Source organism: Massilia sp. 01N410, from assembly GCF_056399665.1.
In genome coordinates this window covers 1-110,387 of sequence record NZ_JBFTRV010000019.1, presented here as the reverse complement: position 1 = coordinate 110,387, position 110,387 = coordinate 1, and the positions used below count along the sequence as shown (strand labels likewise).

Below are 110,387 nucleotides of genomic sequence, written 5' to 3'. Positions count from 1 at the left end.
CGAGCACCTCGAAGGTGGCGCTGACGACACTGCCCGCCCCGCTCGAGCCGGCCGTGCCGGCGTTCGCAAGGCTGATCGCGATCTGGCCGTTGCCGGCCCCCAGGTTCTTGGAAAACTGGGACGGCGCTCCCGCCTGGGTCACGAAATTGCCTTCGCTGACGTCCACCGGACGCAACACCGCCGGATCGTATTCGAGTACCAGCGCCAGCGATTTCACGGCCTGCGCGCTCTGGGCATTGAGCGTGACGCTGACCTTTTCGCCCACCTTGGCCTGGCTCGGACCCTGCCATGTCAGCACCACCGGTTGTCCCGATGGCACGGCCGGCGGCGGCGGCGCCGAGGGCTGGCCCGGAACCAGCGCCGTGTGCGGCCCCGGGCGGCTGCCCGTTGCCGACGTGCTGACCTGGCCGAAGGATCGCGCCAGCAGTGTGCCGTTGCGCGGACTCGCTTCGGTGCCGGCCCAGAATTCCGCGCTGCGGGCGTCGACGCTGCGCCTGCCGCCGACGACGTGGGGCGTAATCGACAGCACGATCTCCGTCTTGCGCTTGTCGTTCTTCCGGCTCGAGAACAGCGAGCCGAGCACCGGCAGGCTGCCCAGGCCCGGGATGCGGCTTGCGCTGTCGCGGTCTTCGTCGTTGATCAGGCCGGCGAGAATTTGCGTCTCGCCATCCTTCAGGCGCAGGACGGTGGTCGCATTGCGGGTACCGACCTGGTAGGCCAGCGTGCCCGACACCGTGTTCTGTACTTCCTTCACGATCGAGCTGACCTCGAGGTTGACCTTGATGCTGACGTCGTTATCCAGGTGGATCTCCGGCTCGACCTCGAGCTTCAGCCCCACGTCGAGGTACTGGACGTTCCCGGTCACCACCGGCGTCCCGGTCGATACCGGCGTGATTGCATTGGTGATCACGGGAACCCGGTCGCCGATCATGACCTTCGCCTTTTCGTGGTTGCGCGCACGGATCCTGGGACTGGCCAGCAGGTTCGAATCCCCGTCCTGCCACAACATGTTCAAAGTAAGCGCCGGTACCGGACTGACGATGATGTTGTCGCCATTGATATGCCGGAAGGACTCGACCGGCAGGCCCGCAGCCAGGCCGTTGGCCTGGAGCGAGAAGTTCAGCGACGACGGGTAGTTCACGCCGATCTCCGACAGCTTGGACCGGCCGACCTCGAGCACCTCGACCTCCAGCATCACTTCCGGGTCGGCGATGTCCTGGTCCTCGACCAGCCGGCCGGCCAGCTCGATCACGTCCGGCGTGTCGCGCATGATGATGGAATTGGTCTTCTCGTGGACGAAGATGTCCTTGGTCTTCAGCAGCGTCTTGATCATCGTGACGAGCTGCTTGGCGTCCGCGTTGACCAGATGAAAGCTGCGGATCTTCAGGTCCTGGAACTCCTTGATCTTGGCTGCAGTGTTCTGGTAGACGAGGATGGTGTTATCGCTCAGCAGCTTCTTCTCCAGCTGGGTCTGCAAGAGGATGAGGTCGACGGCATCCGCGACGGCGATGTCCTTGACGAAGATCGAGATCTTGGTATCGGTCTTGACTTCCTTGTCCAGCAGGACGTTGATGCCGCTGGACCTCGCCAGGGCTTCGAAAACCACTTTCAGGGTCGCGTCGCGAAACTGCAGGGTCACGGGGCGGCGGAACTTGGCGTTCAAACCCGTTCCCGACGCCAAGATGTTGGCGCGCTGCTCGTCCAGCTGGCGCTGAAGGGTCCGGGCCCCGGCGTGCCGCTCGTTCTCGAGCAGGATGCGGTGGATATATACCTGGGCCGCGTCGACGTCGTTGTTCTTCAGGGCGGCGGCCGCGGCGTCGAGCCAGGCGGCATGCCGCTGTTCGCGGTCCAGGGCCTCGAGCCCGGCCCGGGCGCCGCCGTCCATGGGAGCGATCCGCAAGATCCGCGCATACAGCTCGCGCGCGAGCTGGTCGCGATGGGCTGCGCGCGCCGCATCCGCTTTTTCGAGCATGCCCGCGACGGTATCGGCCTTCTGGCGCAGCAGATTGGCACGATAGGCGGCGTTGCCCGGCTCCAGCGCGCTCGCCTCCTCGAGCTTGTGCAAGCCTTCTTCCGGCTTGCCTGACCCTATCAGCTGCATGCCCTCGCGCTGGAGGCGCTCGGCGGCGCAGCCACCCAGCAACAAGCCGACAGTGCTGCACAGGACGGTCAGGCGGCGGACATGCGAGGTAATCATGGGGTGGCCTCAAACCGGGTCGGTAATGGGAACGGACTGGCGCAACTGGAGCGGCAGGTAAGTCATGACGAGCCCGCCCGGCAGGATCCGCTCCAGCCGGTAGGTGTTGTCGATCGTCTCCCCTTGCTGGATCAGCAGCAGCTGCTCGCCGCGCATCAGCATCACCACCTGCTGCGCCCCATCCTTGTAGCTGCCCACGTAGACGAAGGGATTGGGCGGCGCCGAGGGGGCCGGCGGCGGCGCCGGCGGCGCAGCGGCGGCTTGCTTCGGGCCGGCTTCGGCGGCGGGCGGGGGAGTCGCGGGAGCCGACCAGTTGGTCGCCGCAAACGGATCGGCGATCTCGGCTTTCATGACGGGTGGCGGGTCGGCGGGTGCCGCAGCCTGCGGTACGGATGGCGGCGGCGCGCCGGGTACGGTCCTTGCCACAGGCGCGGCTCGCGGCGCCGCCCGCGCGGTCCGCCGGACCGGCTCGGATACCGTCTCGGGACTCCAGCAGGCCGCCAGCAGCGCGGCGAGCACGAGATTCAAGCCGGCGCGGCGATGCTTGTGCAGAGTGGCGATCACGGCGCCGGCCTCATGAAATAGGCAAGCCTGACGGTCGCATCGAGGGCCGGATCGCTGAGCTTCGCGCGGCGGAACTGCACATCGAGCAGGGCCACGGCCCGCTCCCGCGACAATACGGCGGACAGGAAGCGCCGCACCTGCGGATAGCTTCCATGCAAGGGCAGCGTCACCTCATAGCGCACGATCTGTCCGCGCGCCTCCCTGGCGACCGAATACGCACCGTCATTCAGGGACAAACCGTATTCGCCCGCATAGCCCACCAGGCGGTCGAGCCGGTCCGGGAACTGGCGCTCGTCGGCGAGCGCGCTGCGCAGCCGCTCGATGCCGTCCGCAGGCACGGGATCGACGATCGCCGGCCGCTGGGGACGGGGTACGCTCAGGCGCTGCCGGGTGGCCGCGATCGCGTCCAGCGAAGGCGCGATCGACAAGGGATACAGCGACGCCGCGGCGAACGCCAGCAGGATCGCTGCCATTCCCTGGGGGCCGAGCCGGCTCCGCAACAGGAGCAGATGCTGCCGCAGCGCGGCCAGCCGGGCGGCCAGGACCTCGTGCCGGGATCGCACTGGCCGCGGCCCCGTACGAGCCTGGGCAATGAAGGCGGAAATGCTCATATGCTTCTCTCCCATCTCAATTCCATCGAAAACCTGACCGCTTGCCGGGGATCGGCCGGATCGACATGGTGTTCGCGCAGGTACACGCCCGGATAGGCGCCGCTCTCCTGCAGTCGTTTCAGGAAGGCCAGGAGCGCCGCCATGCTGCGCGCCTCCCCGCCGAGCTGCAGCTGCGGCCGTCCCGGCGTCGGGGTCAGCGACAGCAGGCTGACGTCTGGTCCGGTGTTGTCCTCGATCGCCGAAAACAGGCGCTCCCAGGGCTTCGCGAGTTCCGCACGCAGCTGCGCGGCCAGCGTCTCGTCGGAAGGCGCCAGGCGTTTGCGCGCTCGCTCCTGGCCCTGCTTCGGCGCGCCGTGTCCGGCCACCTGCAGGCGCGCCTCTTCCAGTTGCTGGAGTTGCAGGGCCGACTCCGCCAGCCGGAAGGCATACAATCCCTGCGCCGCGCAAGCCAGCAGCGCCGCGGCGAGGGCCAGCGCGGGCGCCCGCAGCCAGCGCGGTGCGTGATGCCCGTGGTCCAGCCGAAGCAGGCGCATGCGCTTCATGCCGCTCCCTCCACATCGCCGGCACCGCCCAGGAGCAGGATGCGCCAGCCCGGCACCGGCGCCGGCGTCGTCTCCGTAGCGCGGGAGGCGTCGTCGAGATACACCACGGCGGCTTCGCGCTGGCCGTCATGCAGGCACTCTTCGCGGGCCAGCAGGTCCGCCAGCGCCGAATGCCACTGGGGCGTCACGCGCAAGCTGCGGGCGCAGATCCAGGCGCCCTCCTCCCAGCGCGCCATGCCAAGGCTGCCGGCGTCATGCAGCAGAAGCCAGCCCGCCGGCTCCGTCAGCTGCGACAGATGGCGGTTGGCGCTGTCCGCCAGGGCCGGCACCACGGAACGCAGACGGATGCCATGCTCGCGCAGCACTTCCTCCAGCGTCGCGATCAGGTCCGGGTCGACGGCGCTGGCCAGGCGCGGCCGCTCGCCGTGCCGGCGGTCGACCCGGATGTCCCAGGCGGCCGTGCCCGCATCGTAGAGCTGGCTGAACCGGTGGCGTATGTAGACAGCTTCCTCGTCCTCGTTCACCAGCGCCGCGGTCTTCGACAGCACTGCATAACGCACCATGCTGTCGGCCAGGACCACGCGCGCGCGACCGCCCGGCTGGCCCAGTTTGTCCAGCTGCAGTGCCAGCGCTTCGAGCGCTGCCGCCCAGGGCAAGCCGGCGCCGCCGGCTCCGGTGTGCGGGAGCACGCCGCCGGTCTCGCTGCGCCGCCAGCCGCCCGGCGACAGCCTGGAATGACGGCGGCGCACGCCGACCGCGGCGTGGCCAACGCGGATGTCCCAGTCAACGAACGACAAAGGTGACACGATTAATCTCCTGCAACGTGGTCTGGCCCGACAGCGCGATATCGACAGCGATCTCGCGCAACTGGCGTGTACCGTTCCGCTCGGCGGCTTCGCGAATCAGGCGCAGCGGCGCCCGCGCGACGATGAGTTCCCTGATTTCGTCATTCAGCAGCAGCAGTTCGCCGATCGCGCGCCGGCCCCTGAATCCGGTGCCGCGACACTCGCCGCAGCCGCAGCCCGCCATCAGGCGCGCGCCTGCCGCGCGCGACCCGTCGATGCCGGATTCCGCCAGCAGGGCCGGATCGGGGACGACCGGCCGGCTGCAGGCCGGACAATTCACCCGCAGCAGGCGCTGGGCGATCACGCCGTTCAGCGCCGACACGAAGCTGTAGGGATCGACCCCCATGTGCATGAAGCGCCCGATCACGTCGAAGACATTGTTCGCGTGGACAGTCGTGAAGACGAGGTGACCGGTGAGCGCCGACTGCACCGCGATCTGCGCCGTTTCGGCATCGCGGATCTCGCCCACCATGATCTTGTCCGGATCGTGGCGCAGGATCGAGCGCAGGCCGCGCGCGAAGGTGAGTCCCTTCTTCTCGTTGACGGGAATCTGCAGCACGCCTGGCAACTGGTATTCCACCGGGTCCTCGATCGTGATGATCTTGTCCAGCCCATGGTTGATCTCCGCGATCGCGGCATACAGCGTGGTGGTCTTGCCGCTGCCGGTCGGCCCGGTCACCAGCACCATGCCGTAGGGGACACCGGACAGGCGGCGCATCATGGCGACCGCGTCGGCATCGAAGCCCAGGCTGTCGAGCCGCAGGCCGCGCATCTGGTCCGACAGGCTCTGTTTATCCAGGATCCGGAGGACGGCATCCTCGCCGAAGATGCTGGGCATGATGGAGACGCGGAAGTCCACCTGGCGCTGGCGCACCGTGACCTTGAAACGCCCATCCTGCGGCACCCGGCGTTCCGCGATGTCGAGTTCGGCCATCACCTTGACGCGCGAGACGATCTGCTCGGCCTGGTCCGCCCCCGCCAGCGTGGCGGCAAGGGTCAGCACCCCGTCGACCCGGTACTTGATCGACATGCCCGCATGCCCGGTTTCGAGATGGATGTCGCTCGCGCCCAGCCTGACCGCATCGTACAGCGTGGAATCGACCAGTTTGACCACTGGACTGGCATGCTCGCTGATGCGAAGAAAGGTCAGCTCTTCCGCCTCCTGGTCGGCCTGGACGTCGGCGCCGGCCTGCGGGACCATGCTGTCCATGGCACGCAGGGTTTCCTCGTGGCGCCGCAGGAAAGCCTGCAGGTCGAGCCGATGCGCCAGGCGCCAGCCAAAGCCCGCCGGCAGGCGGGTTTCGACCCAGGCCGCCAGCCCCGGCGCCAGGGGATCGGCCGTAACGGCGACCGGCAGACCGTCGGCATCCCGCATCGCCATGCAGCGGCGCTCGCTCGCGTCGCGGAAACCGATGCTGTCGAACAGTGGCGTGAAAGTGGCAAGCGTCGTGGCGTCGACCGGCGCATAGCCCAGCGTCCGCCCGAGCCGCCCGAGGAATCGCTGCGGGTCCAGCCCCGCCGCCTCTTCCAGGATTTCGGTGGCGCGTCCCGGCATGTCTCCCGCCTGCCGCCGCGCCGCGCGCAGTTCTTCGGACGAAAACCGGTCGCGGGCGGCATCGGCGATGACGGCGGCGTTCATTGGATGTTCCCCGCGAGGTCGAAGATCGGAAGGTACATCAGCACCACGATTCCGCCGATCATGGCACCGATGACGATCATCAGAATCGGCTCGAACAGCTTGGTGAACTGCTCGATCCAGCGGGCCAGCTCTTCTTCGTAGAAGCTGGCGATGCGCTCCATCATCTCGCCCATCTGCCCGGTCCGCTCCCCCACCCGCATCATGCGCACCGCCACCGGCGTCGTCAGGCCGAAATGCTCCATGGAGCGCGAGATCGCATGCCCTTCACCGATATGCCGGGCCGCCATTGCCAGCTGGGCCCGCATCTGCATCTGCAGCAGATCGCTGACCATCGGCAGCGCGGTGCCGATCGGCAAACCGCCGCGCAGCAGCATCCCGAGGGTCCTGTACACGCGCGAGAGGTAGAACAGGCGCAGGCGCGCGCCGATGGCCGGCAGCTGCCACGCCCGGCGCTGGCACCAGGCGCGCACCGGCACCAGCCGCGCGGCATACACCGCGCCGCCAAGGCAGGCGGCGCCGGCCGCCAGGATGCCCAGGCGATTTTCGCCAAGGAATTGTCCTGCCGTCATCAACAAGCGGGACGCCCACGGCAGTTCGCCGCCGATGTCGGCATAGACCATGCTGAAGCGGGGAACGACGTACATCATGAGGAAGACCGTCACCAGCACACCGACGACTGCCAGCACCACCGGATAGATGGAGGCCCCGACGAGATGCCGGCGCAGGCGGTCGACCTGGCCCTGGTAGTCGATGTAGCGGCCGAGCGCCTCTTCCAGCGCCCCGGTGCGCTCGCTGGCGCGCAGGGTCGCGATATACAGGGGGGGAAGCGCGGCGCCGCCATGCTCGATGGCATAGGACAGCGGCCTGCCCTCGTACAGCAGGGCCACCATCTGCCGCAGCACGCGCGCGATCTCGGGCCTGCTTTCCTTGTCGGCCAGGGTTTCGAGCGCCTCGACGACCGCCAGTCCCGCCCTGAGCAGGGCCAGCAGCTCCTGGCTGAACAGGGACAGCGGAAAGCGGGGCGGCCGGCGCCGGAACACCCTGCCCCAGGCGGCGGCGCTGCGCAGCGACAGCAGGGCGTGGCCCTGCGCCAGCACCTGACGCGCCGCGTCGTCGCGGTCGATCGCGTCGATGTCGAGCGTCGCGATGTCCACGCCGGCGCGGATGATCCTTGCCTGGAACTTCATGACCGTCCCCCGATGCGGACGGCGCCGGGCTGGAGCGGCGAACTGCACAGTTGACGGTATGGACGGGAATACATGATAGGCCTGCTTTTTGGAACCGGCATGCAGGCACTGTACTAAAACGGGCGCATGCCGCCCCTATGCGGCGCACCCTATTTCCCGCTACGGGGTTTACCTTATTTACCCCGCAGTTCCGCGACCAGCTGGTCGGCGCTCGGAAAGCCCTCCAGCCGCACCCAGGAGCGCCCGCCGGCCGGCCGCACCAGCGTGACGGCGGCATGGTTCATCTTGTCGCCCCGGAACAGATCGAACGCGCGCTGCGCGGCCGCGCTGGCGTCGACGCTGCCGGTGTAGAAGCGCCACTCCGGGCCGGCGCCGAATTTCGCGGCATAGGCGCGCAAGGCCGCGGGCGTGTCGTTCAAGGGATCGAGGGAAATCGACATCATGCGGACATGCTCGCCGCGCCGCAGCCTGGCCGGTACTTCCGAGAGGGTGCGGCTGGCGATCGGGCATACCGTCGAGCAGGTGGTGAACACGAAGTTCAGCAGGACCGGGCCGTCGAAGGCCAGTTCGTCCTCCAGCAGGGTCCGCTTGCCGTCGGCACGGGTCAGCACGATCGGCGCCGGCGCCGGCCGGTACAGGCCCGCACTCCTCGCGAGCGGCGGCAGCGGGACGCCCGCGCCTGCTTTCGACTGGTCGTGCGCCCGGCACGGCGTGCCTGCGGCGCCGAGAACCAGCGCCAGGATGGCCAGCGACCGGCACGGGGCGCGGCCTCGATCGGACTTTGACATGGCGACCTCCAAAGAGACATCAAGCGGCAGGCTCACGGGCCTGCAGCGGCCACGGACGCGCTCACCGGCTCCGTCTCGCCGCTCACATAGACTTCATGCGCGGCCACGCGCATGTCGCGGCCGAGGCTGAGATGCGGATACATCGAGGGCAGCACCGTGACGTTGACGTTGTGCTCGACCAGTTCGACCAGGTACTCGCGGGAAAAGCTGTCGAGCATGTGCATCATGGCTTCGCCGATCATCGACAGGGCGAACAAGGCATCGACCTGCACCGCTTCCTCGCCGTCGGGAATTGCGCGGGCCCGCAGCCAGTCGCGCACGCGCCGAACGCGCCGCTCGTGCGCGGCGCCCGTGTCCCAGCGCGTGACCAGCAAGCTGCGCTCCCAGCCCGGCGGGGCCGCCGGGGCCAGTGAACCGGAAAGGTAGACCGGCACCTCCGGCGCCGGGGACCACCTTGCGAGCTGTCCGCCATCCAGCCAGACCACCGTGGCGATGTCGCCCTGGCGGCCGAGCCGCCGCTCCGGCTGCGCATCGTCCCCCAGCACCTGGTCGGCGAGTTCGATGCGGCCGGACGGCAAGGCCCGCCGCAGGGCCGCCGCGGCCGCCTCCGCCAGCGGGTCGCCGCCGCGATAGACCTGGGTCACGCGGCCAAGGGCCAGGGTGCCGGCCAGGTGGCGCGCCAGCCCCTCCGCCTCGAGGATGATGCCGTCCGAAAAATAGATGGTGTACCGGTTCGGCAACGCAGCGGCCGGCAACAAGGTCTGCGGCAAGATGCAGGGCAGTCTGCGCCGTTCGCTGAACCGGTGCAGCGGGGTCCAGTCCTGGTCGCCCAGTCCGGATACCAGCGCAAACACCGGCTGCGCACGGTAGAAGCGTTCGAGCTGTTCGCCCCAGCCGTCGGGCGGGCCCTCCAGTTGCCAGACATGCGTCACCCAGCGGCGATATGCACGTTGCATACGCATGGCGCCGGCGCTGCGTCTTGCCGGTTCCGAACGCACCGCTGCGTTCTTGTCGCGGATGAAGGCGTCGAAAACCGCGAGCAGCGCGGCCCGCCGCGATGCCGGCACGCCGGGCTGGATCACGGTCGCGAAATGCACATCGCGGTCGTCGACGCCTTCGGGCGGCGGCGCGCCGAGCGTGTGCAGGTAGGCGCTGAGGTCGCGCAGCTCGCCCGCCGACAGCCCATAGCGCGGCATCAGCGCACCCAGGGCCTCTCCACGCATGTCGACACCGCTTCGCAGGGTCCTTGCCAGGCTCGCATCGTCATACGGCGGCCGCTGCGGCTTGCCGAGCTGATGGGCGATTCTCGGGCTGGCGGCGACCGGGGCACGCTCCTGGAACAGGTCGTTCGCCGTGATCGGCCGCACCACGAAGGCGCCCTCCGCGGTGCCGAAGCCGCTCGGCCTGTGGCATTGTGCGCACGCCGCTTCCTGGCCTTGCAGGACGATGCCGTTCGCCCCGACACCCCGGATCGCCGTGCCGTCGCGGGTGACGCCGCTGCGGTAGATGCGCTCGCCGGCCGCCGCCGCCGCGACGGCGGGCGCCTTCACCGGCACCTGGGCACAGGCCGCGGCCGGTCCCAGCAGCCATCCCGCCGACAGCAAGGCGGCGCCTGCGAGGCGCGCGATCAGGATGCCCATGACCGCCTCACTGGACCTTGACGGTGACCGTGGCGGTATTCGACCACTGTCCCTGCGTATTCTTCACCCGGTAGGTGAAGGTTTCGGTGCCGCTGAACCTGAGCGCCGGCGTGTAGGCGATGCTGCCGTCGCTGTTGGCCCTGGCGCTGCCGCCCTTCGCGGGCGCGTTCACGATCGCGAGGGTGGACGGTGCGATCGTGCCGCCATTCGCATTGTCGTTGGCGAGCACGGTGAGCGTCCGCGCCGCATACGGTGCGCTGCGGTAGACCGGCGCCGTGTAGCTGTCCGCCACCGCCAGCGGGGCCTTGGCGGCCGCCTGCACCGTCAGGCTCACCGTCGCCGGCGAGCTGCTGGCCGAGGCGTCGGCGGCGCGGTAGCTGAAACTGTCGGCGCCGCTGTAGCCCGCCGCCGGCGTATAGCGGAAGCTGCCGTCGACGTTCAGCACGAGCGACCCGTGCACCGGTGCCGTCACCGGGAAGGCCCGGATCGCGTCGCCGTCGGGATCGCGGTCGTTGGCCAGCACGCCCGGTGCGGCAATCGAGAGGATCGCGTTGGCGGCGACCGTATAACTGTCGGCGCCCGCCAGCGGGGCGCTGTTCGCTTTCAGCACCGTGACCGAGAAGCCTTGCGTGGCCTGCAATCCGGACGGGTCGGTGACCTGCGCCACGGCGCCCTGCGTGCCCACCTGCTGAAGGGTCGGGACCCAGTTGATGACGCCGGTGGCGGCATCGATGGCCATCCCGGCCGGGGCGGTTTTCAGCGCATAGGCCAGCTTGCCGCCCTCGGGGTCGCTGGCCTGCAGCGCGTAGACGTAAGTCTCCCCCACCATCACCGAGGCCGGCGCCGTCGAGGTGATGACCGGGGCACCGCCGCCGACGCGCGCGGCAAGCAGCTCGCGCGCCGCGGCGACATCGACGACGCCATAGCCGTACTGGTTGTCGGGGCCCGCGTCGCCGAGGTCACGTGCGCTGTCGACCAGCGCGGTTTCGATCGTCGACAGCGGCGCCGCCGGAAACGCCCCCGCCAGCAGGGCCAGGGCGCCGGCCACGTGCGGTGCGGCGAAGGAGCTGCCCGAGACGGTGGCGTACAAAGGCATGCCGCCGAACGACAGGTCGGTGCTGACCACGTTGACGCCCGGCGCGACCAGCTTCGGATACACGCCGCCGTCGCAGGCCGAAGGGCCGCGGCTGCTGTAAGGATCGAGCACCAGCGATGCATCGAGGGAACCGACGGCGATCGCCCCCGGGTTCGATGCCGGGCTGGCGCTGGTCGCCGGATCCGGCCCGCCATTGCCGCCCGCGAATACGATCGAGATGCCTGCCGCCTTCAGCGCCTGGATGTCGCCCGCGAACTCGGTGTTGCAGCTGCCCGGCGCAAGCCCGCTCAGGCCCCAGGAAGCGTTGACCACGTCCGGCGCGTCCAGGGTCGCCACGTTGCCGTCGGGATCCAGGAGCCACTGAAAGGCGAGATGAAACTTGCTCAGGCTTCCCGTCCCGCTGTCGTCGAATACCTTTGCCGCGATCCAGCGCGCACCCGGCGCCATTCCAATGGGCGTGCCGCTGGCGGAGGCGCCCACCATCAGCCCGACGGTCTGGGTGCCATGCCCACTGAAGTCGTAGGGCGTGGCGTGCTGGGCATAGGGATCGTACCAGCTGTTGGTGCCGCCGCGCCAGCTTGCCGCCAGGTCCGGATGGGCGGCATCGACCCCGGTATCCAGGCTGGCGACCACCGCGCCGCCGCCGTTCAGCCCCATTCCCCACAGGGCCGGCGCCGTGACCGCGTCAAGGTTCCAGCTGCCGGACGGCGCCGCCGCGGCCTTCGGCACGCTCGCGAACAGTACCGCGCCGTCATAGCCGATCCGGCCAATCCGCGGGTTGCGGGCAAGCTCTTGCACGGCCCAAACCGGCAGCGTGACCGCCACCGCATTGATGATCCACAGTTGCTGCGGATTCGCGACGCCGAACTGGGCGAGGATCGGCCCCAGCGTGGCGGCCCCGGCCCCGGCCTTGGCCTTGAGCGCCTTCACCACCGCGTTGTCGCGCTTGCGGCGGTCGTTCACCTTGAAGGCGCTCAGGTCGACACGGTCGGGCAGCTGGATGATAACCGGCAGCATGTCCGCCGCCTTGTGTTCCGCCAGCTTCGCGGCCAGTTCGGGCGTCAGCACCCCCGCCCCCACCGGCTGCGCCAGCAGCGCCGCCAGCATGCCACCGCCAAGGGCGGCTCGAATCGCTGTCTTCATCGCTGCCTCCTATTCGACCGTCAGGCGCGCCAGCGGCCGGCCGTCGACCGCGAGCTGCACCGTTTCGCCGGCCCGCACGGCATGTCCGGGATTGACGAACAGGACGAAATAATCCCGGTCCTGGTACAGGACGTGATTGCGCGCGGTCTGGCGCATGGGTCCGATGACGGGCGATTCGGGGATGCCGAGCGCGGCGCCGCGCCGCGGGTCGAGCAGCTGGACCTTCCTCTTCGAGTCCAGCAGCACGGCCGCCTTGGCGGGGTCGGTGACGCGGTAGCGCAGGTCGAGGATGTAGCCGTGGGCCGACAGGTGCAGGCCGTGAACCGCGATACCCAGCGATTCGCCCAGGGCCGGATCGCTGACGGCGGCGGCCGGCACAGCCGGCGGCGGCGTCGAACATCCCGCCAGCGCCGCCGCGCCGGCGGCGCCGGCGAGCCAGCGGCGGAAAAGGTGGCGTTTGATCATGGCAGCCTCCTAGTTGACCTGTACCGTCACGACGGCCCAGCCGGTGCTGTTGGTGCTGCCGGACTCCTTGCCGAGACGGTCCTTGACGCGGTACTCGAAGGTGTCTGACCCCGTGAAGTTCCAGCGCGGGACATAGGTGACGCCGGCCCCGCTGACCGTCACGGTGCCACCTTGCCTGGTCGCGCTGCTGGAGCCGCCGCTGCCTCCGCTGCCCGGCTGCCGCACCCGCGCCACTGCCAGCGGCAACTGGTTGGCCGCGTCCATGGTGGCGCTGTCGGGGTCGGTGTCGTTCGCCGCCGGGGCCAGCGCCACAGGCACATAGGCGCCGCTACCAAAGGTGCGGCAGGTCGAACCGGATGTACCGACGCGGACGATGCAGCGTGGCGCATCGAAGGCATCCGCCGCCGCCACCGGCGCCCGGTTATCGATGACCTTGATCGTCACCAGCGTGTCGGCGCTCTGCCGCGCCGCCGCGCCGCTGCCCGTCTGGGCCCGATAGGTGACGCGCACTTCGTTGGTGGCGGTCGACGAGCTCATTGCAAGGCTGCCGTTCGGATTGACCGTGACGCGGCTCGAGCTGGTGTTGCAGTTGCCGTTGACGACCGTGCATTCCTTGATCTTCACGGCGCTCAGCGCCTGCCCGCCGGAAGCGCTGTCGTTGGCGAGCACGCCCGGGGGCGCGACGGACTGGTTGCCGGCGCTTGCCGCGTGGGCGATCGCCGTGTAGGTATCGGCCACCGCGACCGGCGCGTCACCCGTCCCGGCGGCCGCCACCAGGGTGTAGGCCTGGTCGGCGAACAGGGTCGGCGCCACCTGGTCGGTCGCGCGCAGGGTCAGCGCATAACTGCCGGCCACCGGCGCCGGCCAGCTGACCAAGCCGGTTGCGGGCGCCACGCTCATGCCGGCCGGCGCGCCGCTCAGGCTGTACTGGACGGCATGTCCGGCACTGCCGGTGGCATGCGCGGCATAGGTGTAGGGCTGGCCGACGGTCGCCGTGGTCACCGGCGCCGTATCGAAGACCGGCGGCGCCGCGACCGCGGGCGCCACCGCCAGGCGGAACTGCATGCCGCCGTTCGGGTTGCCGTTGCTGGTATCGTAGAAGCGGCTGTCGAACACGGCGAACCTGAGCGTATCCTGGGTACTGCTGCTCACCGGCTTGAGCAGCACGTCCAGCGTCTTCGCCGGCGGCAGGAAGGCCGTGTATTGCTGGCGCGGATTGCCCAGGAAGGGTACCGGATTGCCGTCTTCCGCCACCACTTGCCAGTACTGGCCATTGATCGTCGGCACGTGCGATTTCAGACCCGCATTGACGAAGCGGATCAGCAGGTTGCTCCCCGCCGGCACCCCCGGCGAACCGGGCGCCAGGGTCGGAATATCGAGCGGATCGAGGCCCTGGCCCGGAAACGGCGTACCGTTGATCAGGAAATACTTCGGCTGGTATTCCAGCGTACTGCCGGGCCCGCCCCTGCCGCCATAAGTGCCGGCCGCGACCGCCGCGTGCATCGCCGGGTCGATCTCGCTGTAGACCAGCGTGACCTGGTTGGCGTAGACGATATTGGTGCCGCCGCTGCTGTAGGCGACCCTGCCGGTGCCGGCATCCTTGGTCATCGCGCCGTACAGGCCCATCTGCACCTGGACCTGCGGATGGGTGCCGCTGCTGTACAGATAGGTGCCGGGGCGGACGCTGGTCCAGGTATAGGTGGCGGTGCCGCCGCCCGGCGCCGCCTCGCGGTCGAAGGAGCGTACACGCGCCGTCGTGTTGCCGGCCGGCCGCGCGCCGGTATAGGTCGCGCCGCCATCGGGTTCGAACCAGACCGGCTGCATGCCCTCCTGCTTGACCTGGCTGGCGATCACCAGCGAGCTGGGTTCGGGCAGCGTATTGGTCAGGTGGACGACCAACCCTTCCCCCGGCGGCACGTTCAGGGCCGGACCGGGTACCGTGACCGGCGCAGTGCAGCCGGTCGGCGCCGCACTGCCCGTGCCGCACAAGGCATAGCCCCACATCGGTACGCCGGCGATCGTCGTGGTACCGGTCTGCAGCCAGTACTCCGCCGCGCTCGCGGAACCCCAACCGCCCAGTCCGGCAAGCGCCAGCAGCACGGCCGCGGTCCGGGCCCGCATCAGTCGATTCTCTTTCATGACCGCCCCCTCACTCAGTGATCGCGACGTCGGGTGCTTCGATGATCAGGAAGGTCTTCATCCCGCCAGGAAACACGTTATTGGTCGTGATTTCTTTTTCATTGTGCGAATGCCAGATGTGGAAATAGCCGCCGTTCTCGCTCAGGCCGGGGTGGCCCTGCGGCAGGACGCCGAACTTGCCCAGGTAGGGACTGCCGCTGTAGTACTCGCCGTAGGCCACGTCCTGCTGGTTCGGCAGGATGACCGGGAAAGCCTTGCCGTGGTCGGCGCACCATTCGTGAGTCGGGCTGTATCCGCTCGCGTCAGGCACGCAGGTATGGGCATTGTCGGTGCCATAGATGTCCCAGCCGATGCCCTTGCCGGTCCACTCGAAGATCAGGTCGGCGGTCTGGCCGGGGATGCTGCGGATCGTGAAGTCCGGCGAGGCCAGGTCCGGGCCGCTGCCGGGCGCGCTTTCCAGCACCCTCGCATCGCGCGCCAGCGGCTGCATGTGGGCGCCGTGATGGTGGAAAGGATGGAGGTCGCGGCCTGCGTTGAGCTCCCGCACCAGGACCTTGTCGCCGGGGTGCATGATCGGCGCGGCGTTGTACGGCTGGTTCGGCAGCCAGGGTACGCCGGCCCCCAAGAGGGTGTCGGGCGCATTGCGGCCGTTGATGAACCACATGGTGGCAAAGAAGCTGGCGGTGTCGACGTTGACCGGCTGGTGGTTGCGCACCTGGCTCGCCACGGTGTCGTGCATGGCCGCATCCATATCCGTCAGCAGCAGCAGGAACTCGCGGTCGAACTCGGTACCCGCCTGGTTGTAGGCTTTGCGCGTGGCCTTCGCCGACGGATCGAAGCCGGCCGGGCGGACGATCAGCGCGCCGAGCAGGCCCATCTCCACTTCCAGCGACGGCTGGGAGCCGCTGTGGTACAGGTAGGTTCCCGGCTGGCCGGCGACGAAGGTATAGCTGACGCTGCCATTGCGCCCCGCTTCCTTGGTCAGGACACCGTCCGCGCAGGCCGGCGCCGGCGCCGCGCAGGCCGCGGTCACGCCGATCTGGCCGGGAAAGACGACCGACACCGGAAGGCCCTCGACCGGGAGCTGGTTGACCAGGTTGACGGTCACCGTGTCGCCCTGCTGGACGATCAGCGTCGGCCCGGGATACTGCATGATCCCGGTGGCGGCGTCGGCATAGCCCCAGGCATAGACGGTGTTGCCGTCGCCGGTCACGAGGCTGGCGTCGGTGGCGACCAGGTTGAAGGTGCGCGGGCTGGCCGGCGTTCCCGCTCCGCTGCCGCTGATGCCGTCGATCTTGGCCTGGGCATTGCCGGCCAGTGCGGCGATGCTGAAGCCGATCGCGGCCGCGCGCCGCGCGATGTTGGCGAAGTTCATGTCGCATCTCCCGTGATCACGATCTCCGTCATCATCCCGCCGTAGTCCTGCTCGTTATTGCTGAGGAAGTTCAGGTTCGTCGTATAGAAGAAATAGGTGCCGGCCGGCACCGATGAAGCGTCGATCATCACCTCGACCGACTCGCCGCCGCCGAGCGTGACCGAGGCCGTGTCGTAGTACAGGTCCTTGCCGGTGGGCCCGCGCAGCTGGCGCGCGCCGGCGCCGACCACCGTCATCGGCAGGCCATGCGCGGTGACCGTGTAGTAGTCGGCCACCCCCAGGTTGGACAGACGTAGCAGCAGACGCGAACCTTCGGTACTGCGGTTCAGCGTCACCAGCGCGGTCGTCTTCTGCGACTGGAAGGTGGTGCCGGCCGTATACGGGTCGACCTGGGTCGGCGGCAGAGGATTGGGATTCACCGTGTCCGGATAGCCGCGGCCATTGATCATCGGGTAGATGGTCTTGATCTGGTTGAAGGGGATTGGCTGGATCCCGAAATCGGCTTCGTGGGTCGCCGTGTCGAATGCCGTCAGCTGCAGGGCGACGGCCTTGGTGTAGCCGGTCGAGCCGTCGCCGTCGTTGTACACGAACTTGTTGTAGGTCTTGCCCTTGTAGGTCTTGCTGGTGCCGTCCTGCTTCGGCTTGACGAACAGCTGGCCCTGCATGCCCATCTCGATGTGCTCGGTCGCCTCGACGTGGCAGTGGTACATATAGGTGCCGGGCTCGTTCAGGTTGTAGAAGTAGGTCACGCTGGCGCCCATGTTGACCGTCAGCGCCCCTTCCGGGACGCCGTCGAAGATCGGCGCCTGGTTGGCGAAACCGTGGAAGTGGACGCTGTGGGTGTCGAACAGGTCCGGGCGTGCCACCATGCCGACATTGCTCAGCGTGAGGTAGAACTTGTCGCCTTCGTTCAGCTCGATCAGCGGGGCCACGAAATTGGCGCGCGCCAGGTTCAGCACCACATCCTTGGCCAGGGTGCCGGTCACCTCGTCGAAGCCGAAGGTATACATCTGGCGCCCGTCCGCCATGGTGACGAAGCCGTCGCCGCCGGTCAGGTGCTTGCACACCGTGTTCGGAGGACGGACTTCGCTGCCGGTCCACCTGGCGTCGCCATTTGTATCGCCAGGGCACTGCACGAATACGCCGGCCCGGGCTGCCCCGGGCAGGGCGGCCAGGGCCGCCAGCAAGGCCGGCCCACCGAGTTTGCTGATGATCTTCACGTTCACGATACGCTCCTTCACATGGGACCAGTTGGCATCAGGGCACGGTGCCGCCGGCGAAGTCGTCGATCCGGGCGTTCCCCGGCTCCGTGATGCCGATCCGTCCGGCGCCGGCAACGAAAGCGGTGGTTCCGGTCGTCGGCAGGGTCGCGCTTCCCAGCAGGGTCGGCACCCCGGCCTGCACCTTCCACACGTTGACGACGCCGGCGCCGGTGCACTGGGCCAGCAGCGTGTCGCCGGCCGCCAGGGTCACGCCGCTGGCGAGCGTCGCGGTGTTGGCGAACGACAGGCCGCCGGTGGTGGTGGTGTCGACAAGGATCGAACCGGCGTTGTAGCGGACCCTTACGTAGCTGGGATACGTACCGAGCACGAAGTTGCCGGATGCCTTCAGTAGCAAGCCGACGCCGTTGAGCGTACCAGCCCCCAGGGTCAGGGCCGCAGCCTGGTTGGCGCCGAACTGCGCACTCCAGAACGCCGTTCCGGGCAGCAGCGCGCTGGCCGCCTGCTGGCTGTTCACCCGGATGGCGGCGGCGCCGAGCAGCACCGCCTGATTCCAGCTGGCGCCAAGGGTATTGGCGTTGGCGCGGTTGAAGTTGTCCAGCAGGGCCACTTGCGGCGCCGCCGCCGGCGGCCCCGAGCTTCCGCCGCCGACCTCGTCGGCCCCGATGTCGATCTTCGATGCGGTCCGGGTTTCGCCGTCGTAGTCGACCGCCGGCACGCCGTTCGACCCGGTACGGCTCAGGCCCTTGTCGATCGCCGGCGAGGATGCCTGCAGGTGGTAGTCCCCGAACAGGCTGCAGTTGGCGGCGCTTTGCGGCGATTTCACCTTGCCGTCGCTGCCCATGCAGTTCCAGAGGGTCAGCGGGCCGTAGCGGATATCGATGTAGTTGCCGCCCTCGTCGCTGGTCGCGGCGGTATCGATCGTCGTCGAGAAGCCCGGAATGAAGGGCGTCGGCTTGCGGTCGCCGTTCGCGTAGTTCGCCACGAACAGCGGATCGACCGCCAGGTTGCCGTTGTTGTCGTAGCCGCCGGTTCCCAGCAGGGCCGACAGGATGCTGTGATCCGGGCTCAGCTTGTCCTTGCCGCTGTCGACGTACTTGGCGCCGAAGCTTCCCTGGTTCGCGCTGCCGATGACGGCAAGGTCGACGTAGACCGGATTCGAGCCCATCGGCGAAGCGGTGTTGCAGCCGCCATTCGCGGCGGCGTCGAACAGTCCGAACTCACCTGCCCCGGTGCCGGTGATGGCCCAGCAACCGGCACGGTTGTGCCAGAGGATGTTGTTGGTCAAAACAGGCTTGGAGAACAGGTACTGGTTGCGCCTGTTGGACGGAATGGCGGCGACCAGGCCGGCGCTGCTGCCTTGCGACACCAGGCCGGCCGGCTGCGGGCTCGACTGCGGGTCGCCAGGATGGGCGAAGGCTTCCTGCGAGGTGGCCGTCGTGTCGTTGAAGGCAATCGTGTTGTTCGAGGCATTCACCTTGAGCGCATCGACGATCGCCACGCCGCCGCCGGCATAGCCGGAGACGTTGTCGACGATGATGTTGTTGACCATCGTGACGCTGTTCCAGCTGTTCTCGTTGTTGGGCGCCCGGCTGACGTCCAGGCCGTTGACTTGCGCCAGCCGTACGCCGCCGCCAGCCCCGGATCCCGCATTGTTACCCTGGATCAGGTTCTGCTGCAGGCTGACCGAACCGGTACCGGCCGACAGGGCGCCGGCATCCACCGGTGGCGCGCCGCCGATGAAGACGCCGCCGCCGGTCGAATTGGCCGACTGGTTGAACACCTGGTTGAAGATAATGCGGTTGTTGGCGATCATCCCGCCGTCGGCCAGGCCCAGCTGCGCCACGCCGCCGCCGTGGCCGAGGCTGAAGTTGCCGCACACATGGTTGTTCACGACCTGGTAATTGCTGGCGCCATTGCCCAGGCTGATGCCGCCGCCGACGCCGGCCTCGGTACCGCCGTTCTGCACCACCCAGTTATGGTGGATGTTCGCATTCGGATCGACCGAATCGGTGTAGCCGCCGTAGGCCGTATTGTTCTGGTCGAGCAGGTCGACGTGGCCGATCCGGATACCGCCCGCGTAGGTGCCGGAATTGCCGACGATGCGGTTGTTCGCGATCTGCACGTTGCGGCCATAGCCGCTGACCAGAATGCCCCCGCCGCCGTCGGCGCCGGTCACGGTCAAGCCGTCGATGCGGGCCGGATTGGTCGCGTTGAAGTGACCGTTGCCGCTTCCGCTCGATGCCGCCTTGCCGACCACCAGGATGCCCGGCGCTTCGTCGGCGCCGAACAGGATCGGTTCGTTTTCGCTGAGGTTACCGCCCAGCGACTGGCCCGGCAGCAGGTCGAAGGTGCGGTTCGGACCGGCGTTCAGGGTGTTGACGCCGGTGTCCGGATCGATGACCGGCGGGCTGGCCGGGGTGGCGTCGATCTTGCGGTCGATCAGCTTGCGCCATTTCTTGAGCGTGTCGTTGGCCAGCTTGGCGGCGTTGATCATGGTCGACATGGCGCCCCAGCCCTGTAGCTGCACCTTCTTGTCGACGATGACCGGCGTATTGTAGATTCCTGGCGGAACGATGATCAGGTCGCCGTCGTTGGTGGTCGGCGCGTCGATGACGGCCTGGATGCTGCCGCCGGCGGGCACGTATTTCGGGGTCGCCCCGCCCACGGTCACGGTCAGGCCGACCGGCGAGACCACGCCGGCGCGGTAGACCAGCAGCTGTCCGGTCACGGCGTTGGCCGGCACCGTCACGACCAGCACGTCGTTGGCCCAGTTGCCCACCACCGGCAGTTCGACGCCGTTGAGGGTGACCTTGTTGCCCGCGTTCGGCGCACCGAAGCCGAAGTCGCGCTTGATGAGACGCGGCGAACCGTCGTTCGGATCATAGTAGGGGTTGAGCACGTCCATGCTGCCGGCCGAGACGATGGTCAGCGTGCGCGTGCCCGTTGCCGGGACCCAGGGTCCGCTGTTGCCGTTACCGGTGACGCTGTAGATCATCGGCACGCCGTCGGCGAATTCGCAGTCGACCGGGTTCTGGGACGGTCCGGCGAAGGCCGCCACCGGCACCACCGGCGTATCCAGGTAGGTCGTCTTGCCCGGCAGGTACTGGAAGGTATAGCAGAACTGGCTGTAGCGGCGGTCGAAGTACGGGTCGATCACCATTTTCGGGCTGCCGTCGGAATTCCTTGCGCCGCTCGGGTCGGGGATCGGTCCCGGGGAGTTCATGCACGAGGTCATCATGCTCGGCGAGACGCCGGATGGGAACGGCGGATTGATCGTGAAGGTCGACGGCACCAGGAAGTTGAAGGAGCCGAATTCGTCCGCGTACACGCGGCCGACCTCCCGGCCGGTCCAGTCGAGCAGTGAGACGGGCAAGTGCGGCGGCGCATGCTTTTCACCGAAGGTCGGCGCATTCACGTCGAACTCGCTGGAGAGGTCGTCGAGGATGAAGCCGACGCCATGGCCGGCGACCGGCGCTTCCGTGTACAGGTAGAAGTTGGGCGCGGGATTGCGGCCCGGCTGCATGTCCACCAGCTTCATGTCGCACTTCTTCCAGGTCTGGCCGGCAGACTTGTACATCGGATTCGACTGCTGCTGGTCCGGGAACAGGGTCAGGTACTGCGGCACCGGCAGGTCGCGCCCGACGCAGGGGAAAGGCTCGGCCTGGGGCGTCGGCGTGATGACGTCGCCGAACACCACGTTCTTGTCGCCGTTACCCTGGTGGAAATATCCCGGGGGCGCGACGGCTTCCACGACATACTTCACGTTCGGCAGGTTGGCCTGGCCCGCCACGCTGCCGAAGGCATAGCCGCCATCGAACACCGCCGGACGGGCCTGGTTCCAGTTCCGCAAGCCGTCATAGCAGTCGAGCGGCTTGCCGGCATCGGGGCCATACGGCACCTTGTACTTGTCGCCCGGGCATTCGGAAGGCAGCGCGTCGTCCCAGCCGTCGGTCTTGCCGAGGCCGACATAGGGCTGACCATTGTTGTCGGGATCGGCGCCCCATTTGACGACGTCGCCGTAGCTGAACTCGTCTGCGCCACCGCTCCTGCTGCGCTTGACGTCTTCCGGGCCTTTGAGCGGCACCGCGGAATTGCAGGACGCCGGGTCACGCCAGCAGAACGGGTAATTGTCGACATCGGGCGGGTCGTACACATAACCCTTGCTGCTGAGAGTGGGATTGGAACCGTCGCTCTCGCTGCAGGTGCCGTTGTTTGCCGCTGCCGGCTTGTCCGGCTTGCCGTCGCCATCGCAATCCAGATACAGGTTGACCTGCACGCGCGGGATGCCCGGCTCCCAGTTTTCCGCGGTCGCATTCTTCGGATCGTCTTCCGCCCGCGTGATGCCATACTGGACGATGCCGGCGATGCCGCCATTTTCCTGACCGGCATAGGCTTTCTTGCCGTATTCAATATGGTTGGTCTGACCCAGGAAAGCCTGCATGCCCTCCAACAGCACGACGCCCTGCTCCACGCGGTAGGGCATGGTCTGGCCTTCGGATTGGCACAGGGTGGGACTACCGGCGGAATTCGCGGTAACGTCTTCCTTGGTGCAGGTGTAGAGCTGCGGCGTGAGGCGGTTGAAGGACGGCGTCGTCCAGCCGTTATGGGCCGGCACCGCGCCGCCGGCGTCGACGACGATCGTCGCGCCGGTCGCCTTGAAGCGGGAATAATCGACCTCGCCGATCATCCAGTTAAAGAACGGGAAGAATTCGTTGAACTTGAACTCGCCCTTCGAGTCGGTCAGGGTCGACTGGTAGATGCTGCCGTCGCGAAAACGGATATTCATCACCTGGTTGGCGATGCCGACTTCGTTCGCGTCCGGGAAACCGTCTTCGTTCGTGTCGTAGAACACCTTGCCTTCGTAGCGCGCAAACCAGTTAAAAACGGGGACGTTGCCCAAGGCCAAGCTCGTGGCGCCCGGAGCGACCGTGACCGGCGCCGTGGCGATGATCAGGTCCAGCGCCTCGTCCCATACCACCAGTTCCCAGGTGCCGGCCGGCACTTTCGGGATCGAGAAGGTGCTGTCGGCATTACAGGGCGTCGCATACAGGGCGCGCCGGGTGCCGGTCGACTCGTTCAGTCCGACCCAGCATCCCGGAAACGGTGCGCCGTCATGGAAGCTGTAGTCCGGCGGCCGCGAATTATGGATGTTGACGATCTTGCCGGTGATGGTGGCATTGCCGTTCAGGACCGGCGTCGTTCCGTTCTTGGCCAGGAAACCCTTGTGCGTGAAACCGGTGAAGACATGATGCCCCGGGGGGCCGAATTCCTGGAAAAACGGCGGTTCGCCATTTCGAACCCAGGCGTCGTCGCCCTTGGTACCTTCGATGGTGGTGGTCTGCTGCCAGTCGGTGCCGGTCGGCGGCACCACCTGCACCGTATATTTTGCGGGGAACAGGTTGCGGATATTCGCCACGCCATCGGGGCCCGACTTGATGATCCCGCTGCCGCGCACCAGCATCACCGGCTTTCCGCCAACATCATAGCAATAGCCTGCCACCGCCGTTTCACCGGCCGCGCAGGCAGTCTTGTAGGTCGTGCCAAGGGGGTTGCCGAAGGCATCCTGCGTGACCTGGCCGCCCGAGGCGCCATAGGTGCCGCCGGCCTCCGTCAGCAGGATGGTGAAGCCGGCAAGTCCCTGTTCCTGCGGCAGGTCGGGGGCGGCATTCAAGGGACTGTTGTCGTTGAAAACGAATACCGAAATCTGCGCCGCGGGCAGCGGATATTTATTCACGTAAACTGTGACGGAGCTGGCGCCGGCGGGAATCGCCGCGCCGCCCATCGCGTATCCGTCATCCGGCAGGATCGAGATGTAGTAGCGCTTGGCCGGATCCAGTTTCGGGAGCGGCATGTACTTGCGGTCCGGGTCGAGGCACGCTACCGAGTCGGTAGCGGTACAGTCATTCCCTGTCAGTGGCGTACCGTCGACGGTTTTTCCTGCCGCAATTACCGGCATGTAACTGGAGTGAAAGCTGAAGGAATAATTGTCGCGCGTCGCGTGTTGCCCGGGCACCGAGTCCTTGCTGACGTCCTGCTCGATGGTCCAGCGATAACTCTTTACCTCGGTAACCGCGCCGCTGGGATCGACTCCCTTGACCGTTACCTGTAAAGGATTCGTTTGCGCCTGTGCAAAATTACACAGGATGGCCAGCAAAAGCGAAAATGCCGTCGACAGCAGGCATTTCGCCCTTCCGGGAACCGCGCCGAAAAACGTAAGCATATCCATGTTCACTCCCCAGGCACCCTTTAGTTTTATGAAAGCCGATTTGGACAAATACGGCGGCATCGGGTAATGGCTGCACGAAACCAGTATGGCGGAAGGAATGAGGCGGCACAGGGAGGCGAAGGTTGCAGTTGAAAGGGAGGTAAACTACGCACGCGGGAGCGTAATACAAGGTAGGCGAAACTACCGTTCCGGAAAATGAAAATGGCCGCAGTGCGGCCATTTTCATCGCTGAAACAAAGTAATCAACAGAGTGCTGCGATATTCCATTCCACGCCGATCCTGGTCCCTTTTCCCGGGCTGCTCGTGATGTCGATTGCGCCGCCCGAATCGTGAACGCGGCGTATCATGCCGACAATGCCTGAGGACAGGCGGCGCTTGGGCATGCGCGACTGCGGGATGCCGGCGCCATCGTCCGCAATCACCAGCGACAAGTGCTGCGTCCCCGCAGAAAATACCACCGTCAAGAGATGCGCATCGGCGTGCTTCAGAACATTATTCACCGCCTCCTGGAGGACGCGAAAGGCGACGATCCGCAGCGCGGACGGCACGTCATTGTCGGATACCGAAATGTCCGCATCGACCTGCAATTGGGGATACGCTTCGCGGGCTTCCCTCAGGATAAAAGAAATACTGGCGATTAGACCCAGGTCGTCGAGCATGGACGGATACAGGTCCATGACCGTTCGATGCAACTCGTCGATAGCCTGGCGCGCGCTCGAACATGCGTGATCGAGGGCCAGGTCGAGCGCGGGAACGAATCCACTAGAACCTGCAGCCGTCGCCTTTGCGCTGCGCAATTCGATTGCGAGCATTGTCAACACCTGTCCCAGTCCATCGTGAAGGTCCGCGGCAATACGCCGCCTTTCAGATTCTTGTATTGTCGAAATACAATCGATCCATTTTCCTCCGTCGTGGTGTCGAATGCCTGGCGGGAATGCCCGCCGTTGATCTCCTTTCGACTTCCTTGACCGGGAAATATGATTCGATCCCTTATGGTTTGCAAGTCCGGTACTTAATAGATCCGCAAAGTTTACCGAGTAATCTCCCATCTCGTTCCCCTAGGCCGACTGCGTTTTTAAGTATTGGTTAACTCATTACTGCGAGCACATGTTACTAAACTCCGCCGACGAAAACGTCGTAAATATGCCTCGACATGGCATTTTTTTTGCTTAACGATAAATTCACAATTAATCGCCGGAACTATTTCCCGTTTTAAAACAGCACCTTTTCAAAAGCGCCAAATGAAAATCCAGCCGGTGGCTGGATTCAGATAGGTGCACAAACAGCTACTCTCGCGCTGACGACCTCAAGGGGAATCGGCCACCGGCACCGGATAGGACCGGGTGTCCACGGCGGTATCGTTGGCGTGCGCAAGGCTGTCAGCCGCCCTCGCCTCCTTGCGCTTGAGCGCATAGCGGTTCAGCCCCGCCATATGCACCCTGCATAAATAATCCTCCCAGTCGATGGCGCGCGGATCGACCGGATACGTCGCCCGATCCTCCTGGCCGAAGCGCGCCGCCAGCGCCATCAGGCCACGGTTGTCGAAGCGGTAGCGCGGCTGGGCATAGAAGGAGAAGGTGAGCGCCAGCAGGCGGGTGGTGCGCAGCTTTTCCATCGCCGGGGTCTCGCCGGGCTGGCCGGCCAGGCGGCGCAGGCCGCTCCAGGCCAGGGCGCCCAGCGCCACGCCGGCCATCGCCAACCGGAAGCGCAGATTGCCGACCACCCGGAAGTCGTGCTTCGGCTCCTTGTGGAACAGCTTGTCGTACTGCCGCCAGTTGCGCCTGGCCTCGTCCTGCAGCAGGCGGATCAGGTCCCCGACCAGGATCGGGTTAGAGGCGCCACTGCAGCACTGGTAGATGCGGTGGCCCACCGGCCCCGCCAGCGCTTCGGCCGCCGCCAGCAGGATGGCGTTCGCCACCAGGTCGGCCGGGATCACGTCGATGATGCCTGCCGGGCGCGCCGGAAAGAAGCTGGTGCGGCCGCGCGCATAGGCCAGGATCACGGCGTCGGCCACCTTCACGCCTTCCAGCCAGCCCGGCGCCGGATCGCGCAGCGTGCTCTCGATGATGGACGGCCGCACGATGGTCAGCGGGCGTCCGCGCATGCCCTGCATGGCCAACTGCTCGCCCATCCACTTGGTGAAGGTATAGGTGTCGTTCCAGCCGTGGCGCTTGGCTTCGCGGATGCCGAGCGCGGTCAATTCCCGGTCCAGCACCTGCGGATCGGCGTGGCGGGCCTTTACCGCCTCGATGCGGCGGCGCAGACGACCGGCCAGGGCCCCGATGTCGTGCTGGCCTTCGCGATCGCGCCCGATGGCGGCACGCCCGGCCGGCGCGGCGGAATCTTCGAGGATGTCGCCGCGGCGGTAGCCGTTCACATAGCAGGTCGAGACCTGCACCAGCGGCGCCCCGGCCGCGCGCGCCAGCGCCGTCAGCTGCCGCAGGCTGAGGGTGTTGATGTCGAGGGCCTCGTCGAGCGGCTCGCGGAAGTTGACGCTGGCGGCCGCGTTGATCACGAGGTCGGTGCGTGCGGCCAGTTCGCGGAAGCGCTCCGCGCCGAGGCCGAAGCAGTCCTGCGTCACCTCGCCCGTCACGCACTCGAGCCGTTCATCGAAGAAGCGCTCCAGCCAGGCGCCGCGCTCGGCCCGCAGGGTATCGAAGATCGAAGAGGTGGCGATCTGGCGCTGGAAGCGTTCGCGCGCATTGCCGGCCTCGCCGCCGCGGATCAGGAGGATCACGCCTTTCACCTCCGGCGCCGATCGGATCAGCTTTTCGAGCACCACCTTGGCCAGGAAACCGGTGGCGCCGGTCAGCAGGATGCGCTTGCCGGACAAGGCGGCCGGCACGCTCAATTCGTTGGTCATGGTTCAGATGATCCGGGTGAGGCGGAACATGGCCGTCATCGCCAGCGCCGGCATGGCGTTGCGGTGGCAGCAGTAGGTCTTCTCGATGCGGCCCTGGAATCGCGACTTGGCGAATTCGAGTCCTTTGAAGTTGTACAGGAAGTCCATGCGCTCGCGGATCAGCGACATGGTGGCGCGCAGCACCCTCGACTCCTGGGCTTCGATCGCGGCATCCACCTGCAGCGGCACCAGGCCCAGGTCCACGTAAGGCACGCCCTCTTCCCGGAACACCGCCAGCGCATGCGCCATCAGCGCGTACCACAGGCCCTGGCGGAAGTTGGCGGACGAGCGCGAGATGTTCGGCACATAGCCGGCCAGGCGGCCGTCCCGGTAGATCGGATCGAAGAAGATGAAGCCGACCGCCTCGCCTTCGGCATCGTAGGCGTAGAAGTAGCGCGTGCCTTCGCGGTAGTCGATGATCATCGGCCGGATCAGGAAGCGGATCTCGTTGTTCTTGCAGCGCCGGGTGCGGATCCAGGCTTCCGAGATACGCTTGACCTCATGGTCGAAGCCGCCCTCGCGGATCTCGATGCCCTGGCTCCTGGCGCCGTTGACCGCGGTGCGGACAATCTGCTTGCGCGCGCCGCGCAGGCTCCAGTCCGCGAGTTCGATCTTCGATTCGCTGCCGAACTGGGTGCCGTAATAGCCGTGGCGTCCGTGCAGGTGGTCGACCACCGCCTTGCTCACCTGGACGAAGACGGCGTGCGGGAAGCGCTCCAGGAAGCGGTCGATCAGCACTGCGCGCTGCTCCGGCGCGCACACCGGATCGGCCAGCGCGAACTGCATGCCCCAGTACTGGGCATAGGCGATGTAGCCGGCGCCCGGCAGCTCGAAGTAGGCCATGTCCGGCTGCATGGTCGAGAAGGACATCGGGTGGCTGCCATATTCCTTCAGCCAGGCCACGCGCCTGGCCAGCTCGGCGTGGGCGTCGGCGTCGGCCGGAGCGAGCGGCCGGGTGAGCGCGAGAGCGGCGTCGCTCATGCGAGGTCCGGCTTCTCGCCCAGCACCGACCAGTAGCAGTCCAGCAGCAGCAGCTTGTAGTGCTTCTGCTCCTGCACCCGCAGGCCGAGCTTCTTCATCCACTCGGGATAGTTGTAGATATTGTGGAAGGCGTTCCCGGCAAACAGCCAGAAGAAGCCGACCGCGCCATACCAGTACAGGGTCTTCACCAGCCGGCTCAGGACGTTCCCGGTCGGGAAGGAGAAGTCGCCCACCACCACCCGCGCGCCCGGCCGGCCGAGGCGGATCAGGTGCTGCAGCACCTTCACCATCATGTCCTCGTGGAAGACGTTGAGGAAGAAGTTGGCCACCACCATGTCGTAGCGCTCGTACTCCTCCACCTGCATGATGTCGCTGTGGACCTGGCGGATCGAGACCTGCACGCCCTCTTTCGCCAGGTTGGCCTGGAACTTCCTCAGCATGGTCTCGGACAGGTCGACCACGGTGACCTCGGCCCCGCGGCCCGCCGCGTAGACCGCATCCCTGCCGTGGCCGACGCCGGCGAACAGCACCCGGTCGCCCGGCTGCAGGCGATCGAGCATCGCCACCTTGCACTTATGGATCGACTTCCCGCTGTAGAAGGCACTCAGCCAGTCGTAGATCGGCCCAACGAGCCTGTATTTGTCGCTCACGCTTGTCTCCTTCTTGTCTTTTGTATAAGCGTAAGCGAAAGCGTCAGCCCTCCACGATTTTGTGCCTGCCTTTAGGAGCCAACTTCCTGGCCTTCCGAGTCAGTGCACGCGGCGCCGGCGGACGGTCGAGGTCCAGTTCTCGAGGTCGACCTCGTCGCGCATGTCGGCGCAGGCGTCCAGCAGCTTCGCGATCTCGCGCTTCGTCAGGCCCGAGTTCAGGGTCAGGCGCACCAGCGCGCGGTTCTTGGGCGTGGCCGGGGCGCAGAACACCGCGCCCTGGATACCGCGGTTTTCCAGCGCCTTGCGCAGCACCAGGGTCTTCGGCTCGGTGCCCACTTCGAGCGCGATGATCTGCTCGCTGCCCTCGTCGACGCAGTAGCCGAGCCGTTCCAGGCCGCTGCGCACTTCCTCGGTGATGCGGCGCAGGCCGGCCCGGCGGACGTCGGCCTGCTCGACGAAATCGATGGCGGCGTCGAACCAGGCCAGCTCGTGGTTCAGCAGGCAGGAGCTGAAGATCGCCGGGCGCGACTCCGACAGGAAGTAGCCCTTGAAGCGGCTCGAACAGGTGATGATGCCGGCGCGGCCGGCGAAGGCCTTGGCCAGCGAGGCGGTACGGAAGTGCACGCGGTCTTCCAGTCCGGCGGCGATCACCAGGCCGGCGCCGCGCGGACCGTGGGTGCCGAGCGAATGCGATTCGTCGACCACCAGCACGCTGCCGGTCTTCTCGGCCAGGGCAAGCACCTCGTGCAGCGGCGCCAGGCTGCCGTCGGTGCTGTACAGGGCGTCGACCACGATCACGCCGGCGCCGTGCTTGTTCAACTGGCGCTGCAAGTGCTCCATATTGTTATGCAGGAAGGGCACGGCCCTGGCCCCGCCCAGCTGGACCCCGTCCCACAGCGAGGCATGCGCCATGATGTCGAGGTAGACCGGCACGCCCGGCTCGGCGATGCTGTGCATCAGCCCGACGTTCGCGGCCCAGCCGGATTGCGCCAGCACCGTCTGCTGGGCGCCCATGAAGTCGGCGAACTTCTCTTCCAGCCGGTGCTGCCGGCTGCCGGCCTGCAGGTAGACGGCCGACATCAGGTTCTGCCCGGCCTTGCCCTGCAGGGCGCGCACCTGGGCCTGGAGCAGCGCCGGTTCGTTCGCCAGGCAGAGGTAATCGTTACCGGCCAACATGACCGCGCCGGGTCCCTGGCGCTTCCACACATGGACGTGCTCGCCGCCCATGAGCTGTTCGATCCGGTTCACGTGGTGTTCGTCCATCCGGCGGGTGACGAAGGCGGGCATGCGCAGGGCTGCGGGGCGGACATGGTTTTGGGCTTTGGTCAGTAGTGTCATTTTTTTATCTCCAGGAAAAATTTCATTGTGTCCATACGCAAAAATTCGGCTCGGCTTCTCGACGCACTCTTGACCGAGATCAATCTGAACTGAGCAGTTTCCTTCAAGCTCAACCAACAATTGCGTGAGATCAATTGTTAAGTGACAAGGATCGAAAACAGACGGTCGACGACCGGGAGTTGCCGAGTGAAGAATCTGCTGTACAGGAGCATCGCGAACATCAGTGCGCCGATCAGGATGCGTTATCGGCTGACCCGCCCCGCCTTGCTGGCGTGGCTGCTGCGCCAGGACCAGCTGCACGAGCATGCCGTGGTGCGGCTGCATTTCCTCGCATGGGTCGGCTGCATCGGCATGCCGGCGTACTACCTCATCTGGACAATGTGGTTCCCACAAAAGTTCGAGAGCCCGGGCCTGCGGATACTCGGTTTTGTTCTATGCCTTCCAGCATTATTGTTCCCGCGCAAAATCAAGCGAAACTGGCTCCGTCCCTATGAGTTCATCAGCGTCACCTATGTGATGCCCTTCTTTTTCAGCTACATGTTCCTGATGAACCACGGCTCGGCAGTGTGGGGCGAATCGCTGCTGCTGGCGCTGATCCTGCTGTTCCAGTTCGATTCCCTGTGGGCGCTGCTGTCCTGCAGCGCCGGCGCGCTGGCCGCCTGCCTGCTGTACGTGGTGCTGGGCGATCCGAACGCGAGCGGCGATTTCCACGCCCTGCCGCTGGTGCTGGAGCAGGCGCCGATCTACGTCTTCACGATCGTGATCGTGGCCCTTACCAAGATCGGGCGCCGGCTGCTGGCGAGCGAGAAGCTGGCCGGCATGGCGCAGGCGCTGGCGATGGTCTCGCACGAACTGCGCACGCCCCTGATCAGCATCTCCGCCAACGTGCGCGGGATCGCCAGGGCGATACCGGGCGCGGAAGAAGGCGTGCCGGAAGCGCTGGAGCGGATCGGCTTCGAGGTGCGCCACATGAACCAGATGATCGACCTGTTCCTGATGTCGGCAGCGGCCATGAACCAGCAACTGGCGCCCAACGAGCGGGTATCGATGGCCGAGCTGGTGAACGGCGTGATCGGCCGCTATCCCTTCGTCAGCGGGGAGCAGCGGCGCCTGGTGAGCGTGGTGGTGCGCAGCGACTTCGCCTTCCGCGGACGCCAGGAACTGGCCTCGGTGGTGCTGCTCAACCTGCTCCGGAATGCCCTGAAGGCCCTGCAGCGCGCCGGCAAGGGGAAAGTGCGGATCATCGTCGACGGCGCCCGCAAGCGCCCGCGCCTGCTGCTGATGGACAGCGGCTGCGGCATCCCGGCGCGCCAGCTGCCCTACATCTTCGAGCGCTTCTATTCCTACCCGGCGAACACCGGCGCCGGCATCGGCCTGGCGCTGTGCAAGGACATCGTGCATGCCTGGCACGGCAAGATCCGCTGCCGCTCGCGCGAGGACCTGTACACGGTGTTCGCGCTGGAGTTCCCGCCGGCGCGGCGCGCCGCCGACGCGTCCACGACGCCGCGTCCTCCCCGTGCAATCAACGACCGAGTCGAACGAGTCAACGAGGCTTAGCATGAACCTGCCGATCTACCAGCATCCCACCATGACCGTCCTCGTGGATGACAGTCCCAGCTTCCTGCACAGCCTGCGCTTCCAGCTCGGCCCGAGCTTCCCCAGCATCGGCTTCAGCGACACCACCGCCGCCACCGCCTGGCTGCGCCAGCACGGCGCCGCGCCCGCCGCCCTGGCCGGACTGCTGTCGCCCAGCGTCGACACCTATACCTTCGCGCCCCAGCCCTACAACATCGCCCTGCACGTCGAGCAGGTATGCGGCATCCGCCGCCACGCCCAGCGCTTCCTGACGCCCTCGGTGCTGGTGGTCGACTACGCGATGCCGGGCATGGACGGGATCCAGTTCTGCGAGGCGGTGCGCGACCTGCCGTGCCGGAAGATCCTGCTGACCGGGGTCGCCGACGAGCGGGTCGCGATCGAAGCCTTCAACCGCGGCCTGATCGACCGCTACGTGCGCAAGAGCGACGCCCACGCCCTCGACCGCCTGGAGGAAGAACTCACCCATCTGCAGGAGGGCTTCTTCCTGGCCCAGTCGGAAGCGCTGCGCATGCTGCTCTCGCTGCACGATTTCAGCTTCGTCAACGATCCCGCCATCTGCGGCCTGGTGCGCGAGCTGGGCGCGCGCCACAAGATCGTCGAGCACTACCTGTTCAAGACCCCTCCCGGCTTCCTGATGTACGACCGCGATGCCCGCGCCTGGCTGCTGGCCGTCGAGACCGAGCAGAGCATGAACGCCCACTTCGAGATCGCCCTCGACGGCGGCGCCCCGGCCTCGTTGCTGGAAGCGCTCGGCCAGCGCCGCGTGGTGCCGAACTTCAGCGACGGCGACGGCATGTATTCGCCGGTACGGCACAAGGAATGGCACCGCTACACTGCGCCGGCCCAGAGCTGCCACGGCCGCGAGCTGTATTACTGGGCCATGTTCCCGCTCGACCCGGAATTCCTGGACGGGCCGGTGGAGTCCTTCTCGAACTTCCTGCGCCGCCATCCCGGCCATGCCTGAGCCGGGGCCGCCGCCCCGCCACACCACCACCAAGGAGAGCATTCGATGCCAACCCTGCCCCGCAAGGCGCCCGCCGCGCTGCTGCCGGCCCTGTTCGCCGCAGCCCTTTTCGCCGCGCCATCCGCCGAGGCCTATCCCGGCGGCGGCGCCGCATTCAACGGCAAGGGCTTCGACAGCTGCGCCGCCCCGTCCACCTCGCAGATGCAGGCCTGGTGGACCAATACGCCGTGGAGCTTCGTCGGCGTCTACATCGGCGGCGCGGTGCGGGCCTGTTCGCAGCCTAACCTCACCGCCACCTGGATGAACACCACCAACAGCCAGGGCTGGCGCCATTCGCTGATCTGGGTCGGCCCGCAGGCGCCCTGCACCACCTTCTCCAGCCGCATCAGCTACGACACCGCCACCGCCTACCAGCAGGGCAAGGACGAAGCCCTGAAGGCCTACAATGCCCTGATCGCCCTCGGCGTGACCAACAATGCGGCCGGCACGCCGGTCGTGTACGACATGGAAGGCTATTCCAACGACGCGTCCTGCAAGGCCGCGGTCAAGCAGTTCCTGCAGGGCTGGGTGGACCAGCTGGCGGTGGCGCCGGCCCAGGCCTCCGGCGTCTATGGCTCGGCCTGCAATACCTGGTTCAGCGACCTCGCCACCATGGCGCGTCCGCCGCAATTCATCTGGGCCGCGAACTGGGACGGCAATCCGTCGACCTCGACCCTGTCCTGCATCGCCGGCAGCTCATGGTCGAACCACCAGCGCCTCAAGCAGTACCAGGGCGACCACAACGAGACCTATGGCGGCGTGACCCTGAACATCGACAGCAACTGCGCCAACGGACCACTGGCCCCGACCGGCGGCCTGAATTCCGCCAGCGTATGCAACTGACCGTCCACTTATCGATGCCATCCGGGAGCGCCACCATGCCAAGCTGCTTTTCACTTCCGCCATCCGCCATCGCGCTGGCAGTTCTCGCCGCGGCGCCTGGCGCCCATGCCGCCCCCGCCGCCGCACGTCTCTGCGCCGCCGCCGACGTCCAGGTCAGCGCCGGCGCGGCCGGCGCCTGGCGCGGCCAGGCAACCCAGGAGATCCGGATCCTGAACACCGGCAGCGAAGCCTGCGCCCTGCCCGGCTTTCCCGGGCTGCAGCTGCAGCCCGCCAGCGAGGCGCCGCAAACGGTCGGTGCCAGCGAGCAGGCGCCGCAGCTGGCCAGCAGCCGCATCGAACTCGCTCCCGGCGAGGAAGCCGTCGTCCTGCTCGGCACGCCGGGCAGCTGCGAAGCCGCCAACAAGCCGGCACGCCGGGTCAGCCGCCGCCTGCAACTGGCCCTGGCCGGCGGCGGGATCAAGGCCCTGGACGGCGTCCACATCGACACCCTGTGCGGCCGCGCCACCGTGATGCGCTTCGATCGCGTCCAGGGCGAAGGCGCGGCGCGGGCGGCGGCGATGAAGGCTGCCGGTGCGCTTAGCCAGCTGACGGGCAGCCTGAGCGCGCCGGACGAGGCCAGCCGCGGCGGCACCCTGCGCTACACCGTGACCTTGAGCAATCCGACCGCGTCCCCGGTCTCGCTGGCGGCCTGCCCGGCCTACACGCAATCGCTGTACGCGGACGGCAAGGCCGTCGACAGCACCCAGCGCCTGGACTGCGGCGCGGCCGGCGGGCAGATTCCGGCGAATGCCAGCGTCAGCTTCGAGATGCAGGTCCAGGTGCCGGCCGCGCTGGCGGCGGGGGATGGCAAGCTGAGCTGGAAGCTGGACGGCGGGCCGGGCGTGGGCAAGATCATCGGTCTGCACTGAGTCCGGCGGGACCCGGCGATCGGCTGGATCCGCCGGATCCGCTATCCAGGCAAGCAGGCAGCCGCCCCGGCTGCCTGCTTGCTGTTTCTTCGTTTGTTTGGCGCACATTGTCGGTTAGTTGCAAATCCCCGAAAAAAAGAGCGGTCAAGCGCTCCCGCGCCCGGCACGGCTGCCCAGCACCAGTGCGATTCCACCCAGGATCGCCAGCGCCGACACGCCCAGCCGCAAGGTGAACGCCTCGCCCAGCAGCAGCGCGCCGCCCGCGGTGGCGATCAGCGGCACCGACAACTGCACCACCGCCGCCCTCAGCGCGCTCAGGCGTCGCAGCGCCGCATACCACACCACATAGCCCAGGCCCGAGGTGATGGCGCCCGAGGCGATCGCCAGCCACACGCCGCGCGCGTCCGCATGCAGGCGCGCGGCGAACAGCAGCGCCAGCAGCAAGCCCAGCGGCACCGCACGCAGAAAGCTGGCGAAAGTTGCGGCCAGCGGATCGGCGGCACCCTTCCCGCGCAGCGAATAGCCGCCCCAGGCCGCGCCCGCGCCCGCCATCAGCAGCGCGCCCAGCGGCGACGGCGCGGCGGCGCCCGGCAGCAGCAGGACCATCAGGCCGGCCATCGCCAGCACCAGGCCCAGCCAGCCGGCCGGCGCGAAGCGCTCGCCCCGCAGCAGGCCCACGCCAAGCATGGTCAGCTGCACCGTCCCGAACAGGATCAGGGCCCCGGTGCCGGCGGCCAGCGACACATAGGCGAAGGAAAACAGCGCAACGTAGGCGAACAGCAGCGCGGCCGAGCGCCAGTCCCCGCCCGCGCCCAGCGGCTGCCGCTTCGCCCGCATCACGCAGGCCAGCACCAGCGCCCCGGCCAGCAACCGCACCGCGCCGAAGCCGGCCGGATCGATGTGGTCCTGCTGCAGGGCGAAGCGGCACAGCAGGGAATTGGCGGCGAAGGCCAGCATCGCCACCGCGGTCAGGCCGGCGGTGGCCAAGCCAAGACCCGCGGCCTCAGGCGCGCGCCGGAACATGCTTAAGCAAGCAACAAATCACAGCAGTCTCCTCATCGATACGCTTGCGTCGCCTGGGTCATGGCGGCATGGGAGGATTCCCTAATTCGCCTCCAGATTGTAAGCTAGGTAAAATTCACGATATGGATCAGGCACGCTCCGCCGCCAGGCCAAAAGCCGGCCCGGGCGAGCGCGTCTTCCGCCCTTCTGCTACCGTATGGGGCTTGCCGGCCCAGCGCCTCCTTCAAAACATTTGACCGCACAAGACATGACCCTCTCGACAGAATCGGATACCGGCCTCCCCCTCGACATGACCATCTTCGGTGGCATGGGCGACCTGGCGATGCGCAAACTGCTGCCGGCCCTGTACATGGCCTACCTCCACGGTAACCTGCCGGCCTCGACCCGCATCATCTCGACCGGCCGCCAGGACTACGACCGCCACGCCTACCTGGCCCACGTGGCAGAGCATTCGCGCTCCTTCATCGCCGAAGCCAATTTCAACGAGAAGACCTGGGACGGCTTCCTGCAACTGCTCGAGTACGTCCGCCTGGACGTCCAGCAGGCCACGGACTTCAGCGCCCTGGCGAGCGCCTCGCGCGCCGGCGCCCAGCGCGTGTTCTACCTGTCGACCGCGCCCTCGCTGTTCACCACCATTTGCGAAAAGCTGGCCGCCGCCGGCCTGGTCGACGCCAACGCCCGCGTCGTGCTGGAAAAGCCGCTCGGCACCGACCTCGCTTCAGCGATCGAGATCAACGAAGCGGTCGGCAAGCACTTCGAGGAATCGCAGATCTACCGCATCGACCACTACCTCGGCAAGGAAACCGTGCAGAACCTGATGGTGCTGCGCTTCGGGAACTCGATCCTGGAACCGCTGTGGCGCGCGCCGAACATCTCGAGCGTGCAGATCACGGTGGCCGAGGAAGTCGGCGTCGGCAGCCGCGCCGGCTTCTACGACGGCGCCGGCGCGATGCGCGACATGGTCCAGAACCACCTGCTGCAACTGCTGTGCATCGTCGCCATGGAGCCGCCGACCTCGCTGAACGCGGACGCCGTGCGCGACGAGAAGCTGAAGGTGCTGCGCTCGCTGCGCCGCTTCAGCCTGGCCGACATCGCGCGCGACACCGTGCGCGGCCAGTACACCCGCGGCGTCAGCGGCAACCAGGAAGTGCCGGGCTACCACGAGGAGAAGAACGTCCCCGCGGACAGCAAGACCGAAACCTTCGTGGCCCTGCGCACCTTCATCGACACCTGGCGCTGGTCCAAGGTGCCGTTCTACCTGCGCACCGGCAAGCGCATGCAGCGCCGCTCCTCGAAGATCGTGGTCGAGTTCACCAACCCGCCGTTCCCGCTGTTCCCGGATGCCCCGGGCGGCGTCGCCAACCGCCTGGTGATCGAGCTGCAGCCCGAGGAAGCGATCAAGCTGCAGCTGATGGCGAAAGAACCCGGCAGCGGCATGCACATGCAGCAGGTGGCGCTGAACCTCGACCTGCAATCGGCCTTCCAGCAGCGCCGCGCCGAAGCCTACGAGCGCCTGCTGATCGACGTCGTGCGCGGCCGCCTGACCCACTTCATGCGCCGCGACGAACTGGAGGCGGCCTGGGCATGGGCCGACCCGATCATCGAAGGCTGGGGCACGCTGGGCGAGAAGCCGCACGCCTATGCGGCCGGGTCCTGGGGTCCGGCGGAATCCTTCGCGCTGCTGGCGCGCGACGGTTACAGCTGGGTCGAGTAAGCCCGGACCAGGAGAGTTTGCTTATGCCGCATGCATAATCGCTTGGACCACTTGCAAGCTCAACTTTGCCGGCCGCTAAGCGCATCTGGCATCTGCCACCGACTTTCCTGGACGACCACCGCAATGAAAAGAGCCACCGCGGCGAACGAGGTCATGTCGACTGAGCCGCGAAAATTTTTCTGACGCGGTTGATGAAAAATGGCTCGTGCAGAGCCATTTTTTTGCTGGGCAAGCAACGCTTGCCGTACATTTAGCAAGCGTTAGTATCGTGCCGCCAGATACTCTTCCTCTCTGTCCAGAAATTGCGGGCCGCAACCATTAGCGGATTCCAGAGGGGATATTTGAATAACAGGGAAGCCCAAGTCGATTCAGTTCAGCTTGTATCCCAATCCGGTGTCCTTATTGAATGCCAAACCGACAGTTTGGCTCGAAGCGGATGTAGTGGCCGAGCGCCGAGGCCGTACTTTAGCGACAAAGATCAAGCGGTGACGTGCATCGTCGCTCGGCAAGGTCTGGGAGTCTGCTCTGGATCGGATGCTGCCGGTCGCGGTAGGCTGCTATCGGGCCAGAACCGGCCTGTCGAATATTCGAACCGAAGGTCCGCTTCAGATTTGTAGCGAACTGTGGGTTTCGTGGACAAACGACAAAAGGCAGCCTTGTGGCCGCCTTTCAGACCTTGAATCTTTCGCAACCAGCGATCAGGTAACGCCGCCGGAGGTGTTGTGTGGTGGCGAACTTAGGCCTGCATTGTGTTCGTCACGACCGAACACATTCAGGGGAAATTCAATACTTTTCAATGGCTTGTAACGCATTACCGCTCTGCGCTTCACACCTGGCATGGTCATTGCATTGATGGAGGCGTGGACCGAACGATTCACAAACCGCCGACAAGGCAAACCTAACCCATATTTAACCTGATGGAGAATTGCAATGACTACCATTACGATCAAAGACCTGGCCGTCGTTGAAGAACTGGACCAGAAAGCAATGGCCGCTGTTGTTGGCGGCAACAAGATAGTGGACAAAGTAGTCGACGTGGCTACGGTTGCATGGGGCCTCATTACTGGCCAGTGCGAAGTTTCCTCCACAGGCAAGTCGATTGTTTGCTATTGATGAATCGGACTGCCAAGCGATGGCCGTCGCGTACAGTGAAGGTCATCGCCTTAGTAACCTGCAACGATGTCGCCATTCGGTCAGATCGAGACCGCGAAACAATCAGACCGCGTTAGCTGGATTATGGGCATCATCGCAGCTGCCACCGCTACCGGGTAAGGACTTTATTGCAGACGTTCGACAAGTCAGCATGACAGTCAGCAAACCGGTTGGAAGCAGACGTAGCAGAAAGTCCACTATCCGGCAGAATCTGCACGCTACGGGGCATTGGCTGCCAGTTACCTTACAACCAGCCAAATCGTAAATCACAGTCGAAAAAGACCGATAGGTCAACCGGGCGGCCTGAGCCGGCGTTATGGCGGAGAGCGATCTGCTCGCACTAGCGGACCAACCGGAGAGATACCCATGAAATCGACACTGAAAATTGCAAGCGTCTTGTTATTTATGGCTTCCAGCGCAGCGTTCGCCTCTGGCCAGACTACTGCCCCGGCAACGACGCCGGTGCCCGCAACTCATTCGACGATGACTGCTCCGCCGGCAACTACGCCCGCCGCTACTGCCGCGGCGCCGATGGCTGAAAGCAAAGCCGACATCAAAGCTGAGAAAAAGCAGATCCGTGCTGATAAGAAGGCTGCGTTAGCGGCTTGCAAATCGATGAAGGGCGCGGAAAAGTCGGCATGTAAAAAAGAAGCCGCGGCAAAGGAGACGGCTGCAATGGCGGAGTTAAAGGCCAGAAAGTAAGTACCCTTGTTTGATGCTGCTTTATTACTTTTATGGAGCATGTGATGAGTAAATCTGCCTTCGCTGTTGCTGGGATTTTATTTTTTGCAAACATGGCATTTGCGCAAACCTCAGCTTCGTCAACAACAAATACGGCAGCGGCACCTAGTGCTGCCAGTTGCGAAGCAAAAGCGGTTAGCAAGAACGGCAAGCCGCTCGCAGGAGCGGCTAAAAACGCCTTTATGAAGAAGTGCGAAGCGTCAGCCGCAAGTGGTGATAAGGCAGTCGCGTGCGCCGCGAAAGCAGTCGACAAGAACGGTAAGCCGCTAGCTGGGGCTTCCAAGTCTTCCTTTATGAAGAAGTGTGAAGCCACCAACTAGCCAACGCAGTCAGGACGGTAATAACCATCCCGGAAATTCTGCTTTTCGGGATGGTTTGATGCACACGTTCGCGCACGAATCGAACATAAATGGCAGACCCGTTAAGACTCTGGCGCCAAGTATTCACTTTTAGTCGAGTACGACAGGTCGCTCTCGGTCGATGGCGGACGGCGGGCCCTCTACACTTTCCGAGCCCATTCAGAGAGCTATCCTACGCATTTAGCAGTTTAAGATCGCCTAACAATCCTCTTCCTGCCCTGATAACAAACTCGGACACGTACGGCTTTGAGGAGGAAATACACCAGGCCGGACGGCCCCAGCATCCGGGCGTTTATGCGTTGGGCACTCAGTGGGACGCCTCGCTCGCAGGCCCTGTTCGGGATCGCTGCCAGCAGGGAGAGGGGCCGCACGATGACAACGAAGATCGTGAATGTCGATCTGCCGCGCGGCCTTGTCTTGCTGCGGATTCGGCGCTATTGCGCTGCCGTGAGCTTGAGTCCGGGCCGCAGTGCCTGAGAAGCTTCCTGTTGGCGTTTGCGCTGGTCAGATACCTGCTCGATTCCCTTCTTGGTTACTTCTTCCAGGAAAGCGATACGAGCCCGGTAGTAATCTGCACGTAACTGCATTTCCATCAAATGTTGCTCGGATTGATACAACTCCATGCGCAGGTCGTTGAGCGCCCGTTTTGCGTGTTTCTCAGGCGTAGGAGCGTTATGAGAAATCAAGTTTGCAAGCCACCGTAGCATAATGAACCCCTCCTGTCGTCAGGTGCTCTGCCGCTGGTATCAAAACGGAAATCACGACACTGTCACACAAGGACACAATCCGATTTCCAGCTAGACACAGTCTATCAAACATCTGTGCAACACCTCTGCACGCTTCGCAATGTGTTGTTAAAAATACACTTGAATTCTGTCCGTCCTCGATTTGTCGTGGGAACCCGGCTTTAAGGAGGGGTGATGCGATTGCTGCGAAACTGCCGCTTTGGGGCCGTAAGCGGTCCATCCAAGCTCAGCGTCGGTCGTCGCTAAAATTTCATTATCTACGTCACGCCTACAGACATATTTCATTTTCTTCGTCACATCGCGTACGTAGGTGTGGCGAAGAACGTGAAAAAACGCTGTGTAATCAATACCCGCTTTTTCACTTACGGTGTCAACCGACATGGAGGGAATAGTGCCGGGGTACTATTCCCGCTTTCATGTCGAACAGCGCCGAAGCCTCCCGCCACAAGACCGCCAACGGCCCGGCGCCGCGCCCCGAGATCCTGCCGGTGCGCGACGTCACCATCGGCGGGAAGAAGGTCTACACCGTGCTCTCGGCCTGAGCGCGATCATTCGTACCGGGGCGGCATCGGGTTCGCCAGGAAGAACTGGACCAGGTCGCCGCTGCCGCTGAAGACCGTCCGTACCGGTTTTCCCTCGATGACCTGCCATTCGGCGGCATAGCTGCCGCCGGCGTCGCCGAACACGGCGCGGAAGCCGCAGTTGCGGTCGTCGTAGCAGAAGCCGCTGAAGTTCGTCCTGGCCGGTCCGAACAGCGGGTCGACCATGTCGCTCACGTCCAGGGCATAGGAACGGCGGCCGGTGGCGACCGTGATCGACGAGACGTAGCGTGTGGCCCGGCCTTTTCCGCCCAGGAGCCGGGCCGATCCGGCGTTACAGACGGACGTACGGCCGCAGGCCGCATCCTCGATGTGAACCCGCGTGCCGTCCACCAGGGTCAGGTCGATCGGGCTTGCCGCCGCGCCGGCGGCAAGCGAAGCGAGGAACAGTGCTGCAATCTTCATGTGGATGAGCCTCCAGGTCGATGGTCGCCATCGACTCTAGCATTCGGCTCACCCACGAAAAGTCACCGAATCCCACACCGGAAGCGGTGCACGACCGGTGCGGCGCGTCATTACCTGACGTTTGCCACGGCCAGCGCCGTCATGTTGACGATACGGCGCACGGTGGCGCTGGGGCTGAGGATGTGCACGGATTTCGCCGCGCCCAGCAGGATCGGTCCCACCGTCACGCCCTTGCCCGACGAGACCTTCAGCACGTTGAACAGGATGTTGGCGGCGTCCAGCGAGGGCGCCACCAGCAGGTTGGCGCTGCCCTCGAAGCTGGCCTGGCCCGGCGGCAGGTAGATGGCGCGGATGTCTTCGTCCAGCGCGGCGTCGCCGTGCACTTCGCCGATCACGTTCAGCTGCGGCGCATCCTTCGCCAGGATCTCGCGCGCCTCGCGCATGCGCTGCGCCGACGGGCGGTTCGAGGAGCCGAAGATCGAATGCGAAAGCAGCGCCACCTTCGGCTCGAGGCCGAACTGCTGCAGCTCGCTCGCCGCCAGGCGCGCGATCTCCGCCAGCTCGCTTGCCGAAGGCTGGTCGTTGACATAGGTGTCGGCGATGAACAGGGTCAGCTTGTCCAGCACCAGCGCATTCATCGCCGCCATCACCGAGGCGCCCGGGGCCAGGCCGATGTCGCGCCGCACGTGCTCCAGGTGGCTGTCGTAGCTGCCCTGCATGCCGCAGATCAGGGCGTCGACTTCGCCGGCGGCCAGCATGGCGGTGCCGCGCGCGGTGGCATCTTCGGCACACTCGACCAGCACGTAGTCGCGGTCGCGCTGCATGCGCAGGCCGGCGGCGCGGATGCCCTCTTCGACCTCGCTGGCGCGGCCGATCAGCACCGGCTTCGCCAGGTTCTCGTCGATCACGGTCTGGGCGGCGCGCAGCACGCGCGGATTGGCGCCGTCCGCATACGCGACCTTGCGCGGATCGGGCCTGCTCAGCGCGCGCGCCTTGGCGAACACCGGCCGCATGAAGAAGCTGGTGTGGTAGATCATCGCGGCCAGCCGCTCGCGGTAGGCGTCCATGTCCTCGATCGGACGGGTGGCCACCCCGGAGCGCTCGGCCGCGGCGGCCACCGCCGGCGCGATCGCCGCGATCAGGCGCGGATCGAAGGGCTTCGGGATGATGTAGTCGGGACCGAAGCGCAAATCCTGGCCGGCATAGGCGGCCGCCACGGCGTCGTTCGGCTCGGCCTCGGCCAGCTCGGCGATGGCGCTCACGCAGGCCAGCTTCATCTCTTCGGTGATGCGGGTCGCGCCGCAGTCGAGGGCGCCGCGGAAGATGTAGGGGAAGCACAGCACGTTGTTGACCTGGTTCGCATAGTCCGAACGGCCGGTGGCGACGATGCAGTCCGGACGCGCGGCCTTCGCCACTTCCGGACGGATCTCCGGCTCCGGATTCGCCAGCGCCAGGATCACGGGGCGGTCGGCCATGGTCTTGACCATCTCGCCGGTCAGCACGCCGGCGGTCGAGCAGCCGAGGAAGACGTCGGCGCCCCTGACGATGTCGGCCAGGGTACGGGCATCGGTATCCTGGGCGTAGCGCGCCTTGTTCGCTTCCATGTGGGAGTCTCGGCCGCGCCAGATCACGCCCTTCGAGTCGGTCACCCAGATATTCTCTCGCTTCACGCCCATGCTCACCATCATGTCGAGGCAGGCAATGGCGGCGGCGCCGGCGCCCGAGGCGGCCAGCTTGACCGTGGCGATGTCCTTGCCGACCACCTTCAGGGCGTTGAGCAGGGCCGCGCTGGAGATGATGGCGGTGCCGTGCTGGTCGTCGTGGAAGACGGGGATGTTCATGCGCTCGCTCAGCTTCTTCTCGATGTAGAAGCACTCCGGCGCCTTGATGTCTTCGAGGTTGATGCCGCCCACGGTCGGCTCCAGCATCGCGATCGCCTCGATCAGCTTGTCCGGATCGTTCTCGGCCAGTTCGAGGTCGAACACGTCGACACCGGCGAATTTCTTGAAGAGGCAGCCCTTCCCTTCCATCACCGGCTTGGAGGCCAGCGGGCCGATATTGCCCAGGCCGAGGACGGCGGTGCCGTTCGAGATCACGGCGACCAGGTTGCCGCGCGAGGTGTACTCGGCGGCCATGGCCGGGTCGGCGGCGATCTCCTCGCAGGCATAGGCCACGCCCGGCGAATAGGCCAGCGACAGGTCGCGCTGGTTCGACAGGGGCTTGGTGGCCACGACCTCGATCTTGCCGCGTACCGGCGAGCGGTGGTAATCGAGGGCGTCGGCGCGCAGTTGCGCGTCCTTGCCGGGTTCCTGGAGTCCGCTGTCGAGGCTGCTTTCGGTGCTCATGGTGTCATCCTTGTATAGTCGATCAATGTATGGTGGCAGAAATGCGGTTCACGCTGCGCACGGCGCAGGCCGCCGCTCAGAACGCCTCGAGGACGCCGCTCAGGTGCGTCACGTTCGGCGCGCCGTCGAAGCAGTCGCCGACCAGGCGGCGCCATTCCTTGAAGTCTTCGCTGCCGCGGAAATGCACGGTATGGTCTTCCAGCGTGTTCCACTGCACCAGCAGGCGGTAGGCGCGCGGGTTCTCGATGCCGCGCTGCAGGCGCATGCCGGTGCAGCCCTGCGCACGCCGGAACAGCGGCGCGGCCGCGCGCACGCCTGCCTCGAAGCTTTCTTCCATGCCTTCCTTGACCAGGATTTCCGCACTTTCCAGAACCATCTCGCTTCCTTTCGCTTGTATTTTTGCAATGTGGATCAGGGGATTATGCCAGTCCCGGCGGCAAGGCGTGCGCGGATGGGTTATCGTTCGGCTTTCAGCATGGAGTTTGCATGAGCCAGGCAATGCATTTCTACGAACCGCGCGCCGGCCACGGCCTGCCGCATGATCCCTTCAACGCCATCGTCGGCCCGCGTCCGATCGGCTGGATATCCTCGCGCAGCGGGGCCGGCGTCCTCAACCTGGCGCCCTACAGCTTCTTCAACGCCTTCAACTACGTCCCGCCGATCGTCGGCTTCGCCAGCATCGGCTACAAGGACACGCTCCGCAATATCGAAGAGACGGGCGAGTTCTGCTGGAACCTGGCAACCCGGCCGCTGTCGGAACAGATGAACCTGAGCTGCGCCGCCGTCCCGCCGGAGTCCGACGAGTTCGCGCTGACCGGCCTCACGCCGGCGCCCTCGCGCGTGGTGGCGCCGCCGCGCGTGGCCGAGAGCCCGGTGTCGATGGAATGCCGGCTCAGCCAGCTGATCCAGCTGCAGGGCGCCGACGGCGGCAAGGTGCCGACCTGGCTGGTGCTGGGCGAGGTGGTCGGCGTGCACATCGACCGCGCGCTGCTGAAGGACGGGATCTACGATACCGCGGCCGCCCAGCCCATCCTGCGCGGCGGCGGCCCGGCCGACTATTTCACGGTCGGCCCGGAACAGCTGTTCAAGATGTTCCGCCCTGCCTGACACCGCAGGGCTTTGACAGCGGCGGCGGCAAGGAATACAGTGACCCGTACCGCATTGGAGGGTTCGGCCATGTATAAAACCATCGTCGTCCACATCGATGGCGGCACCGGCCAGGAAAGCCGGCTGCGCGCCGCCGCCCTGCTCGCCGTCAAGTACGGCGCTCACCTGGTCGGCAGCGGCGCCACCGGTATCTCCTGGATGGATTACAGCCTGCTGACCGGGTCGATGGCGGCGCCGGTGGTCGGCGACGACTTCCAGGCGCTGCGCGATACCGCCGCCCGCCACCTCGAGGAATTCAGGCAGCTTGCCGCCCGCCTCGGGGTGGAATCGCTCGACGCCCGCCTCATCGAAGACGATCCGCGCTACGCCCTGCTGCTGCAGTCGCGCTATGCCGACCTGGTGGTGCTGAGCCAGGACAGCGATTCCGAACCCGGCGGGCCGGCGCGAGTGCGCGGCCTGCCCGCCCACGTGGCCCTGCGCGGCGTGCGGCCGGTGCTGGTGGTGCCGCGCAATTACCAGGGCGAGCCGATACCCGGCACCGTGGTCGCCGCCTGGGACGGCGGCATGCAGGCGCTGCGCGCGATCACTTCCGCCCTCCCGCTGCTGGCCCACGCCGCGATCGTCAGGCTGGTGGTGATCAATCCCGACACGCTCTCCGATTTCCATGGCGAACAGCCGGGTGCCGACATGGCGCTCTGGCTCGCCCGCCACGGCGCCAAGGTCGAGGTCGTGGTCGAACACACCCGCGCCACCACCGGCGACACCCTGTGCGCGCTGGCGGGCGCCAGCGGCGCCGGGCTGATGGTGGCCGGCGCCTTCGGCCACAGCCGCTACCGCGAGTGGATGCTGGGCGGGACCACCCGCGAACTGCTCGAACGCGCCCGGATTCCGCTGCTGATCGCGCATTGAGCTTTGAAACGGGCCGCCAAGGCCGCCTCAGCGATGACCCCGCACCGCCCACCCGTCTCGCCGCCGATCTATTCGGCGGCTTTGCGCCACGCGCGCCGCCATCTGTGCGCGCGGCTGGCCCACGCGGCCAGCGAGCCCGACGAGGGCTTTGCGCAGGACTACGTCGAGCTGGTGGCGGAGGTCGAGTCGCATTTGCGGCACGAAGAGACCGTGATGGAAGCCTGCAGGGTCAAGCGGCTCGAGGAGCGGGTGCACGAACAGCGCCAGGAAAATGCGGCCGTCCTCGCCGCCATGCACCACGTCCTGCCCCAGGTCGAGGAAGGCGAGCTCGGCATCGCCCGCCAGCTGGTGGCGGCCCTCACGGACATCCTGTCCCTGCACCGCATCAGCGCCGACCTTGCCCTGCCACAGCGCGCGCCGGCGCCGCCAGGCCCGCCGCGCATGCGCGGACGCGCCGCGCGCGGACCGCATCCGCTTCCCCGGCCGGCGCCACCTCGGGTGCGGCCGCATGACGAGGCCGCGCCTCTCCGCTTTTCCTTCCCTCTGGAGGTGCCGATGTCGCTGCAATCCATCCTGGTCCACGCCGACCTCTCGCGCCACGCCCCGGCGCGCATCCACGCCGCCGCCCTGCTCGCCCGCGAACACGGCGCCCACCTGACCGGTGCCGCCATGCTGGGCGTGTCGCGCGCCGTCTTCCCGAACGGTTACCAGATGCGCCCCGGCACCCTGGCCGCCCAATGCTTCGATCCGCTGGCGGACAAGGCGCGCCAGGCGCTGCGGCGCTTCGAGGCCATCGCCAGCGAACAGGGCGTGCCACACGATGCCCGCCTGATCATGGACGAAGCCGACGACGGCCTGGCCATGCTGTCGCGCTTCGCCGACCTGCTGGTGGTGAGCCAGGACGATCCGGCCGAATCGCTGTCCGACCACGTCCTGCGCCTGCCGGATTACGTGATCATGAACAGCGCCCGCCCGGTGCTGGTGATCCCGCACGGGGACGGGCTGCCTTCCGCCGGCTTCGCCCACCGCGTGCTGCTGGCCTGGGACGGCAGCCGCGAAGCCGCCGCCGCGATGGCCGCCTCGGTGCCCCTGCTGCGGCGCGCCGAAGCGGTGACGGTTGCGATGCTGTCCGGACCCGCGCTGGCCCCGGCCGAATGCCAGGCCCAGCGCGACGACCTGCTCGGCTTCCTGGGGCGGCACCGGGTGCGGGCCGAGGTGCTGGTGCGCGACGCTTCGGCCAGCCGCGCCGGCGACATCGGCCGTGCCTTGCTGTCCATGGGCGATGAGCTGGGTGTTGGGCTGCTGGTGATGGGCTGTTATGGACACAGCCGCATGCGCGAGCTTTGCCTGGGTGGGGCTAGCCGGACCGTGCTGGCCGAGGCGCGGATTCCGGCGTTGTTGGTTCACTGAGTGCAGGTGTGTCTGGGAACGCCGGACGTTCGTGCTGACGGATCAAGCCCAGCTTCAGCAGTAAGTTACCGTGAAATTAGCGCCTATCCGCAAGCGTCAGCGTTTTGAAAGTGATCGGATCGAGTCCAGCCAAGCTTTCCTGTCTTGTTCCGTACCTGTTTCCACCATGTCAGCGTCATGCCATTTCCCTCGACGCCCGGCATCGCGGCGAGCTCGATGCCGCTGCGGTAGACCTTGCCCTGATACCAGTACAGGTAGAACCCTTCGCCTAATGGCGCCAACATGTAGATAACGTCTCCGGGCTTGAAGGATAGCAGGGGACGTTCGCTGCCTTTCGTGAAACCGTCGTTTACTGCATGGTCGATATGGATTGGCGCAGGATTCTTGGTGACGACGACGCCTGTCAAGGCATCGACACGTTCGCCGGCATGCAAACGGTACAGGATCCGGGATTGCTCGCTACGCTTTTCATGAACGGGAATGTCGGCGTCCGCTGTCCACTCCCGATAAGTACAGCATTCGAAAGGACAAACTCCCCAGCTCTCATACGGGTTTGGCGGGAGCTCCTGCGCCGCGACCAGTTTGGCTGCCGACGTCACGCATACTGCAAAGATTAGTTTTTTCATTCCAAGCTTTCAAGTCCATGCAAATCGCTGCGGAAGTGTTTGGGTTTCCCATGTCCGCTCCTGCCGCAAGATAGGTGCTGACAGTCAGTCCCGGCCATGCGTTCGCCCACCTTGACTACCGGTTCGCGCCGCCTGCGCACGAGGACTGAGGCCGGAACTCATCGCGCCGTCGAGCGTAAACCGCTGTCGGCCTGCTTCCAGTTGCGTTCCAGCTCGCGCTCGGTGGCCTGTGCTTCGCTCTGCTTGCCCTGCGCCGCCAGCGCTTGGCGCAAGCCTTGCAAGGCCCAGCCATTGCCCGGATGTTCCGCCAGGTGGGCGCGGAAGCTCTGTTCGGCCGCCGCGTAGCGGCGTACATGCAATTGCATGGCGGCCAGGCGCAAACCCGGACCGCCGGCCAGCGTCGGCGGCTCGGTGGCTTCCGCGTCATACGAGGCCGTCACGGCCGACTGCTGCTGAGCCAGGGCCTCGTCGGCATGCTGGTCGGACCAGGCAATTTCGGCGCGCAATTGCGCCTGTGCAGTGCGTGCCAGACTGCGGATCAGTTTGTCCACATTACCATCGCTGGGGTGTTCCTTGACAAGCGTATCGGCCGCCGGGTCCAGCCGCGCTTGCGCCGCCTGTGCCGCGCTGCGCTGGCCCGCGTGCGCCAAGGCGATGCCACTCGCCATTTGCCCCATCACCGCCGCGACGCCCTTTTCGCCGGATGGCAGCGGCTCCTCGCGCAATGCGTCCCAGCGCTGCAGGCGGAGCAGGGTCAGCATCGGCAAGCTGCGCAGGTATTCGTGATACGTGTTGTTGCCCTTGCCGCGCAGGGCGAGTGTGCGCGCCGTCGACAGCGCCAGGTCACCGCGCCCCTCCATCAACGCGGCATACCATTGGAAGTGCAGATTGTGGCCGCGCCAGTCCTTGCTGTCCGAGAAATTCTGGCGTTTCAATTCCAGTTCCATGGCCGCATCGGCGGCGACCGCCGCCTGATTAACGCGGGTGGCGTCGGCATAGCGGCCCAGCTGGGCGTAAGTGTGGGACGGCATGTGCAGCAAATGCGGCGACTTGGGAGCCAGCGCGCCAAGTCGGTCGGCCGACGCTTCAGCGCGCCGGGCCACCGGCACCGCGTCGACCGTGTGGATCATGTAGTGGTTCAGCCCGATGTGTTCGGGATGCAGCACCAGGCCTTGTTCGAGCATGTCGGCCAGTTCGCCAACGCGCCCGGCCGGCCGGCCGGTGCGCCGGTCCCACCAGTCGGCGCGCGTGGCCACCAGCTCGGCTTCGGCGTAGATGGACAGGATATCCGGGTCGCCGGGAAAGCGCGCAACCAGCTCACGCATGCGCTCGGCATACACGATGTCGAGTGGATCGGCCCGTTTTGCCCCAGCCGCGCCGCAGATTTCCGCCTGGATCGCGACGGTGGCGAAGGCGCCGCGGTCCGTGCCCGAGTTCATCCCATACCGCACGGCGAGCGCATCGATCAGCGCCCGGTCGTGTTCCGAACTGCCCGCGCTGTGTTTGAGCGCGTAGTCCACATAACGCAGCGCCTCGCGCAGATCGTGGCGCTCGGTATCGTTAATGTTCGGTCCCATCTGATAAGCCACACCCCAGGCGCACAGCGCACAATCGGGATCTTGCGCCAGCGCGGCCTTGAAGGAGCGGATGGCTTCGACCTCGTTGAAGCCGTAGACCTGGGCCATGCCCTGCGCGAACAGGCGGCGCGCGGCTTCGTTAGCCTGGGAGGGTTCCATGCCGTCCACTCCGAAACCGTCGATCACCGGCGCAGTGGCCATGCTGTCAGGCCGCCACTGCAGCGTCGAACAGGCCGCGATCACGGACAGCGCGAGAACCGCGGTGGACAAGCGCCGCACGACGGCGCTTGTGCGGACGGAGCGACGGGCGAGGGGTAAGCGCATGAAGACTTCTTCCGAAACGGCGGGATTGCCAAAATGCCATGCTACACCTATCCACAGCTAGTCAGCTCGTGATTTTTTCGCGGCGCCAGAGAGTTGGCTTGAGGGCAAGCTCAGTGCGCTTCTGGGCGGGTGCAGACCTACCCGAACAGTCCACTACCGCCCTATTGTGTTGAAAAACTCGACTCTAGTGTCGGTCAGAAACGAAAGATCGGTAACTCGACTGTTCAAAACGGCCGCCAAGACACGAGCGCAGGTCATTTGGCCTGTCGACGTCACTGAAAATTCGACATAAAAGTTGCCGTCCGACTTTTGAACGATCAGGCACCCGAACCGGGCAAGCGCCAAACATTGGGAAATGCCTCGCTTTGCAGCCAATGATTGAACCGTACTATCTGCCGCGTCGCATGGCGATCACCGAGCCGTGCGGCAAGCAGCCGCTTGATCCCATCTTCCGTGAAGCCGCGAAATCTTTTTCCGGGAACGAGGCCGTACTCTCCGCCGAGTTGCCGTCGTTCGCCCTCGGTGATTGCCTGGAGCAGGATACCAGCCACGTCGGACTCGGCTACCCAAACGGTGCCGTTAACGACGAAGAACCGAATTCGCTGCTCATCGAAGCTGTAGTACCTTCCCTGCATGGCGCCGAGCGCCGAGCTTTCGGAAAAGTCGATGAATCTTGATAACAAATCCATGAAAATCGGTGCGCAAAGCCGCGCCATCAATGGAGCGCAAACCAATACAAGGATCACTGCGTAGGCAATACCTGACTGCTTCAGGTACTGGAACGCAAGCACGAGAGCAGCTGCAAGAATGATGGTAATCAGGTAACGCCGCATACTTGAAATGTCATGCAAATCATCAGTGTATGCCGACGTTGCCGTGGGAGCAACCACCGTCATTTCAAGAACAACGCGGCCCGGCGCGCCGGCGTGAGGCGCCCTCTTCGTTTTCTTATTGAGTTCAGGCCTGGGCGACCCATATAGGGAGCACGAAACGCCCCAAGCCTTGGAGGAGAACGCCTTGAAACGCATCTTTGCACTGTGGCGCATGGTCGCCAGCCAGGACCTGCGCCTGCTTTGGTTCGCTATCCGGCATGAGCGTCGCCCGGCGTGGTTGCTGCCCGGGCTGGCTGTCCTGGCGCTGTTCGCTGTCGAGCCGGCCAATTTCGCGCTGCCGGTACTCGGCGCCGTCGACGAGTTGGTGCTCGTGCCGCTCATCCTGCACGGCATGGTGAAAATGCTGCCCACGCAGGTCCTCGACGGTTTTGCGCGGGCTTACGCCGGCCGCCTGCGTCGCCGGGCTTGAACGGGACGGCGGCGCCAGATCCACACGTACAGAACAGCATTGATGGCCAGCACGCCCATCCCTAGCCCGATCTGCATCTCGCGCGTCAAGCCCGCCGGATAGATCAGCGGGACCAGGTAATGGTCGATGAAACCGCCGTGGTAGCCGGCCTCCCCGGCCAGCCGGCGGAAATACAGCTCGGCCCAGGTCAGCGGGCAGACGGCGCCCGTGGCCTCGATCAGCACGCCCCAGCCGGCCGCCGCCAGGTGCACGGGCAGCCAGCGGCGCCGGCGCGCAACCAGCAACGCGCCGAATACGACGAAGAGGATAAAGCCGAGGTGCAACAGCAGAACCCCATCGGCGAGCAGGCGGTAAGGCATGAGCGCATGCTAGCGCAAGCCGGGCCGGGCCCGCAATTTGTTGACAGGAACTGTCTTTGAAGCCAAACATTTGGCCGACCTCAAGCGCAAGCGTCATTCATCCGGACGCCGATTGGAAGGCCCGCAAGCATCGCGTACATTTGCACTCTTCCTGAATGAGACGAGGCTGTCATGTATCCGACCAACTGGAATTCCTTTGGCGCCATCGGTGCCATGGCCCTGAAGCAGATGGACCGCAGCCGCCAGGCGCGCGGCCAGATGCTTGAACGGGCCGGCTACGGCCCCAGGCCCACGCCGTCCACCATCCTGCACTCCGAGCCGGGCCTGAACCTGCGCCGCTACGGTCCGCATGCGGCCGAGGCTGCGCCGGTGCTGCTGGTGCCGGCGCCGATCAAGCGTTCCTATATCTGGGACCTGGCACCGGAGGTCAGCGTGGTGAAGCGCTGGCTGGAGCGCGGCTACCGGGTCTACCTGGCCGAGTGGCTCCCTCTCGACGACGACGCCACGGCGCAGGACTATGGCCTGGCCGACTACGCCGACCGCCTGCTGGGCGCCTGCCGCCAGGCGATCGCCGCCGATGGCGCCGAGGGCAAACCCGTAATTGCCGGCCACTCGCTCGGCGGCATCCTGGCCGCCGTCCACAGTTGCCTGTATCCGGACCAGTTGCGCGCCACCGTCCTGCTGGAGTCGCCGCTGCATTTCCAGCCGGCCTTCTGCTGCTTCAACAAGCTGGTGAAGGCGACGCCGGATGCGCGCCAGATCGCCGAGACCTTCGGCCACGTCCCCGGCGTCTTCCTGAACACGATGAGCGCCATGGCCGAGCCCCAGGCCTTCCAGTGGGAGCGCTTGCTGGATCGCTGGCTGTCGATGGCCGACCCGAAAGCCCTCGTCACCCATATGCAGGTGGAACGCTGGACCCATGACGAGTTCGCGCTGCCGGGCAGGCTGTTCGCCGAACTGGTCGAATCGCTCTACCGCCGGGATGCCCTGACCCAGGGCGAGCTGGACATCGGCGGCCGCCGCATCGGTCCGCGCGAGCTCAGCACGCCGCTGCTGAGCGTGATCGATCCGCGCAGCAAACTGATCCCGCCGGCGGCGGTGCTGCCCTTCCACGAGGCGGCTGCCAGCCCGCGCAAGCAGGTGCTGCACTACGAAGGCGATATCGGCGTCAACCTGCAGCACGTCGGCGTGCTGGTCGGCCGCAGCGCCCATGCGCGGATCTGGCCGGCGATCTTCACCTGGCTGGACCCGGACCTTACAAGGGCCGCAGGAACAGCCCGACCGTGAGGGCCACGCCGATGCAGACGATGGCGATACGCAGCGCCTTTTCGTTCACCCGCTGCAGCGCCCAGGTGCCCGCCAGTCCGCCGAGGATGGCACCGATCGCCAGCACGCCCGCCTGCAGCCAGTGCAGTTCCGGCGAGGTCAAAAACAGCGCCACCGCCGACGCATTCATCACGCCCGCCAGCACGTTCTTGGTGCCGCCGGCATTGCGGGCCGAAAGTCCCGCCATGGTCAGCGCCGCCATCATGAGGATGCCGATGCCGCCGCCGAAATAGCCGCCGTAGACCGCGATCAGGAATTGCGCGGCGCCGGTGGCGATGGGCCCCAAATGCGCCGCCTTTTCGGCGGACGCCTTGCGGAAGAAGCTGCCCCAGGTGAACACGGCGGTGGCGAACAGCACCAGCCAGGGCACCAGACGCGCGAACACCTTCGGCGAAGTATGCAGCAACAGCAATCCGCCTACCGCGCCGCCGAGGATGCTCAGCACGAACAGCGTGCGGAAGCGCAGCCCGGCCGCCCCGCTCACCAACCTGCGGCCGGCATAGCCCGCCGTGAGCTGGCCGGGGAACAGGGCGACCGTGGAAGTGATGTTGGCGGCCAGCGGCGACATCCCGGACAGGATCAGCGCCGGCAGGGTGACGAAGGAGCCGCCCCCGGCCAGGGTGTTCTGGACGCCGGCCCAGAGACCCGCGAAAAAGACCAGGAGCAGCAGCATGGCGGCGGCTCCCGTCTATGCGGCCAGCAGGTGGGGACCGATCTCGCTCACGCTCTTCACCCCGGTCAGGACCATGTTCGTCCGCAGGTCCTTTTCCATGATCGCCAGCAGTCGCTCGACCCCGGCCTGGCCCTGGGTCGCCAGCGCGTAGATGAAGGCGCGGCCGATCAGGACGCCGTCCGCGCCCAGCGCCAGCATGCGGAACACGTCGGTGCCGGTGCGCACGCCGCCGTCGGCGAAGATCGTCATCTTGTCCTTCACCGCGTCGGCGATCGCCGGCAGCACGCTGGCCGACGAGGGCGCGCCGTCGAGCTGGCGGCCGCCGTGGTTCGAGACCACGATGCCGTCGGCGCCGAAGGCCAGGGCGTCGCGCGCGTCTTCGACGTCCAGGATGCCCTTCAGGACCAGCTGGCCTTTCCACTCGTCGCGGATCCACTGCAGGTCCTGCCAGCTGATGCCCGGATCGAAATTGGAGCCGAGCCAGCCGATATAGTCTTCGAGCCCGGTCGCGTGGCCGCGGTAGGCCGAGATATTGCCGAGGTCGTGAGGGCGGCCGAACAGGCCCACGTCCCAGGCCCAGCGCGGGTGCAGCATCGCCTGCCACATGCGGCGGCGCGGTCCGGCGTCCCCGCTCATGCCGCTGTGGAGGTCGCGGTAGCGGTTGCCCGGCACCGGCATGTCGACGGTGAAGATCAGCGTCGTCGCGCCCAGCTCGCTGGCGCGGCGCATCACGTCGCGCATGAAACCGCGGTCCTTCAGTACGTACAGCTGGAACCAGATCGGCTTCGGCGCCTTGGCCGCCACCTCCGCCAGCGGGCACACCGACACCGTCGACTGGATGAAGGGGATGTTGAAGCGGCCGGCCGCCTGCGCCGCCTGCACTTCGCCGCGGCGCGCATACATGCCCGCCAGGCCGACCGGCGCCAGCGCGATCGGCAGCGCGTGGTCCTGGCCGAACCAGTGGGTCGTCAGGTCGAGCTGCTCGGAGCCGCGCAGCACACGCTGGCGCAGCTTCACGCGCTGCAGGTCGTCGACGTTGGCGCGCAGGGTCTGCTCGGCGCCGGCGCCGCCATCGAGGTAGTGGAACAGGAAGGGCGGCAGCTTGCGCCGCGCGGCTTCGCGGAAGTCGGTTGCGGATGAGATGATCATGGGTCGCGAAAGGCTGGTGGGTGCTTGTTCTTATCGTATTGTCCAGTGTACGACGAAATCATCCCGCATGGGCGGGCCGGGCGCTTGATTTCCCGGCTGCGATGCTATAGTGTTCGCCCCCTTTGACTGAACAGTAAAGACGTCCCGATGTTCCCCGCAGTTTCCCTCGACGTGGCGGCGGCCCTGAAAACGCTGGTGCTGACCCTCGACCTGGTCGGCACCTTCGTGTTCGCCCTGAGCGGCGCCACCGCCGGCGTCCGGCGCAGGCTGGACATCTTCGGGGTGCTGGTGCTGTCTTTCGTGGCCGCCAACTCGGGCGGCATCGTGCGCGACGTGCTGATCGGCGCCACACCGCCGGCCGCCTTCAGCGACTGGCGCTACCTGGTGGTGTCGGTGCTGGCCGGCCTGCTGATCTTCTTCTGGTATCCGAAGCTGCGTCACCTGAAAAGCCCGGTGATGGTGTTCGACGGCGCCGGCCTGGCACTGTTTTGCGTCGCCGGCGCCCAGAAGGCCCTGGTGTTCGGCCTCGAGCCGATGATGGCGGCCCTGCTCGGCATGCTGACCGGCGTCGGCGGCGGAGTCGCGCGCGACGTGCTTTTGTCGGAGGTGCCGGCCGTGCTGCGCGCCGAGGTGTACGCGGTGGCCGCCCTGGCTGGCGCCAGCGTGGTGGTGATCGGCCATGTGCTCGGGCTGCCGTCGGCGCCGATGGCCTGCGCCGGCGCCGCCCTGTGCTTCGGCCTGCGGATGGCGGCCATCCGCTACGACTGGCACTTGCCGGTGGCGCGCACGCCCGAAGATTGATTCAGCTCAGTTGCCCCGGAACATCGTTGACGCATGCTGAAGCCTTGTGTCAATACCGGGAGCGGCTGACATGAAGTTTGAAACCGTGGTTACAGTTCCATCCGCCGCCAGGCGGTCGCCGGCGAACCTTGCTTTCGCCGCCCTGCTGTTTTCCTTCCTCGGCTGGGCCATCCTCGAGCGCTGGAGCTTCGGCGCCCGCACCGGCCCCCTGCCCCACCTGATCAATACCCTGGCCTGTGCGCCGCTGCTGGCCTGCTCGCTGCGGCGCTTTCGCGCTGCCTGCCCGCCCCACATGCGGGCGCGGACGCGGCGCCGCGGTGGGATCAAAGCCGGCGGCCTGGCGCTGGCGGCCTTGTTCGGGCTCGGGGCCGTCTGCGGGACGGTGGCCGGCAGCGGTTCGATGACCCTGCTGGTCCTGCCGGCCCTGCTGTGCTGCTGCACGCCCTGGACCCGGCTGGGCGCCCACCAGCTGCACCTTTTCCTCTCCTTCCTGGCGGTGACGGCCGGCTCTACGCTGGCCCAGGCCCTGGCCGGCCAGCCGCTGCACCTAATGGCCGCCCTGCCCGCCGCATGGTGCCAGCTGGCGGCGGCCGCCCTGCTGTGCATCGGCCTGTGCGGCGACGAGCTGCTCAGGAAGAAAGGCGGACGCTGACGCGACCGGAAGGATCCACGCCGCGCTCCTTTAATAATCTGTTCATTGTTCGATCCGTAAGCTGGGCATCGATGCTATTCATGTCCAGTTACGATGGCCCAACGATTCGTTTCAACTATTCTTTGCCTGGCCCTGGCCGGCTGTGCGGACTACCGGCCGCTGCCCCTCGGACCGGTCCCGGAACTGCCCGGGAATCCGGGCCTGATCCAGGTCGACACGCACAGCCTGCCGTTTGCCGTATTGGCGGCGCACCCCTTCGACCCGCGCGACGGCCTCGATGAAATCGAGGTGGCCACGCTCGCGGTGGTCAACAATCCCGACCTGAAACTGGCGCGCGCCGATCTTGCGGTGTCGCGCGCACAGGCGTTCGCCGCCGGCCTGCTGCCCGATCCGCAGCTGGCGCTGGCCGGCGACCTGTCCAACAGTGCCGGCGGTCCCGGCGCCACGCGCGCCTTCAGCTTCGGCCTGAGCTATGACGTCGGCGCCCTGATCAGCCATGCCGCCGGCCAGCGCGCCGCCCAGGCCGAGGTGCGGAAGACCGATCTGGCGCTGCTGTGGCAGGAATGGCAGGTCGTTTCGCAAGCGCGCCTGGCCTTCGTTCGCCTGAGCCATGGCCGGCGCCTGCTGGCCGTGCTGGAGGAGAACCGCAAGCTGTTCGCCGACCGTGCCGCCCGTACCGAACAGGCGCAGCAGCGCGGCCTGCTCACCAGCGACGCTGTACTGCCCAATCTCACCGCACTGCAGGACATCGATAAGCAGATGTTCGACCTGCAGCGCCAGCTGAACCAGACCGCGCACGAGCTGAATACCTTGCTGGGGCTGGACGCCCGCTACGAACTGCGCCTGCAGGACGGCGCGCCGGACGCCTTCGCGGACGAGGATGCGGCGCAGGCCGCACTGGCCGAGCTGCCGCAGGGCCGTCCCGACCTGCGCGCCCTGGTGGCGGGCTACGCGGCCCAGGACCAGCGTTACCGCGCCGCGCTGCTGGCCCAGTTCCCTGCCCTGAACGTGGGCCTGACCCGCTCGCGCGACAACAGCAACGTCTATTCCAACAGCCTGGGCATCACACTGAGCTTGCCGCTGCTGAACCGCAACCGCGGCAACATCGCCATCGAACAGGCCACGCGCCAGAAGCTGCACGACGAGTACCAGGTACGCGTCCAGGCCGCGCGCAACGAGATCCGCGCCATCCTCGACCAGCAGCGCCTGGACCGCCGGCAGCTCGAATCCGTCGACGCCGCGCTGGCCCGGCTGGAGCCGCTTATCCGGAACAGCCAACTCGCCGGTCGCGCCGGCCTGGTCGATGCGCTCGCCTACGCGAATGCACGCGCGGCGCTGCTGGCCAAGGAGGCCGAGCGGATCGCCCTGCGGCAGCAGATCGCCGAACAGCGCGTCGCGCTGCAAACCCTGCTCGGGATCGCCCCCGATGCATCCACGTCAGGACATCAACAACAATGAAGACTTCCACTCTCGTCATCGGCACCCTGGCCGTGGCGCTGGGCGCGGGGGCCGCCTGGCACTGGCATGCCGGTGCCGCCGCGCCTGACACCGCGCCCGAAAAGGCGGCCGCCCCCAGCGTGCTGGTTCAATCGCAGGCGGTGGCCCAGAAGGCCCTGGCCAGGACCCTCGCCACCTTCGGCGAAATTGCCAGCGCCAAGCCGGAAACGCTCAGCTTTCCGCAAGCCGGCCAGCTGCTGCGCTTGCCCCTGGTGCTGGGTCAGCGCGTACGACGCGGCGATACGCTCGCGGTGATCGGCACCGATCCGAATGCCGTGGCCGCCTATACGCAGGCAAGCAATGCGGTCGGCTTCGCCCAGCGCGAACTGAAACGCCAGCAGGAACTGGCAGGCTTGCAGCTTGCGACGCAATCCCAGGTCGACGCGGCGCGCAAGCAGCTGGAGGACAGCCAGGCCGCGCTGGCGGCGCAGGCAAGGCTGGGCGGCGCCCACGCGACGCTGAGCTTGACGGCGCCGTTCGACGCCGTCGTAGCCGCGCTGCCGGCAGCCCAGGGCGACCGGCTCGCCGCCGGAGCAGCGGTCGTCCAGCTTGGTCCGACGGGCCACCCGCGCGCGCTGCTGGCGATCGAACCGGCGCGCAGCGCGGCCGTGAAGCCCGGCATGGCGGTGAACATCAAGCCGCTGCTGGACGGCGCCGTCCCGATCGCGGCGCGCATCGCCACGGTCGACGGCATCGTCGATCCGAAGACCCAGATGGTGACCGCGAACGTCGAGCTGTCGGCCAGCCAGGCCGCGGGCCTGGCGGTCGGCACGCGCGTGGAGGCGGCCATCACGCTCGGCGAGGACAATGCCTGGAGCGTCCCGCGCCAGGCGGTGCTGAGCGACGACCGGGGCAGCTATCTGTTCCAGGTCGCGAACGGCCATGCGCGCCGCGTCGCCGTGACGGTGGCGGGCGAGAACGGCCCGAGCTATGGCGTCGACGGCAGGCTCGATCCACAACTGCCGGTGGTCGTGCTCGGCAACTATGAGCTGCTGGACGGCATGCCGGTACGCGAGGGCGCGCGATGACGGTGGCCGGATGGACCCAGGCGCATCGGCGCTCGATCCTGTTCCTGCTCGCGATGCTGGCGCTGGCCGGCCTGGTCGCGGCGTTCCGGCTGCCGGTATCGCTGTTCCCGACCGTGGACTTCCCGCGCGTGGTGGTCTCGATCGATGCCGGCGACCAGCCGGCCGAGCAAATGGAAATGCTGGTCACCCGTCCGGTCGAGGAAGCGGTGCGCCGGGTGCCGGGGGTGCGCAACGTGCGCTCGACCACCAGCCGTGGCGCGGCCGAGGTCTCGATCAACTTCGACTGGGGCCTCGACATGGCGGCCGCGGCACTGCAGGTGAACGCCGCCATCGCCCAGGTCCAGGGCAGCTTGCCGCCGTCGGCCCAGGTGCTGGTGCGGCGCATGGACCCGACCGTGTTCCCGATCATCGCCTACAGCCTGGTCTCGCGGACGCTGTCGGCGACCGCGCTGCACGACCTGGCGCAATTCCAGCTGCGTCCCGCGCTGTCGAGCGTGGACGGCGTCGCCCGTGTGCAGGTGCAAGGCGGCGCGGTCGAGGAGTACCGGGTGACGGTCGATCCGGCTCGCCTGGCGGCGGTCGGCCTGGCGCTGGACGACGTCGCCAAGGCCGTATCGAGCGCCAACGTGATCAGCGCGGTGGGCCGCCTGGAAGACCACTACAAACTCTACCTCGCGGTGTCGGACACCCGCCTCGACTCACTGGCGCGGCTGCGCGCGCTGGTGCTGCGCAACCCCTCCGGCGCCCTGGTGCGGCTCACCGACGTCGCCAGCGTCGAGCTTGGGGCGGCCCCGAACTGGACCCGCGTCACCGCCGACGGCCGCGACGCCGTGCTGTTCTCCGTCTACCAGCAGCCCGGCAGCAACAGCGTGCAGATCGCGAAAGACATCAAGTCCCGGCTGGACGGCTTGCGCGCCCAGCTGCCGAAAGGTGTGCAGATCGCCAGCTGGTACGACCAGAGCGAGCTGGTGACGGCGTCGGCCTCCAGCGTGCGCGATGCCGTCCTGATCGGCATCGGCCTGTCGGCGGCGGTGCTGCTGCTGTTCCTGCGCAACCTGAAGGTCACGCTGATCGCGATCGTCGTCGTACCCGCCGTGCTGGCCAGCACCGTGGTGCTGCTCTACGTACTGGGCATGAGCTTCAACATCATGACCCTCGGCGGCATGGCGGCGGCCGTCGGCCTGATCATCGACGATGCGATCGTGATGATCGAGCACATCATGCGGCGCCTGCAGGGCGGCGACGGCGAGGTGCACAAGCGCGTGATGGCCGCCGCCCTCGAGTTCCTGCGCCCGCTGGCCGGCTCCAGCGCCTCGACCCTGGTGATCTTCGTGCCGCTGGCTTTCCTGAGCGGCGTGACCGGCGCCTTCTTCAAGGCCCTCTCGCTGACGATGGCGGCGGCGCTGTTCATCTCCTTCCTCATCAGCTGGCTGGCGGTGCCGCTGCTGGCCGACCACTTCCTGAACGCGCGCGACGCCGAGCACGCGCCCGATTCGCGCCTGGTGCGCTGGCTGCACGCGCGCTACCGGCGCATCTTCGGCGCACTGCTGGCGCGCCCCTGGCTGGTGCTGGTGGGCGTGGCCCCGCTGCTGCTGGCCGGCTTCTTCGCTTACCGCGCGGTCGGCTCCGGCTTCATGCCGGCGATGGACGAAGGCGGCTTCGTGCTCGACTACCGCACCGCGCCCGGCACCGCGCTCACCGAAACCGACCGCCTGCTGCGCCAGGTCGAAGGCATCGTACGCGCCACGCCCGATGTCGCCAGCTATTCGCGCCGTACCGGCGCCGGCCTGGGCGGCAGCATCAACGAGGCCAACGAGGGCGACTTCTTCATCCGCCTCAAGCCCTCGGGACGGCGCCCGGTCGACCAGGTCATGGACGACATCCGCGGCCGCATCGAGCACCAGGTGCCGGGCATCGAGGTCGAGATGGCCCAGCTCATGGAAGACCTGATCGGCGACCTGACCGCGGTGCCGCAACCGGTCGAGATCAAGATCTTCGGCGACCGTCCTGACGCCCTCGCTGCAAGCGCGCGCGCGGTGGCGGAACGCCTCGGCAAGATCGATGGCGTGGTCGACGTCAAGAACGGCATCAACCCGGCCGGCGACGCCATGGATATCCGCGTCGATCCGGCCAGGGCCGCGCTCGAAGGCATGGATGCCGATGCGATCACCCGCTACGTCGGCAGCGTGATGAGCGGCACGGTCGCGACCCGGGTGCCGGGCGGCGTCAAGATGGTCGATGTGCGTGTCTGGGTGCCGCGGAACCTGCGCGCCACCGAGACCGACCTGCGCCAGCTGCGCGTGGTGGCGCCGGATGGGCACGTATTCCCGCTGCAGCGCGTGGCCGAGATCCATGCGCTCACCGGCCAGCCCCAGATCACGCGTGAAAACCTCAAGCGCATGGTGGCCGTCACGGCTCGCATCAGCGGGCGCGACCTCGGCTCGGTGATCGCCGACGTCCGCACGATGATGGCCCGGCCGGGTGCGCTGCCTTCCGCCAGCTATTACCAGCTGGGCGGGCTGTACGAGCAGCAGCAGATCGCCTTCCACGGCCTGATGGCGGTGTTTGCCGCCGCCAGCGCCCTGGTATTCCTGCTGCTGCTGTTCATGTACGAGAGCTTCCGCCTGGCCTTGTCGATCCTCGTTACGGCTTTGCTGGCGGTGTCGGCGGTGTTCATCGGCCTGTGGCTGACGAAGATCGAGCTGAACATCTCGGCCATGATGGGCATGACCATGATCATCGGCATGGCCACCGAGGTCGCGATCTTCTACTACTCGGAGCAGCAGGAACTCGCGCTTGACCGTCCGCGCGAACAGGCCTTGCTGGAGGCGGGGCTGAACCGCATGCGGCCGATCGCGATGACGACCCTGGCCGCCATCCTGACGCTGCTGCCGCTGGCCTTCGCGCTCGGGCGCGGCTCCGAGATGCAGCAGCCGCTGGCGATCGCCATCATTTCCGGGCTGGTCGTGCAGCTGCCGCTGGTGCTGCTGCTGATGCCGGTCCTGTTCAACGTTGTTCATCCCAAGGAGAAACCGTGAAAACCGTCCTGACCAAGCCCTTCCTCGCCGTCGCCACCTTGCTGGCCTGCCTGCCATCGGCAGCCCCGCTTGCCGCCGCCGCCGAAGCCGCCCGCTACGCCGTGCAGCAGCGCTGGGACCTCGGTCCCGCCACGCGCTGGGACTATCTCGCCCTCGATCCGCAGCGCGAACGCCTGTTCGTCACGCGCGGCGACCACGTGCAGGTGCTCGACGCCGGGACCGGCAAGCCGGTCGGCGAGATCGCAGGCACGGCCGGCGTGCACGACGTGGCCTTCGCACAGGACCTGAAGCTCGGCTTCACCAGCAACGGCCGCGCCAACAGCGTCACGGTGTTCGACCTCGACACCCTGCAGGTCAAGCGCGAGCTCCCGGTGAAGGGCGCGAACCCGGACGCCATCCTCTACGATCCCGCCACCCGCAAGCTGTACACCTTCAACGGCAAGAGCCAGGACGTGAGCGTGTTCGACGCCGCCAGCGGCAAGCCGCTTGCCACTATCGCGGTCGGCGGCAAGCCGGAGTTCGCCGCCACCGACGGCAAGCGCGTCTACGTCAACATCGAGGACAGGAACGAGATCGTTGCGATCGACGCCGGGACCGATCGCGTACTGGCGCACTGGCCGCTGGCCGGCTGCGAGGAACCGAGCGGGCTGGCGCTGGATACCACCCATGCCCGCCTGTTCTCGGTGTGCGGCAACCGCACGATGATGGTCACCGACAGCGCCAGCGGCAAGGTGGTGGCGCGCGTCGCGATCGGCGACCATCCGGACGCCGCCTACTACGATGCCGGCAGCGCCACCGTGTTTTCCTCGAACGGCGCGGGCACGCTGAGCGTGGTGCGCCAGCTGGACGCCGACCATTATGCGCCGGCGGTCGAGGTGCCGACCCTGAAGGGCGCCCGCACGATGGCCTTCGATCCGGCAAGCCGCAAGGTATTCCTGCCGACCGCGGTCGACAAGACCTTCACGATGGTCGTGGTCGGCCCGTGAGGGCGCGGTTTGCGGTAAGCTGGCGGCGCGATTTTCAACGTATCTAAGTAAAGGGGTTTCCATGCGCCTGCTGCTGATCGAGGACGACCCGATGATCGGCGACAGCATCGCCGAAGGCCTGCGCGGCGAACGCTATGCGCTCGACTGGGTACAGGACAGCCAGGCCGCGCTGCTGGCGCTGGTGACGGACGTCTACGACCTGCTGCTGCTCGATCTCGGCCTCCCGGGCCGCGACGGTCTCGAGGTGCTGCGCCAGTACCGCAGCCGTGGCGGCCAGACGCCGGTACTGATCATCACCGCGCGCGACAGCACCGCCGACCGCGTACAGGGGCTGGATGGCGGCGCCGACGACTACCTGGTCAAGCCCTTCGACCTGGAAGAGCTGTTCGCGAGAGTGCGCGCCCTGCTCCGGCGCGGCGCCGGCCGCACCCAGCCCGACATCGTGCATCGCGGCGTGATCCTGCGCATGACCGCCCACGAAGCCCTGCTCGACGGACAGCCGCTGCCGCTGTCGGCACGCGAATTCGCCCTCCTCGCGGCGCTGCTCGACCCGCCCGGGCGCGTGATGTCGAAGGCACTGCTCGAACAGAAGCTCTACGGCTGGAACGAGGAAGTCGAAAGCAATACCGTGGACGTCTACGTGCACCGCCTGCGCAAGAAACTCGGCGCGGACTTCATCAAGAATGTGCGCGGCGTCGGCTATCTGGCGCCGCTGGCCTCATGATCACCCGATGAGGACCGCATGAGGACAATCCGCAGCCAACTGCTGCTCGGCCTGGTGGGCGGGACCCTGGCCTGCACCGTCCTTGCGGGCGGCGCCATCTACTTCAAGGTCCTGGAGGAATCCAACGAGCTGTTCGACTACCAGCTGCGCCAGATGGCGACGACCTTGCCGACCACCCAGGCGGCGTCGCCGGCGCGGCGCCAGCACGGCGACCCCGAGGAAGAAGTGGTCATCCAGGTCTGGGACCGCAACGGCCGGCTCAAATACATCTCCACCGCCGAGCATGGCCTGCCGGCGGCGGCGCGGCCCGGCTATTCGACGCTGGCCGGCGGCGACGACAGATGGCGGGTGTATCTTGCCGAGCGGGAAGGCGACCGGGTACAGGTGGCGCAATCCGTGTCCGCGCGTGAGGAACTGGCGGCGCGCCTTGCCTTGCGCTCGCTGCTCCCCTTCCTCGCCATGCTGCCGATCCTGGGGGTGCTGATCTATGCCGTCGTCGGGCGCAGCCTGAAGCCCTTGAACCGGCTCGCGCAGGCGCTGGGCCGCCGTTCGCCGAGCGACCTCCAGCCGCTTGCGGAGCGCGACCAGCCGCCCGAACTGAAGCCCGTCGTGGCGGCGATGGACGACCTCCTGCTGCGCCTCGACCATGCATTGCACAGCCAGCGCGCCTTCGTGGCGGACGCGGCGCATGAACTGCGTTCGCCGCTGACCGCCCTGCAGCTGCAGTTGCAGCTGGCGGAGCGCGCCACCGACGGCGCGCAGCGCACAGTCGCCTTCACCAAGCTGCACCAGCGCCTCGATCGTGCAATCCGCCTGGTCCAGCAGCTGCTCACCGCCGCCAGGCAGGAAGGCGGCACGGCCGACGCGGCCCCGGCGCCGGTCGATCTGCTCGAGCTGGCGCGCGCCTGCATCGGCGAGCGCTACGACCAGGCCAGCGCCAGGCGCATCGACCTGGGCATCGTCGAGAGCGAAACGGACCCCGGCGGACCTTCCCTGTCCGGTAACGCCGACAGCCTGCATATCCTGATCGGCAACCTGCTCGACAATGCCTTGCGCTATACACCCTCCGGTGGCCGGGTCGACGTCACCGTCGCCCATACCGGCCAGGAGGTCTTGCTGCAGGTTGCCGACGACGGGATCGGCATCCCGCCGGCGGAGCGTGAAAGGGTATTCGACCGTTTCTACCGGGGCGCGGGCCATGCCGAATGGGGGAGCGGGCTGGGTTTGTCGATCGTGCGCAGCGTGGCCAACGCGCATGGTGCCACGGTCACGCTCGGCGATGGGCCGACCGGACGGGGGTTGCTGGTGACCGTGCGGTTCAGGATCTCAGGCACCCTCGTTCGCTGAGTGCAGGTCGGCATACTGGGCGCCGAACACGGCGCCCGCATCCAGCTCCAGCATCTCGCGCACCAGTTGGGCGAGCGAGCCCGCCCCCATCTTCTCCATCGCCCGCGCCCGGTGCACCTTGATCGTCTTTTCCGCGATGCCGAGGTCCGACGCGATCTGCTTGTTCAGGCGCCCGGCCACCACCTGCCGCAGCACCTGGCACTCGCGCCGCGTCAGCGAGTCGAGCCGGGCGCGGATGCGCGCCAGTTCGTACCGCACCGCGCGCTCGCGTGCGTCCCTTTCCAGTGCGCGCCGGACCGCGCCGAGCAGCTCCCCGGCTTCGCAGGGCTTGGTCAGGAAATCGACGGCGCCGGCCTTCATCGCGCGCACGCCCTGGCCGACGTCGCCGTCGCCGCTGACGAAGACCACCGCGCGCTCCAGCGCCAGGCCGTCCAGGCCGGGCATGCCGATGTCCACGACCGCGCAGCCGGCCGCCTGCGGATCGTGGGCGCTCAGGAAGGCGGCGGACGTTGCGAACTCGCGCGCAGCAAGACCTTCGGCCCGCAGCAGGCTCGACATGCCTTGCAGGGCACCGCGGTCCCGGTCGACCAGATAGATGAGCGGTACGGACCCGTCCATATTTTCTCCCATAGCGCTGTACTCATGATAGCCACAGATGGCCGAAAGTCCAATTGCGCGGCGGTGCGAGATGCCCTCAGACTGTCGCCACTTCCGGGCAAGCATTGCGAGGTCATCATGTTCAAGATGCGCGATCCCGGCATGAGCTGGTTCCGCGACCACGTGGGCGAGGCCAAGGCGGTCATGATCGGTCCGCGGATACTGCAGGCCGGCCTGATCGTCGGCGGCTCGGCCGGCTCGGCGCTGGTGATCGCCCATAACCGCAGCGGCACGGGCTGGAACGGTCCCGCCTTCTACCGGATGGCGACGGGCAGCCTCGGCCTGCAGGCCGGCGCCCAGGAAACCGAAATGGTGGCGCTGATCATGACGGACAAGGCGCTGAACTCCCTGCTCTCGACCTCGTTCAAGATCGGCGGCGACGTCAGCGTCGCGGCCGGGCCGATCGGGGTCGGCACCGCCGACTACGGCCGGGCCGCGACGCCGGTCGACATCCTCGTCACGCACAGCGTCAGCAATCCCTACGGCGCTTCGCTGGTGCGGATGGTTTCGCACGCGGTCGCAGAGGGGCGCTGACTCAGACGACCGCATGCCGCAGCAGGATGCCGATACGTTCGAGCTTTCCGATCCGCACCGGCTCGCGCGGACTGTCCCAGCCGCGCGCCAGCAGCCGCGCCAGCAGCGCCTGGTAGATGGCGCCCATCAGGCGCGGCGCCCGCGAACAGGCACCAGGGTGGCGGCGCAGCACCTGCCGGGCGGCGCCGTAATGTCCGCAGGCCTGGGCCGCCAGCCCGGTGCAGGCCGCCGCCAATCCCGGATGGGCCGCGATCGCACCGGCCCCCCAGGCGCAGGTGATGTCGCCGATGCCGGCGTCTTCCAGCAGCTCGCGCGGCAGGTAGGCGCGGCCGATGGCGGCATCCTCGTCGATGTCGCGCAGGATGTTGGTCAGCTGCAGTGCGCGGCCGAGGTGGTGGGCCAGCAGGATGCCGTCGCCGGGCGGCAGGCCGAACACCCGCACCGACAGCCGCCCGACGGCGCTGGCGACGCGATCGCAATACAGGTCGAGGATGGCGGCCGGCGGCGCGCAGATCGGGCTTGGCTGGGCATCCATCAGCATGCCGTCGATGATGGCGTGGAAGTCCTCGCGCGCCAGCCCGTAACGCCGGATGTGGCGCGTCAGCGACGCCAGCGGCGCCGGCCCGGTGCCCAGGAAGCAGGCGTCGACATCCTCGCGCCAGCGCTCCAGCGCCACGCATTTCTCCCGCGGCGCGCCATCGCCGTCGGCGACGTCGTCCACGGCGCGGCAAAAGCCGTAGATGTCCTGCATGGCGGCGCGCTGCGCGGCGGGCAGGATCCGCATCGCCATCGAGAAGGAGCTGGCGGCCGGCTGCACCGGCAGGCTGGCAGTGGCATCGGGGAGCATCGCGGTTTGCCTCAGTCAGCGTTCACCACAAGCCGCGATTCCGTGATGCCGAACCGCTGCCGGATCGCTGCGGCGATGCCGCCGGCGTCCAGTCCCACGGCAGCCAGCAGCTGGGCCGGGTCGCCATGCTCGATGAAGGCGTCGGGCAGGCCGAGGATCAGCAGGGGCTTGGCGATGCCGGCCGCTGCCAGAGTTTCCGCCACCGCCGATCCGGCCCCGCCCATGGCCGCGCCCTCTTCCACCGTCACCAGCTGTTCGTGCTCGCGCGCCAGGCGCAGGAGCAGGTCGACGTCGAGCGGCTTCACGAAGCGCATGTTCGCCACCGTCGCACCGAGCTCGGTGCCGGCAGCCAGGCTGGGCGCCAGCATCGAGCCGAAAGCCAGGATGGCGGTATCGCGTCCGCGCCGCCGGAGTTCGGCCTGGCCGATCGGGATCTCCTCCAGTTCCGCCCCCGCCCCGACACCGGTGCCGCTGCCGCGCGGATAACGCACCGCGGCCGGTCCGGGATGCCGATAGGCGGTGGTCAGCATGCGCCGACATTCGCCTTCGTCCGAGGCGGCCATCAGCACCATGTTCGGGATGCAGCGCAGGAAGGCCATGTCGTAGTTGCCGGCATGGGTGGCGCCGTCCGCACCGACCAGGCCGGCGCGGTCGATGGCGAAGGTCACGTCCAGGTTCTGCAGCGCGACGTCGTGGATCAACTGGTCGTAGGCACGCTGGAGAAACGTGGAGTAGATCGCGACCACCGGCTTCATCCCCTCGGTGGCGAGGCCGGCGGCAAAGGTCACGGCATGCTGTTCGGCGATGCCGACGTCGACATAGCGCTCCGGAAACAACTGCTCGAAGCGCACCATGCCGGAACCCTCGCGCATCGCCGGCGTGATGCCGACCAGGCGTGGATCCAGCGCCGCCATATCGCACAGCCAGTCGCCGAAGACCTCGGTATAGGTCGGTTTGGCGCGCACCGGCGCGGGCAGCCCCAGTCCCGGATCGAACTTGCCGGTGCCGTGGTAGAGGGTGGGCGCGTCCGCGGCCGGTGCATAGCCCTTGCCCTTGCGGGTCAGCACGTGCAGGAATTGCGGTCCCTTGCGCCGCCCGGCGGCCTCGAGGGCGGGGATCAGGGCATCGAGATCGTGGCCGTCCACCGGCCCGGCGTACCCGAACCCGAAATCCTCGAACAGGGCCGGCCGCGACCGTGCCGGATCCAGGGCGCGGCTCAAGCCGCCTACCGAGGGCGAAATCGACATGCCGTTGTCGTTCAGGATCACCAGCAGGCGCAGGTCGGGGTCGTGGCCGGCGTTGTTCAGGGCTTCATAGGCCATGCCCGCGCTCATGGCGCCGTCGCCGCAGACGGCCACCGTGAGCCAATCCTCACCGGCCAGCTTCGCGGCCTCGGCCATGCCGAGGGCGGCCGAGATCGCCGTCGACGAATGGGCGGTGCCGAAGGTGTCGTAGATGCTTTCGCAGCGCCGGGGAAAGCTGGAGATGCCGCCGAACTGGCGCAGCGTGTGCATACGGCCGCGGCGGCCGGTCAGCACCTTGTGGCCGTAGGACTGGTGGCCGACGTCCCACACCAGGCGGTCGCGCGGGGTGTCGAACACGTAGTGCAGCGCGATCGTCAGTTCGACCGAGCCCAGGTTGGACGACAGGTGGCCGCCGGTGCGCGACACCGATTCGAGCAGGAACTGGCGCAATTGGCGGGCCAGGGGCGCGAGCCGGGACCGCGGCAGCCTGCGCAGCTCGGCCGGATCATTGATGGCATCAAGCAAGTTCATGCGTCATCCTCCATGTCGGCGGACCGGCAGGCAGATAATTCTAGAACATCCAGCACTTCCGTTCAGGAGCACGCGGCAAGCGTGCGCTGGCCCCGGTTGGAGAAATGGTTCAGGCGAAAGTGTAGAATCCGCTTTTTGCCCAGCCCGCGCCCATGACCACACGACCGCCGCTCCACGCCACGCATCCACATCCCACCCCTGACCTGGTCCTCGGACTCGAAGACAAGCCACGCGCCATGGTCGGCATCCTCGCCGCCCTCCAGCACCTGCTGGCGATCATCGTCCCCATCGTCACCCCCGGCCTCCTGATCTGCCAGTCTCTGGGCGTGTCGGCGCGCGACACCAACCTGATCGTCTCGATGTCGCTGGTGGTGTCCGGCATCGCCACCTTCGTCCAGTGCCGCCGCTTCGGCCCCTTCGGCGCCGGACTCCTGATCGTGCAGGGCACCAGCTTCAACTTCGTCGGCCCGCTGATCGCCGGAGGCACCCTGATGGTCAAGCAAGGCACGCCGGTCGAAGCCGTGATGGCGGCGATCTTCGGCGTGGTGGTGGCCGGCTCCTTCATCGAAATGGGCGTGTCGCGCATCCTGCCCTTCATCCGCCGCATGATCACGCCGCTGGTCACCGGCATCGTGGTGCTGATGATCGGCCTCACCCTGATCAAGGTCGGCCTGATCAGCATGGGCGGCGGCTTCGCGGCGATGTCGAACGGAACCTTCGCCAACGGCGAGAACCTGCTGCTGTCCGGCGTGGTCCTGGCCATCATCGTGGTCCTCAACCGTATTCCGGTGGTGTGGATGCGCAGCGGCGCCATCATCATCGCGCTGGCGGTCGGCTATCTTCTGGCCGGCTCGCTGGGACGCCTGGACTTCACCGGCATGCACCAGGCGGCCTGGTTCCAGGTGCCGCGGCCCCTGCACTTCGGCCTGAGCTTCTCGTGGTCGCTGTTCATCCCGATGATCGTGATCTACCTGGTCACCTCGCTCGAAGCGATCGGCGACGTCACCGCAACCAGCAAGGTCTCGCGCGAACCGGTCGAAGGCGAGACCTGGATGCGCCGCATAAAGGGCGGCGTGCTGGTGAACGGCGCCAACTCCCTGCTGGCGGGCCTGTTGAACACCTTCCCCAGCTCGATCTTCGCCCAGAACAATGGCGTGATCCAGCTGACCGGCATCGCCAGCCGCCACGTCGGCATGTGGATCGCCCTGTTCCTCGTCGTGCTCGGCTTGTTCCCCAGCGTCGCCGGCGTGATCCAGGCGGTGCCGGAACCGGTGCTGGGCGGCGCGGCGATGGTGATGTTCGGCGCGGTGGCCGCGGCCGGCATCAACATCCTGGCCAGCGTGCACCTGGACCGCCGCGCCCTGCTGATCATCGCCGTGTCGCTGGCGCTGGGCCTGGGCGTGTCCCAGGTGCCGGAATTCCTCGCCCACATGCCCTCGGCCCTGCGCCAGGTGCTGGAGTCGGGCGTGGCGACCGGCGGCATCTGCGCGGTGCTGATGAACTGGTTCCTGCCGGCCAGTCACGTCGAACTCGACGGCCTCACCAGCTGACGGCGCCCATGCGGCGCCCCGGTATCCAGGTGTAGTACAGGCCAACCGAGTCGTAGCGCTGCTGCCGCTCCGCCACGTTCGGGAAGGAGAACTTGCGGCGCGAGGTCAGGTACTTGAGCGTGAGCGCATGCGGTCCCGAGATCCGGTAGGTCAGCGCAGCGTCGCCGCGCAGCACGCGGTCGCTGCCGCCGGTATCCGGGCTGGTGATCTTGCCGTCGACGAAGGCGCTCGAATTCAGGTCCAGCGAGAAGCGCTCGCCGCCGATCAGGCGCAGGCCCAGATTGGTCTGGGGCGCGACGCCGTAGTGGTACTGGCCGCTCGAGCTGGCGCGGATGGTGCCGGTGGCGGTGTAGCCGACGCCGGCCGAGAAGTGGCCCTGCAGCGCCAGGCGGTCGGTCAGCCACAGCTGGGCATTGCTGCCCAGCGTGACCCCGGTGCTGGCGATCCGGAACAGCTGCGGCGACAGGTAATCGTAACTGCCGTAGATGCCGGCGACGCCGCGCAGGATCGAGCCGGACGCATACGGCGCGCCGAACAGCAGGCCGCGCGAGCTCAGGCTTTCGACGCCGTTCACGTTCGAGACGCGGGCCCGGAACAGGAAGTAGTCGAAGGGCTTGTGCCAGGTGTAGCCGTCCTTGCCGGGCAGGCCGTATTCGAGCGCGAAGTCGGCCGCCACCTCCCGGCGCTTGGTCGCCAGCGAGGGGCCGACGTTGCTGCTGGTCGGACTGCTGGCGCCCAGCTGCAGGCGGCCGTAGGTGGCCGGGACGGCGCCGGCCCACAACGCCGCGGCGCGCCGTGCGCGGCCGCTCTGGCGGTTGTAGCCCAGCGCCGGCGACACCACGGCGGCGCCGGTCTCGCGCAGCAGCGGCGCCGAACCGTCGCCGCGGTCCAGCACCAGGTTCGCCATCCGGTACAGGGCTTCGCCGAGGAAGCTGCCGCCGAAACTGGTGGTGATCTGGTCGTTGCGGGACGGCTGCGTGGTCTCGCCGGCGATTTCCCACACGGCGCTGCCGCCGAAGGCGTAGCCGAGCGATTCCCAGAAGGTCAGACCGTTGCTGCGCGCGATGTTGAAGTAGACCGAACCCTGGTAAGGGTGGCCCAACTGGTTGATCTCGAAGGGATCGCGGTCCTCGACCCAGCTGCCGTGCAGGTTGCGGCGGATCGAGCCGACGCTGACGCCGTAATCGTCCGGCTTCACGAAGGCATGGTCGATCCGGTTCAGGGCGACCTGGAAGGCGAGGATTTCCAGCGCCGCCGCGCCATAGCTCTTGTAGGGGCGCGGGTCGACCTCCGGCGGATGCTGGATGGTGGCCGGCTTCGGCACCGCGAGCGGATCGGCGGACGGATCGGCCGGCGCGACCAGCTGGGCCCGGGCGCTGCCGGTGGCCAGTGCCAGCAGCAGCAGTGCCTGGGCACGGCCGCGCGGCCGGCAGGATGTGGCGGATGCGTTCATTTCCCTCCAAATACGGTACCATGCAATATATTGATATAAATATAACGTTTTCAGGCGGATCGTGTCGCACGCGCCGTCCGTGATACAACGACCGGGCCGGAACTGGCCGGGTGATCGATGGGAGACAACATGCTGAAGCTGGGGAATATGGATGGCGAGCGGGTCGAGCGCCTCGGGACGCTGACCGCTCACGTGGTCGAACGGGCGCTGGCGTCGGGACTGAACCGGGACGAAGCCGTCCTCGCCTTCGGGATCGCGGCCAAGGCCGGACGCCGCCTGAAATCGGGCATGGAACAGAGCGCCGACGTGCTGCGGGCCTGGCTGCGTTGAGCGCGCCTTCCCCTCTGCTGTGCGTGCGCGGCCTGCGCTCGCACTTCGGCGGCCCCTTCGATTTCGAGGTCCAGGCCGGCGAATGCGTGGCCATCCAGGGACCGTCCGGGGCCGGCAAGAGCGTCCTGCTGCGCATGCTGGCCGACCTCGATCCGCACGAGGGCGAGGCCGTGCTCGACGGCCGCGCCGGCAGCTCGATGCCGGCGCCCGCATGGCGCTCCCAGGTGGTCTACCAGGCCGCCGAGCCGGCGTGGTGGGAAGCCAGCGCCGGCGAGCATTTCGCGCCTGCGCAGCGCGGCTTCGTGGAGGAAGCGATGGCCGCGCTGGGCCTCGCGACAAGCCTGCTCGACACCGAGATCGAGCGCCTGTCCACCGGCGAGCGCCAGCGCCTGGCGCTGGTGCGCTCGCTGGCCACGCAGCCGCGCGTGCTGCTGCTGGACGAGCCGACCGCGGCCCTCGATCCGGACTCGGTGGCGCGCGCCGAAAGCCTGCTGGCCGCGCGCCTGAAAGACGGCATGGCGATCCTGATCGTCACCCACTCGGCCGAACAGGCGCGCCGCATGGCGCACCGCATCTTCCGCCTCGAACAGGGAAAGCTGAGGACCCCATGAATGCCATCCACCTGGGCGCCTGGGACCTGCTGGCGGCCGCCCTCCTGATCCTGCTCGACGCCGTCCTGTCGCTGGCGCTGCGCCTGGGCGTACACCGCCAGATCCTGGTCGCGGCGGTGCGGATGGTGGTGCAACTGGCCATCGTCGGCCTGGTGCTGCGCAGCGTGTTCGCCAGCGCCTCGCCGGCCGCGACCGCCGCCGTGATCCTGTTCATGATCGGCGCCGCCGCGCGCGAAGTGGCGACCCGCCCGAAGCAGCGCCTGAAGCGCCACATGAATTACCAGATCAGCGCGGTGGTGGTCGCCTGCGCCGGCTTCGCGACAGTGCTGCTGGCCCTGACCACGGCGGTGCGGCCCGACCCCTGGTATGCGCCGCGCTATGCGATTCCGCTGATGGGCATCGTGCTGGGCAGCGTGCTGAATGCGGCCTCGCTGGCCCTGGACGGCATCCTCGACGGCGTGGTGCGCGAACGCGGCCGCATCGAGGCGCGGCTGGCGCTGGGCACGCCCTTCCGCGAAGCGATCGGGCCGCTGGTCCGCAACGCCACGCGGCGCGGCATGATCCCGGTGGCGAACCAGATGTCGGCGGCCGGCATCATCACCCTGCCCGGCATCATGACCGGCCAGCTGCTGGCGGGGATGGATCCGATGGAAGCGGTCAAGTACCAGATCCTGCTGATGTTCCTGCTGGCCGGCGCCAGCGGCCTGGCCTCGGTCGGCGCGGCGCTGCTGGCGGTGCGGGCCTTGAGCGACGAGCGCCAGCGCTTGCGGCTGGACCGGCTGCGCGGCTGACCCGGCGCCCGCGCCGCGGTGCGCAAACGGCGGCTAAGCCGGCATGGCCGCCGCCAGGGGCAGCCGCACGTCGACTTGCAGTCCGCTGCCCTGCTCCGGCGTGCCCAGACGGATCTCGCCCTGCAGCGAATCGCAGATCTCCTTGACGATCGAGAGGCCGAGGCCGAAGCTGTTCGGCTTGCCCGGATCGGCACGGTAGAAGCGTTCGAACACGCGGTCGAGATGCGCCGGTGCGATGCCCGGGCCGGTATCGACGATGCGCAGCAGCGCGAATTCGCCGGCCCGCCGTACCTGCACGCTGACCACGCCTGGCCCGTCCATGTACTTGATGGCGTTGTCGATCAGATTGAAGGCGATCTCGCGCAGCAGGTGCGGCGGTGTCGGCAGGGCCAGGCTGGCGTCGGATGCGTCCAGGCCCAGTTCGACGTCATGGCGCTGCGCCAGCGGTGCCAGCTCCTCGATCACCGAGGTCACGATGTCCCCCAGCGTGGTGGCCGGGGACGCGGGAGCACGGGCGGCGTGCTGGCGCCCCTGTTCGATGCTGGCCAGTATCAGGAGCTGGTTGATCACCTTCGCGCCCTGCACCGTCGTGTTCTGCATCGCGGCGAGCAGCGTCTTCTGTTCGGGCGTCACGCGCTCGTCGCGCATGCCGTAGTTCAGCTGCGACGTCAGGATTGCGAACGAGGTACGCAGGTGATGCGCCGTACTGGCGACGAAGCGCTCATAGGCGGACAAGGTCTGGTCCAGCCTGACCACGTAGCCGTTCAGGGCGCCGATGACGGGCAGCAGCTCGCGCGGCACGGCATCGGCGTCGAGTTGCTCGAGCGACCCCGGCTGGCGCTGCGCGACCCGTTCGCTGAATCGCATCAGGGGGCGCAAGGTCGAGCGGAAGGCGACGACCAGCGCCGCCAGCACCATCGCCAGCAGTATCAGATGCTCACGCGCGGTGATCAGGAACAGACGCTTGCGGAATGCCGCATGGCCGCGCATGGTCTGCGCCACCTCGACCGTGATGCGGCCGCCATCCCGCAGTTCCTGGACATAGGCGACGACGCGCACCGCCTGGCCGCGGACCCGGCTCTTGAAATAGATGTCCTGCTCGCCCCGGCCGATTTGGAAGGGCGCGGCCAGCCCGGCGTCGCCATCGACCAGGCGGCCGTCCGCATCCCGCACCGCATAGAACACGCGGTCCTGATTTTCGTCGGCGAACAGCTCGAACGCGGCCGGCGGGACCCCGGCCGGGCTCGCGCCGCCGTCGGCGGCCAGTTGCTCGGCGATGATGCGGGCCGATCCTTTCAGCAACTGGTGCTGGACTTCGGCCGCGACGCGGTCGGCGCTGCGGTAGGTGACCACCAGGTCGATCGCCGAGCAGGCCAGGATCGGCACGAAAACCCATGCCGCCAGGCGCGATTTGAGGCTGTGCATCCGCTCAGCCTTCGACCGCGCTCAGCATGTAGCCAAGGCCGCGCAAGGTAATGATGGCGACACTGCTGCCTTCCAGCTTCTTGCGCAGGCGCACGATATACACCTCGAGCGCCTTCGGCGTGACCATGTCGTTCAGCGGCACCAGGCTGTCGGCCAGGTCGCGCTTCGATACCGTCTTGCCGACCTTGCGCATCAGGGTCTCCAGCACCGCGTGCTCGCGCGGGGTCAGCTGCAGGTTCTGCTCGCGCACGCAGAAGATTTTCGAGTTGCTGTCGTAGCACAGGTTGCCGCAGCGGGAGATCGGGTTGGCCGTGCCGCTGGCGCGTCGCAACAGGCAGCGCAGGCGCGCTTCGAGCTCCTCGATGTCGAAGGGCTTGGCGAGGTAGTCGTCGGCACCCAGGTTCAGGTGCTCGACGATGTCCTGCAGCGAATCCTGGGCGCTGATGATCAGCACCGGCACGCCGTTGTCCTGGCTGCGCAGCCGGCGCAGCAAGGTCTGCCCGCTCAGCAGCGGCAGGGTCAGGTCGAGCAGGATCGCATCGTAGGTCTGGGTCCGCAGCAGCAGGTCGGCTTCTTCGCCGCTGAAGGCCTGTTCGACCGCATAGCCGGACTGGTTCAGGAGCCGGGTCAGCCAGGCCGACAGGTCGCGATTGTCTTCGGTGAGCAGGAGTTTCATCTTAACAATAATGGCCCTTGCGGCCACGCACATCAAGTCTTGAAGATTACTTTTTAGACAGAAAGTTGATTGTAGGCATTCTGTAGGGTTGACCTCCCTATAGTGGGTTCCGTATGCCTGAAACAACAAAGGCTACAGCCACCCACACCTATAACAACGATGGAGTCCGTATGAAAAAGCTGATGGCAATCGCCGTCCTCGGTACCCTGGGCGTCGCCGCGCAGGCGCAGGCCCAGTCTGTTCAGGAATTGCAGGATGCCTTGTCGAAGGCGCAAAAAGCGGCCGCCGATGCGCAACTGGCGGCAACCCAGGCGCAACAGGCATTGGTGCAAGTGCAGCAGGCCGCGCGCGACGCCCAGGCGTCCGCGGCGGCCGGCGCTGCCACGGCCAAGGACGAGCCCAGCCATCAGGCCGACCCGCTGGGCTCCGCCTCCGCGGGCCCCAGCGGCCTGGTCTACCATCGCGGCGGTGATACCGTGCGCCTGTACGGCTTGATCGACCTGAGCATGAGCCGCCAGACCAATGCCGACGCCGCCGGCCACAGCCAGAACGACATGTCGGTGGCCTGGTTCAGCGGCAACCGCTGGGGTATCGAGGGCGAGCACCTGCTCGCCGATACCGATGGCCTGAAGGCGGTCTTCAAGCTCGAAAGCGAATACGAAATCCCGACCGGCAATATGGACACACCGGGCGTGCTGTTCAACCGCGATGCCTGGCTGGGCTTGCAAAGCCCGACGCTGGGCAAGCTGACCTTCGGCCGCCAGAACACGCTGGCGCGCGAATTCTCGAAGATCTACGGCGACGCCTACGGCAGCGCCGGTGTGACCTATGACGAGGGTGGCTACACCAACAACAACGATTTCAAGCAGTTCATCTTCTACTCGGGCAGCGCCACCGGCACCCGCTACGACAAGGGTATCGTCTGGAAGAAAGCCTACGGCAAGATCATGGCAGGCCTGGCCTACCAGGTGGGCGGCGAGCCGGGCAACAATCGTGAAGCCACGACCAAGTCGGTCGCCCTGGCCTACAACGGCGGCGCCCTGAACGTGTCGGGCTTCTACAACACCGCCGTGGTCAGCGACTATACCCACACCTCCTGGTCGATCGGCGGCAACTACAAGATCGGGATGGTGCGCCTGAATACCGGTTACGTCCACTATACGGCCGAACAACCGAAGGCCATCGGTGACCGCCACGACAATGCCTACACAATTTCCGCCAAGTTTGCCCCGGGCGGCCACGTCGACTACGAGCTGGGCTGGCAGACGATGAACGCCACCAACGCCGCCGTCAACGGCGCCGGCTACGTCCTGAACGCGTATGCCGACACCTCGGCCGCCAAGGCCACCGGCACCGGCAAGCGCAAGACCTGGTATGGATCGGTGTTCTACCACTTCGACAAGCGTACCGAACTGTACCTGGCGTCCGACTACCTCAGCACCGACGGCAGCTACAAGGCCGCGCAGGCGCATGGCGCGGACTCGCAGTTCCAGCTCGCCACCGGCTTGCGCTTCCGCTTCTGAGCCGCGGCAAGTACGTATCGACGAGCCCGACGGGCGGCGGCAGAATCGCTGCTGCGCCGTCCCGGCCTGACAACAATAAACAAGGAGACTTCATGAACGTTCCGTACAAGACCCTGGCTGCCGTCGCGTTGGCACTGCTGGCCGGGCAGGCAGCCGCCGCCGACAAGATCACCATCATGGTGGGCGGCATGGAAAAACAGATCTACCTGCCGGCCAAGCTGGCCGAGCAGCTTGGCTACCTGAAGGAAACCGGACTCGACATCGAGCTGCTGAGCGAACCGGCCGGCGTCAACGCCGAGACCGAAATGCTGTCCGGTGCGGCCCAGGGCGTGGTCGGCTTCTACGACCACACGATCGACCTGCAGGCGCGCGGCAAGATGGTGGAATCGGTGGTGCAGTTCAGCCAGGCACCGGGCGAAGTGATCCTGGTGTCGAAGGCGGCGGCGGACCGCATCAAGTCGCCGGCCGACTTCAAGGGCAAGACCCTGGGCGTGACCGGCCTCGGTTCGTCCACCAACTTCCTGACCCAGTACCTGGCTTCGCGCGCCGGCGTGAAGTACAGCGAATTCACCACGCTGCCGGTCGGCGCCGGCTCGACCTTCATTGCCGCCATGGCGCAAGGCAAGATCGATGCAGGCATGACCACCGAACCGACCATCGCGCGCCTGGTCTCGACCAATGCGGCCAGCGTTCTGGTCGACCTGCGCAGCCTGAAGAGCACCACGGCGGCGTTGGGCGGTCCGTATCCGGCCGCTTCGCTGTACATGCAGACGTCCTGGGTCAACAGCCACAAGGAGCAGGTGCGGAAAATCGCGGCCGCCTTCGTCAAGACGCTCCGCTACATCAACACCCACAGCGCGAAGGAGATCGCCGACAAGCTGCCGCCCGAATACTATGCGGGCAACAAGCAGCTCTACATCGAGGCGCTCGAAAGCGGCAAGCAGATGTTTACCGCGGACGGCGTGATGCCGGCCGACGGTCCCCCCACCGTCCTGAAGGTGCTGTCCAGCTTCGACAAGGCGGTCGAAGGCAAATCGATCAACCTGGCGGCGACCTATACGACGGAATTCGTGAAAGCAGCCAGGTAATGAGCACTCCCGTCATCGAACTGAATAATGTCGGACGCAGATTCGTCAGCCCGCAGGGCAAGGTCACGCAGGCGCTGCGCGACTTCAGCCTGGACGTGAAGGAAGGCGAGTTCTGCGCCATCGTCGGCCCGACCGGCTGCGGCAAGTCGACCACGCTGGGCATGATCACCGGGCTCAATCCGCCGTCGTCCGGTTCGGTGAAGGTGTTCGGCAAGCCCGTCACCGGCATCGATCCGCGCATCGGCTTCGTGTTCCAGGCCGATGCGGTCTTCCCCTGGAAGAGCGTGCTCGAGAACGTGGCGTGCGGCCCGATCTTCCGCGGCCTCGACCCCGGCGCCGCGCGTGCCAAGGCGGCCGATTGGGTGCGCCGGGTCGGCCTGGAAGGATTCGAGCACCATTATCCGCACCAGCTGTCGGGCGGCATGCGCAAGCGTGTAGCCCTGGCGCAGACCTTCATCAACGAACCGGCCATCCTGCTGATGGACGAACCGTTCTCGGCGCTGGACGTACAGACGCGCGCGATGATGCAGGAAGAGCTGCTCGGCCTGTGGTCGGAACGCAAGGCCTCGGTCGTCTTCGTCACGCACGACATCGACGAGGCGATCACCCTCGCCGATCGGGTGGTGGTGCTCACCAGGGGGCCAGGTTCCGTCAAGAGCGTGTACGAGATTCCCTTGCCGCGTCCGCGCGCGGCGGAAGCGCGTTACACCCCCGAGTTCGTCGCGCTGTCCCGCCAGATCTGGGCCGATCTGAAGGCCGAAGTCAGCATCTAACCGAAGCACATCATGAACACGACAACAACTAGCATGACTTCCGCCCCGCCGGGCACCGAAGAGCGCCATGCCCTGCGGCGCGCACGGAATTACAGGCGCCTGGTGATCGGGCTGCGGGGCGGCCTGGCAGTGGCGACAATCGCGGCCTGGGAAGCCAGCGTCCGGATCGGCTGGCTCGACCCCTTCTTCTTTTCGCAGCCGAGTGCGATCTACGAGCAGTTGCTGGCCTGGTTCACCGAAGGGACGGCGCAGGGCCCGCTGTGGCACGAACTCCTGGTGACGATGGAGGAAACCGTGCTCGGATTCCTGATCGGCAGCGTGCTGGGCATCGTCTGCGGCATTGCCCTGGGCCGCAACAAGCTGGCGGCCGACGTCTTCAGCATCTACATCAAGGTCGCCAACGCGATACCGCGCGTGGTGCTGGGCTCGATCTTCATCATCATGTTCGGCCTGGGCATGGGCTCGAAGGTGGCGCTGGCCGTCGTGATGGTGTTCTTCGTGGTGTTCGGGAACGCTTTCCAGGGCGTACGCGAAGCGGACCGCAACATGATCGCCAACGCCTACATCCTCGGCGCCAGCGCGCGCCAGGTGACCAGCTCGGTGGTTCTTCCCTCGGCGCTGAGCTGGATCCTGGCCAGCCTGCATGTCAGCTTCGGCTTCGCACTGGTCGGCGCCGTGGTCGGCGAATTCCTCGGCGCGCGCCATGGCATCGGCCTGCTGATCTCGACGGCGCAGGGCACGTTCAACGCCGCCGGCGTCTTCGCGGCCATGATCGTCCTGGCGGTAGTGGCGCTGGCGGCCGAGTACCTGCTGACGGCCGTCGAAAACAGGCTGCTGAAGTGGAAACCGCCGCAGTTCGTCGAGATGGGAATGTAGCCGCCCTGGTCCAGGCGGCCAGCCTGCTGCGCGAGCTCAGTGGCCGGCGCGGCGCCGGGCCCGGCGCGCCAGGTCCCGCAACACCTCGCGCGCCGCGTTGTGCCCCGGCGCCCCCGTGACGCCGCCGCCCGGATGCGTCCCGGCGCCGCAGGTGTAGAGCCCCTTCACCGGCCCGCGGTAGTCCGCATGGCCCAGCATCGGCCGCGCCGCGAACAGCTGGTCGAGCCCCAGCGCGCCGTGGAAGATGTCGCCGCCCACCAGGCCAAAGGTGCGTTCGAGGTCGAGGGGGCTCATGATCTGGCGGCCCAGCACCGAGCGCCTGAAGTTGGGCGCGTAGCGGTCGACGGTGGCGATCATCAGGTCGGCCACCTGCTCGCGGTGCTGGTCCCAGCTGGCGCCGTCGGGCAGCTGGGGCGCCACGTGCTGGCAGAACAGGCTGGCCACATGCTGGCCGGGCGGCGCCAGGGTCGTGTCGAGGGTCGACGGGATCAGCATTTCGACGATGGGTTCGCGCGCCCAGCCGAGGGCGCGGGCGTCGTGGTAGGCACGCTCCATGTAGTGCAGCGTCGGCGCGATGACGATGCCGCTGGCGTGGTGTTCCGCCATCTGCCGGCCCGGCAGGCAGCTGAAGTCGGGCAGCTCGGACAGCGCCACGTTCATGCGGAAGGTGCCGGAGCCGCAGCGCCAGGCCTGCATGCGCCGCAAAAAATCGTCCGGCAGCGCGGCGGGGTCGACCAGCCGGGTGTAGAGCAGGCGCGGGTTCAGGTTCGACACGACCACGCGCGCATCGAGGCGCTCGCCGGCGGCGGTGACGACGCCGGTGGCGCGGCCCTGGTCCAGCAGGATTTCGCGTACGGCGCAGCCGGTGCGGATCTCGACGCCGCGCGCCTGCGCCGACTTCGCCATCGCCAGGGTGATGGCGCCCATGCCGCCGATCGCATGGCCCCAGGCGCCCTTCTTCCCGTTCACTTCACCGAACACGTGGTGCAGCAGCACGTAGGCGGATCCCGGCGTGTAGGGACTGGCGTAATTGCCGACCACGCTGTCGAAGCCGTAGGCCGCCTTGATCGGCGCGCTCTCGAACCAGCCGTCCAGCACGTCGCCGGCCGATTTGGTGAACAGGTCGAGCAGTTCGCGCTGGGTGGACAGCGGCAGCTTGCGCACCCGGTTGCCGAGCCGTCCCGCCTTGAGCAGTTCCGGCAGCGCGTCCAGCCAGCCGCCCTGCACCCGGTTGGGCGGCGTCTGCAGCACCAGTTCGCGCAGCAGGTCGGCGGCGGCGTCGAGGTGCCGCGCATAGTCGTCGAGGCGTTCGGCGTCGCGCGGCGAGAATTTCGCCACCTCGGCCGCCGTCCTGCCGGCGCCGACCTTCAGGTAGCGCGACTCGTCCAGCGGCAGGAAATTCGAGAGTGGGCGTTCGACCACGCGCAGGCCGTGGCCGCCCAGGTCCATCTCGCGGATCACCTTCGGGTTCAGCAGGGAGACGGTGTAGGACGCGACCGAGTTGCGGAAACCCGGATGGAATTCCTCGGTCACCGCCGCGCCGCCGACCACGCCGCGCTGCTCCAGCACCGTCACCTTCAGCCCGGCGCGCGCCAGGTAAAAGGCGCACACCAGGCCATTGTGGCCGCCTCCGACTACGATCGCATCGCGCATTCTCGCCTCCGTGGCACGCGGGGTCTTGAAAATCCGGCAATGTGGGCTAATATACAGGCTGCTCAGCAGATGGCAAACCACCTACCCGGCCAACATGACCTTCAGTCACGCATTTTCCTCTTCGAGCGGCCTGTCCTTCCAGACGCCGCGTCACCTCGCCCGGCTTCATTAAGCTCGGCAAGGGCCTGTTGCGCCGCTTGCCGAGCTCCAGACAAACAACGTTTCGTGCCGCCCGATCCGTAGGGCGGCTGTCGACTATCGTCCTGCGGGACCGGATGGAGGTAAGCACATGAAGAGTTTTCGTAAGATGCGACATATCGGCGAGCGCATGCCGTCGATGCGGCGGCCACTGGGATACCGCTCCCTGAACGACCTGCTGGCGCGCCGGCGCCGCATACGCAAGCGCATCGGCGTGGCGGTGGCCATGTTCCTGTCGATCGGGCTGTTCCTGGTCGAATTCTGATCACGGCGCAGCGGCAGCGCGCCGCTCAGCCGTGCGGCAGATCGTCCCTGCGCGTCCCGTACATCCGGCATTCGGCCGCCAGCGCCAGCAGGTTGGGGTCGCGCTCGCGCGAACGCGACAGCAGCAAGGTGATGGTCTGGCGCGAGCCGTAGCGGGCGTCCAGCGGGATCAGGTCGATGCGGCTGCTGAAGCCGGCCACGCGGCCGGGCAGCAGGCTGTAGCCCATGCCGCCGCCGACCAGGTTAATCAGCGAGAAGATGTCGCCGACCCGCATGATGGTCTCGGGCACGTAGCCGGCCTGCTGGAAGGCGTGGTCGAAACTGTCCGAGGTCACGAAACCGCCGCCCAGGGTGATGAATTTTTCGCCGCGCAGCTCGCGCAGGTCGACGTAGTCACGGCCGGCGTAGGGCGACTCGCGCGGCGCCGCCAGGTGGACCTCGTCGTCGAACAGCGGCACCGCCAGCAGCTGCGGATCCTCGACCGGGGCCTGCAGGCCGATCACGATGGCGTCCAGCTTCCCTTCCGTCAGGCTGCGCAGCAGTTCCTGGTTCGAGCCCAGGGTCAGGTCGATCTGCAAGTCCGGACGGCGCATCTTCAGGCCCATCAGCAATTGCGGCACGCAGCGCAGGGTCAGCGAATACAGCGAACCGATCTTCATCCGGCTGCCGGCCACCCCGGCCAATTCCCGCGCCCTGCGGATGCCCTCCTCGGTTTCCTCGACCGCGCGCTGGGCGTGACGGGCGAAGACGAAGGCGGCCGGCAGCGGCACCAGGTTGCGGCCTTCGCGGCCGAACAGCGGGCAGTGCAGGCCCTCCTCGAGCGAATGCAGGGCGCGGTGCACGCTGACCGTGCTCTGGCCCAGCGCTTCCGCCACCTTGGCTAAGCTGTGCAGGCGCATGAAGGCCAGGAAGACCTCGAGCTTCTTGAGGGTGATTTCGTCGTCGATCATGGCTGCAAGCTTAGCGCAAATCGTTAACCTGAGAGTAAACGTTCGTTATGCATGTTGATTGAAACGCCAGCCCGGCCTCCCTATGCTGGGACCAGACTCTCAAATTCGAATGCAAGGAGACACCATGGGAAGCATAGCCCCTCAGCCGCGGCAGTGGGACACGCGGCGCCAGGAAAAGCAGCGCCGGATGGCCAGGGTGGCCCACCTGGCCGACGGCCCGGTGCTGCAGAGCAGCCGCCTGGTGGAGGCGCTGGAACAGCTGGTCGTCAGCGGCGACCGCGTGGTCCTCGAAGGAAATAACCAGAAACAGGCCGATTTCCTGGCGCGCAGCCTGGTACAGGTCGACCCCGGCCGGGTCAGCAGGCTGCACATGATCATGCCGAGCGTGAGCCTGCCGGAACACCTCGACCTGTTCGAGCGCGGCATCGCCAGCAAGCTCGATTTCGCCTTTGCCGGTCCGCAGAGCCTGCGCATCTCGCAATTCCTGCAGGAGGGCACGCTGCAGGTGGGCGCCCTGCACACCTACGTCGAGCTATACGCCCGTCTTTACGTCGACCTGGCGCCGAACGTCGTGATGGTGGCCGGCTACAAGGCCGACCGCGCCGGCAACCTGTACACCGGCCCCAGCACCGAGGACACGCCGGCGCTGGTCGAAGCGGCCGCCTTCCGCGACGGCATCGTGATCGCCCAGGTGAACGAGATCGTCGACGATCCCAAGGACCTGCCGCGGGTCGACATCCCCGGTTCCTGGATCGACTTCGTGGTCCAGTCGGACAAGCCCTTCTACATCGAACCGCTGTTCACGCGCGACCCGCGCCTGATCAAGCCGGTGCACATCCTGATGGCGATGATGGCGATCCGCGGGGTCTACGAGCGCCACCAGGTGCAGTCGCTGAACCACGGGATCGGCTTCAACACGGCGGCGATCGAACTGCTGCTGCCGACCTATGGCGAGCAGCTCGGCCTGAAGGGCAAGATCTGCCGCAACTGGACCTTGAACCCGCATCCGACCCTGATCCCGGCCATCGAATCCGGCTGGGTCGAGAGCGTGCACTGCTTCGGCGCGGAACTCGGCATGGAAGCCTACACGGCGGCCCGGCCCGACATCTTCTTTACCGGCCGCGACGGCTCGATGCGCTCGAACCGCGCCTTCTGCCAGCTGGCCGGCCAGTACGCGGTCGACCTGTTCATCGGCTCGACCCTGCAGATGGACGGTCTCGGCAACTCCTCGACCGTCACCCACGGCCGCCTGACCGGCTTCGGCGGCGCGCCGAACATGGGCCACGACCCGCACGGCCGCCGCCACGCGACCCCGGCCTGGCTCGACCTCGTCGAAACCGACGATCCCCTCGCGCGCGGCAAGAAACTGGTCGTGCAGATGGTCGAGACCTTCCAGGACGGCAGCGCGCCGACCATCGTCGAGTCGCTGGATGCGGTGGAGGTCGGCAAGGACTGCGGCATGCCGCTGGCGCCGGTGATGATCTACGGCGACGACGTCACCCACGTGCTGACCGAGGAAGGCATCGCCTACCTGTACAAGGCGCGCTCGCTGGAAGAGCGCAAGGCGATGCTGGCGGCGGTGGCCGGCGTCACGCCGATCGGCCTGCGCCACGATCCGAAGCAGACCGCCCGCATGCGCGAGCAGGGCCTGATCGCCCTGCCCGAGGACTTGAAAGTGCAGCGCAGCCAGGCCACCCGCTCGCTGCTGGCGGCCAAGAGCATCGCCGAGCTGGTCGACTGGTCCGGCGGCCTTTACGATCCGCCGGCCAAGTTCAGGAGCTGGTAATGACGGCGCTTAATCCATTGCGGCAGCATGGCGCAACCGGTCTGGCGGACGGCTTGGCCAAGCGCTTGGCCGCGCTGGCCGTCGACGCCCTGGTCGACGAAGCCATGCTGACCCCGAAACCCGGCCTGGTGGACATGCGCGGCAGCGGCGCCCACAGCGACCTCACCTGGCTGCTGATGTGCCGCTCGGCTAATGCCCTGCGGCCGGCCTTCTTGCGGATGGCGCAAGCAGGTGCGGCGATCCCGGACGCGACGGCGCTGCGCCGCGAGATCGGCGCCATCGGCCGCGAGGCGGAAGGACTGATGATGACGGCCACCGGCGGCGTGAACACCCACCGCGGCGCGATCTGGGCACTGGGCCTGCTGGTCACCGCCGCCGCGCGCCACCCGGGCAAGGCGGACGCCGCGGCGATCGCCGGCGGCGCCGGCCTGCTGGCCCGCATCGAGGATCCCGATGCGCCGGCCAGCACCGGCAACAAGGGTGAACTGGCCTGCCGCGAACACGGCGTCGGCGGCGCCCGCGGCCAGGCGAAAGCCGGCTTCCCGGCCGTGGTAGGACAGGCGCTGCCGATGCTGCGGCTGTCGCGCGCACGCGGCGACAGCGAAGCCCAGGCGCGCGTGAACGCCCTGCTGGCCGTGATGGCCCGACTGGACGACACCTGCCTGCTGGCGCGCGGCGGCCGCAAGGCCCTGGACGCCACCCAGGCCGGCGCGCGGCGCGTGCTGGCGCTGGGCGGCATCGGCACGCCGAACGGCCGCAAGGCCCTGCGCGCCCTGGAGACGCGCATGCGCCTGCTGCACGTGTCGCCGGGCGGCGCCGCGGACCTGCTGGCGGCGGCGCTGCTGCTGGACGCCATTGAACAAGGCAGCGAAACAGAACAGTCGCAAGGAGACGAGTAAATCATGGAAAGACTGCAATTCGAATTCGGCGCCGGCCAGCCGCTCGGCGGCCGCACGGTGGCCGGGGTCGTGGCCTCGGGCGACCTCGAGGTCCTGCTCGAGCCGGGCGATGCGGGCCGCACCACGGTGGCGGTACAGACCTCGGTGGACGGCTATGGCGGCACCTGGAAGGCGCTGCTGGAACGCGTATTGGGATCCGGCAGCCTGCCGGCCGCACGCATCGAGATCAACGACAACGGCGCGACGCCGGGCGTGGTGCGGATGCGCATCGAGCAGGCTTTCGAAGAGCTGACGCAAGGAGGAACCACGCCATGAGCACCGACATCGACCCGAATATCGACCGCCTGCTGAAGCGCGACAGCTTCATCGAGCGCGGCGCCCGCAGCCGCGCCCAGGCGCTGCTGGATCCAGGCAGCATGCGCGAGCTGGCAGGCCCCTTCGATCGCCTGCACTCGCCCTGGCTGGCGATGCAGAAGCTGGTGACCCAGGCCGACGACGGCGTGGTGGTCGCCAAGGGCAGGCTGGATGGCCACCCGACCGTGGTGCTGGCCATCGAAGGCGCCTACCAGGGCGGCAGCATGGGCGAGATCGCCGGCGCCAAGATCGCGGGCGCGCTGGAACTGGCGGCGCGCGACAACCGGCGCGGCATCCCGACCCGCGCCGTGATCCTGTTCGAGACCGGCGGCGTGCGCCTGCAGGAAGCCAACCTGGGCCTGGCCAGCATCGCCGAGATCCAGTCCGCCATCGTCGACCTGCGCCGCTACCAGCCGGTGATCGGCGTCAGCGCGGGCACGGTGGGCTGCTATGGCGGCATGTCGATCGCCGCCGGCCTGTGCTCCTGGCTGGTGCTGACACGGGAAGCGAGGCTCGGCCTGAACGGACCGCAGGTGATCGAGCAGGAAGCCGGCGTCGCGGAGTTCGATTCGAAGAAGCGCGGCCTGATCTGGGGCCTGACCGGCGGCGAGCAGCGCGTCGCCAGCGGCCTGGCCGACGCCTGCGTGGCGGATGACACCGACGAAATCCGCGCCACCGTGCTGCGCCTGTTCGCCCGGGGCGTGCCGGCGCGGCACCGCAGCGAACGCGCCGACCACTACCTGGCCTGCCTGCGGCGCGTCGACACGCGCGAACAGGCGACGCCGGAAGACGTGCGCGCAATCTACAACCCGATCCAGGGAGACGCATGATGGAACAACAGAAGCTCACCCGTGGCGACACGTGGCTGCGCCTGCTCACCGGCGGCGCCCGCACCGCGCATGACTGGGCCGCCGTCCAGGTCTGCGATGCCGTGCTGGCCGGCCAGCCGGCCCGCTATATCGCCGTGGTCCCCGATCCGGACAACCGCTTCCCGCGCGCCCGCAACGGCGAAGTCGGCCTGGTCGAAGGCTGGCAGCTGGCCAGCGCGGTGCAGGAAGTGGTCGCCATGGACCGCGACGCCCCGGTGAAACGCCCTATCGTCGCCGTGATCGACGTGCCGAGCCAGGCCTATGGCCGGCGCGAAGAAGCCTTCGGCATCCACCAGGCCCTGGCCGGCGCTGCCGGCGCCTATGCCCAGGCGCGCCAGGCCGGCCATCCGGTCATCGGCCTGATCGTCGGTCTGGCGATGTCGGGCGCCTTCCTGGCACACGGCTACCAGGCCAACCGCCTGATCGCGCTGGACGACCCGGCGGTGATGGTGCATGCAATGGGCAAGGCCTCGGCGGCGCGCGTGACCCTGCGCTCGGTCGAGGCGCTGGAAAAGCTGGCCGCCACCGTGCCGCCGATGGCCTACGACATCCAGAGCTTCGCCTCGCTGGGTATTTTGTGGAAGGTGCTGCGGTTGAACGACCTGGCGCTGCCCGGAGAGCGCGACATCACCCTCGTCCAGGCCGCACTCGAAGCGGCGCTGGCCGAGATCCTGGAAGACCGCGAACGCGATCTCTCCGGCCGGTTGAACGGACAGCACCGCCAGGCTTCGCGCCGCGTGCGCGAACTCCTGCAAGCGCAATGGGAGGACGCCGACTGACGACCGCCGCGTGAACCCGCGGGACGCCTCCAATAACAACATCCGGCGCCCGCCCCCATTTCTTGGACGAAGTACAGGAGACAGACATGATTATCTATGGAACCGCTTTGCTGGCCGTGTGCCACCTGCTCGGCATCTTCCTGGGCGACCTGCTCGGGGCGCTGCTGGGCGTCAAAACCAACGTCGGCGGGGTCGGCATCGCAATGATCCTGCTGATCTGCGCGCGGCTCTGGCTGCACAAGCGCGGACTGATGCCGCAGACCACCGAGATGGGCGTGGGCTTCTGGGGCGCGATGTATATCCCGGTGGTGGTGGCGATGGCCGCCACCCAGAACGTGGTCGCGGCCCTGCGCGGCGGCCCGGTGGCCCTGCTCGCGGCGTTCGGCAGCGTACTGGTGTGCGCCTGCTTCGTCTCGCTGATCAACCGTACCGAACGCAACGTGCCCGAGGCGGAAGCCAAGGCACACGCCGCGCCGCATCGCGCCTGAGGAGACGATCATGTTGGAACTGCTCGAAAAAACCGTCAAACACAATGGACTCGTACTGGCCTTCGCGCTGGTCGGCGTGGTGATGATCGTCTCCATGCAGCTGTCGAAGCGCCTCACCTTCGGCCGCGTGCACGGCTCGGCGATCGCAATCCTGATCGGCCTGATCCTGGCCTACTGGGGCGGCATCCAGACCGGCGGCCAGAAAGGCCTGGCCGACGTTTCGCTGTTCGCCGGCGTCGGCCTGATGGGCGGCGCCATGCTGCGCGACTTCGCCATCACCGCCACCGCCTTCGAAGTGCAGGTGGTCGAGGCGCGCAAGGCCGGCATGGTCGGCGTTGCCGCCCTGCTGCTGGGAACCGTGCTGCCCTTCATCGTCGGCGCCTGCGTGGCCTGGAGCTTCGGCTACCGCGACGCCGTCAGCATCACCACCATCGGCGCCGGCGCCGTCACCTACATCGTCGGCCCGGTGACCGGCGCCGCGATCGGCGCACCGTCCGACATCATGGCGCTGTCCATCGCCACCGGTCTGGTGAAATCGATCATGGTGATGGTCGGCACGCCAGCGGCGGCGCGCTTCCTGCGCCTGCGCACGCCGCGCTCGGCGATGGTATTCGGCGGCCTGGCCGGCACCGTCAGCGGCGTCTCGGCGGGCCTGGCGGCCACCGACCGCGCCCTGGTTCCCTACGGCGCCCTGGTCGCGACCTTCCACACCGGCCTCGGTTGCCTGCTCGGACCCTCGCTGCTGTTCTTCGCGACCCGTTCTCTGGTGGGCTGAGATGGACATGCCGCGGCCGCACGACCTGCTGTTCCTGCGCCATCCCGACGCCTTCGATGCCTGCGCCTGCGCTACCCGGCCCGGCTGGCTGGACGCGCTCTGGCTGGAGCAGGCGCCGGTGGTGGTGCGGCGCGCGGCGGCCGGGCCGGAGCGTGTGGCGGTCGGCGCGCGCGGCTTGCAGCGCAACGAGCGCTGCGCCGGCCACATCGCCCTGGCCGACATCGCACGCAGGATCACGCCGCGGCAGCTGGCCCATGAGCTGCTGCGGGCGCCGGGCCGCGTAGAAGGTTTCGCGGATGCCCTTCCCTGCATCGCCGCCCTGCTTGCGCTGGCGCCGCGCCTGCGGGACCTGGACCTGGACTGGGGTCCGGCCGGCGGCGCCGGTTTCTGGCTGGCCAGCGGCCTGCCCGTGCTGCGGCCCACCAGCGACCTGGATCTGCTGGTGCGGTCGCCGCAGCCCTTGTCGCCTGCATTAACGGCCGAATTATGCACCCTGCATGAATACGACGGCTGCCGCATCGACATCCAGATCGACACCGGCGTCGGCGGCTTCGCGCTGATGGAATACGCGCGCGGCGGCAAGACCATGCTGAAAACCGAGCACGGCCCGCAACTGGTCGACAACCCTTGGGAGCCGCAGCCGCAGCCGCAGTCGCAGCCGGCGGCGAGCGAGGCGGCATGAGCGTCCTGTTCACCTTCCCGGGCCAGGGCGCGCAAAAACCCGGGATGCTGCACACGCTGCCGGATCATCCGGAAACCGCGCGCACGCTGGCCGAGGCCTCCGCCGCACTGTCGCGGGACGTACTGGCGCTGGACAGCGAAGACGCGCTGCGCTCCACGGTGGCGGTCCAGCTTTGCCTGCTGGTGGCCGGCGTCGCGACGGCGCGGGTACTGGCGGCCCACGAAGCGGCGCCGAAGATGGTGGCCGGCCTCTCGATCGGCGCCTGGCCGGCGGCGGTGACGGCCGGGGTCCTGGCTTTCAGCGACGCGGTCCGCCTGGTCGAACTGCGGGGGCGCCTGATGGAAGACGCCTACCCGTCAGGCTACGGCATGACGGCAATCGGCGGCCTGACCCGCCAGCAGCTCGAGCCGCTGGTGGCCCGGGTCCATGGTCCCGGCAGCGAAGTCTATCTGGCCAACCTGAATGCGCCGCGCCAGGTCGTGATCGCCGGCGCCGGCGCCGCCCTCGATGCGGTGGCCGCACTCGCACTCGGCCAGGGCGCCCAACGCGCCGAACGCCTGGCGGTGCCGGTGCCCTCGCACTGCGAACTGCTGGACGAGCAGGCGCGCACCCTGGCCTGCGCCATGGACCAGGTGGCGCTGGAACGTCCGCGCATCGCCTGGATCAGCAGCAGCCTCGCGCGCGCACTCTTCGACGGCCGCCGCATCGGTGCCGACCTGGCCGCCAACATGGCAAGGCCGGTCCTGTGGGCGGACACGGTGCGCCACGCCTGGGAGCGCGGGGCGCGGCTGGCGGTGGAAATGCCCAGCGGCTCGGTGCTTACCAAACTGACCGCGCCGGCGTTCCCGGACGGGGTGGCGATCAGCTGCGAAGGAACGCGGCTCGACAGCCTGGTCGCGGCCGTGCGGCAGGCAGGAAACGCCTGATAGCGGAAAGTCCAGGGGCGCCCAAGGAGCGCCCAAGACGCGCGCCAAGTGCTAGAGTTCGGACATGGATGCCGACTCGAAAGCTGTGCAGGATGACGGCCAGGCTTGCGCGCCGGCGGCGCGGGTGTGGGTGCTGGCGAACAGCATCCTGGCTTCCGGCATGGTATTCATCGACGGCACCGTCGTCAACGTGGCCCTGCCCGCCCTGCAAAGGGAGTTCAACGCCGGGGTGGCGCAGGCGCAGTGGGTGATCGAATCCTATACCCTGCTGCTGACCGCTCTCCTGCTGCTCGGCGGCAGCCTGGGCGACCGCTACGGGCGGCGCCGGGTATTCGCCATTGGCGTGGTCGTCTTCGGCGCGGCCTCCGCCGTGTGCGGGCTGGTGAACGGCATCCAGCAGCTGATCTGGGCCAGGGCGCTGCAGGGAGTCGGCGGCGCGTTGCTGGTGCCGGGCAGCCTGGCGCTGATCAGCGCCTCCTTCCCGGAGAACATACGCGGCCGCGCCATCGGCACCTGGTCCGGCTACAGCGCCATTACGGCCGCCCTCGGCCCGGTGCTGGGCGGCTTCCTGATCGAACACGTGTCCTGGCGCCTGGCCTTCTGGATCAATCTGCCGCTGGTGGCGATCGTCCTCTTCCTCACCTTCCGGCATGTGCCCGAAAGCCGCAGCCAAGATGCGCCGCGGCGCCCGGACTGGCTCGGCGCCCTGCTCGTCAGCGCGGCCCTCGGCTGCCTGGTGTTCGGCCTGATCGAGTCGTCCACGCGCGGCTGGGGCGCGCCAAGCGTGGTCGCGGCCCTGCTGCTGGCGCCGCTGGCCTTTGCCGCCTTCGTCCTCGTCGAACTGTGGCATCCGGCGCCGATGCTGCCGCTGGCCCTGTTCCGTTCGCGCGATTTCAGCGGTGCCAACCTGCTGACCCTGCTGCTGTATGCGGCGCTGGGGGGCCTGATGTTCTTCCTGCCGCTGAATCTGATCCAGGTGCAGGGCTATTCGGCCACCGCGGCCGGCGCCGCCCTGATGCCTTTCGTTTTGCTGATGTTCTCGCTGTCGCGCTGGGCGGGCGGGCTGGTCGACCGCTTCGGCGCCCGCGGTCCGCTGGTGGCCGGACCGGCGATTGCGGCCGCCGGCTTCGCCCTGTTCGCCCTGCCCGGCATCGGCGGCAGTTACTGGAGCGCCTGGTTTCCGGCCGTGCTGGTGCTGGGCTTTGGCATGACGGTCACGGTTGCGCCGCTCACGACCATGGTCATGAACACCCTCGATGCGGGCCGCGCCGGCCTGGCCTCCGGCGTCAACAACGCGGTGTCGCGCGCGGCCGGCCTGCTGGCGATCGCCCTGCTGGGCATGGTGATGAGCCAGTCCTTCGACCGCGCCCTGGCGCAGCGCTTGAACGAGCTGACGCTGCCCGCCCCGCTGCGGGCGGAAGTCCAGGCCCAGCGCGGCAAGCTGGCGGCGATCCGCCTGCCCGACTCGACACCGCCGAGCGAGCGGCAAGCCGTCGAGCGCGCCGTCGCGGAATCCTTCGTCGCCGGCTTCCGCCGGGTCATGGCGCTGTCCGCGCTGCTGGCGCTGGCGTCGTCGCTGGGCGCCGGGCTCACGATCGGCAAAAAGCCGCGGCCTTAATCCAGTGCGCGCTTGCGGGATTCGACGTCGACGCACAGCACCGCGACCGCGCCGGCCGCCAAGAAGGCCGCCAGCATGACCAGCGACAGCGTGAATCGGGTCGCCATCACGGGCGCGACGATGGCCGGCGCGAACAGGCCGCCGAAGCGCGCCAGGGCGCCCGCCGTGCCCATGGCGCTGGCGCGCAGGCCGGTCGGATACACTTCCGGCGTGAAGGCATACAGCGCCCCCCAGGTGCCCAGCAGCGCAAAACTCATCAGCAAAGTCGATCCGACGACCACCAGCGTGGAACTGCCGAAGCTGTAGAACATGCAGCCGGCGGCGCTCAGCAAGAGGAAGCCGACCAGGGTGGGCTTGCGCCCCCAGCGTTCGACGCCGTAGGCCGACAGCGCAAAGCCGGGCAGCTGCACCAGCGCCAGCAGGATCAGGAACTCCTGGCCGCGCATGAAGCCGAAACCCTGGCCGCTCAGACGGACCGGCAGGTAAACGAACACGCCGTAATACGCAATCGAGATCAGGGCCCACGCAAGGAACAGGCAGATGCTCCTGCGGCGCAGGCCGGCGGAAAACAGTGCCAGCAGCGAGGTCGGCGCCGGCTGTTCGGGATGCAGCGCTGGAATCGCGCCCTCTCGCCCATTCACCCTGGCGACCCGCTCCAGCACCATGCGCGCCTTGTCCGGCATGCCGTTGCGGTTCAGGTACATCGGCGACTCCGGCACGTAGAGCCGCAGGACGACGCCGATCAGGGCCGGAATGCCGGTGACGAAGAAAATCACGCGCCAGGCGTCGTCGCCCCAGCGCAGCGCCACCAGGGCCAGCACCGCCAGCAGCAGGGTGCCGACCGCCCAGAAGGATTCGAGCAGCACCAGCCAGCGGCCGCGCCGGTCGCTGGGCAGGAATTCGGCCATCATCGTGTAGTCCACCGGCAGGGTGCCGCCGACGCCGATGCCGGTCAGGAAGCGCAGCGCCAGCAACCAGGCGAAATCGGGCGCGAAGCTCGACGCCACGCCGAAGCAGGCATCGATGATGACCGCGCCCATCAGCACCGGGCGGCGCCCGATCCGGTCCGCCAGGCGGCCGAAGACGAAGGCGCCGACCAGCATGCCGATGAAGAACAAGGTCCCGCTCTCGAGCGCCCGCGGCATGGCGATGCCGAAGGTCCGGGCAATCGATGGCGCGCTGAAGCCGATCGACAGCACCTGCATGGCGTCGGCCATCCAGACCAGGCCGAAGATGACGAACAGCCGGTACTGGAACCGGCCGACGCCGGCGGCCTGGATGCCCTGCTCCACGGTCGCGGGAATGGTGGACATCTGCTGACTCCCCAAAGTGCGCTGGTGCGCGATAGCTCTTAGTTTGCCAGAAATATCCGCGCGAAAAAAAGCCTGCCGAAGCAGGCTTTTCAATGTGGCGGAGCTTCAGCGGATCAGCGGCTGGCCGTCTGCGTCGCCGCGCCTGCCGGTGCGGCATTCTTCACGTACTTGTCGAACCAGCGCAGCATCTCGTACACCAGCTGTTCGTTCGACTCGCGCGCCGCGTACCAGTGCGGCTCGTGCGGCAGCATCACCAGGCGGGTCACGCCGCCGTTGCCGCGGATCGCTTCATACAGCTTGACCGACTGCAGCGGCGTGGTGCCCGGGTTGGCATCGTCGGCGCCGTGCACCAGCAGCAGCGGGGTCTTCAGCTTGTCCGCGTAATAGAAGGTCGAGGCCTTGGTGTAGACGTCCGGCGCTTCCCACACCGAGCGGCGCTCGTTCTGGAAGCCGAAGGGGGTCAGCGACTTGTTATAGGAGCCGCTGGTGGCCACACCGGCCTTGAACAGGGTCGAATGCGCCAGCAGGTTGGCGGTCATCAGGGCGCCGTGGCTGTGGCCGGTCACGCCGATGCGGTCCGGATCGGTCACGCCCAGGCGCACGGCTTCGTCGACGGCCGCCTTGGCGTTCGCCACCAGCTGCTCGGTATAGGTGTCGTAGGCCTTGCGCGGATCGCCGACGATCGGGAAGGCGGCGCTGTCGATGATGGCATAGCCCGACAGCAGCAGCAGGCGGTACTGGCGCAGGCGGGTGAAGGTGGCTTGCGAGCCGGTGGTCTGGCCGGCCTTGGACGCGTCCGCGTAGTCGAGCGGATAGGCGTTCAGGATGGTCGGCAGGCGCGTGCCTTCCTTGTAGCCCGGCGGGGTGTACAGGGTGAAGGACAGCTCGATGCCGTCGGCGCGCTTGTACTTGACCAGGCGCTTCTTGATCTCGCGGACCTGCGGGGTCGGGTCGAGCAGATGGGTCAGCGCCGCGCTCGACGAGGCGTAGCCTGGCTCGCCGGCGGCGGCCGTGGTGCTCGCGCCCAGGGTACGCACGAAGGCGTTCGGGGTCTCGGTGGCCGACTGGTACCAGGTCAGCAGGCGGCCGGTGTCGTTGCCGGCAAAGCCGATGAACTGCTCATACGAGGTTTTGCTGCTGCGGAACAGGCGCTCGGCCTGCTGGGTCTTCAGGTTGAACCTGTCGAGGAAAGGACGGTCACCGTCCGGCGACGAACCCGTGCCCGACAGGAAGATGGTGTCGCCGTCGACGCGGATCACCGGGAAGCCGTTGGCCAGCTGCCGGCGCACCGGGCGGCCCGGATCGGCGTACTTCTCGTCGCTCGACATATCCCAGAGCAGGCGGCGCGAGTTGTTCGCATCGTCGACATTGATCTGCCAGGTGCGGACCCATTTGCGGTTGACGTCGTAGTCGCTCAGCAGGGCCACGCCCGGCTGCTCGCTCCAGGCCAGGCCGCCGAAGCGCTGCTGGGTGCGGGTGATTTCGCTAGGCGCGCCATTGAACGGCGCCTTCAGCATCATCAGCTTGTCGCGCTCGGCCGCCTGGACGTTCGGATTGCCGCCGTCCAGCGCTTCGGCCCAGACCAGGGTCGCGGGATCAAGCGGACGCCAGCTGAAGTTGCGCGGACCGGTCGGCACGCCGCGGTTCGGCACGCGGTCGGCCAGCGGCAGCGCGGCGATTTCGCGCACCACCGGGTTGGCGCCGTTGGCCGTACGCTGGCTCAGGTCCCAGATATCGATCTGTTTCGGGAAGCGGTCGAAGGTGGTGACATAGGAGTACGGGGTGCGGATCTCGACCACGACGGCGTGGCGGCCGTCCGGCGCCACATCCAGTTCCTCGTACATGCCGGGCTTGCCGACCGGCGTGAGCTTGCCGCTGGCGGCATCGACCAGCGCCAGCTGGGAGGTGCCGTAGTAGTTGAACAGCTCTTCGTCGTAGCGGTTGCGCAGGGTGTCGCGGTTTTCGTAGGTGCTGCTCTGGCCCGTCGCACCGATGGATTCCTGGATGCCGGGGCCGGCGGCGCCCGGCGCTTCCGGCGGCGGCGCCTTGCGGGCCGGCACCAGCTTGACCAGCAGGGTCTTCTGGTCGGGCATCCACTGCATCTGGTCGCCGAACATCTGGTTCAGGCGCACGCCAGGCAGGCGGCGCACGGCGCCGGTTTTGGCGTCGCCGACCCACAGTTCAGCCGCTTCGTTGGTGATGTTCTCGAAGGCGAAGCGCTGGCCGTCCGCGCTCCACACCGGGCGGCGCGGGCAGGCGCCGGCCGGCAGCTTCACCTTCGTCTGCCTGCCGTCGGCAACCTGGACCAGGTCGATGGCGCTCACGCAGGGTGGGATGCCATAGCCGCCCGGGGTGTCGTGCTGGCTGTGGTTGCCCGGTTCGATGCGCACGCCCGCCAGGCGCAGGAAGGGCGTGCCCACCTTGGCGATCGACGGGTATTCCTCCATCGTGATCAGCATCAGCTTGTCGCGCGTCGGGCTGAGCGAGGGCGACGGCGGCGGCGGCGCGCGCATGACGTCGAGGATTTCCTTCGGCGGCTGGTTGTAGGCGCTGGCGGCGGCCGCGCTGGCCGGCGACTGGGCCGTATTGGCCGGCGCGGCGATCGCGGCGGTCGTCATGCCGATCGCGAGCGTCGTGCTCACGAGGGCGTACGCGAGGTGTTTTCCCTGCATGGGGTTTCTCCGTCTTATCAATTCATGGATACACGGAAAAGCTTGCCATCCGCGCACGTGAAATCGCACATTGCCATAAAAATATCTCACAGGCAAGACTGGGCAAGTCCGTCATCTTTACTGATAATAGGTAAGTTCTTTACTCCGCCGCGTGCCATGGCCACCGTTTCTCCCCACCTGCTTCCTCCCCTGCGCATCGACGGCGGCCGCTTCCGCGAACTCGAAGTCCTCGAGCGCCTGCGCGACCACCTGCCTGCCGGATTCGACGTCTTCCACAACATCGCCCTGCATACGCTGAACGGCGGGCGGGATTGCTATGGCGAGATCGACATCGCCGTGCTGTCGCCGGCCGGCGCGCTGCTGCTGCTGGAGGTGAAGGCCGGCGCGGTGGTGCTGCGCGATGGCGGGATCTTCAAGCTCTACGGCGACGGCGAATCCGACGTCGCGCGCCAGGGCCGCCTGCAGCGCGTCGCCATGCAGAGACGCCTGCAGGAAGCGGGACTCGACGGCACCCTGATGAGCTGCCTGGTCCTGCCCGACTACGAACTCGGCGACAGCCAGGTGATCTCGATGCCGCGCGAACGCATCATCGACGCCTCCCGCTACGGCCAGATGGTGTCGACCGTCCGCGCCTGGCTGGACGAGGCGCAGGCAGGCGCCGACCGTGAAGCCTTGCGGCGCCTGCTGCTGAACCAGTTCCGCGTCACGCCCGACCTGGCGGCGATGCGCGACCAGCTGCAGGGTGCCGTGCGGCGCCTGTCGGACGGCCTGGCGACCTGGGTGCCGCGCATCGAGGCGCCGTCGGGGGTCTTCCGCATCCAGGCCACCGCGGGTTCGGGCAAGACCCAGCTTGCCCTGCAATTGCTCGAAGACGCGGCCGGCGCCGGCCTGAATGCCGCCTATGTATGCTTCAACCGGACCCTGGCCGACCACGTGCGCCGGCTGGCCTCGCCGAAAGCCGAAGTCGTCAACTTCCACGAACTCTGCGTCGACCATGTTCGCCGCGTGCACGGCGAGCCGGAGTTTTCTCCCCAAGGTTTCGAGCGCACCACCGCGGCCTACCTGGAGGCCAGCGCAGGCTTCGCGCCCTCCCTCGACCTGCTGGTCATCGACGAGGCCCAGGACTTCGACGCCGCCTGGGTGGCAAGCCTGTGCAGCCGCCTGCGCCCCGGCGGCAAGCTCTACGTGCTGGAGGACGAATCCCAGCGCCTGTACCAGCACGAAGGCTTCGAGCTGGGCGAGGCGGTCACGATCCGCTGCAGCGACAACTTTCGCAGCCCGCGCGCGATCTGCGACACCATCAATGCCTTCTCCCTGGTCGATCCGCCGGTCCGCAGCCTGAACCCCTATCCGGGCGAGCTGCCGGGCATCCGTCGCTACGGCTCCGACGAGGAATTGCTGGCCCAGACCGAGGCCGCGGTCGCCGCGCTGCTGGCGCGCGGCTTTGCGCTGGCCGACATCGCGGTCGTCGGCGGACGTGGCCGCGAGCGTTCCGCCCTGCTCAACCGGGTCGCCATCGGCCCGTGGCGCACCCGCCGCTTCACCGGCGAATACGACCGCAACGGCGAGCCGCGCTGGAGCGAGGGCGAGCTGCTGGTCGAATCGGTCTACCGCTACAAGGGCCAGAGCGCGCCGGCGGTCGTGATCGCCGAGTTCGATTTCGCGTCGCTGGACGACGCCGCGCGCCGGCGCCTGTTCGTGGCCCTGACGCGAGCGCAGATGGCGGCGGAGCTGGTGCTGTCGGTTGCGGCGGAACGCTGCCTGGCGGCGATGCTCAGCCAGGCTGCCGGTAACTAGGCTGCGCCCAGCACCGGCGCCGGTGCTGGCTCCGCGAGATCGTAACCCCACATGAACAGCGCCGCCTCCAGTTTGCGGCTGGCGTCCGGGCCGGTGCCGAAAGGCGTACCACGCTGCGTTTGCAACAGTTGCTCGACGATCCAGCTGGCCCGCAGGTTCCAGCGCATGTGGGCATAGGGGTCGTTCCGCAGCGGCGGGAACTGCAGGGTATCGGTGCGCGGGTTGCGCAGCTTGCGCCGCGCCGCGTTCGGCGCTTCCTTCGCATCCATGCAAACAAACTGCAGCAATGCGGGGACAACGCCCCTTCCCGTCTCGGTCGCCCATGCCGCCACGAACCAGGCCAGCGCGGCGGCCACCCGGCTGTCGTAGATGACGAAATAGTCGACCAGCAGCGAATACACTTTCGTCATGCCCGCATTGAAGCGCAGGCCTGGACAGAAGTCCGCCGCGTCGTCCTGCTGCCCGATCGCCACCCTGACCCGACCGATCAGCGCGGCGAGGCCGTTCTTATTGACGCGCAACCACTCCTCGTTATGCGGCGCGACGCCGCCCCAGCGCACCACTTCGACGGCCGCATCGCGAACCAGGGCATCGTCCCCCGCTTCCAGCGCAGTGCGCAACTGTGCCTGCAAGACGTCGAGCACCGCCTTGCTTTCCGCGAAGCTCATGCCGGAACAGCGCCGCCCGTCGAGGCGCAGGAAATTGAAGCGCCATGCGTACAGGGCGAATGCATCGGCCAGGTTGCGAAACCACAGCCGCTGCTCGCGCGGAAGGACATAGCCGTGGCCGCGCGTCGAGTCGGCCCCCAGGTTAGCTCCCATCCATTCGACGAAAGCAGCGACTTCGGGATCGCGCAGGTATTCGTGTTTCTTCATCTCGATGCGCCGTCAGATCTGGCGCCGCGCATGCGCCTGAAACACCTGCCCACTCACGTTGCGCGCCTTGTATCCCTGGCCGGCAGGCTGGACCACCGCTTGCAACGAATCTTTCAAGGTAACCGGACGGTCCTTGCCGTCTTCGCCGATCGGATAGCTGGCCGAGAATGGCGCCAGCGCTTCCGCCAGCGCCTCCGTCAGGCGGTCCGCATCGCGGTGGTCCGCCTCCGTCAATTCGCTCATCACGGAAAGAATGGCGCAGTCGATCAGCGTGCCTTCCATCCACTTGGCGCTCGAGGCATAGCCGACACACCAGCGAATCGCACTCTCTTCGATGCAGGCCTGCAGCGTGCTCGATGCCTTGCCGGCATAGCAGGCGCCGAGCAGCACGCCGGTGATGTTGTAGTCGCGCGACCTGCTGTTGATCTGGACGAGCGCTTCCAGCAGATCGACGTTGCCGACACGCCGTTCGCTGCCGTGGGCGGCAATGTAGACCGTCGTGTTGCGGTAACGGGTCTTGCACAGGCAGTCGAGCGCCTTGGCGAAACTCGATTTGTCATAGAAGTTCGCGTGGAACACCTCGGTGTCGCCGGCGAGCTTTGCCACTCCCTCGATGAACGGGATGACGCTGCTGCGGTTGGCGTCCGCGTCGTCGAGCCCCCAGGGCGATTCGAGCACCAGGATGGCGCGGTGTGCGTGTGGTTTCTTCATCTATCAGTACTTTCGGGTTGAGAGTAATCGAGGCGCTGGCGCGTCTCAGGCATAGGCCGCCGCCATCCGCTGCGCAATCCCGGCCAGTTCCTCGCGCAGGCCGGCCGGCTCCTGGATCACCACGCCGTCGCCGAAGCCGAGCAGCCACCACACCAGTTCGCGGGTATTCGGCACCGTGGCCGTCAGTTGCAGCCGGCCGTCGCCATCGCCCGTGAGCACCTGGTCGGCGCTGAGCGGCGTCTCGAACAGGTGTTCGCCGGCGGCGCGCGTGAAGACCGCCCGCAGCCTGACCGGGGCGCCGGCGATGACGCCGAACTGGCCGGAAGCGATATAGGCGTCGATGTCGAAACCGGCATTCCGGCGCGCCGGCTCGTACAGCACCTCGGCCTGCTGCACCCGGTGCAGCGCGAGGGTGCGCACGTCGTCATAGCCGGCGAACATGCAGACCAGGTAGACCAGGCCGCCGCGCTGCACCACGGCCAGCGGATGCACGGACGGGTAGACGGTCGCGGCCTCTGCGTCGCGCTTGCGGTAATGCAGCTTGAGCTGGCGGTCCTGCATCAGCGCCAGGTAGATGCCGCGCTGGCAGTCGTCGTCCAGGCGCGGCGGCAGCAGCGGCTGCTGGGGCGGCACGCTGCGCACCTTGTCCAGCCAGGCGCGCGAGGGCGTGCTGTCGGCCACCGTCGACAGGGTGCGGGCGGCCGACTGGAAGTGCGGGCGCAGGGCGTCGACCGCGCTGGGCGGCAGATGGTGACGCAGGTGCTGCTCGACCAGGGTCAGGGTCAAGGCTTCCGGCAGGGTCAGGCCCGGCAGGTCGAAACTGGACGCGTCGCGCAGCCAGCTCCAGCCGTAGGGCTTGTCGCGGTTGTCGACGGCGATCGGGAACACGTTCGACAATTCCTTCAGGTCGCGCTCGACGGTCCGCTTGGTCACGTTGAAATCGGCTGCGCACAGGCGTTCGCACAAATCCTTGGCCGAGACCTTGGCGGGCGCACGCGGCACCATGCGCAGCATATGCCACTGGCGCAGGAGCGATTGCTGGTTGGTCGGCATCAGAAGTCCTCCGCCCAGCGTTCCCAGAAACCGGGTTCGTCGTGCGCGGCGTTGCGCATCGCGTGGTCCAGCGGCATGGCGTAGAAGCGCACTCCTTCGTGACGGATCGTCCCGTCAGGATGCTCGAGGTAGTCGCACAGCACGCGGTAAGCGGGCAAGGACTCGTCGTAGGGCACGTCCAGGTAGACCTGGCCCAGCCAGGGCGCCATCACGTTTGGATTGGCAAAGGGACCGCATGGGGTCCAGGGCACGGCGTGCGCGTCCAGCCAGGCCAGCACGGTGGCGCGCATCGGATCCTTTTCATAGCGATAGTCGCGCCATTCCTCGAAAGGCTGGGGATGGAATTCGAGATACAGCACGGCGCGCCCCTTCCGGCGTGCGATGGCGTCGATGTGTTCGATCTGTCCGGGCATGGTGATTGAGTGGCGCCGGGCGTGCCAGCGGCCATCGGTTCAAAATCTCATGTTACCAAAAATATTGCCAACGGGAAATCCCATGCAATCAGGATGAGGCGCCGCCATATACGACCGTCCGCGGCGCGGCCGGATCCTGTTCGCGCACCAGTTGCGCGATCACAGCGGCGATCTTCGCGCCGCCCTGCGCCGAGGGCTCGATCGGCGAGACCGTCGAATAGTCGCCGGCCTCGCCGCAGACCAGGCGCAGGTCGAGTACCGGCAACCGGTGCGCAACGGCCTCGCGCAGGATCACGTCGTTGAAGGGCGCCAGCGCGGTGCGCAATCCCGGCTCGAGGCCGGGCACGCCATCGTAGATCGTGGCCACTGCCACCGGCCTCCGCCTGGACAGCACGACGTTCAGCATGCGCCGGTAGTCGCGTCGGAAGCCGGTCTGCCAGTCGGCCAGCAGGCTCGCCGCCTCGATCACCGAGCCGACCCTGGACTGCATCGCGCCCACCAGGCCGAGCACGTCGTTGCCGCCGCAGCTCACCACCAGCCAGTCGGCCGCCTGCGGCAGCGACGGCAGGCACGCCACCTGCTCCAGCATGTCGGCCAGCACCGCGCCGTCGCGGGCCAGCAGGGAGACGCGGTGGCTGCCTTCCAGCAGCGACTGCAGGCGGGCCTGGACCTCGGTCCCGGCGGGCACGTAGGGGGCGTTGTCGAAGATCGAATCCCCCAGCAGGACGATATGCGCCATCTCCGTCTCCTTATCGCTGTATCGCCTGCGACAGCACCTGCCGCACCAGTTCGCCGATTCCCGGCGCCGACGATTCGCGCTTGCCGGCCACGTTCAGCACCTTTACGCCATGCCGCGCCAGGAAGCGCGCCACGTATTTCGGATGGACGCCGGGACGCACCTGCAGCCAGGGCTTGCCCAGGCTGTCCGCGAAGGCGGCGGTGCGTTTCGAACCGCCGTCGAGGCGGTCGTCGAGCGTGAAGATCAGGGTGGCGTCGCTGTCGCGCACATTCCATTCGGTGCGCTGCAGGTAGGCGCTGGCCGGGGTCTCCTTCAGCCGGTAGCGCTCGGGCAGCACGCCGTCCTCGGTCTTGCGGCCGCGCGGGCACCAGCCGCCGTGCGGGATGCCCTGTTCGATCGCCCAGTCGAGCGCCGCGCGGTCGGCGCCGGTCTGTCCGCCGGCAACCACCATGAAGCCGTCGCCGGCCACGTAAATCTCATCCATGCCTGTTCCTTTCGATTCGACGAGGCGACAGTCTGGGGCCGGCCGCGACAGGCGGCGTCGCAGGCGCGCTGCGACATCGCCTGTCGCCGCCGGCCCTACCTTGGCCGCACCACGACACCACCAGGAGAAACGATGAGCAGACAAACCCTGACCGATGCGCGCTACCACACCATCGGCTATATCGACACCGCCGCCGACGGCAAACAGACCGCAAGGGACGCACGCCACCACGTCGTCGGCTATTATGACCCGCGCAGCGACACCACGCGCGACGCGCGCCACCACCTGGTCGGCCATGGCAACCTGCTGGCATCGCTGATCGCCGGCCGCTGAAGGAGACATACCGATGACCCGAGGACTGGTCCATTTCATGCACGGGAAGGAAAGCGGCCCGGCCGGCAGCAAGATCGTCGCCCTCGCCGCGGTGGCGCAGCAGCACGGCTGGGACACCGCCTCTCTCGACTACTCGCACACCACCGATCCGGCGGCCCGGCTGGCGCAATTGCTGGACGCCTGCGCCGGCGTGCGCGGTCCGCTGCTGCTGGTCGGGTCGAGCATGGGCGGCTGGGTCGCGGCCGAAGCTTCCATGCGGCTCAACGCGCGTGGCGTCTTCCTGCTGGCGCCGGCCTTCGGCATCCGCGCCTACCCGAGCCAGGAACCGGCGGTGCCGGCCGCGCACACCGAGATCGTGCACGGCTGGGACGACGAGGTCATCCCCTGCGGGAATGCGATCCATTTTGCGCGGCTGCGCGGCTGCACCCTGCACCTGGTGCAGGGCGACCACCGCCTGAACGCCGGCATTCCCCTGCTGCGCGAGCTGTTCGGCGCTTTCCTAGCACGCTGCGGCGCGCCCGCCTGAGGCCTGGTCCGCCAGCGGATGCAGGATGAAGGCCTGGCCTTCGTCCAGCTCGAAGAAGACTTCGCCCTCCGGATGCGGCGCCGCCAGCGGGGTCCAGAGCGTGACCCTGGCCGCGGCGCTCTCCACCACCTCGGCCAGCAGCGGCTCGCGCGCTATCGCCGCGCGCAGTTCCTCCCGGCTCAGGCCCGGCACGAACAGCGGCGCCAGCGCCAGCTTGCGTTCGAGCGGCGCCTCCGCCCAGCCATCCTTGCGCAAGGCGCCCAGCACGGCCTGCTGCACCTTCTCGACATCCGGGTGGTAACGCGCATCCTTGACGCCGATCTGCAGCAGGCGCGGGCTGCCCACCAGCTCCAGCCGGCAGGCCACGTAGTCTTCGCGCCTGGTCTCGCCCTGGCTCGCACCCTCGAGCGCCAGGGCCGGCGTCGGGCTCGCACACACGCAGTGGCGGCGCGACGGCATGCCGTCCGGGCGCGTGAATTCCCAGATGTTGTCGACCACGAAGGGCACGTTGGATGGCAGGCGGCGGCCGGCGCGGCGCGTGAACGGGACACCGGTCCTGAGGGTGCTGCGCGCTTCGGCGCGGTAGAGGGTAAGTTGCGACATGGGCGCTCCTGTGCTTGAAGAAGGCGGCCAGCATAACTCGGCGCCGGCGCCGCGCACATCCCGATGCGCATCCGCTGCGACATGGCCTGTCGCAGCGCGCTGGAGAATGGCGGCATCAAAGGAGGAAATGCATGACCTCATATCGCCGCCGTACCGCCCCTGCCGCCCCGCGCACCCTGGTGCCCCTCACCCGCCTGTGGATCCTGCGCATGATGGTCCCGCTCGCCGGTCACCGCGAGCTGGTGGGCGCCCGTTCCTTCATGGACGACGCCCTGGCCCTGGCCCTGGGCCTGGAAGAATGGATCGACCCCGAGGACCGCGACTTCGACCCGGCGGCCGTGCGCGCCCGCCTGCGCGAACTGCACCGCCAGGCCGAGCGCGGCAAGGACCACGGCCTGCCCGCGATCCTGGAGACGAATATCGCGCGGCTGGCCGAACTGGTGGGCCTCGGCGACGCCGAACGCGCCATCCTCAGCTTCGCCACCATGCTGCACCACGAGCCCGCCCTCGACCGCGCCGCCGACAAGCTCGGCCGGCTGTCCTCGGTGGCCGTGGTCGACGTGCTGGCCCTGCTGCTCGGCCTTCCCGCCGACCGGGTGCGCGCCGCGCTGGCCGGCCAAGGCATCCTGGCGCGCTCGGGACTGCTGAGCGTCGACCACGCCAGCACCGGCACCCTCACCTCCAAGCTCGACCTGCTGTCCAAGCAGTTCGCCGAATCGATCGTCGGATCCGAGACCGATCCGATCACGCTGCTGCGCGACACCGTGGCGCCGAGCGCGCCGGCGCGCCTGACACTGGACGACTTTCCCCACCTCGGCGAGGCGCTGGCGATCCTGCGTCCCTACCTGGCCCAGGCCCTGGCGGCCAGCCGCGAGGGCGTGAACATCTTCGTGCACGGCGCCCCCGGCACCGGCAAGAGCGAACTGGCGCGCGCCCTCGCGGCGGCGCTCGGCTGCGAGCTGTTCGAAGTCGCCAGCGAAGACGAGGACGGCGACCCGGTCAACGGCGAACGCCGCCTGCGCGCCTACCGCGCCGCACAGAGCTTCTTCGACCGCCGCCGCGCCCTGCTGCTGTTCGACGAGGTCGAGGACGTATTCAGCGACTGCGCCAGCCCGCTCGGCGGCCGCGGCCTGGCGCAGCGGCGCAAGGGCTGGTTGAACCGCGCGCTGGAACAGAATCGCGTACCGACCTTGTGGCTTTCGAACGAGATCGACGGTATCGATCCGGCCTTCATGCGCCGCTTCGACGTGCTGGTCGAGGTGCCGGTCCCGCCGCGCGCCCAGCGCGAACGCATCCTGCAGGCCGCATGCGGCGACCTGGTGGATGGACCGACCCTGGCGCGCCTGGCCCAGGCCGAGGCGCTGGCCCCGGCCGTGGTCGACCGCGCGGCCTCGGTGGTGCGTGCGATTCGCGGCGGCTTCGACGCAGCCGGCAGCGCCCGCGCCCTCGAATGGCTGGCCAGCCGCACCCTCGAGGCCCAGGGCCATCCGGGGCTGGAAGCCGGCGCCGCCGTGCAACTGCCGTCCCACTACGACCCGGCGATCCTGAATGCCGACACCGACCTGGCCGCGCTGGCGAAGGGTCTCGCCGCCGGCCGCAGCGCCCGCCTCTGCCTTTACGGTCCGCCCGGCACCGGCAAGAGCGCCTTCGGACGCTGGCTGGCCGGGCACCTCGGCATGCCGCTGCTGTTGAAAAGCGCCTCCGAACTGATGTCGAAGTGGGTCGGCGACAGCGAAAAGGCGATCGCCGCCGCCTTCCGTCAGGCCGAGCGCGAAGGCGCCCTCCTGATGATCGACGAGGTCGACAGCTTCCTGCGCGAGCGCGAGGGCGCGCGCCACTCCTGGGAGGTCACCCGGGTCAACGAGATGCTGACCCGCATGGAGCGCTTCGGCGGCGTCTTCATCGCCTCGACCAACCTGATGGACGACATCGATCCGGCGGCGCTGCGCCGCTTCGACATCAAGATCCGCCTCGATTACCTCGGCGCCGGCCAGGCCGCGCTGATGCTGGCGCGCCAGTGCGCGGCGCTGGGCCTGGACGCGCCGCTGCCCGCGGACCTCGAGCGGGTGCGCCGGCTCGAGCGCCTCACGCCCGGCGATTTCGCCGCCCTCGCGCGCCGCCACCGCTTCGCGTCCTTCGCGGACGCCGCCCGGCTGGTGGCGGCCCTGGAACAGGAGTGCGCGCTCAAGGGCGGCAAGCCGGCCTCGATCGGCTTCCTGGCCTGATGAAAAGCCATGCAATTTTATTTCATTTTAGCAACAAAAATGCAATAATCGGTCAACCAACTCAAGCTACCAGATCATGCCCATCCGCCTGTCGAAATCGAAACTGCTGGCCTTCCGCCAATGCGAGCGCCGTCTCTGGCTCGAACTCCACCGTCCCCGCTTGCGCCAGGACGACGGCGCCAGCCAGGCCGCCTTCGCGGTCGGCCACCAGGTCGGCGACCTGGCGCGCAGCCTGTACGATCCCGGCCGCCTGGGCGTGCTGCTCGACCCGCAAACCGAGGGCTTCGATGCGGCGCTGGCGCGCAGCCGGGAACTGCTCGCCAGCGCGCAACCGGTGTTCGAGGCCGGCTTCGCGGCGGCCGGCGCCCTCGCCTTCGCCGACATCCTGCTGCCGGTCGACGGCGGGGCGCGGCGCTGGCGCATGGTCGAAGTGAAGTCCTCGACCTCGGTCAAGGACTACCACCGCGAAGACGCCGCCATCCAGGCTTATGTAGCGCGTGCGGCCGGCGTGCAGCTCGAGGGCATCGCGCTGGCCCGCATCGACAGCCGCTGGACCTATCCGGGCAAGGGCGATTATCGCGGCCTGCTGGTGGAAGAGGATCTGAGCGCCGAGGCCTTCGCGCGCGGCGCCGAGGTCGCGTCCTGGATCGCCCGCGCCCAGGCCGTCGCCGCCCAGGAAGACGAGCCGGCAATCCAGCCCGGCGAGCATTGCGACAGCCCCTACGCCTGCGGCTTCGCGGCCCACTGCGGCGGCGGCGCCCCGGCGGCGGAATACCCGGTGCAGTGGCTGCCGCGGATTGCCAGCCGCGCCCTGAAGGAGCGCATCGCCGGCGGCGCCGCCGACATGCGCGAGCTGCCGGACGAGCTCCTCAACGACAAGCAGCGGCGCGTCAAGTCGCACACGCTGTCGGGCGAGGTGTATTTCGATGCCGCGGGCGCCGCCGCCGACCTCGCACCGCACCCGCTGCCGGCCTGCTTCATCGACTTCGAGACCATCAGCTTCGCGGTCCCGATCTGGCAGGGCACCCGTCCCTTCCAGATGATTCCCTTCCAGTTCAGCGTGCACCGGCTCGACGATGCGGGCGGGCTGGCGCACCGCGCCTTCCTCGACCTGTCCGGTGACGATCCTTCGCGCGGCTTTGCCGAAGCCCTGCTCGGCGCCTGCGCCGGCGAGGGTCCGGTGTTCGTCTACAACGCCGGATTCGAAACCGCCCGCATCGCCGAGCTCGCGGCGCGCTTTGCCGACCTGGCACCCGGCCTGCTGGCGCTCAACGCCCGCGTGGTCGACCTGCTGCCGGTGGCGCGCGAGCGCTATTACCACCCCGGACAGCAGGGCAGCTGGAGCATCAAGCAGGTGCTGCCGGCGGTGGCGCCCGAGCTGCGCTACGAGCAGCTGGACGGCGTGCAGGACGGCGGCGCGGCGATGCACGCCTTCATGGAAGCGATCGATCCCGGCACCGAGGCCGCGCGCAGGCAGCAGATCGAAGGCCAGCTGCTCGCCTACTGCCACCTCGATACGCTGGCGATGGTGAGGCTGTGGGAAGTCTTTTCGGGGAGGCTGGAGTGAAGGATTTCGAGCAGCGCCTGTTGCAGAACGAGGACCTGGTCCGGCGCATCCTGGAATCCGCCGAAGAGATGAGCGAGCCGATGACGGCCGAAGAGTTCATCGCCTGGCTGCACCAGCTCAAGGACGACACCGCGCCGCGCCACTGAAGCATGCCGCAGGGCCGGCACCGCATGCGACGCCGCTTGTCGCCCCGCCTCCTATCATGACCTCAAGCGTCGTGAAAGGAAAAGCATGAATACCGAAACCTCCAGCAGCGGCATCGGCGCCGCCGATCCGCTGCTGCCCCAGGCCTGCGCCTGGATCGCCCAGCTCCACGCAGCCGGCGAGACAGTCCTCCCCTATCCCGTATCGCGCCTGCAGCACCGATTCAGGCTCGGCTACAGCCGCGCCTGGGCGCTGGCGGAAGCGCTGGAGCAGCGCGGCGAATGGACCATCGCCCTGGACGCGGACGGCGCCCGCCATGCGCGCCTGCATCCCGGGAGGGCGGCGTGAACGCGGCCCTGCGTCGTGCTCCGCTGCCGGCAGCGGAGGACCACGCCGCCCTCGAGCGCGCCGCCGCACTGGTGGCCGAGGCCGATGCGCTGGTCATCGCCGCCGGCGCCGGCATGGGCGTCGATTCCGGCCTGCCCGATTTTCGCGGCAATGCCGGCTTCTGGAAGGCCTACCCGGCGCTGGCCGCCAACGGCACGGCCTTCATGGACATCGCCTCGCCGGCCGCCTTCCACGCCGACCCGCGCCGCGCCTGGGGTTTCTACGGCCACCGGCTCGCCATGTACCGCCGCACCGCGCCGCATGCGGGCTACCAACTGCTGCGCAAATGGGGCGAGTCGCGCCGCCACGGCTACTTCGTCTTCACCAGCAATGTCGACGGCCACTTCCAGAAAGCGGGCTTCGATCCATTGCGTATCGACGAATGCCATGGTTCGATCCACCGGCTGCAGTGCCTCGGACCGTGCTCGCCCGGGCTGTGGCCGGCCGCCGGCTTCGACCCGGCGGTCGACGCCGGCCGCTGCGAACTGCTCGGCCCACTGCCGGCCTGTCCGCGCTGCGGCGGCCCGGCGCGCCCGAACATCCTCATGTTCGACGACCGCGACTGGATCGGCGAGCGGCGCGACCTGCAGGCGATGCGCTGCCGGAGCTGGCTCGAACAGGTACGCCGCCCGCTGGTGATCGAGATCGGCGCCGGCCTGAACATCCCGACCGTGCGCCATTTCTCCCAGCGGGTGGTGCTCCGCCACGGCGGCTCGCTGCTGAGGATCAATCCGCGTGAATCGGAGGTCGGCAGGCTGCCGGGCGTCGGGCTCGCCGGCGGCGCGCTGGAGGTCCTCGGCGCGATCGACGGCCTGCTCGGCGCCCAGAGAGCCTGATCCGATGTCGAACATCATTTGGGACCGGCTCGAAGCCGGCGGGGTCGACTACGAGATCGACGCCTTTCCGCTCGACGCCCTGCTTGCCGCCTTTCCGGGCCGGCCGCGCGAAGCGCCGACGCTGTGGCGCCAGAACGGCTACGTGGCCGACTGGGCCATCGTCGACGAGGTGCTGGTGCTCACGCGGGTCAGCAGGGAGTCGATCGCCTCCCTGTTCGCCGAGGTGGGTTTGCCGGTGGGCGCGCGCTGGTTCAGCGGCTACGTTTGCGCATGGCGCGGCGAGCGGCGCCGTACCGGCTATCCGCCGCGGACCTTCTTCGACGACGAGATCGTGTTCGAGATCGAGGCCGGCAGGGTCAGGCGGTCGTGGACGCTGGACTTGCGCGGGGTCCCTGACCAGACCGCGGAGGAAGTGCGGCTCTCATTGCCCGCCTTCCTGTGGCCGCAAACCTGGGACTAGATCCCGGCGTACCACTCGTAGCCGAGGTCTTCCCAATACCCGCCCTTGCCGCCGCGGACAGGCTCGAGCCGCGCCACGACATCGATCCGCATCAGGTACTTGGCCTGCTTGTAGCCGAGCTGGCGCTCGACCCGCAGCCGCAGCGGGGCGCCGTTCTTGACCGGCAGCGCCTCGTCGTTGAGGGCGTAGGCCAGGATGGTCTGGGGGTGCACCGCCTCGACGAGGTCGATGCTTTCGTAATAGGTCGATCCCGGCGCCTGCAAGTCCGAGCCGTCCATCGGATCGGCGCAATGGAACACGACATAGCGCGCCGCCGGCAGCGGCCCCGCCCGCGACAGCAGGTGGCGCAGCGGCACCCCGGTCCACTTGCCGATCACGCTCCAACCCTCGACGCAGTCGTGACGCGTGATCTGGGTGCGCGAGGGCAGCGCCTGCAGCTCGGCCAGGCTGTATTGCGCCGGCCGCGCGACCAGGCCGCCGAGCTGCAGGCGCCAGTCGCGGAACTGGCCGGCGAGGAGACTGCGGTACAGTTGGCTGTCCGGCATCGCCGTGCCGTTGCTGCGGAACTCGGCGGCGATCTCGTCTTCGCCGAATTCCTGGGCCATGGCGTCGCGCCCCGTCAACAGCGCCTGTGCGCGCCGGCTGAGGAACTGGGCGCTGCGCAGCCTGCCGTTGAAGGCTTCGCTGTCGGCCAGGCGATCGCAGCCGGCCAGCACGCCCGGCAGGGCCGAGCCGGCGGCCAGGCGCAGGAAGCGTCTGCGGGTCAGCGTGTTCATGGCGCCCTCTCCTCCTTCCCTTCGTGCCTCTCGTGCCGCTCTTCCGGCAGGCGGTAGTAGCCAGTGATCATCGACCGCAGATTGTTCCACAGCCCGGTGACGATCACTTCGAACACATGCACCACGACGAAGGCCAGCAGCAGGAAGGCCGCCGCGAAGTGCAAGGTGCGCGCGGACTGGCGCCCGCCGAGGATGCCGACCCAGCCGCCGAACAGGGCGTCCAGCCGCGGCGACATGCCGAACCCCGCCAGGACGATCAGCGGGAGCAGGATGAAGATCACGACGAGGTAGCTGAGGTTCTGCAGCACGTTGTAGCGCTTCGCGGCTTCGCCGGCGGGATGGCGGAGCAGCAGGTGGTCCCTGAGCGAGCGGCCGATGCCGCGCAGTTCGGACCTGCGCGGCACCAGGTCGCGCCGCAGGTGGCCGCCGAGCACCGTATAGGCCACATAGACCAGGCCGTTGAGCACGAAGATCCAGGCGAAGAACAGGTGCCAGTTGCGCGCGGTGGCCAGGTATTGGCGGCCCGGGATCGTCGCCCAGGACGGGAAGGCGCGCTCCGTCTTGCGCGCCTGACCCTCGACGCGCGAGGCGCCCAGCACGCCGTCGGTAACGAAGACCCGGGCGCCGACCTGGGTGATGCCCTGCGGCTCGCCATCGGGACCGGGACGGGCCGTGATCGACAGCAGCGGCGCGTCGAAATCGGAGTCCGCGCCCCAGTAGAGGTGGGGATGGGCGTTGAAGATACCGAGCCCGCTCATCAGCATCAGGAAGAAGCTGAGGACGTTAATCCAGTGCAGGATGCGGACCGGCAGGCGGTGCCGGTAGAAGGGCCGGGACATCCGGATTCACAGGAAAGTCTTGGCCTGGCTGAGGACGGCATCGCAGACCCGTTTTGCGATCTGCGCCTTCAGCGCGCCGCTGCCCAGGTCCATCGACTCGCCGTTACTGCCGTGCAGAAGGCCCTTCATGCCATCGCTGTAGCCGGGGTCCCGGCTCTGGCCGCCTCCGGGCAGCTTGCCCAGCAGCTTGTCCTTGATTGCGGCCGGGTCGTCGCCACCCAGATAATTGTTGGTGATGCAGTATTGCAGCAGGCCCGCCACATTCCCGACGCTGCCGGACGTCATCGGCATGTCCGTCATGCCGGCCAGCCCCTTCAGGGCGTCGGTCTGATTGCCCTTGCCCAGCACCCCCTCGAGCTGGGCATTCGCGCCCGTCACCGGCAACACGGCTGCCAGCGCCAGCACGGCGAATCGCCAAATCGGACGTTTCATCATCCACCTCCGCATGTTCTCGCTGCCATGCTCAGGCTGGATTGCGGAAAGCGCAATTGGACTTTGGTCCTATATTTTTGCCTGCAGAAAAGCAAAAAGCCCGCTCAATCGAATTGAGCGGGCTTCTGCGAATAATTAGCCTGACGATAACCTACTTTCACACTGGTTGCAGCACTATCATCGGCGCAAAGTCGTTTCACGGTCCTGTTCGGGATGGGAAGGGGTGGTACCG

General features: G+C 67.6%; 101 protein-coding genes, 1 rRNA gene and 1 pseudogene (1 of these 103 running past the window's edge). 51 read left to right on the top strand and 52 right to left on the bottom strand.

Annotation, left to right across the window (positions count from 1 at the left end):
* From AC1DOP_RS22000 to cqsA, 20 genes and pseudogenes are all read right to left on the bottom strand, one after another.
* Positions 1 to 2,197, bottom strand: the 5' portion of a protein-coding gene (locus AC1DOP_RS22000) for a cohesin domain-containing protein (RefSeq protein WP_442123244.1). It extends 113 nt beyond the left edge of the window; the window shows 2,197 of its 2,310 coding nt (coding positions 1-2,197); its start codon is at positions 2,195 to 2,197; its stop codon lies off the left edge, out of view.
* Between the two features lie 9 nt (positions 2,198 to 2,206).
* On the bottom strand, positions 2,207 to 2,623 hold the full coding sequence (locus AC1DOP_RS21995; protein WP_442123245.1) for a hypothetical protein: 417 nt from the start codon (positions 2,621 to 2,623) through the stop codon (positions 2,207 to 2,209).
* A 134-nt stretch (positions 2,624 to 2,757) separates the two neighbouring features.
* Positions 2,758 to 3,372, bottom strand: a complete 615-nt coding sequence (locus AC1DOP_RS21990; RefSeq protein ID WP_442123246.1) for a hypothetical protein — start codon at positions 3,370 to 3,372, stop codon at positions 2,758 to 2,760.
* Positions 3,369 to 3,905: a PilN domain-containing protein gene (locus AC1DOP_RS21985; RefSeq protein WP_442123247.1), complete on the bottom strand. Its 537-nt coding sequence runs from the start codon at positions 3,903 to 3,905 to the stop codon at positions 3,369 to 3,371. The genes AC1DOP_RS21990 and AC1DOP_RS21985 overlap by 4 nt, the downstream gene beginning before the upstream one ends.
* Before the next feature lie 5 nt (positions 3,906 to 3,910).
* Positions 3,911 to 4,720 (bottom strand): hypothetical protein, encoded by an 810-nt coding sequence (locus tag AC1DOP_RS21980; protein ID WP_442123248.1) that lies wholly within the window; start codon positions 4,718 to 4,720, stop codon positions 3,911 to 3,913.
* Positions 4,698 to 6,398 (bottom strand): GspE/PulE family protein, encoded by a 1,701-nt coding sequence (locus tag AC1DOP_RS21975; RefSeq protein ID WP_442123249.1) that lies wholly within the window; start codon positions 6,396 to 6,398, stop codon positions 4,698 to 4,700. Before AC1DOP_RS21975 ends, AC1DOP_RS21980 begins: the two co-directional genes overlap by 23 nt.
* Positions 6,395 to 7,585 (bottom strand): type II secretion system F family protein, encoded by a 1,191-nt coding sequence (locus AC1DOP_RS21970; protein ID WP_442123250.1) that lies wholly within the window; start codon positions 7,583 to 7,585, stop codon positions 6,395 to 6,397. Before AC1DOP_RS21970 ends, AC1DOP_RS21975 begins: the two co-directional genes overlap by 4 nt.
* Positions 7,586 to 7,758: 173 nt before the next feature.
* Positions 7,759 to 8,373 carry an SCO family protein gene (locus AC1DOP_RS21965; protein WP_477253360.1) on the bottom strand — a complete coding sequence of 205 codons (615 nt, stop codon included), beginning with the start codon at positions 8,371 to 8,373 and terminating at the stop codon, positions 7,759 to 7,761.
* A 32-nt stretch (positions 8,374 to 8,405) separates the two neighbouring features.
* Entirely contained in the window at positions 8,406 to 10,013 is a 1,608-nt protein-coding gene (locus AC1DOP_RS21960; RefSeq protein ID WP_477253358.1) for a c-type cytochrome, read from the bottom strand.
* Between the two features lie 7 nt (positions 10,014 to 10,020).
* Complete coding sequence (locus AC1DOP_RS21955; RefSeq protein WP_477253356.1) at positions 10,021 to 12,252, bottom strand: S8 family serine peptidase; 2,232 nt, start codon at positions 12,250 to 12,252, stop codon at positions 10,021 to 10,023.
* A gap of 9 nt (positions 12,253 to 12,261) precedes the next feature.
* Positions 12,262 to 12,717, bottom strand: a complete 456-nt coding sequence (locus tag AC1DOP_RS21950; protein ID WP_477253354.1) for a hypothetical protein — start codon at positions 12,715 to 12,717, stop codon at positions 12,262 to 12,264.
* Positions 12,718 to 12,726: 9 nt separating this feature from the next.
* A complete protein-coding gene (locus AC1DOP_RS21945) occupies positions 12,727 to 14,856 on the bottom strand; it encodes an Ig-like domain-containing protein (RefSeq protein ID WP_477253352.1) in 2,130 nt (709 codons plus the stop codon).
* A gap of 10 nt (positions 14,857 to 14,866) precedes the next feature.
* Positions 14,867 to 16,231, bottom strand: coding sequence for a multicopper oxidase domain-containing protein (locus tag AC1DOP_RS21940; RefSeq protein WP_477253350.1), 1,365 nt, complete (start codon positions 16,229 to 16,231; stop codon positions 14,867 to 14,869).
* Positions 16,228 to 17,457, bottom strand: a complete 1,230-nt coding sequence (locus AC1DOP_RS21935; RefSeq protein WP_442123257.1) for a multicopper oxidase domain-containing protein — start codon at positions 17,455 to 17,457, stop codon at positions 16,228 to 16,230. The genes AC1DOP_RS21940 and AC1DOP_RS21935 overlap by 4 nt, the downstream gene beginning before the upstream one ends.
* A gap of 31 nt (positions 17,458 to 17,488) precedes the next feature.
* A complete protein-coding gene (locus AC1DOP_RS21930; protein WP_477253348.1) occupies positions 17,489 to 23,305 on the bottom strand; it encodes a choice-of-anchor Q domain-containing protein in 5,817 nt (1,938 codons plus the stop codon).
* A 617-nt stretch (positions 23,306 to 23,922) separates the two neighbouring features.
* A complete protein-coding gene (locus tag AC1DOP_RS21925; RefSeq protein WP_477253346.1) occupies positions 23,923 to 24,729 on the bottom strand; it encodes a sensor histidine kinase in 807 nt (268 codons plus the stop codon).
* A gap of 257 nt (positions 24,730 to 24,986) precedes the next feature.
* Positions 24,987 to 26,543: a fatty acyl-CoA reductase gene (locus tag AC1DOP_RS21920; RefSeq protein WP_477253344.1), complete on the bottom strand. Its 1,557-nt coding sequence runs from the start codon at positions 26,541 to 26,543 to the stop codon at positions 24,987 to 24,989.
* Positions 26,544 to 26,546: 3 nt separating this feature from the next.
* Positions 26,547 to 27,563, bottom strand: coding sequence for a DUF2156 domain-containing protein (locus AC1DOP_RS21915; RefSeq protein ID WP_477253342.1), 1,017 nt, complete (start codon positions 27,561 to 27,563; stop codon positions 26,547 to 26,549).
* A pseudogene (locus AC1DOP_RS21910) lies at positions 27,560 to 28,216 on the bottom strand (class I SAM-dependent methyltransferase); the annotation flags it as partial. The gene AC1DOP_RS21915 and the pseudogene AC1DOP_RS21910, both read right to left, overlap by 4 nt.
* A 96-nt stretch (positions 28,217 to 28,312) precedes the next feature.
* Positions 28,313 to 29,551: an alpha-hydroxyketone-type quorum-sensing autoinducer synthase gene (gene cqsA, locus AC1DOP_RS21905; RefSeq protein WP_477253340.1), complete on the bottom strand. Its 1,239-nt coding sequence runs from the start codon at positions 29,549 to 29,551 to the stop codon at positions 28,313 to 28,315.
* 186 nt (positions 29,552 to 29,737) lie between these two features.
* Between cqsA and AC1DOP_RS21900 the strand changes: the two genes are divergently transcribed.
* The 4 genes from AC1DOP_RS21900 to AC1DOP_RS21885 are packed head-to-tail and all read left to right on the top strand — an operon-like array spanning position 29,738 to position 33,901.
* Entirely contained in the window at positions 29,738 to 31,108 is a 1,371-nt protein-coding gene (locus AC1DOP_RS21900; RefSeq protein WP_442123263.1) for a sensor histidine kinase, read from the top strand.
* A gap of 1 nt (position 31,109) precedes the next feature.
* The gene (locus AC1DOP_RS21895; RefSeq protein ID WP_477253338.1) at positions 31,110 to 32,111 is read left to right on the top strand and encodes a response regulator; all 1,002 of its coding nucleotides are present in this window, start codon (positions 31,110 to 31,112) and stop codon (positions 32,109 to 32,111) included.
* A 45-nt stretch (positions 32,112 to 32,156) separates the two neighbouring features.
* Positions 32,157 to 32,993 carry a DUF1906 domain-containing protein gene (locus AC1DOP_RS21890; protein ID WP_477253336.1) on the top strand — a complete coding sequence of 279 codons (837 nt, stop codon included), beginning with the start codon at positions 32,157 to 32,159 and terminating at the stop codon, positions 32,991 to 32,993.
* A 35-nt stretch (positions 32,994 to 33,028) separates the two neighbouring features.
* Positions 33,029 to 33,901: a DUF4232 domain-containing protein gene (locus AC1DOP_RS21885; protein ID WP_477253334.1), complete on the top strand. Its 873-nt coding sequence runs from the start codon at positions 33,029 to 33,031 to the stop codon at positions 33,899 to 33,901.
* A gap of 144 nt (positions 33,902 to 34,045) precedes the next feature.
* Here the strand turns inward: AC1DOP_RS21885 and AC1DOP_RS21880 are convergent, their stop codons facing one another.
* Positions 34,046 to 34,924 carry a DMT family transporter gene (locus AC1DOP_RS21880; protein WP_477253332.1) on the bottom strand — a complete coding sequence of 293 codons (879 nt, stop codon included), beginning with the start codon at positions 34,922 to 34,924 and terminating at the stop codon, positions 34,046 to 34,048.
* Between the two features lie 247 nt (positions 34,925 to 35,171).
* Between AC1DOP_RS21880 and zwf the strand changes: the two genes are divergently transcribed.
* The 4 genes from zwf to AC1DOP_RS21860 all read left to right on the top strand — a co-directional run bounded on the left by zwf (position 35,172) and on the right by AC1DOP_RS21860 (position 38,851).
* Positions 35,172 to 36,638 (top strand): glucose-6-phosphate dehydrogenase, encoded by a 1,467-nt coding sequence (gene zwf / locus AC1DOP_RS21875; RefSeq protein ID WP_442123268.1) that lies wholly within the window; start codon positions 35,172 to 35,174, stop codon positions 36,636 to 36,638.
* A gap of 930 nt (positions 36,639 to 37,568) precedes the next feature.
* A complete protein-coding gene (locus AC1DOP_RS21870) occupies positions 37,569 to 37,751 on the top strand; it encodes a hypothetical protein (RefSeq protein WP_442123269.1) in 183 nt (60 codons plus the stop codon).
* 405 nt (positions 37,752 to 38,156) lie between these two features.
* Positions 38,157 to 38,492: a hypothetical protein gene (locus tag AC1DOP_RS21865; protein WP_442123270.1), complete on the top strand. Its 336-nt coding sequence runs from the start codon at positions 38,157 to 38,159 to the stop codon at positions 38,490 to 38,492.
* A 44-nt stretch (positions 38,493 to 38,536) separates the two neighbouring features.
* On the top strand, positions 38,537 to 38,851 hold the full coding sequence (locus AC1DOP_RS21860; RefSeq protein WP_442123271.1) for a hypothetical protein: 315 nt from the start codon (positions 38,537 to 38,539) through the stop codon (positions 38,849 to 38,851).
* A 473-nt stretch (positions 38,852 to 39,324) separates the two neighbouring features.
* On the opposite strand, the gene AC1DOP_RS21855 is transcribed toward AC1DOP_RS21860, so the two are convergent.
* Complete coding sequence (locus AC1DOP_RS21855; RefSeq protein ID WP_442123272.1) at positions 39,325 to 39,576, bottom strand: hypothetical protein; 252 nt, start codon at positions 39,574 to 39,576, stop codon at positions 39,325 to 39,327.
* Positions 39,577 to 40,052: 476 nt separating this feature from the next.
* On the opposite strand from AC1DOP_RS21855, the gene AC1DOP_RS21850 reads away from it, so the two are divergent.
* A complete protein-coding gene (locus AC1DOP_RS21850; protein WP_477253328.1) occupies positions 40,053 to 40,178 on the top strand; it encodes a hypothetical protein in 126 nt (41 codons plus the stop codon).
* A gap of 6 nt (positions 40,179 to 40,184) precedes the next feature.
* On the opposite strand, the gene AC1DOP_RS21845 is transcribed toward AC1DOP_RS21850, so the two are convergent.
* The 3 genes from AC1DOP_RS21845 to AC1DOP_RS21835 form a co-directional block, all read right to left on the bottom strand.
* The gene (locus AC1DOP_RS21845; protein WP_477253326.1) at positions 40,185 to 40,640 is read right to left on the bottom strand and encodes a hypothetical protein; all 456 of its coding nucleotides are present in this window, start codon (positions 40,638 to 40,640) and stop codon (positions 40,185 to 40,187) included.
* Between the two features lie 110 nt (positions 40,641 to 40,750).
* Positions 40,751 to 42,985: an NADP-dependent malic enzyme gene (locus AC1DOP_RS21840; RefSeq protein ID WP_477253324.1), complete on the bottom strand. Its 2,235-nt coding sequence runs from the start codon at positions 42,983 to 42,985 to the stop codon at positions 40,751 to 40,753.
* A 76-nt stretch (positions 42,986 to 43,061) separates the two neighbouring features.
* A complete protein-coding gene (locus tag AC1DOP_RS21835; RefSeq protein ID WP_442123276.1) occupies positions 43,062 to 43,361 on the bottom strand; it encodes an antibiotic biosynthesis monooxygenase family protein in 300 nt (99 codons plus the stop codon).
* A gap of 110 nt (positions 43,362 to 43,471) precedes the next feature.
* Here AC1DOP_RS21835 and AC1DOP_RS21830 point away from each other — a divergent pair, with 110 nt between their 5' ends.
* The 3 genes from AC1DOP_RS21830 to AC1DOP_RS21820 all read left to right on the top strand — a co-directional run bounded on the left by AC1DOP_RS21830 (position 43,472) and on the right by AC1DOP_RS21820 (position 46,411).
* On the top strand, positions 43,472 to 44,092 hold the full coding sequence (locus tag AC1DOP_RS21830) for a flavin reductase family protein (RefSeq protein WP_442123277.1): 621 nt from the start codon (positions 43,472 to 43,474) through the stop codon (positions 44,090 to 44,092).
* 69 nt (positions 44,093 to 44,161) lie between these two features.
* A complete protein-coding gene (locus tag AC1DOP_RS21825; protein ID WP_477253321.1) occupies positions 44,162 to 45,001 on the top strand; it encodes a universal stress protein in 840 nt (279 codons plus the stop codon).
* 33 nt (positions 45,002 to 45,034) lie between these two features.
* Entirely contained in the window at positions 45,035 to 46,411 is a 1,377-nt protein-coding gene (locus AC1DOP_RS21820; RefSeq protein WP_477253319.1) for a universal stress protein, read from the top strand.
* 83 nt (positions 46,412 to 46,494) lie between these two features.
* On the opposite strand, the gene AC1DOP_RS21815 is transcribed toward AC1DOP_RS21820, so the two are convergent.
* From AC1DOP_RS21815 to AC1DOP_RS21805, 3 genes are all read right to left on the bottom strand, one after another.
* On the bottom strand, positions 46,495 to 47,037 hold the full coding sequence (locus tag AC1DOP_RS21815; protein ID WP_477253317.1) for a hypothetical protein: 543 nt from the start codon (positions 47,035 to 47,037) through the stop codon (positions 46,495 to 46,497).
* Positions 47,038 to 47,195: 158 nt separating this feature from the next.
* A complete protein-coding gene (locus AC1DOP_RS21810) occupies positions 47,196 to 48,938 on the bottom strand; it encodes a hypothetical protein (RefSeq protein ID WP_477253315.1) in 1,743 nt (580 codons plus the stop codon).
* A gap of 317 nt (positions 48,939 to 49,255) precedes the next feature.
* Positions 49,256 to 49,771, bottom strand: a complete 516-nt coding sequence (locus AC1DOP_RS21805; RefSeq protein WP_442123282.1) for a hypothetical protein — start codon at positions 49,769 to 49,771, stop codon at positions 49,256 to 49,258.
* 184 nt (positions 49,772 to 49,955) lie between these two features.
* On the opposite strand from AC1DOP_RS21805, the gene AC1DOP_RS21800 reads away from it, so the two are divergent.
* Positions 49,956 to 50,240 carry a hypothetical protein gene (locus AC1DOP_RS21800; RefSeq protein ID WP_442123283.1) on the top strand — a complete coding sequence of 95 codons (285 nt, stop codon included), beginning with the start codon at positions 49,956 to 49,958 and terminating at the stop codon, positions 50,238 to 50,240.
* Here AC1DOP_RS21800 and AC1DOP_RS21795 read toward each other — a convergent pair.
* A complete protein-coding gene (locus tag AC1DOP_RS21795; protein WP_442123284.1) occupies positions 50,210 to 50,599 on the bottom strand; it encodes a DUF2784 domain-containing protein in 390 nt (129 codons plus the stop codon). The genes AC1DOP_RS21800 and AC1DOP_RS21795 overlap by 31 nt on opposite strands.
* A 171-nt stretch (positions 50,600 to 50,770) precedes the next feature.
* Between AC1DOP_RS21795 and AC1DOP_RS21790 the strand changes: the two genes are divergently transcribed.
* Positions 50,771 to 51,886: an alpha/beta fold hydrolase gene (locus tag AC1DOP_RS21790; RefSeq protein WP_477253313.1), complete on the top strand. Its 1,116-nt coding sequence runs from the start codon at positions 50,771 to 50,773 to the stop codon at positions 51,884 to 51,886.
* On the opposite strand, the gene AC1DOP_RS21785 is transcribed toward AC1DOP_RS21790, so the two are convergent.
* Both AC1DOP_RS21785 and lldD read right to left on the bottom strand, forming a co-directional pair.
* A complete protein-coding gene (locus AC1DOP_RS21785) occupies positions 51,855 to 52,598 on the bottom strand; it encodes a sulfite exporter TauE/SafE family protein (protein ID WP_442123286.1) in 744 nt (247 codons plus the stop codon). The two genes, AC1DOP_RS21790 and AC1DOP_RS21785, sit on opposite strands and share 32 nt — an antisense overlap.
* 15 nt (positions 52,599 to 52,613) lie before the next feature.
* A complete protein-coding gene (gene lldD / locus AC1DOP_RS21780; protein WP_442123287.1) occupies positions 52,614 to 53,747 on the bottom strand; it encodes an FMN-dependent L-lactate dehydrogenase LldD in 1,134 nt (377 codons plus the stop codon).
* Positions 53,748 to 53,894: 147 nt separating this feature from the next.
* On the opposite strand from lldD, the gene AC1DOP_RS21775 reads away from it, so the two are divergent.
* The 8 genes from AC1DOP_RS21775 (at position 53,895) to AC1DOP_RS21740 (ending at position 63,820) form a co-directional block, all read left to right on the top strand.
* On the top strand, positions 53,895 to 54,548 hold the full coding sequence (locus AC1DOP_RS21775) for a trimeric intracellular cation channel family protein (protein WP_442123288.1): 654 nt from the start codon (positions 53,895 to 53,897) through the stop codon (positions 54,546 to 54,548).
* A gap of 70 nt (positions 54,549 to 54,618) precedes the next feature.
* Entirely contained in the window at positions 54,619 to 55,200 is a 582-nt protein-coding gene (locus tag AC1DOP_RS21770) for a hypothetical protein (protein WP_442123289.1), read from the top strand.
* 93 nt (positions 55,201 to 55,293) lie between these two features.
* A complete protein-coding gene (locus AC1DOP_RS21765) occupies positions 55,294 to 56,658 on the top strand; it encodes a TolC family protein (protein ID WP_477253309.1) in 1,365 nt (454 codons plus the stop codon).
* Positions 56,655 to 57,725, top strand: a complete 1,071-nt coding sequence (locus tag AC1DOP_RS21760) for an efflux RND transporter periplasmic adaptor subunit (protein WP_477253307.1) — start codon at positions 56,655 to 56,657, stop codon at positions 57,723 to 57,725. The genes AC1DOP_RS21765 and AC1DOP_RS21760 overlap by 4 nt, the downstream gene beginning before the upstream one ends.
* The gene (locus tag AC1DOP_RS21755; protein WP_442123292.1) at positions 57,722 to 60,763 is read left to right on the top strand and encodes an efflux RND transporter permease subunit; all 3,042 of its coding nucleotides are present in this window, start codon (positions 57,722 to 57,724) and stop codon (positions 60,761 to 60,763) included. The genes AC1DOP_RS21760 and AC1DOP_RS21755 overlap by 4 nt, the downstream gene beginning before the upstream one ends.
* Positions 60,760 to 61,749, top strand: coding sequence for a YncE family protein (locus AC1DOP_RS21750; RefSeq protein ID WP_477253304.1), 990 nt, complete (start codon positions 60,760 to 60,762; stop codon positions 61,747 to 61,749). The genes AC1DOP_RS21755 and AC1DOP_RS21750 overlap by 4 nt, the downstream gene beginning before the upstream one ends.
* A 61-nt stretch (positions 61,750 to 61,810) precedes the next feature.
* Positions 61,811 to 62,473, top strand: coding sequence for a response regulator (locus AC1DOP_RS21745; protein ID WP_477253302.1), 663 nt, complete (start codon positions 61,811 to 61,813; stop codon positions 62,471 to 62,473).
* Between the two features lie 18 nt (positions 62,474 to 62,491).
* Complete coding sequence (locus tag AC1DOP_RS21740) at positions 62,492 to 63,820, top strand: ATP-binding protein (protein ID WP_477253300.1); 1,329 nt, start codon at positions 62,492 to 62,494, stop codon at positions 63,818 to 63,820.
* On the opposite strand, the gene AC1DOP_RS21735 is transcribed toward AC1DOP_RS21740, so the two are convergent.
* Positions 63,800 to 64,438, bottom strand: coding sequence for a response regulator transcription factor (locus AC1DOP_RS21735; RefSeq protein ID WP_442123296.1), 639 nt, complete (start codon positions 64,436 to 64,438; stop codon positions 63,800 to 63,802). The two genes, AC1DOP_RS21740 and AC1DOP_RS21735, sit on opposite strands and share 21 nt — an antisense overlap.
* A gap of 117 nt (positions 64,439 to 64,555) precedes the next feature.
* On the opposite strand from AC1DOP_RS21735, the gene AC1DOP_RS21730 reads away from it, so the two are divergent.
* Positions 64,556 to 65,011 (top strand): lipid-binding SYLF domain-containing protein, encoded by a 456-nt coding sequence (locus AC1DOP_RS21730; protein WP_477253298.1) that lies wholly within the window; start codon positions 64,556 to 64,558, stop codon positions 65,009 to 65,011.
* A gap of 1 nt (position 65,012) precedes the next feature.
* Here the strand turns inward: AC1DOP_RS21730 and hpnD are convergent, their stop codons facing one another.
* Together hpnD and dxs are read right to left on the bottom strand one after the other, a co-directional pair.
* The gene (gene hpnD / locus AC1DOP_RS21725) at positions 65,013 to 65,858 is read right to left on the bottom strand and encodes a presqualene diphosphate synthase HpnD (protein WP_477253296.1); all 846 of its coding nucleotides are present in this window, start codon (positions 65,856 to 65,858) and stop codon (positions 65,013 to 65,015) included.
* Between the two features lie 11 nt (positions 65,859 to 65,869).
* Positions 65,870 to 67,633, bottom strand: a complete 1,764-nt coding sequence (gene dxs / locus AC1DOP_RS21720; RefSeq protein WP_442123299.1) for a 1-deoxy-D-xylulose-5-phosphate synthase — start codon at positions 67,631 to 67,633, stop codon at positions 65,870 to 65,872.
* 152 nt (positions 67,634 to 67,785) lie between these two features.
* Between dxs and AC1DOP_RS21715 the strand changes: the two genes are divergently transcribed.
* Positions 67,786 to 69,183 (top strand): nucleobase:cation symporter-2 family protein, encoded by a 1,398-nt coding sequence (locus AC1DOP_RS21715; protein WP_477253294.1) that lies wholly within the window; start codon positions 67,786 to 67,788, stop codon positions 69,181 to 69,183.
* Here AC1DOP_RS21715 and AC1DOP_RS21710 read toward each other — a convergent pair.
* The gene (locus AC1DOP_RS21710) at positions 69,173 to 70,636 is read right to left on the bottom strand and encodes a DUF3943 domain-containing protein (RefSeq protein ID WP_477253292.1); all 1,464 of its coding nucleotides are present in this window, start codon (positions 70,634 to 70,636) and stop codon (positions 69,173 to 69,175) included. The genes AC1DOP_RS21715 and AC1DOP_RS21710 overlap by 11 nt on opposite strands.
* Positions 70,637 to 70,765: 129 nt before the next feature.
* Here AC1DOP_RS21710 and AC1DOP_RS21705 point away from each other — a divergent pair, with 129 nt between their 5' ends.
* The 3 genes from AC1DOP_RS21705 to AC1DOP_RS21695 are packed head-to-tail and all read left to right on the top strand — an operon-like array spanning position 70,766 to position 72,368.
* On the top strand, positions 70,766 to 70,966 hold the full coding sequence (locus AC1DOP_RS21705) for a hypothetical protein (RefSeq protein WP_477253290.1): 201 nt from the start codon (positions 70,766 to 70,768) through the stop codon (positions 70,964 to 70,966).
* Positions 70,963 to 71,577 (top strand): ABC transporter ATP-binding protein, encoded by a 615-nt coding sequence (locus AC1DOP_RS21700; RefSeq protein ID WP_442123303.1) that lies wholly within the window; start codon positions 70,963 to 70,965, stop codon positions 71,575 to 71,577. Before AC1DOP_RS21705 ends, AC1DOP_RS21700 begins: the two co-directional genes overlap by 4 nt.
* Positions 71,574 to 72,368 (top strand): ABC transporter permease, encoded by a 795-nt coding sequence (locus AC1DOP_RS21695; protein WP_442123304.1) that lies wholly within the window; start codon positions 71,574 to 71,576, stop codon positions 72,366 to 72,368. Before AC1DOP_RS21700 ends, AC1DOP_RS21695 begins: the two co-directional genes overlap by 4 nt.
* A 33-nt stretch (positions 72,369 to 72,401) precedes the next feature.
* Here AC1DOP_RS21695 and AC1DOP_RS21690 read toward each other — a convergent pair whose 3' ends face one another.
* Together AC1DOP_RS21690 and AC1DOP_RS21685 are read right to left on the bottom strand one after the other, a co-directional pair.
* On the bottom strand, positions 72,402 to 73,793 hold the full coding sequence (locus AC1DOP_RS21690) for a sensor histidine kinase (RefSeq protein ID WP_477253287.1): 1,392 nt from the start codon (positions 73,791 to 73,793) through the stop codon (positions 72,402 to 72,404).
* A 4-nt stretch (positions 73,794 to 73,797) separates the two neighbouring features.
* Positions 73,798 to 74,469, bottom strand: coding sequence for a response regulator (locus tag AC1DOP_RS21685; protein ID WP_442123306.1), 672 nt, complete (start codon positions 74,467 to 74,469; stop codon positions 73,798 to 73,800).
* A gap of 170 nt (positions 74,470 to 74,639) precedes the next feature.
* Between AC1DOP_RS21685 and AC1DOP_RS21680 the strand changes: the two genes are divergently transcribed.
* The 4 genes from AC1DOP_RS21680 (at position 74,640) to AC1DOP_RS21665 (ending at position 78,729) form a co-directional block, all read left to right on the top strand.
* Positions 74,640 to 75,992 carry a porin gene (locus AC1DOP_RS21680; protein ID WP_442123307.1) on the top strand — a complete coding sequence of 451 codons (1,353 nt, stop codon included), beginning with the start codon at positions 74,640 to 74,642 and terminating at the stop codon, positions 75,990 to 75,992.
* A 92-nt stretch (positions 75,993 to 76,084) separates the two neighbouring features.
* On the top strand, positions 76,085 to 77,080 hold the full coding sequence (locus tag AC1DOP_RS21675; protein WP_442123308.1) for an ABC transporter substrate-binding protein: 996 nt from the start codon (positions 76,085 to 76,087) through the stop codon (positions 77,078 to 77,080).
* The gene (locus tag AC1DOP_RS21670) at positions 77,080 to 77,853 is read left to right on the top strand and encodes an ABC transporter ATP-binding protein (RefSeq protein WP_442123309.1); all 774 of its coding nucleotides are present in this window, start codon (positions 77,080 to 77,082) and stop codon (positions 77,851 to 77,853) included. Before AC1DOP_RS21675 ends, AC1DOP_RS21670 begins: the two co-directional genes overlap by 1 nt.
* 12 nt (positions 77,854 to 77,865) lie before the next feature.
* Positions 77,866 to 78,729: an ABC transporter permease gene (locus AC1DOP_RS21665; protein WP_442123310.1), complete on the top strand. Its 864-nt coding sequence runs from the start codon at positions 77,866 to 77,868 to the stop codon at positions 78,727 to 78,729.
* Positions 78,730 to 78,765: 36 nt separating this feature from the next.
* Here AC1DOP_RS21665 and AC1DOP_RS21660 read toward each other — a convergent pair whose 3' ends face one another.
* Positions 78,766 to 80,382 (bottom strand): phytoene desaturase family protein, encoded by a 1,617-nt coding sequence (locus AC1DOP_RS21660; RefSeq protein WP_442123311.1) that lies wholly within the window; start codon positions 80,380 to 80,382, stop codon positions 78,766 to 78,768.
* A 289-nt stretch (positions 80,383 to 80,671) separates the two neighbouring features.
* Between AC1DOP_RS21660 and AC1DOP_RS21655 the strand changes: the two genes are divergently transcribed.
* Complete coding sequence (locus tag AC1DOP_RS21655; RefSeq protein ID WP_442123312.1) at positions 80,672 to 80,845, top strand: hypothetical protein; 174 nt, start codon at positions 80,672 to 80,674, stop codon at positions 80,843 to 80,845.
* Positions 80,846 to 80,870: 25 nt separating this feature from the next.
* Here the strand turns inward: AC1DOP_RS21655 and AC1DOP_RS21650 are convergent, their stop codons facing one another.
* Positions 80,871 to 81,794 carry a LysR family transcriptional regulator gene (locus tag AC1DOP_RS21650; RefSeq protein WP_477253283.1) on the bottom strand — a complete coding sequence of 308 codons (924 nt, stop codon included), beginning with the start codon at positions 81,792 to 81,794 and terminating at the stop codon, positions 80,871 to 80,873.
* A 124-nt stretch (positions 81,795 to 81,918) separates the two neighbouring features.
* Between AC1DOP_RS21650 and mdcA the strand changes: the two genes are divergently transcribed.
* The 10 genes from mdcA to AC1DOP_RS21600 all read left to right on the top strand — a co-directional run bounded on the left by mdcA (position 81,919) and on the right by AC1DOP_RS21600 (position 90,970).
* Entirely contained in the window at positions 81,919 to 83,580 is a 1,662-nt protein-coding gene (gene mdcA, locus AC1DOP_RS21645) for a malonate decarboxylase subunit alpha (RefSeq protein WP_477253281.1), read from the top strand.
* A complete protein-coding gene (locus AC1DOP_RS21640; protein WP_477253279.1) occupies positions 83,580 to 84,479 on the top strand; it encodes a triphosphoribosyl-dephospho-CoA synthase in 900 nt (299 codons plus the stop codon). The genes mdcA and AC1DOP_RS21640 overlap by 1 nt, the downstream gene beginning before the upstream one ends.
* Positions 84,480 to 84,482: 3 nt before the next feature.
* On the top strand, positions 84,483 to 84,794 hold the full coding sequence (locus AC1DOP_RS21635) for a malonate decarboxylase subunit delta (protein WP_477253277.1): 312 nt from the start codon (positions 84,483 to 84,485) through the stop codon (positions 84,792 to 84,794).
* Positions 84,791 to 85,663 carry a biotin-independent malonate decarboxylase subunit beta gene (locus AC1DOP_RS21630; protein ID WP_477253275.1) on the top strand — a complete coding sequence of 291 codons (873 nt, stop codon included), beginning with the start codon at positions 84,791 to 84,793 and terminating at the stop codon, positions 85,661 to 85,663. The genes AC1DOP_RS21635 and AC1DOP_RS21630 overlap by 4 nt, the downstream gene beginning before the upstream one ends.
* Entirely contained in the window at positions 85,660 to 86,481 is an 822-nt protein-coding gene (gene mdcE, locus AC1DOP_RS21625) for a biotin-independent malonate decarboxylase subunit gamma (protein WP_477253273.1), read from the top strand. The genes AC1DOP_RS21630 and mdcE overlap by 4 nt, the downstream gene beginning before the upstream one ends.
* Positions 86,482 to 86,567: 86 nt before the next feature.
* Entirely contained in the window at positions 86,568 to 86,969 is a 402-nt protein-coding gene (gene madL / locus AC1DOP_RS21620) for a malonate transporter subunit MadL (RefSeq protein WP_442123319.1), read from the top strand.
* 10 nt (positions 86,970 to 86,979) lie between these two features.
* Positions 86,980 to 87,744, top strand: coding sequence for a malonate transporter subunit MadM (gene madM, locus AC1DOP_RS21615; protein ID WP_442123320.1), 765 nt, complete (start codon positions 86,980 to 86,982; stop codon positions 87,742 to 87,744).
* A 7-nt stretch (positions 87,745 to 87,751) separates the two neighbouring features.
* The gene (locus tag AC1DOP_RS21610; RefSeq protein WP_477253271.1) at positions 87,752 to 88,426 is read left to right on the top strand and encodes a malonate decarboxylase holo-ACP synthase; all 675 of its coding nucleotides are present in this window, start codon (positions 87,752 to 87,754) and stop codon (positions 88,424 to 88,426) included.
* Positions 88,423 to 89,352, top strand: a complete 930-nt coding sequence (gene mdcH, locus AC1DOP_RS21605) for a malonate decarboxylase subunit epsilon (protein ID WP_477253269.1) — start codon at positions 88,423 to 88,425, stop codon at positions 89,350 to 89,352. Before AC1DOP_RS21610 ends, mdcH begins: the two co-directional genes overlap by 4 nt.
* Positions 89,353 to 89,416: 64 nt before the next feature.
* The gene (locus tag AC1DOP_RS21600) at positions 89,417 to 90,970 is read left to right on the top strand and encodes an MFS transporter (RefSeq protein ID WP_477253267.1); all 1,554 of its coding nucleotides are present in this window, start codon (positions 89,417 to 89,419) and stop codon (positions 90,968 to 90,970) included.
* On the opposite strand, the gene AC1DOP_RS21595 is transcribed toward AC1DOP_RS21600, so the two are convergent.
* On the bottom strand, positions 90,967 to 92,283 hold the full coding sequence (locus tag AC1DOP_RS21595; RefSeq protein ID WP_477253265.1) for an MFS transporter: 1,317 nt from the start codon (positions 92,281 to 92,283) through the stop codon (positions 90,967 to 90,969). The two genes, AC1DOP_RS21600 and AC1DOP_RS21595, sit on opposite strands and share 4 nt — an antisense overlap.
* Before the next feature lie 113 nt (positions 92,284 to 92,396).
* Positions 92,397 to 94,955, bottom strand: a complete 2,559-nt coding sequence (locus tag AC1DOP_RS21590) for an alpha/beta hydrolase family protein (RefSeq protein WP_477253263.1) — start codon at positions 94,953 to 94,955, stop codon at positions 92,397 to 92,399.
* 156 nt (positions 94,956 to 95,111) lie between these two features.
* Here AC1DOP_RS21590 and AC1DOP_RS21585 point away from each other — a divergent pair, with 156 nt between their 5' ends.
* Positions 95,112 to 96,752: an ATP-binding domain-containing protein gene (locus tag AC1DOP_RS21585; protein WP_442123326.1), complete on the top strand. Its 1,641-nt coding sequence runs from the start codon at positions 95,112 to 95,114 to the stop codon at positions 96,750 to 96,752.
* Here the strand turns inward: AC1DOP_RS21585 and AC1DOP_RS21580 are convergent.
* The 6 genes from AC1DOP_RS21580 to AC1DOP_RS21555 form a co-directional block, all read right to left on the bottom strand.
* On the bottom strand, positions 96,749 to 97,627 hold the full coding sequence (locus AC1DOP_RS21580) for a hypothetical protein (protein WP_442123327.1): 879 nt from the start codon (positions 97,625 to 97,627) through the stop codon (positions 96,749 to 96,751). The genes AC1DOP_RS21585 and AC1DOP_RS21580 overlap by 4 nt on opposite strands.
* 12 nt (positions 97,628 to 97,639) lie before the next feature.
* Positions 97,640 to 98,338 (bottom strand): hypothetical protein, encoded by a 699-nt coding sequence (locus AC1DOP_RS21575; RefSeq protein ID WP_442123328.1) that lies wholly within the window; start codon positions 98,336 to 98,338, stop codon positions 97,640 to 97,642.
* Positions 98,339 to 98,383: 45 nt separating this feature from the next.
* On the bottom strand, positions 98,384 to 99,391 hold the full coding sequence (locus tag AC1DOP_RS21570) for a helix-turn-helix transcriptional regulator (RefSeq protein ID WP_442123329.1): 1,008 nt from the start codon (positions 99,389 to 99,391) through the stop codon (positions 98,384 to 98,386).
* Positions 99,391 to 99,804: a hypothetical protein gene (locus tag AC1DOP_RS21565; protein WP_442123330.1), complete on the bottom strand. Its 414-nt coding sequence runs from the start codon at positions 99,802 to 99,804 to the stop codon at positions 99,391 to 99,393. Before AC1DOP_RS21565 ends, AC1DOP_RS21570 begins: the two co-directional genes overlap by 1 nt.
* An 88-nt stretch (positions 99,805 to 99,892) precedes the next feature.
* Positions 99,893 to 100,543: an SGNH/GDSL hydrolase family protein gene (locus AC1DOP_RS21560; RefSeq protein ID WP_477253260.1), complete on the bottom strand. Its 651-nt coding sequence runs from the start codon at positions 100,541 to 100,543 to the stop codon at positions 99,893 to 99,895.
* A 10-nt stretch (positions 100,544 to 100,553) separates the two neighbouring features.
* The gene (locus tag AC1DOP_RS21555; protein ID WP_477253258.1) at positions 100,554 to 101,027 is read right to left on the bottom strand and encodes a putative molybdenum carrier protein; all 474 of its coding nucleotides are present in this window, start codon (positions 101,025 to 101,027) and stop codon (positions 100,554 to 100,556) included.
* 132 nt (positions 101,028 to 101,159) lie between these two features.
* Between AC1DOP_RS21555 and AC1DOP_RS21550 the strand changes: the two genes are divergently transcribed.
* Positions 101,160 to 101,360 (top strand): hypothetical protein, encoded by a 201-nt coding sequence (locus AC1DOP_RS21550; protein ID WP_477253256.1) that lies wholly within the window; start codon positions 101,160 to 101,162, stop codon positions 101,358 to 101,360.
* 13 nt (positions 101,361 to 101,373) lie between these two features.
* The gene (locus AC1DOP_RS21545; protein ID WP_477253254.1) at positions 101,374 to 101,886 is read left to right on the top strand and encodes a YqiA/YcfP family alpha/beta fold hydrolase; all 513 of its coding nucleotides are present in this window, start codon (positions 101,374 to 101,376) and stop codon (positions 101,884 to 101,886) included.
* Here AC1DOP_RS21545 and AC1DOP_RS21540 read toward each other — a convergent pair.
* On the bottom strand, positions 101,860 to 102,489 hold the full coding sequence (locus AC1DOP_RS21540) for a hypothetical protein (RefSeq protein ID WP_477253252.1): 630 nt from the start codon (positions 102,487 to 102,489) through the stop codon (positions 101,860 to 101,862). The genes AC1DOP_RS21545 and AC1DOP_RS21540 overlap by 27 nt on opposite strands.
* Before the next feature lie 131 nt (positions 102,490 to 102,620).
* Between AC1DOP_RS21540 and AC1DOP_RS21535 the strand changes: the two genes are divergently transcribed.
* The 6 genes from AC1DOP_RS21535 (at position 102,621) to AC1DOP_RS21510 (ending at position 108,108) form a co-directional block, all read left to right on the top strand.
* Complete coding sequence (locus AC1DOP_RS21535) at positions 102,621 to 104,714, top strand: AAA family ATPase (protein ID WP_477253250.1); 2,094 nt, start codon at positions 102,621 to 102,623, stop codon at positions 104,712 to 104,714.
* Between the two features lie 76 nt (positions 104,715 to 104,790).
* The gene (locus AC1DOP_RS21530) at positions 104,791 to 106,281 is read left to right on the top strand and encodes a DUF2779 domain-containing protein (protein WP_442123337.1); all 1,491 of its coding nucleotides are present in this window, start codon (positions 104,791 to 104,793) and stop codon (positions 106,279 to 106,281) included.
* Positions 106,278 to 106,427, top strand: coding sequence for a hypothetical protein (locus AC1DOP_RS21525; RefSeq protein ID WP_442123338.1), 150 nt, complete (start codon positions 106,278 to 106,280; stop codon positions 106,425 to 106,427). The genes AC1DOP_RS21530 and AC1DOP_RS21525 overlap by 4 nt, the downstream gene beginning before the upstream one ends.
* 85 nt (positions 106,428 to 106,512) lie before the next feature.
* Positions 106,513 to 106,773, top strand: coding sequence for a hypothetical protein (locus AC1DOP_RS21520; protein WP_442123339.1), 261 nt, complete (start codon positions 106,513 to 106,515; stop codon positions 106,771 to 106,773).
* Positions 106,770 to 107,648 carry an SIR2 family NAD-dependent protein deacylase gene (locus AC1DOP_RS21515; protein ID WP_477253247.1) on the top strand — a complete coding sequence of 293 codons (879 nt, stop codon included), beginning with the start codon at positions 106,770 to 106,772 and terminating at the stop codon, positions 107,646 to 107,648. The genes AC1DOP_RS21520 and AC1DOP_RS21515 overlap by 4 nt, the downstream gene beginning before the upstream one ends.
* A gap of 4 nt (positions 107,649 to 107,652) precedes the next feature.
* Positions 107,653 to 108,108 carry a hypothetical protein gene (locus AC1DOP_RS21510; protein ID WP_477253245.1) on the top strand — a complete coding sequence of 152 codons (456 nt, stop codon included), beginning with the start codon at positions 107,653 to 107,655 and terminating at the stop codon, positions 108,106 to 108,108.
* On the opposite strand, the gene AC1DOP_RS21505 is transcribed toward AC1DOP_RS21510, so the two are convergent.
* The 4 genes from AC1DOP_RS21505 to rrf form a co-directional block, all read right to left on the bottom strand.
* The gene (locus tag AC1DOP_RS21505) at positions 108,105 to 108,884 is read right to left on the bottom strand and encodes a molybdopterin-binding protein (protein WP_477253243.1); all 780 of its coding nucleotides are present in this window, start codon (positions 108,882 to 108,884) and stop codon (positions 108,105 to 108,107) included. The two genes, AC1DOP_RS21510 and AC1DOP_RS21505, sit on opposite strands and share 4 nt — an antisense overlap.
* Positions 108,881 to 109,723: a cytochrome b/b6 domain-containing protein gene (locus AC1DOP_RS21500; protein WP_477253241.1), complete on the bottom strand. Its 843-nt coding sequence runs from the start codon at positions 109,721 to 109,723 to the stop codon at positions 108,881 to 108,883. The genes AC1DOP_RS21505 and AC1DOP_RS21500 overlap by 4 nt, the downstream gene beginning before the upstream one ends.
* Positions 109,724 to 109,729: 6 nt before the next feature.
* On the bottom strand, positions 109,730 to 110,155 hold the full coding sequence (locus AC1DOP_RS21495; protein WP_477253239.1) for a DUF2501 domain-containing protein: 426 nt from the start codon (positions 110,153 to 110,155) through the stop codon (positions 109,730 to 109,732).
* Between the two features lie 138 nt (positions 110,156 to 110,293).
* Positions 110,294 to 110,387, bottom strand: a 5S ribosomal RNA gene (rrf, locus tag AC1DOP_RS21490); the annotation flags it as partial.

What these genes read in the sequence shown, in the direction of transcription:
- AC1DOP_RS21570 (WP_442123329.1), bottom strand. Translation starts at nt 99,391, where the DNA reads ATGCCGACCAACCAGCAATCGCTCCTGCGCCAGTGGCATATGCTGCGC.
- AC1DOP_RS21735 (WP_442123296.1), bottom strand. Translation starts at nt 64,438, where the DNA reads ATGGACGGGTCCGTACCGCTCATCTATCTGGTCGACCGGGACCGCGGT.
- AC1DOP_RS21635 (WP_477253277.1), top strand. Translation starts at nt 84,483, where the DNA reads ATGGAAAGACTGCAATTCGAATTCGGCGCCGGCCAGCCGCTCGGCGGC.
- AC1DOP_RS21730 (WP_477253298.1), top strand. Translation starts at nt 64,556, where the DNA reads ATGTTCAAGATGCGCGATCCCGGCATGAGCTGGTTCCGCGACCACGTG.
- AC1DOP_RS21845 (WP_477253326.1), bottom strand. Translation starts at nt 40,640, where the DNA reads ATGAAGATTGCAGCACTGTTCCTCGCTTCGCTTGCCGCCGGCGCGGCG.
- AC1DOP_RS21805 (WP_442123282.1), bottom strand. Translation starts at nt 49,771, where the DNA reads ATGCGGCGTTACCTGATTACCATCATTCTTGCAGCTGCTCTCGTGCTT.
- AC1DOP_RS21925 (WP_477253346.1), bottom strand. Translation starts at nt 24,729, where the DNA reads ATGGGAGATTACTCGGTAAACTTTGCGGATCTATTAAGTACCGGACTT.
- mdcH (WP_477253269.1), top strand. Translation starts at nt 88,423, where the DNA reads ATGAGCGTCCTGTTCACCTTCCCGGGCCAGGGCGCGCAAAAACCCGGG.
- AC1DOP_RS21675 (WP_442123308.1), top strand. Translation starts at nt 76,085, where the DNA reads ATGAACGTTCCGTACAAGACCCTGGCTGCCGTCGCGTTGGCACTGCTG.
- AC1DOP_RS21655 (WP_442123312.1), top strand. Translation starts at nt 80,672, where the DNA reads ATGAAGAGTTTTCGTAAGATGCGACATATCGGCGAGCGCATGCCGTCG.
- AC1DOP_RS21550 (WP_477253256.1), top strand. Translation starts at nt 101,160, where the DNA reads ATGAGCAGACAAACCCTGACCGATGCGCGCTACCACACCATCGGCTAT.
- AC1DOP_RS21960 (WP_477253358.1), bottom strand. Translation starts at nt 10,013, where the DNA reads ATGGGCATCCTGATCGCGCGCCTCGCAGGCGCCGCCTTGCTGTCGGCG.
- AC1DOP_RS21660 (WP_442123311.1), bottom strand. Translation starts at nt 80,382, where the DNA reads ATGCGCGATGCGATCGTAGTCGGAGGCGGCCACAATGGCCTGGTGTGC.
- AC1DOP_RS21650 (WP_477253283.1), bottom strand. Translation starts at nt 81,794, where the DNA reads ATGATCGACGACGAAATCACCCTCAAGAAGCTCGAGGTCTTCCTGGCC.
- AC1DOP_RS21670 (WP_442123309.1), top strand. Translation starts at nt 77,080, where the DNA reads ATGAGCACTCCCGTCATCGAACTGAATAATGTCGGACGCAGATTCGTC.
- AC1DOP_RS21880 (WP_477253332.1), bottom strand. Translation starts at nt 34,924, where the DNA reads ATGTTCCGGCGCGCGCCTGAGGCCGCGGGTCTTGGCTTGGCCACCGCC.
- AC1DOP_RS21760 (WP_477253307.1), top strand. Translation starts at nt 56,655, where the DNA reads ATGAAGACTTCCACTCTCGTCATCGGCACCCTGGCCGTGGCGCTGGGC.
- AC1DOP_RS21830 (WP_442123277.1), top strand. Translation starts at nt 43,472, where the DNA reads ATGAGCCAGGCAATGCATTTCTACGAACCGCGCGCCGGCCACGGCCTG.
- AC1DOP_RS21705 (WP_477253290.1), top strand. Translation starts at nt 70,766, where the DNA reads ATGCTGAAGCTGGGGAATATGGATGGCGAGCGGGTCGAGCGCCTCGGG.
- dxs (WP_442123299.1), bottom strand. Translation starts at nt 67,633, where the DNA reads ATGAACTTGCTTGATGCCATCAATGATCCGGCCGAGCTGCGCAGGCTG.
- AC1DOP_RS21530 (WP_442123337.1), top strand. Translation starts at nt 104,791, where the DNA reads ATGCCCATCCGCCTGTCGAAATCGAAACTGCTGGCCTTCCGCCAATGC.
- AC1DOP_RS21860 (WP_442123271.1), top strand. Translation starts at nt 38,537, where the DNA reads ATGAGTAAATCTGCCTTCGCTGTTGCTGGGATTTTATTTTTTGCAAAC.
- zwf (WP_442123268.1), top strand. Translation starts at nt 35,172, where the DNA reads ATGACCCTCTCGACAGAATCGGATACCGGCCTCCCCCTCGACATGACC.
- AC1DOP_RS21825 (WP_477253321.1), top strand. Translation starts at nt 44,162, where the DNA reads ATGTATAAAACCATCGTCGTCCACATCGATGGCGGCACCGGCCAGGAA.
- AC1DOP_RS21610 (WP_477253271.1), top strand. Translation starts at nt 87,752, where the DNA reads ATGCCGCGGCCGCACGACCTGCTGTTCCTGCGCCATCCCGACGCCTTC.
- AC1DOP_RS21895 (WP_477253338.1), top strand. Translation starts at nt 31,110, where the DNA reads ATGAACCTGCCGATCTACCAGCATCCCACCATGACCGTCCTCGTGGAT.
- AC1DOP_RS21575 (WP_442123328.1), bottom strand. Translation starts at nt 98,338, where the DNA reads ATGAAGAAACCACACGCACACCGCGCCATCCTGGTGCTCGAATCGCCC.
- AC1DOP_RS21685 (WP_442123306.1), bottom strand. Translation starts at nt 74,469, where the DNA reads ATGAAACTCCTGCTCACCGAAGACAATCGCGACCTGTCGGCCTGGCTG.
- AC1DOP_RS21965 (WP_477253360.1), bottom strand. Translation starts at nt 8,373, where the DNA reads ATGTCAAAGTCCGATCGAGGCCGCGCCCCGTGCCGGTCGCTGGCCATC.
- AC1DOP_RS21795 (WP_442123284.1), bottom strand. Translation starts at nt 50,599, where the DNA reads ATGCCTTACCGCCTGCTCGCCGATGGGGTTCTGCTGTTGCACCTCGGC.
- AC1DOP_RS21665 (WP_442123310.1), top strand. Translation starts at nt 77,866, where the DNA reads ATGAACACGACAACAACTAGCATGACTTCCGCCCCGCCGGGCACCGAA.
- AC1DOP_RS21690 (WP_477253287.1), bottom strand. Translation starts at nt 73,793, where the DNA reads ATGCACAGCCTCAAATCGCGCCTGGCGGCATGGGTTTTCGTGCCGATC.
- AC1DOP_RS21770 (WP_442123289.1), top strand. Translation starts at nt 54,619, where the DNA reads ATGAAGTTTGAAACCGTGGTTACAGTTCCATCCGCCGCCAGGCGGTCG.
- AC1DOP_RS21810 (WP_477253315.1), bottom strand. Translation starts at nt 48,938, where the DNA reads ATGCGCTTACCCCTCGCCCGTCGCTCCGTCCGCACAAGCGCCGTCGTG.
- AC1DOP_RS21885 (WP_477253334.1), top strand. Translation starts at nt 33,029, where the DNA reads ATGCCAAGCTGCTTTTCACTTCCGCCATCCGCCATCGCGCTGGCAGTT.
- AC1DOP_RS21565 (WP_442123330.1), bottom strand. Translation starts at nt 99,804, where the DNA reads ATGCCCGGACAGATCGAACACATCGACGCCATCGCACGCCGGAAGGGG.
- AC1DOP_RS21695 (WP_442123304.1), top strand. Translation starts at nt 71,574, where the DNA reads ATGAATGCCATCCACCTGGGCGCCTGGGACCTGCTGGCGGCCGCCCTC.
- AC1DOP_RS21850 (WP_477253328.1), top strand. Translation starts at nt 40,053, where the DNA reads ATGTCGAACAGCGCCGAAGCCTCCCGCCACAAGACCGCCAACGGCCCG.
- AC1DOP_RS21630 (WP_477253275.1), top strand. Translation starts at nt 84,791, where the DNA reads ATGAGCACCGACATCGACCCGAATATCGACCGCCTGCTGAAGCGCGAC.
- AC1DOP_RS21495 (WP_477253239.1), bottom strand. Translation starts at nt 110,155, where the DNA reads ATGAAACGTCCGATTTGGCGATTCGCCGTGCTGGCGCTGGCAGCCGTG.
- AC1DOP_RS21985 (WP_442123247.1), bottom strand. Translation starts at nt 3,905, where the DNA reads ATGCGCCTGCTTCGGCTGGACCACGGGCATCACGCACCGCGCTGGCTG.
- AC1DOP_RS21865 (WP_442123270.1), top strand. Translation starts at nt 38,157, where the DNA reads ATGAAATCGACACTGAAAATTGCAAGCGTCTTGTTATTTATGGCTTCC.
- lldD (WP_442123287.1), bottom strand. Translation starts at nt 53,747, where the DNA reads ATGATCATCTCATCCGCAACCGACTTCCGCGAAGCCGCGCGGCGCAAG.
- AC1DOP_RS21510 (WP_477253245.1), top strand. Translation starts at nt 107,653, where the DNA reads ATGTCGAACATCATTTGGGACCGGCTCGAAGCCGGCGGGGTCGACTAC.
- AC1DOP_RS21970 (WP_442123250.1), bottom strand. Translation starts at nt 7,585, where the DNA reads ATGAAGTTCCAGGCAAGGATCATCCGCGCCGGCGTGGACATCGCGACG.
- AC1DOP_RS21990 (WP_442123246.1), bottom strand. Translation starts at nt 3,372, where the DNA reads ATGAGCATTTCCGCCTTCATTGCCCAGGCTCGTACGGGGCCGCGGCCA.
- AC1DOP_RS21710 (WP_477253292.1), bottom strand. Translation starts at nt 70,636, where the DNA reads ATGAACGCATCCGCCACATCCTGCCGGCCGCGCGGCCGTGCCCAGGCA.
- AC1DOP_RS21920 (WP_477253344.1), bottom strand. Translation starts at nt 26,543, where the DNA reads ATGACCAACGAATTGAGCGTGCCGGCCGCCTTGTCCGGCAAGCGCATC.
- AC1DOP_RS21560 (WP_477253260.1), bottom strand. Translation starts at nt 100,543, where the DNA reads ATGGCGCATATCGTCCTGCTGGGGGATTCGATCTTCGACAACGCCCCC.
- AC1DOP_RS21590 (WP_477253263.1), bottom strand. Translation starts at nt 94,955, where the DNA reads ATGCAGGGAAAACACCTCGCGTACGCCCTCGTGAGCACGACGCTCGCG.
- AC1DOP_RS21505 (WP_477253243.1), bottom strand. Translation starts at nt 108,884, where the DNA reads ATGAACACGCTGACCCGCAGACGCTTCCTGCGCCTGGCCGCCGGCTCG.
- AC1DOP_RS21785 (WP_442123286.1), bottom strand. Translation starts at nt 52,598, where the DNA reads ATGCTGCTGCTCCTGGTCTTTTTCGCGGGTCTCTGGGCCGGCGTCCAG.
- AC1DOP_RS21955 (WP_477253356.1), bottom strand. Translation starts at nt 12,252, where the DNA reads ATGAAGACAGCGATTCGAGCCGCCCTTGGCGGTGGCATGCTGGCGGCG.
- hpnD (WP_477253296.1), bottom strand. Translation starts at nt 65,858, where the DNA reads ATGCTCCCCGATGCCACTGCCAGCCTGCCGGTGCAGCCGGCCGCCAGC.
- AC1DOP_RS21585 (WP_442123326.1), top strand. Translation starts at nt 95,112, where the DNA reads ATGGCCACCGTTTCTCCCCACCTGCTTCCTCCCCTGCGCATCGACGGC.
- AC1DOP_RS21580 (WP_442123327.1), bottom strand. Translation starts at nt 97,627, where the DNA reads ATGAAGAAACACGAATACCTGCGCGATCCCGAAGTCGCTGCTTTCGTC.
- AC1DOP_RS21545 (WP_477253254.1), top strand. Translation starts at nt 101,374, where the DNA reads ATGACCCGAGGACTGGTCCATTTCATGCACGGGAAGGAAAGCGGCCCG.
- AC1DOP_RS21540 (WP_477253252.1), bottom strand. Translation starts at nt 102,489, where the DNA reads ATGTCGCAACTTACCCTCTACCGCGCCGAAGCGCGCAGCACCCTCAGG.
- AC1DOP_RS21790 (WP_477253313.1), top strand. Translation starts at nt 50,771, where the DNA reads ATGTATCCGACCAACTGGAATTCCTTTGGCGCCATCGGTGCCATGGCC.
- AC1DOP_RS21915 (WP_477253342.1), bottom strand. Translation starts at nt 27,563, where the DNA reads ATGAGCGACGCCGCTCTCGCGCTCACCCGGCCGCTCGCTCCGGCCGAC.
- madM (WP_442123320.1), top strand. Translation starts at nt 86,980, where the DNA reads ATGTTGGAACTGCTCGAAAAAACCGTCAAACACAATGGACTCGTACTG.
- madL (WP_442123319.1), top strand. Translation starts at nt 86,568, where the DNA reads ATGATTATCTATGGAACCGCTTTGCTGGCCGTGTGCCACCTGCTCGGC.
- AC1DOP_RS21945 (WP_477253352.1), bottom strand. Translation starts at nt 14,856, where the DNA reads ATGAAAGAGAATCGACTGATGCGGGCCCGGACCGCGGCCGTGCTGCTG.
- AC1DOP_RS21840 (WP_477253324.1), bottom strand. Translation starts at nt 42,985, where the DNA reads ATGAGCACCGAAAGCAGCCTCGACAGCGGACTCCAGGAACCCGGCAAG.
- AC1DOP_RS21975 (WP_442123249.1), bottom strand. Translation starts at nt 6,398, where the DNA reads ATGAACGCCGCCGTCATCGCCGATGCCGCCCGCGACCGGTTTTCGTCC.
- AC1DOP_RS21815 (WP_477253317.1), bottom strand. Translation starts at nt 47,037, where the DNA reads ATGAAAAAACTAATCTTTGCAGTATGCGTGACGTCGGCAGCCAAACTG.
- AC1DOP_RS21820 (WP_477253319.1), top strand. Translation starts at nt 45,035, where the DNA reads ATGACCCCGCACCGCCCACCCGTCTCGCCGCCGATCTATTCGGCGGCT.
- AC1DOP_RS21950 (WP_477253354.1), bottom strand. Translation starts at nt 12,717, where the DNA reads ATGATCAAACGCCACCTTTTCCGCCGCTGGCTCGCCGGCGCCGCCGGC.
- mdcA (WP_477253281.1), top strand. Translation starts at nt 81,919, where the DNA reads ATGGGAAGCATAGCCCCTCAGCCGCGGCAGTGGGACACGCGGCGCCAG.
- AC1DOP_RS21765 (WP_477253309.1), top strand. Translation starts at nt 55,294, where the DNA reads ATGGCCCAACGATTCGTTTCAACTATTCTTTGCCTGGCCCTGGCCGGC.
- AC1DOP_RS21595 (WP_477253265.1), bottom strand. Translation starts at nt 92,283, where the DNA reads ATGTCCACCATTCCCGCGACCGTGGAGCAGGGCATCCAGGCCGCCGGC.
- AC1DOP_RS21520 (WP_442123339.1), top strand. Translation starts at nt 106,513, where the DNA reads ATGAATACCGAAACCTCCAGCAGCGGCATCGGCGCCGCCGATCCGCTG.
- AC1DOP_RS21870 (WP_442123269.1), top strand. Translation starts at nt 37,569, where the DNA reads ATGACTACCATTACGATCAAAGACCTGGCCGTCGTTGAAGAACTGGAC.
- AC1DOP_RS21535 (WP_477253250.1), top strand. Translation starts at nt 102,621, where the DNA reads ATGACCTCATATCGCCGCCGTACCGCCCCTGCCGCCCCGCGCACCCTG.
- AC1DOP_RS21640 (WP_477253279.1), top strand. Translation starts at nt 83,580, where the DNA reads ATGACGGCGCTTAATCCATTGCGGCAGCATGGCGCAACCGGTCTGGCG.
- AC1DOP_RS21740 (WP_477253300.1), top strand. Translation starts at nt 62,492, where the DNA reads ATGAGGACAATCCGCAGCCAACTGCTGCTCGGCCTGGTGGGCGGGACC.
- AC1DOP_RS21930 (WP_477253348.1), bottom strand. Translation starts at nt 23,305, where the DNA reads ATGCCGCTCCCGAAACTGGATCCGGCCAAGCGCTACTACATCTCGATC.
- mdcE (WP_477253273.1), top strand. Translation starts at nt 85,660, where the DNA reads ATGATGGAACAACAGAAGCTCACCCGTGGCGACACGTGGCTGCGCCTG.
- AC1DOP_RS21555 (WP_477253258.1), bottom strand. Translation starts at nt 101,027, where the DNA reads ATGGATGAGATTTACGTGGCCGGCGACGGCTTCATGGTGGTTGCCGGC.
- cqsA (WP_477253340.1), bottom strand. Translation starts at nt 29,551, where the DNA reads ATGACACTACTGACCAAAGCCCAAAACCATGTCCGCCCCGCAGCCCTG.
- AC1DOP_RS21715 (WP_477253294.1), top strand. Translation starts at nt 67,786, where the DNA reads ATGACCACACGACCGCCGCTCCACGCCACGCATCCACATCCCACCCCT.
- AC1DOP_RS21500 (WP_477253241.1), bottom strand. Translation starts at nt 109,723, where the DNA reads ATGTCCCGGCCCTTCTACCGGCACCGCCTGCCGGTCCGCATCCTGCAC.
- AC1DOP_RS21680 (WP_442123307.1), top strand. Translation starts at nt 74,640, where the DNA reads ATGAAAAAGCTGATGGCAATCGCCGTCCTCGGTACCCTGGGCGTCGCC.
- AC1DOP_RS21775 (WP_442123288.1), top strand. Translation starts at nt 53,895, where the DNA reads ATGTTCCCCGCAGTTTCCCTCGACGTGGCGGCGGCCCTGAAAACGCTG.
- AC1DOP_RS21745 (WP_477253302.1), top strand. Translation starts at nt 61,811, where the DNA reads ATGCGCCTGCTGCTGATCGAGGACGACCCGATGATCGGCGACAGCATC.
- AC1DOP_RS21940 (WP_477253350.1), bottom strand. Translation starts at nt 16,231, where the DNA reads ATGAACTTCGCCAACATCGCGCGGCGCGCGGCCGCGATCGGCTTCAGC.
- AC1DOP_RS21755 (WP_442123292.1), top strand. Translation starts at nt 57,722, where the DNA reads ATGACGGTGGCCGGATGGACCCAGGCGCATCGGCGCTCGATCCTGTTC.
- AC1DOP_RS21600 (WP_477253267.1), top strand. Translation starts at nt 89,417, where the DNA reads ATGGATGCCGACTCGAAAGCTGTGCAGGATGACGGCCAGGCTTGCGCG.
- AC1DOP_RS21890 (WP_477253336.1), top strand. Translation starts at nt 32,157, where the DNA reads ATGCCAACCCTGCCCCGCAAGGCGCCCGCCGCGCTGCTGCCGGCCCTG.
- AC1DOP_RS21835 (WP_442123276.1), bottom strand. Translation starts at nt 43,361, where the DNA reads ATGGTTCTGGAAAGTGCGGAAATCCTGGTCAAGGAAGGCATGGAAGAA.